This is a genomic window from Prevotella illustrans (genome assembly GCF_017426725.1).
Taxonomy (GTDB): domain Bacteria; phylum Bacteroidota; class Bacteroidia; order Bacteroidales; family Bacteroidaceae; genus Prevotella; species Prevotella illustrans.
Map to the genome: position 1 here is coordinate 56346 of NZ_JAERMS010000003.1, position 84079 is coordinate 140424.

Annotated in this window: 64 protein-coding genes, 1 tRNA gene and 4 pseudogenes (1 of these 69 running past the window's edge); 54 read left to right on the top strand and 15 right to left on the bottom strand. The window is 49.4% G+C overall.

Translation table 11 applies throughout. The annotated features are described in order from the left end of the window. The 16 genes from tuf to JHU38_RS01950 all read left to right on the top strand — a co-directional run. On the top strand, positions 1-552 hold the end of the coding sequence (gene tuf, locus JHU38_RS01875) for an elongation factor Tu (RefSeq protein ID WP_107581767.1). 639 nt of this gene lie to the left of the window's left edge; the window shows 552 of its 1191 coding nt (coding positions 640-1191); the start codon falls outside the window, past its left edge; its stop codon occupies positions 550-552. A 52-nt stretch (positions 553-604) separates the two neighbouring features. Beyond that, positions 605-680: transfer RNA gene (locus JHU38_RS01880), tRNA-Trp, on the top strand. A 13-nt stretch (positions 681-693) separates the two neighbouring features. After that, a complete protein-coding gene (secE, locus tag JHU38_RS01885; RefSeq protein ID WP_107581768.1) occupies positions 694-882 on the top strand; it encodes a preprotein translocase subunit SecE in 189 nt (62 codons plus the stop codon). Between the two features lie 8 nt (positions 883-890). After that, positions 891-1436, top strand: a complete 546-nt coding sequence (gene nusG, locus JHU38_RS01890; protein WP_107581769.1) for a transcription termination/antitermination protein NusG — start codon at positions 891-893, stop codon at positions 1434-1436. 91 nt (positions 1437-1527) lie between these two features. Then, on the top strand, positions 1528-1968 hold the full coding sequence (gene rplK, locus JHU38_RS01895) for a 50S ribosomal protein L11 (protein ID WP_107581770.1): 441 nt from the start codon (positions 1528-1530) through the stop codon (positions 1966-1968). A gap of 20 nt (positions 1969-1988) precedes the next feature. After that, entirely contained in the window at positions 1989-2681 is a 693-nt protein-coding gene (gene rplA, locus JHU38_RS01900) for a 50S ribosomal protein L1 (protein WP_107581771.1), read from the top strand. Positions 2682-2699: 18 nt separating this feature from the next. Continuing rightward, entirely contained in the window at positions 2700-3218 is a 519-nt protein-coding gene (gene rplJ / locus JHU38_RS01905) for a 50S ribosomal protein L10 (RefSeq protein ID WP_107581772.1), read from the top strand. 55 nt (positions 3219-3273) lie between these two features. After that, positions 3274-3651, top strand: coding sequence for a 50S ribosomal protein L7/L12 (gene rplL / locus JHU38_RS01910; protein ID WP_107581773.1), 378 nt, complete (start codon positions 3274-3276; stop codon positions 3649-3651). Between the two features lie 121 nt (positions 3652-3772). After that, complete coding sequence (gene rpoB / locus JHU38_RS01915) at positions 3773-7585, top strand: DNA-directed RNA polymerase subunit beta (RefSeq protein WP_207859274.1); 3813 nt, start codon at positions 3773-3775, stop codon at positions 7583-7585. Positions 7586-7597: 12 nt separating this feature from the next. Then, positions 7598-11932, top strand: a complete 4335-nt coding sequence (gene rpoC / locus JHU38_RS01920) for a DNA-directed RNA polymerase subunit beta' (RefSeq protein ID WP_107581775.1) — start codon at positions 7598-7600, stop codon at positions 11930-11932. A 1018-nt stretch (positions 11933-12950) separates the two neighbouring features. After that, positions 12951-13265 carry a DUF3467 domain-containing protein gene (locus JHU38_RS01925; protein ID WP_107581776.1) on the top strand — a complete coding sequence of 105 codons (315 nt, stop codon included), beginning with the start codon at positions 12951-12953 and terminating at the stop codon, positions 13263-13265. A 59-nt stretch (positions 13266-13324) separates the two neighbouring features. After that, a complete protein-coding gene (locus JHU38_RS01930; RefSeq protein WP_232369800.1) occupies positions 13325-17242 on the top strand; it encodes a hybrid sensor histidine kinase/response regulator transcription factor in 3918 nt (1305 codons plus the stop codon). A 232-nt stretch (positions 17243-17474) separates the two neighbouring features. After that, on the top strand, positions 17475-20573 hold the full coding sequence (locus JHU38_RS01935; protein WP_107581777.1) for a SusC/RagA family TonB-linked outer membrane protein: 3099 nt from the start codon (positions 17475-17477) through the stop codon (positions 20571-20573). A 16-nt stretch (positions 20574-20589) separates the two neighbouring features. Further along, on the top strand, positions 20590-22251 hold the full coding sequence (locus tag JHU38_RS01940; protein WP_232369801.1) for a RagB/SusD family nutrient uptake outer membrane protein: 1662 nt from the start codon (positions 20590-20592) through the stop codon (positions 22249-22251). 26 nt (positions 22252-22277) lie between these two features. Further along, complete coding sequence (locus JHU38_RS01945) at positions 22278-23759, top strand: toxin-antitoxin system protein (RefSeq protein ID WP_107581779.1); 1482 nt, start codon at positions 22278-22280, stop codon at positions 23757-23759. Positions 23760-23798: 39 nt separating this feature from the next. Continuing rightward, positions 23799-25193: an aryl-sulfate sulfotransferase gene (locus JHU38_RS01950; protein WP_107581780.1), complete on the top strand. Its 1395-nt coding sequence runs from the start codon at positions 23799-23801 to the stop codon at positions 25191-25193. A 686-nt stretch (positions 25194-25879) separates the two neighbouring features. On the opposite strand, the gene JHU38_RS01955 is transcribed toward JHU38_RS01950, so the two are convergent. The 7 genes from JHU38_RS01955 to JHU38_RS01985 all read right to left on the bottom strand — a co-directional run bounded on the left by JHU38_RS01955 (position 25880) and on the right by JHU38_RS01985 (position 35438). Beyond that, the gene (locus JHU38_RS01955; RefSeq protein ID WP_107581781.1) at positions 25880-27016 is read right to left on the bottom strand and encodes a DUF1735 and LamG domain-containing protein; all 1137 of its coding nucleotides are present in this window, start codon (positions 27014-27016) and stop codon (positions 25880-25882) included. Positions 27017-27058: 42 nt separating this feature from the next. Beyond that, positions 27059-28174, bottom strand: a complete 1116-nt coding sequence (locus JHU38_RS01960; protein ID WP_107581782.1) for a glycoside hydrolase family 18 — start codon at positions 28172-28174, stop codon at positions 27059-27061. A gap of 20 nt (positions 28175-28194) precedes the next feature. Further along, positions 28195-29817 carry a RagB/SusD family nutrient uptake outer membrane protein gene (locus tag JHU38_RS01965; protein ID WP_107581783.1) on the bottom strand — a complete coding sequence of 541 codons (1623 nt, stop codon included), beginning with the start codon at positions 29815-29817 and terminating at the stop codon, positions 28195-28197. Between the two features lie 5 nt (positions 29818-29822). After that, positions 29823-33113 carry a TonB-dependent receptor gene (locus tag JHU38_RS01970; RefSeq protein WP_232369802.1) on the bottom strand — a complete coding sequence of 1097 codons (3291 nt, stop codon included), beginning with the start codon at positions 33111-33113 and terminating at the stop codon, positions 29823-29825. 108 nt (positions 33114-33221) lie between these two features. After that, positions 33222-34229, bottom strand: a complete 1008-nt coding sequence (locus JHU38_RS01975; protein ID WP_107581784.1) for a FecR family protein — start codon at positions 34227-34229, stop codon at positions 33222-33224. 71 nt (positions 34230-34300) lie between these two features. After that, entirely contained in the window at positions 34301-34864 is a 564-nt protein-coding gene (locus JHU38_RS01980) for an RNA polymerase sigma-70 factor (protein WP_146157003.1), read from the bottom strand. Between the two features lie 118 nt (positions 34865-34982). After that, positions 34983-35438 carry a YhcH/YjgK/YiaL family protein gene (locus JHU38_RS01985; protein WP_107581786.1) on the bottom strand — a complete coding sequence of 152 codons (456 nt, stop codon included), beginning with the start codon at positions 35436-35438 and terminating at the stop codon, positions 34983-34985. 892 nt (positions 35439-36330) lie between these two features. On the opposite strand from JHU38_RS01985, the gene JHU38_RS01990 reads away from it, so the two are divergent. Together JHU38_RS01990 and JHU38_RS01995 are read left to right on the top strand one after the other, a co-directional pair. After that, positions 36331-37566 carry a site-specific integrase gene (locus tag JHU38_RS01990; protein ID WP_004371695.1) on the top strand — a complete coding sequence of 412 codons (1236 nt, stop codon included), beginning with the start codon at positions 36331-36333 and terminating at the stop codon, positions 37564-37566. A 12-nt stretch (positions 37567-37578) separates the two neighbouring features. After that, entirely contained in the window at positions 37579-37941 is a 363-nt protein-coding gene (locus tag JHU38_RS01995; protein ID WP_004371696.1) for a hypothetical protein, read from the top strand. Between the two features lie 74 nt (positions 37942-38015). Here the strand turns inward: JHU38_RS01995 and JHU38_RS02000 are convergent, their stop codons facing one another. Together JHU38_RS02000 and JHU38_RS02005 are read right to left on the bottom strand one after the other, a co-directional pair. Continuing rightward, a complete protein-coding gene (locus JHU38_RS02000) occupies positions 38016-38321 on the bottom strand; it encodes a helix-turn-helix domain-containing protein (RefSeq protein WP_025072717.1) in 306 nt (101 codons plus the stop codon). Positions 38322-38352: 31 nt separating this feature from the next. Beyond that, positions 38353-38652: a helix-turn-helix domain-containing protein gene (locus JHU38_RS02005; RefSeq protein WP_004371698.1), complete on the bottom strand. Its 300-nt coding sequence runs from the start codon at positions 38650-38652 to the stop codon at positions 38353-38355. A 202-nt stretch (positions 38653-38854) separates the two neighbouring features. Here JHU38_RS02005 and JHU38_RS02010 point away from each other — a divergent pair, with 202 nt between their 5' ends. From JHU38_RS02010 to JHU38_RS02075, 14 genes and pseudogenes are all read left to right on the top strand, one after another. After that, a complete protein-coding gene (locus tag JHU38_RS02010; protein WP_025072716.1) occupies positions 38855-39211 on the top strand; it encodes a helix-turn-helix domain-containing protein in 357 nt (118 codons plus the stop codon). Between the two features lie 3 nt (positions 39212-39214). Next, positions 39215-39565, top strand: coding sequence for a helix-turn-helix domain-containing protein (locus JHU38_RS02015; RefSeq protein WP_004291454.1), 351 nt, complete (start codon positions 39215-39217; stop codon positions 39563-39565). Positions 39566-39585: 20 nt separating this feature from the next. Next, complete coding sequence (locus JHU38_RS02020) at positions 39586-41145, top strand: DUF3945 domain-containing protein (protein ID WP_004371700.1); 1560 nt, start codon at positions 39586-39588, stop codon at positions 41143-41145. A gap of 60 nt (positions 41146-41205) precedes the next feature. Next, complete coding sequence (locus tag JHU38_RS02025) at positions 41206-43296, top strand: type IA DNA topoisomerase (RefSeq protein WP_004371701.1); 2091 nt, start codon at positions 41206-41208, stop codon at positions 43294-43296. A 164-nt stretch (positions 43297-43460) separates the two neighbouring features. Beyond that, positions 43461-43913 (top strand): DUF1896 domain-containing protein, encoded by a 453-nt coding sequence (locus JHU38_RS02030; RefSeq protein WP_004371702.1) that lies wholly within the window; start codon positions 43461-43463, stop codon positions 43911-43913. Then, positions 43903-47946 (top strand): annotated as a pseudogene (locus JHU38_RS02035) (N-6 DNA methylase); the annotation flags it as partial. The gene JHU38_RS02030 and the pseudogene JHU38_RS02035, both read left to right, overlap by 11 nt. Positions 47947-48212: 266 nt before the next feature. After that, on the top strand, positions 48213-49466 hold the full coding sequence (locus JHU38_RS02040; protein ID WP_207859276.1) for a site-specific integrase: 1254 nt from the start codon (positions 48213-48215) through the stop codon (positions 49464-49466). Positions 49467-49478: 12 nt separating this feature from the next. After that, positions 49479-50798, top strand: coding sequence for a site-specific integrase (locus JHU38_RS02045; RefSeq protein WP_207859278.1), 1320 nt, complete (start codon positions 49479-49481; stop codon positions 50796-50798). Between the two features lie 14 nt (positions 50799-50812). Next, on the top strand, positions 50813-51298 hold the full coding sequence (locus tag JHU38_RS02050; protein WP_207859290.1) for a DUF1896 domain-containing protein: 486 nt from the start codon (positions 50813-50815) through the stop codon (positions 51296-51298). Between the two features lie 39 nt (positions 51299-51337). Beyond that, positions 51338-51568 carry a hypothetical protein gene (locus tag JHU38_RS02055; protein ID WP_207859281.1) on the top strand — a complete coding sequence of 77 codons (231 nt, stop codon included), beginning with the start codon at positions 51338-51340 and terminating at the stop codon, positions 51566-51568. Positions 51569-51964: 396 nt separating this feature from the next. Further along, entirely contained in the window at positions 51965-52234 is a 270-nt protein-coding gene (locus JHU38_RS02060) for a helix-turn-helix domain-containing protein (protein WP_004384674.1), read from the top strand. A 20-nt stretch (positions 52235-52254) separates the two neighbouring features. Continuing rightward, entirely contained in the window at positions 52255-52569 is a 315-nt protein-coding gene (locus tag JHU38_RS02065; protein ID WP_207859283.1) for a helix-turn-helix domain-containing protein, read from the top strand. Beyond that, entirely contained in the window at positions 52557-53066 is a 510-nt protein-coding gene (locus tag JHU38_RS02070; protein ID WP_207859286.1) for a DUF3408 domain-containing protein, read from the top strand. The genes JHU38_RS02065 and JHU38_RS02070 overlap by 13 nt, the downstream gene beginning before the upstream one ends. A 192-nt stretch (positions 53067-53258) precedes the next feature. Continuing rightward, complete coding sequence (locus tag JHU38_RS02075; protein ID WP_004359027.1) at positions 53259-53678, top strand: plasmid mobilization protein; 420 nt, start codon at positions 53259-53261, stop codon at positions 53676-53678. Positions 53679-53896: 218 nt separating this feature from the next. Here JHU38_RS02075 and JHU38_RS02080 read toward each other — a convergent pair whose 3' ends face one another. Then, a complete protein-coding gene (locus JHU38_RS02080) occupies positions 53897-54154 on the bottom strand; it encodes a hypothetical protein (protein ID WP_004359029.1) in 258 nt (85 codons plus the stop codon). Beyond that, positions 54151-55132: pseudogene (locus JHU38_RS02085) on the bottom strand (IS30-like element IS4351 family transposase). Before JHU38_RS02085 ends, JHU38_RS02080 begins: the two are co-directional and overlap by 4 nt. 193 nt (positions 55133-55325) lie before the next feature. Between JHU38_RS02085 and erm(F) the strand changes: the two are divergent. Beyond that, the gene (gene erm(F), locus JHU38_RS02090; RefSeq protein ID WP_004359035.1) at positions 55326-56126 is read left to right on the top strand and encodes a 23S rRNA (adenine(2058)-N(6))-methyltransferase Erm(F); all 801 of its coding nucleotides are present in this window, start codon (positions 55326-55328) and stop codon (positions 56124-56126) included. A gap of 149 nt (positions 56127-56275) precedes the next feature. Here erm(F) and JHU38_RS02095 read toward each other — a convergent pair whose 3' ends face one another. Beyond that, positions 56276-57751, bottom strand: coding sequence for a TonB-dependent receptor (locus tag JHU38_RS02095; protein ID WP_227985655.1), 1476 nt, complete (start codon positions 57749-57751; stop codon positions 56276-56278). Positions 57752-58277: 526 nt separating this feature from the next. Between JHU38_RS02095 and JHU38_RS02100 the strand changes: the two are divergent. The 7 genes and pseudogenes from JHU38_RS02100 to JHU38_RS02130 all read left to right on the top strand — a co-directional run. Further along, positions 58278-60047: pseudogene (locus JHU38_RS02100) on the top strand (helicase-related protein); the annotation flags it as partial. Between the two features lie 656 nt (positions 60048-60703). Beyond that, on the top strand, positions 60704-62629 hold the full coding sequence (gene tet(Q), locus JHU38_RS02105) for a tetracycline resistance ribosomal protection protein Tet(Q) (protein WP_004371707.1): 1926 nt from the start codon (positions 60704-60706) through the stop codon (positions 62627-62629). Further along, a complete protein-coding gene (locus tag JHU38_RS02110) occupies positions 62629-64947 on the top strand; it encodes a hybrid sensor histidine kinase/response regulator (RefSeq protein ID WP_004371708.1) in 2319 nt (772 codons plus the stop codon). The genes tet(Q) and JHU38_RS02110 overlap by 1 nt, the downstream gene beginning before the upstream one ends. Next, positions 64940-66262, top strand: a complete 1323-nt coding sequence (locus JHU38_RS02115) for a sigma-54-dependent transcriptional regulator (RefSeq protein WP_004371709.1) — start codon at positions 64940-64942, stop codon at positions 66260-66262. Before JHU38_RS02110 ends, JHU38_RS02115 begins: the two co-directional genes overlap by 8 nt. A 279-nt stretch (positions 66263-66541) precedes the next feature. Then, positions 66542-66955 carry a dihydrofolate reductase family protein gene (locus tag JHU38_RS02120; protein ID WP_004371710.1) on the top strand — a complete coding sequence of 138 codons (414 nt, stop codon included), beginning with the start codon at positions 66542-66544 and terminating at the stop codon, positions 66953-66955. A gap of 247 nt (positions 66956-67202) precedes the next feature. Then, the gene (locus tag JHU38_RS02125) at positions 67203-67808 is read left to right on the top strand and encodes an RteC domain-containing protein (RefSeq protein ID WP_008125994.1); all 606 of its coding nucleotides are present in this window, start codon (positions 67203-67205) and stop codon (positions 67806-67808) included. 182 nt (positions 67809-67990) lie between these two features. Then, on the top strand, positions 67991-68917 hold the full coding sequence (locus JHU38_RS02130; protein ID WP_004371713.1) for an Abi family protein: 927 nt from the start codon (positions 67991-67993) through the stop codon (positions 68915-68917). A 148-nt stretch (positions 68918-69065) separates the two neighbouring features. On the opposite strand, the gene mobC is transcribed toward JHU38_RS02130, so the two are convergent. The 3 genes from mobC to mobA are packed head-to-tail and all read right to left on the bottom strand — an operon-like array spanning position 69066 to position 72829. Next, complete coding sequence (gene mobC / locus JHU38_RS02135) at positions 69066-71069, bottom strand: conjugal transfer protein MobC (RefSeq protein ID WP_004371714.1); 2004 nt, start codon at positions 71067-71069, stop codon at positions 69066-69068. A gap of 30 nt (positions 71070-71099) precedes the next feature. Next, on the bottom strand, positions 71100-72347 hold the full coding sequence (mobB, locus tag JHU38_RS02140) for a conjugal transfer protein MobB (RefSeq protein ID WP_008125997.1): 1248 nt from the start codon (positions 72345-72347) through the stop codon (positions 71100-71102). Continuing rightward, on the bottom strand, positions 72326-72829 hold the full coding sequence (mobA, locus tag JHU38_RS02145) for a conjugal transfer protein MobA (protein ID WP_004371716.1): 504 nt from the start codon (positions 72827-72829) through the stop codon (positions 72326-72328). The genes mobB and mobA overlap by 22 nt, the downstream gene beginning before the upstream one ends. Before the next feature lie 421 nt (positions 72830-73250). Between mobA and JHU38_RS02150 the strand changes: the two genes are divergently transcribed. From JHU38_RS02150 to JHU38_RS02215, 14 genes and pseudogenes are all read left to right on the top strand, one after another. Continuing rightward, positions 73251-74300: a ParA family protein gene (locus JHU38_RS02150; RefSeq protein WP_081040383.1), complete on the top strand. Its 1050-nt coding sequence runs from the start codon at positions 73251-73253 to the stop codon at positions 74298-74300. Positions 74301-74302: 2 nt separating this feature from the next. Then, positions 74303-74743: a DUF3408 domain-containing protein gene (locus tag JHU38_RS02155; RefSeq protein ID WP_004371718.1), complete on the top strand. Its 441-nt coding sequence runs from the start codon at positions 74303-74305 to the stop codon at positions 74741-74743. Positions 74744-74745: 2 nt separating this feature from the next. Then, on the top strand, positions 74746-75099 hold the full coding sequence (locus JHU38_RS02160) for a DUF3408 domain-containing protein (protein WP_004371719.1): 354 nt from the start codon (positions 74746-74748) through the stop codon (positions 75097-75099). A gap of 16 nt (positions 75100-75115) precedes the next feature. After that, complete coding sequence (locus tag JHU38_RS02165; RefSeq protein WP_004371720.1) at positions 75116-75844, top strand: hypothetical protein; 729 nt, start codon at positions 75116-75118, stop codon at positions 75842-75844. A gap of 200 nt (positions 75845-76044) precedes the next feature. Continuing rightward, on the top strand, positions 76045-76362 hold the full coding sequence (locus tag JHU38_RS02170) for a DUF4134 domain-containing protein (protein ID WP_004371721.1): 318 nt from the start codon (positions 76045-76047) through the stop codon (positions 76360-76362). A gap of 11 nt (positions 76363-76373) precedes the next feature. Next, a complete protein-coding gene (locus JHU38_RS02175) occupies positions 76374-76706 on the top strand; it encodes a DUF4133 domain-containing protein (RefSeq protein WP_004371722.1) in 333 nt (110 codons plus the stop codon). Then, positions 76703-79207 (top strand): TraG family conjugative transposon ATPase, encoded by a 2505-nt coding sequence (locus JHU38_RS02180; protein ID WP_004371723.1) that lies wholly within the window; start codon positions 76703-76705, stop codon positions 79205-79207. The genes JHU38_RS02175 and JHU38_RS02180 overlap by 4 nt, the downstream gene beginning before the upstream one ends. A 38-nt stretch (positions 79208-79245) precedes the next feature. Beyond that, the gene (locus JHU38_RS02185; protein ID WP_004371724.1) at positions 79246-79626 is read left to right on the top strand and encodes a DUF3876 domain-containing protein; all 381 of its coding nucleotides are present in this window, start codon (positions 79246-79248) and stop codon (positions 79624-79626) included. Positions 79627-79649: 23 nt separating this feature from the next. Further along, a complete protein-coding gene (locus JHU38_RS02190; RefSeq protein WP_025072698.1) occupies positions 79650-80279 on the top strand; it encodes a DUF4141 domain-containing protein in 630 nt (209 codons plus the stop codon). A gap of 3 nt (positions 80280-80282) precedes the next feature. After that, entirely contained in the window at positions 80283-81287 is a 1005-nt protein-coding gene (gene traJ, locus JHU38_RS02195) for a conjugative transposon protein TraJ (RefSeq protein WP_004371726.1), read from the top strand. Between the two features lie 33 nt (positions 81288-81320). Next, positions 81321-81944: a conjugative transposon protein TraK gene (gene traK, locus JHU38_RS02200; RefSeq protein WP_004371727.1), complete on the top strand. Its 624-nt coding sequence runs from the start codon at positions 81321-81323 to the stop codon at positions 81942-81944. 27 nt (positions 81945-81971) lie between these two features. After that, complete coding sequence (locus JHU38_RS02205; protein WP_174362025.1) at positions 81972-82259, top strand: TraL conjugative transposon family protein; 288 nt, start codon at positions 81972-81974, stop codon at positions 82257-82259. Continuing rightward, positions 82240-83586 (top strand): conjugative transposon protein TraM, encoded by a 1347-nt coding sequence (gene traM / locus JHU38_RS02210; RefSeq protein WP_004371729.1) that lies wholly within the window; start codon positions 82240-82242, stop codon positions 83584-83586. Before JHU38_RS02205 ends, traM begins: the two co-directional genes overlap by 20 nt. A 36-nt stretch (positions 83587-83622) precedes the next feature. After that, positions 83623-84042: pseudogene (locus JHU38_RS02215) on the top strand (DUF4138 domain-containing protein); the annotation flags it as partial. Positions 84043-84079: the final 37 nt, after the last annotated feature.

Sequence of the window (84079 nt, forward strand, 5' to 3'; positions counted from 1 at the left end):
ATGCCTATCGAGGATGTATTCTCAATCACAGGTCGTGGTACCGTAGCTACCGGTCGTATCGAGACAGGTGTTATCCACGTAGGTGATGAAGTAGAATTGCTCGGTCTCGGTGAGGACAAGAAGTCTGTTGTAACAGGTGTTGAAATGTTCCGTAAGATTTTGGACGAAGGTCAGGCCGGTGATAACGTAGGTTTGTTGCTCCGTGGTATCGATAAGAACGAAATTAAGCGTGGTATGGTACTTTGCCATCCCGGACAGATCAAACCGTTCAAGAAGTTCAAGGCTTCTATCTATGTACTGAAGAAGGAAGAAGGTGGTCGTCATACTCCATTCGGAAACAAGTATCGTCCACAGTTCTACCTCCGTACAATGGACTGCACAGGTGAAATCACATTGCCCGAAGGCGTAGACATGGTTATGCCCGGTGATAACGTTGAAATCACTGTAGAGTTGATCTACGCTGTTGCTTTGAACCAAGGTCTCCGTTTCGCTATCCGCGAAGGTGGTCGTACGGTTGGTTCCGGTCAGATTACAGAAGTATACGAAGACTAATATCGTCTAACGATATAGAAGTTCCCGCTACTGCGGTGGCGGGAACTTTTTTACGGGTTTAGCTCAGTTGGTAGAGCACTGGTCTCCAAAACCAGGTGTCGGGGGTTCGAGCCCTCCAACCCGTGCCAATCAGAAGATAATATGAATAAGATCGTAAATTATTGCAAAGCTTGTTATCAAGAGCTTGCTCATAGAACAACTTGGCCTACACGTGCCGAACTGACCCACAGCGCAATGGTTGTATTATCTGCTACCCTTGTCATTGCGCTTGTAGTGTTCTGCATGGATAGTGTGTTTAAATTTGTGATGAGCATGATTTACCCTAATTAAACAAGGACATGGCTGGTTCAAAAAAGAATTGGTATGTAGTAAAAGCCGTTAGTGGAAAAGAGGCTAAACTCAAAGAATACATTGAGGCCGAAATGAAGCATAACGACTTGTTGGCTGCCAATGTTTATCAAGTGCTGATTCCTGTAGAGAAGCATGCTTCTCTCAGAAATGGCAAACGTGTAGTCAAGGAGAAAGTTTCTCTTCCTGGCTATGTTTTTGTTGAAGCGAACTTAATTGGCGATGTGGCTCATACATTGCGCTTTATGCCTAATTGTCTGGGCTTCTTAGGTGGACTTGATAATCCGTCTCCGGTTCCTCTGTCGGATATAAACCGTATGTTGGGTACAGCCGAGGAGACCGAGATTGAAGATACGGTCACGATCCCTTATGTAGTGGATGAGACTGTGAAAGTAACGGATGGTCCGTTCAGCGGGTTCAGCGGCGTTATCGAAGAAGTGAATGCGGAAAAGCATAAACTCAAGGTAATGGTGAAGATATTCGGTCGCAAAACTCCGTTGGAACTTGGTTTCATGCAAGTAGAAAAAGAAGGATAAAATTTATTGTTACGTTATTTTATCCAAACAAGCTGGAGTAGCTTCCATTCTTTCAGCTGATATATAAAACAATTAATTATTAACAAAAGAAATGGCTAAAGAAGTTGCTGGATTAATCAAATTACAGATTAAAGGTGGCGCTGCGAATCCTTCTCCTCCTGTAGGACCTGCACTTGGTTCTAAGGGTATCAATATCATGGGATTCTGTAAGGAGTTCAATGCCCGCACCCAGGATAAGGCAGGAAAGATTCTTCCTGTTGTTATCACTTACTATACCGACAAGTCATTCAGCTTCGAGATCAAGACTTCTCCCGCAGCGGTTCAGCTGAAAGAAGCAGCCAAGGTCAAGAGCGGCTCCGGCGAGCCCAACCGTAAGAAGGTTGGTTCCGTTACTTGGGAACAGGTACGGGTCATCGCTGAGGACAAGTTGAAGGATCTTAACTGTTTCACAGTAGAGTCAGCTATGAAGCTTGTAGCCGGTACAGCCCGTAGTATGGGTATCACTGTAAAAGGGGACTTCCCTGGTAAATAAAAAAAACTTCAATTAAGAAAATGAGTAAACTGACAAAAAATCAAAAATCAGTAGCAGAGAAGGTTGAAGCAGGGAAGACATACACATTGAAGGAAGCTACAGAGCTGGTTAAGGAAATTACCACAACTAAGTTTGAAGCTTCTGTCGATATGGATGTCCGTCTTGGTGTAGACCCTCGTAAGGCCAATCAGATGGTTCGCGGTGTTGTCTCATTGCCGAACGGTACCGGTAAGGTTACACGAGTTCTTGCTCTCTGTACTCCTGACCAGGAGGCTGCTGCTAAGGAAGCAGGTGCTGATTATGTTGGTCTTGATGAATATGTCGAGAAGATCAAAGGTGGTTGGACAGACATTGACGTCATTATCACCATGCCGTCTTGCATGGGCAAGCTTGGACCTTTGGGCCGTGTTCTCGGTCCTCGCGGTTTGATGCCAAACCCTAAGAGCGGAACTGTAACGATGGATGTTGCTAAGGCAGTTAAGGAAGTAAAGCAAGGTAAGATTGACTTTAAGGTTGACAAGGCTGGTATTATCCACACGTCAATTGGCAAGGTGAGTATGACCGCTGAACAGCTTTTTGGTAATGCTAAGGAGTTTATCTCTACGGTTGTCAAGCTGAAGCCTGCTGCCGCAAAAGGTACATATATCAAGAGTATCTTTATTTCGAGCACAATGAGTAAGGGTATCAAGATTGATCCTAAATCAGTTGAATAACTCTAAAAGTTTTGTAAAATGAAGAAAGAAGTAAAAGATACTGTTATTGTAGAGCTTGGACAGAAGATGAAGGAGTACGCTCACTTCTATCTGGTAGATGTTACCGGATTGAATGCTGAGGCAACTTCCAATCTCCGTCGCAAGTGTTTCCAGAAGGAGATCAAGATGGTCGTTGTAAAGAACAACCTTCTTCACAAGGCTTTTGAGGCTTCTGATGTGGATTATGAACCTATTTACACCGCTCTCAAGGGAAATACGGCTGTTTTATTCTCTAATACAGCGAATGTTCCGGCTAAGCTGCTGAAAGAATATGTTAAGGAAGGTATTCCTGCATTGAAGGCTGCTTATGCGGAAGAAAGCATCTATGTTGGTGCTGACAAACTTGATGAGCTTGCTGCTCTCAAGAGCAAGAACGAAGTTATCGCAGAGATTGTTGCTTTGCTCCAGTCTCCGACGAAGAACGTTGTTTCTGCTCTTCAGTCAGGCGCAAACACCATCCATGGTGTGCTCAAGACTTTAGGCGAGCGTCCTGAATAATACACACTTAAAGTCAATTAATTTTTTTAAGAACAAATTAAAATTATAAAATAAAATGGCAGACGTAAAAGCTATTGCAGAAGAATTAGTAAATCTTACTGTTAAGGAAGTTAATGAGTTGGCAACAGTCCTGAAGGACGAGTATGGTATTGAGCCTGCTGCTGCAGCTGTTGCTGTAGCTGCTGGTCCTGCTACCGCAGGTGCTGCTGCAGCTGAGGAGAAGTCATCTTTCGATGTAGTCCTCACAGAGGTTGGTGCTACAAAGCTCCAGGTTGTTAAGGCTGTTAAGGAAGCTTGTGGTCTCGGCTTGAAAGAAGCTAAGGATCTCGTAGACGGAGCTCCCGCTACCGTTAAGGAAGGTCTTTCTAAGGAAGAGGCTGCGAACCTGAAGAAGGCTATCGAAGAAGCCGGCGCTAAGGTTGAGCTTAAGTAATTAAACCTTTAAACTTTTCGAATATGGTTAGGATCTACTAAGTAGGTGGGTCCTAACCTTTTTGTGTCTTTTATCATAATTAGCTGCCGCGCTTGGGTGGCAGCCAATTAAAAAATAATTTATGGCTACAAACATTGTTGATAACAGAGTAAATTTCGCCAGCGTGCATAATCCGTTTCCTTATCCGGATTTTCTCGATGTGCAGTTGAAGTCGTTTAAGGACTTCTTACAGTTGGATACTCCACCTGAGGAACGCAAGAATGACGGTTTGTATAAGGTTTTCGCCGAGAACTTCCCTATCACCGACACACGTAATAATTTCGTTCTTGAGTTCTTGGATTACTATATTGATCCGCCTCGTTACACGATTGATGAGTGTCTTGAGCGTGGACTCACTTATAGCGTACCTCTTAAGGCCAAGATGAAACTGTATTGCACCGATCCCGATCATGAGGATTTCGGTACATTTATTCAGGATGTATTTCTGGGTACAATTCCTTATATGACTAAGAATGGCACTTTCGTTATCAATGGTGCAGAACGTGTCGTCGTTTCGCAGTTACACCGTTCACCCGGCGTGTTCTTCGGACAAGGCGTGCATGCCAATGGTACAGTGCTTTACAGTGCTCGTATAATCCCGTTCAAGGGTTCATGGATTGAGTTTGCTACTGATATTAATAATGTGATGTATGCTTACATCGATCGTAAGAAGAAGTTGCCTGTAACAACCTTGCTTCGTGCCATGGGCTTTGAGCAGGATAAGGATATTCTTCAGATATTCGATCTCGCCGAGGAAGTGAAGGTGAACAAGAAGAATATGAAGGCTTCTATCGGTCGTAAGCTTGCGGCACGTGTATTGAAGAGCTGGAATGAAGACTTTGTTGATGAGGATACAGGCGAAGTTGTATCTATCGAGCGCAATGAGGTTATCATGGAGCGCGAGACAGAACTGACCGAAGAAAATGTCGGTGAAATTCTTGATAGCGGCGCTTCAACGATTCTTCTCCATAAGGATGCTGAAGCCGCGAATAAATTCACGATTGTTTTCAACACGCTTGCTAAGGATCCGAGCAATTCGGAGAAAGAAGCTGTCAACTACATCTATCGTCAGTTGCGTAATGCCGATCCTGCTGATGACGCCAGTGCCCGTGAGGTATTCCAGAATTTGTTCTTCTCAGACAAGCGTTATGATTTGGGAGAAGTAGGCCGTTATCGTATTAATAAGAAATTAGGTCTCGATACCGATATGGATGTCCGTGTGTTGACAAAGGACGATATCATCGAGATTATCAAATATTTGATTCAATTGGTTAATTCCAACGCTACCGTTGATGATATTGACCACTTGAGCAATCGTCGTGTCCGTACGGTAGGTGAGCAATTGAGCAATCAGTTTGCTATCGGCCTTGCCCGTATGAGCCGTACCATCCGTGAGCGCATGAATGTTCGTGATAACGAAGTGTTCACACCGACAGATTTGATTAACGCCAAGACCATTTCAAGTGTAATCAACTCTTTCTTTGGTACGAATCCTCTGAGCCAATTTATGGACCAGACCAATCCGCTTGCCGAGGTAACGCACAAGCGTCGTCTCTCTGCGCTTGGTCCCGGTGGTTTGTCTCGTGAACGTGCCGGCTTCGAGGTTCGTGACGTTCACTATACACACTATGGTCGTTTGTGTCCTATTGAGAGTCCTGAAGGTCCTAACATCGGTCTTATCTCTTCTCTCTGTGTATACGCTAAGATTAATGACCTTGGCTTCATCGTCACTCCTTACCGCGATGTTCGCGATTCCAAGGTGGATATGGACAACAAGGATGTTGTTTATCTGACGGCCGAAGAGGAGGAAGATAAGATTATCGGCCAGGGTAACGCCCCGTTACAGGTTGATGGCTCATTTATCCGTGAGACCGTTAAGTGTCGTCAGGATGCTGATTACCCCGTTGTTGCCCCTGATCAGGTAGATTTGGTTGACGTGTCTCCACAGCAGATCGCGTCTGTTTCCGCTGCCCTGATTCCTTTCTTGGAGCATGACGACGGTCACCGTGCGCTGATGGGATGTAACATGATGCGTCAGGCCGTTCCATTGCTTCACAACGACGCGCCAATTGTTGGTACAGGTCTTGAGAAGCAGGTTTGTGAGGATTCTCGCACCATGATAATTGCCGAAGGCGAAGGTGTTATCGAGTATGTTGACGCGACAACCATCCGTGTTCTTTATGATCGCACCGAAGAAGAAGAGTTCGTCAGCTTCGAGCCGGCTTTGAAAGAATACCGTATTCCGAAGTTCCGTCGTACCAATCAGAATATGACCATCGACCTTCGTCCGATCTGTACTAAGGGACAGCGCGTGAAGAATGGTGATATCCTTACGGAAGGTTATGCTACAGAGAACGGTGAATTGGCTTTGGGCCGTAATCTTCTCGTTGCGTACATTCCTTGGAAGGGTTATAACTATGAGGACGCCGTTGTTATTTCAGAGCGTATGGTACGTGATGACGTACTCACTTCTGTTCACGTGGATGAGTATTCACTTGATGTTCGTGAGACCAAGCGCGGTGTCGAAGAGTTTACGGCGGATATTCCTAATGTCAGTGAGGAGGCAACTAAAGACCTCGATGATAATGGTATCATTCGCGTCGGCGCTCGTGTAGAGCCGGGCGACATCCTCATTGGTAAGATTTCGCCTAAGGGTGAAAGCGATCCTTCACCGGAAGAGAAGTTGCTTCGTGCCATCTTTGGCGACAAGGCCGGTGACGTGAAAGATTCGTCTTTGAAGGCTAATCCGTCATTGAGTGGTGTCGTTATCGACAAGAAACTCTTCTCACGTGCGGTAAAGACACGCGACTCCAAGAAGCAGGATAAGATCATTCTTGCCAAAATCGATGAAGAGTATGAGGCCAAGAACAATGACTTGAAAGATATTCTTGTCGACAAACTTCTTGAGCTGACAGAAGATAAGACTTGCCAAGGCGTGAAGGATTACACCGGGGCTGAGATTGTAACGAAGGGTAGCAAGTTTACCGCTACCGTTCTGAAGAATCTCGAATATGATGGTATCCAGAGTAATGACTGGACGGAAGATGAGCATGTCAACAGCTTGGTTCAGCAGCTCATCATGAATTACATCCGTAAGTACAAGCAGCTCGATGCAGAATTGAAGCGTCGCAAGTTTGCTATCTCTATCGGTGATGAACTGCCTTCGGGTATTATCCAGATGGCTAAAGTCTATGTAGCCAAGAAACGTAAGATTCAGGTTGGTGATAAGCTGGCCGGTCGCCATGGTAATAAGGGTATTGTTTCTAAGGTTGTGCGCATGGAAGACATGCCATTCTTGGAAGACGGACGCCCGGTTGATTTGGTATTGAACCCCATGGGTGTGCCTTCCCGTATGAACCTTGGACAGATTTTCGAAGCGATCTTGGGCGCTGCCGGCCGTAAGTTGGGATGTAAGTTTGCTACACCGATCTTCGACGGAGCTAAACTTGACGACCTCTCGGAATGGACAGACAAAGCCGGTCTGCCGCGTCTCTGCTCAACTTATATCTATGATGGTGAAACCGGTGAGAAGTTTGACCAACCTGCTACCGTAGGTGTCACCTACTTCTTGAAACTCGGCCACATGGTTGAAGACAAGATGCACGCCCGTTCTATCGGTCCGTACTCACTCATTACGCAACAGCCGCTCGGTGGTAAGGCGCAATTTGGTGGACAACGTTTCGGGGAAATGGAAGTTTGGGCCATCGAGGCCTTTGGCGCAAGCCACATACTTCAGGAAATCCTGACCATCAAGTCTGACGACACCGTAGGTCGCAGCAAGGCTTATGAAGCTATCGTCAAGGGCGATCCTATGCCAACACCCGGAATCCCGGAGTCTCTCAACGTTTTGTTGCATGAGCTTCGTGGTCTCGGTCTAAGTATTAAACTCGATTAAAGTGTAAGAAACATGGCTTTTAAAAAAGATATAAAGGTAAAAAATAATTTTACGAAGATAACCATCGGTCTTGCTTCTCCCGAAGAGATTCTGGAAAATTCGTTTGGTGAGGTTACGAAACCCGAAACCATAAATTATCGTACCTACAAACCCGAGCGCGACGGTCTCTTCTGTGAGCGCATCTTCGGTCCCACCCGTGATTATGAGTGCGCCTGCGGTAAGTATAAGCGCATCCGTTACAAGGGTATCGTCTGCGACCGTTGTGGTGTGGAAGTAACTGAAAAGAAGGTCCGCCGTGAGCGTTCCGGCCATATTGAACTGGTCGTTCCCGTTGCCCACATCTGGTACTTCCGCTCATTGCCCAACAAGATTGGTTATTTGCTCGGAATGCCTACCAAGAAGCTCGACGCCATCGTATATTATGAAAAGTACGTGGTTATCAAGCCGGGATTGATGGAAGGCAAGAAAGATGCCGAGGGTATGGAAGTGAATGGTTCGCACAAGATGGACCTGCTTTCAGAAGAAGAGTACATCAATATTCTCGACAATCAGGTAGATCCTAACAATGATATGCTCGACGACAACGATCCTAATAAGTTCGTTGCGAAGATGGGTGCCGAGGCCGTCTACGACCTTTTGGTCGATCTCGATCTTGACTCACTTTCTTATGAGCTGCGCGATCGTGCCAACAACGACTCCAGCCAACAGCGTAAGACCGAGGCCTTGAAGCGTTTGCAAGTTGTTGAGTCTTTCCGTGCTTCTCAGGGCGTTAACCGCCCCGAGTGGATGATCATGAAGATTATCCCTGTCATTCCGCCAGAGCTTCGCCCATTGGTGCCATTGGATGGTGGCCGTTTCGCCACTTCCGACCTCAATGATCTTTATCGTCGTGTCATCATTCGCAACAATCGTTTGAAGCGTTTGATGGAGATTAAGGCTCCAGAGGTGATTCTCCGTAATGAAAAGCGTATGCTCCAGGAAGCTGTCGACTCCTTGTTCGACAACTCTCGCAAGGCTTCTGCCGTTAAGAGCGAGAGCAATCGTCCTTTGAAGTCTCTCTCCGATTCACTCAAAGGTAAGCAAGGTCGCTTCCGTCAGAATCTCCTTGGTAAGCGTGTCGACTATTCCGCACGTTCCGTTATCGTCGTTGGTCCTGAGTTGAAGATGGGCGAATGCGGTCTGCCTAAGTTGATGGCAGCCGAACTCTATAAGCCGTTCATCATCCGTAAACTCATCGAACGCGGTATTGTGAAGACTGTGAAGAGTGCCAAGAAGATTGTCGATCGTCGTGAACCCGTTATCTGGGATATTCTCGAAAATGTCATGAAGGGTCATCCCGTCATGCTCAACCGTGCGCCGACGCTCCACCGTCTGGGTATTCAGGCGTTCCAGCCCAAGCTCATAGAGGGTAAGGCTATCCAGCTCCATCCGCTGGCTTGTACGGCTTTCAACGCCGACTTCGACGGTGACCAGATGGCTGTTCACCTCCCGTTGAGCAATGAGGCCATTCTCGAAGCACAGATATTGATGCTCCAGAGCCATAATATCCTCAACCCAGCCAATGGCGCGCCTATCACCGTTCCTTCACAGGACATGGTGCTCGGCCTTTACTATATCACTAAGATTCGTCCGGGAGCCAAGGGCGAAGGCCTTACTTTCTACGGTCCGGAGGAAGCGCTCATCGCTCATAACGAAGGTCGCTGCGATCTCCATGCCCAAGTCAAGGTCGCTGTCAATGATCTTGTCGACGGCAAGTTCACGCGCCGTGTGGTCGAAACCTCTGTCGGTCGCGTCATCGTCAATCAGATTATTCCCGAAGAGGTGGGCTTCTTCAATGGTATCATCTCCAAGAAGAGCCTCCGCGGTCTCATTGCCGACGTTATCAAAGCGGTGGGTATGGCTCGTGCCTGTGAGTTCCTCGATGGTATCAAGAACCTCGGTTATCGCATGTCTTATGTTGCCGGACTTTCTTTCAACCTCGATGATATCATCATTCCTGCCGAGAAATCCGATATCGTAGGCAAGGGACAACGAGAGGTAGAGGAAATCACCAATAACTATAATATGGGTTTCATCACCGACAAGGAGCGTTACAATCAGGTTATTGACGCCTGGACACACGTAAACAACGAGTTGGGTGATGTCTTGATGAAAGAAATGACCGAGGCCGACCAAGGTTTCAACGCCGTATATATGATGCTCGACTCCGGAGCCCGTGGTTCTAAAGACCAGATCAAGCAGCTTTCCGGTATGCGTGGTTTGATGGCTAAGCCCCAAAAGGCGGGTGCCGAAGGGGCGCAGATTATCGAGAATCCTATCCTCTCCAACTTTAAGGAAGGCATGTCCGTGCTTGAGTACTTCATCTCTTCTCACGGTGCCCGTAAAGGTTTGGCCGATACGGCTATGAAGACAGCCGACGCCGGATATCTTACCCGTCGTCTGGTCGATGTCAGCCACGATGTGATTATCAATGAAGAGGACTGTGGAACGTTGCGTGGTCTTGAGTGCCGTGCGTTGAAGAATGGTGACGAGACCATCTCGTCGCTCTACGAACGTATTCTCGGCCGTGTATCAGTGCACGACGTGATTCATCCTTCTACCGGCGAAGTGCTTGTACATGCCGGCGAGGAAATCACTGAAGAGAAGGCCCAGGCTATTGAGAATTCACCTATCGAAATGGTTGAAATCCGTTCTGTGCTCACTTGTGAGAGCAAGCATGGTGTTTGTATGAAGTGTTACGGCCGTAACCTTGCTACGGCACGTATGGTTCAGCTCGGCGAGGCTGTCGGTGTCATCGCGGCCCAAGCTATTGGTGAGCCGGGGACACAGCTCACCCTTCGAACGTTCCATGCCGGAGGTGTAGCCGGTAACGCTGCGGCCAATGCCAGCATCGTTGCCAAGAACGACTGCCGTCTTGAGTTTGATGAGCTTCGCACGGTACCCTTCGTCGAGGATGGTGACAACGGCGACGTGAAGTGTCAGATGGTTGTCAGCCGTCTGGCAGAAGTCCGCTTTGTTGATCCCAATACCAATATCGTACTCAGTACGCTCAACGTTCCCTACGGATCGTCACTCTATAATCAGAATGGAGATGTCGTCAAGAAAGGAATGCTCATTGCCAAGTGGGACCCATTCAATGCCGTCATCGTGTCTGAATACGCGGGTACATTGAAATTCCACGACGTTGTCGAAGGTGTCACTTATCATGCTGAAACCGACGAGACCACAGGTATGACCGAGAAAATCATCACCGACTCTAAGGACCGTACCAAAGTGCCTACCGTCGATATCATCGGCGCGGGAGGCGAGGTGGTAGGAACCTATAACTTGCCGGTGGGCGGTCACCTCTCTGTAGAGGATGGCCAGACGCTCGGCACGGGTGAAACGCTTATTAAGATTCCACGTGCCGTAGGTGGCGCCGGCGACATCACCGGTGGTCTTCCCCGTGTTACCGAACTCTTTGAGGCCCGCAACCCGTCCAATCCTGCTGTCGTTTCCGAAATCGACGGTGAGGTGACGCTCGGTAAGCTCAAGCGTGGTAACCGTGAAATCGTCGTTACATCCAAGACCGGAGACCAGAAGAAATATCTCGTATCGCTGTCGAAGCAGATTCTTGTTCAGGAACATGATGCCGTGCGTGCCGGTACGCCGCTTTCCGACGGTGTCATCACGCCGAGTGACATCCTGGCTATCAAGGGTCCGACGGCCGTTCAGGAGTATATCGTGAATGAGGTGCAGGATGTTTATCGTCTCCAAGGTGTGAAGATCAACGATAAACACTTTGAGATCATCGTGCGTCAGATGATGCGCAAGGTGCGCATTGACGATCCGGGTGACACTACGTTCCTCGAACAGGAACTCGTAGACAAGCTCGACTTCTCTGACGAGAACGATCGTATCTGGGGTAAGAAGGTCGTTATCGACGCCGGCGACTCACAGGTGTTCAAGAAAGGTCAGATTGTTACCGCACGCAAGCTTCGCGACGAGAACTCATCACTTAAGCGCCGCGACCTCAATCCTGTTCAGGTGCGTGACGCCGTTCCCGCCACTTCTACCCAGATTCTGCAGGGTATCACCCGTGCGGCTTTGGCTACGAAGAGCTTCATGAGCGCGGCTTCGTTCCAGGAAACCACCAAGGTGCTCAACGAGGCTGCCATCCGTGGAAAGATCGATCATCTGGAAGGTATGAAGGAGAATGTGATCTGTGGTCACCGCATTCCTTCCGGTACCGGTCTGCGCCAGTGGGAGAAGCTTATCGTTGGGTCACGCGAGGAACACGATCGTATGCAAGCTAACCGCAAGAATGTACTTGATTTCGCGGCCCAGGGCGCACAGACTGAAGATTGAAAATTAAACAATATCTTTAAATAAACAATAGACATGCAGTGTTTTGATACACTTGCATGTCTTTTTTTGCCTTTTGCGCAGTGGTTTTCTAAAAGAACCGCTTTTCAAAGGCTTAGATTTGGATAACATACGGCCCGGTAGAAAATTGGCGGCGACAGCTTTGCAAGTATCAATCGATAGCTGCTGAGACGCCAGTTTGGGATAAGTATTTCTCTAAAAAACTGATTCGCGTCTACCGAAAAACGGCGTGGCGTGAGCCGTAAGGGAGTGATTCTTCACGTTCCGCCTTGGCAATCAAGCATTAAAACGCTGCTAATTTTAGAAAAAACTTATCCCTAGCAGGCGTAATCGATAGCTGCTGCGCCTTGAATTATCTTTACATATACTATGAAAAAAGTGGCATTATTCTGAAAAAGAAAAGCGGCGGACGGAAATAAACGATTGTAGAGCAAGTTTATAAAGCACAGGTTATCAATACATTGGGCTTTTTAGCGTATTTCCCTTTCGCTTTTTTACCTTTCATCGCTATGCTTTCAGACCGTAATCGCGCCCCTTTCGCCGGCTAAAAGCGATGGTTTGACGGTGTAATCGTTGTGCTTTGAGCCGACAAAAGGATGGTTTTGGGCATAAAAGGGTGTCGAAATCGGCAAAACGAAGGACTTTTTTCGGCGTGCCGACAGCCGGATGAAGCGTTGCGGAAGTGTTAAAATCAGGTAGCTTTTTCTGACAAAAAACACGGAAACACTAAATCCATATAATGAGAATGGGCTTACAAGGTGATGAAGCCGGAGACTTCATCACTTGCAGACTTGCCCCCGTAAATTATCAGGCGAGCCCCTTTTGCAAGTAGAATAACAAGCCTTTTCTGTATCCATAACACATGCCGGTAGATTAAAAACTTTTAATCCATTTGCTTTTTTCTCCTTTTTCTTTTATCTTTGTCAAACTTTAGCATGTCAACAGTGACCGGCTATTGATGATCGTTATAACTTTAACACCGTAAAAACATTAATCAGATATGGAAGAAAACAATCAAACACCCGAAATAAATCTTGAAATTAAACCGGAAATCGCCGTTGGCAAGTATAGCAATCTGGCCTTGATCAGTCATTCCCACTGCGATTTTATCCTCGATTTCGCGGCCATTTTACCCGGTATGCCCAAGCCCGAAGTCGCCAGCCGTATCATCATGGCGCCCGAACATGCCAAACGTCTGGCCGCGGCCCTGCAGCAAAACCTGATGAAATATGAGCAGGAGTTTGGCAAAATCGATTTGGGAATACAGGAAGAACGCATGATCGCCCCGTTCGGAAACGGCGGCACCCACTCTTGACGGCGCGTATGGTCGGCTTCGCTGTTGATTGTTGAGAAAATACCCATAGTTGATTTCGATTGATTTTAAAGTATCGACATATATACGGTTGGTTGTTCAGCTTCTTTTGTCTGACATCGTTCCTGCGGGCAGAAGCGGTAGAATACTATTTTAAGCGTATTTCCATTGAACATGGTTTGTCGCACGCTACCGTGAATACCATTCTGCGCGACTACCACGGAGCATTGTGGGTAGGAACCAAGCAGGGACTCAACAGAGTTGATCGCGGCAGTATCAGGAAATACTTTTATCCGTCGGTTGACAACAAATCCTCGCGGGCCGGTAATATTATTCAGCTCTTTGAAGGGAGCGACCATACGCTTTGGGTCCTGACCGATCATGGACTTTACAGCTATGTACCCGGTCGCGATACTTTTGTGGCGCGGATAGAACGTCCCATCCACGCGGCAGAGAATGTTCGTGGTGGCGTTCTGTTTGGCGGTTATTCGGCTATCTACCGTTATGACAGTAAGACACAGAAGATTATCCGCCTCCCCTTGCGCAAGGTGAATATGCCCGCGGAAGGCGATTACCTGATCACTTTTCTTCAGTTGCTTGATCAACAAAACGTTTTAGTGGGCACTGAGAGTAACGGTATTTACGTCTATTCGTTGCGCGATCACGTGCTGAGGCCTCTGATCGTGAAGGGCGAAATGGTATTGAACGCGCTGTATTGGGACCGGGAGCGTCAAGAGATCTTTTTATCTCTTTACCAGCAAGGCCTGTTTTGCTATGACCGTTCGGGCCGTTTGCTTCGCCACTATGATACGGCCAACAGCGCGCTTACCAACAATATCGTGTTGAGCATTAAAAAGCATCGAAAGCAGTTGTGGCTGGGAACAGATGGGGGCGGCATATCGGTACTCAATCTACAGACCGGCGCGTTGAGGTCGTTTCGTCATATTCCCGGCGCCAGCCATTCGTTGCCCATTAATTCCATCAAGACCCTTTACGAAGACCATTATGGAAATTTGTGGGCGGGGACAGTGCGTGACGGTCTCTTTCAGTTCAAGAAAACTTATATTCAGACCTACACTGATGGCACCTTAGGCAGTAACAACGGCTTGAGTGAGCGTGTCGTCATCAGCCTGTTTAAGTCTGTTGACGGCGGCCTTTGGGTAGGTACCGATGGTGGCGGCCTTAATTATTTCAACCCGACTACGGACGTCTTTACGCACCATCTGAACACCTATAACGACAAGATTGTTTCCGTTACCGATCTTTCGCCGTCGGCTCTCTTGGTCTCCCGCTATGGTAAGGGACTTTCCGTATATCATACAAAAAGCAGAACCTACAGCCCTTTTGTGATTGTCAATGGGCAAGTGGATGCCGAAGAGTGTCATTCGGGATTTGTACCTACGGCCTATCGCACTTCGCCTACAACGTTGTTGATTCTGGGCCGCAACACTTATTCCTATCAAACGGACACCCATACCTTTGAGCAACTGCGTTTCGCGCGCGGCACGCAGCCTCGGTTGTCGTTGCAAATGATGTACACGGCCGGCGGCCTCACCTTGCTTTCAAAAGATAATTGCCTGTATCGCGTCGACTCCCGGCGCTGCATACGGCTGCTGACCGCCTTGCGGCGTGATTTGCAAATCACGTCTGTATGCTGCGAGAAGGCAACCGGAAAGTTATGGATAGCCACATCAGGAGGGCTCTACACCTGTACTTTGTATCATCCCCGAAAGGTCAGCAGGGTGGCGGTCAACCTGTTCGGACACATTTCGACCATGCAATCCGACGACAGGAGCCGTCTTTGGATTAACGCGTCGAATATGCTCTTTTCGTACGACACACGTAGTGGCAGATGTATGATATGGGACGAATCGGAAGGCTTCTTGCCCAATGATATTCTCACACGCGACGTGACACCAACTCCTTCTCCCTATATTTATATGGGAGGAATCAACGGTTTGGTGAAAATCGACAAGCGCATAACCGACGAGGGGCAGGATCCGATCACGGTCTATTTGCAGTCGGTGGAGCATAATGGCAAGTTGTACACGGCCGCAACGTTTCCCCACACGATATTGCAAAACTTCAATTCGTTGCGCATCACGATCAACCTGAATGAGAATGACATCTTCCGGCATGTCCTTTTCCGTTACCGCATACGGGGAGAGCGACAAAACTCGATAACCGAGTCGTACCTTACCGATTTCAATATTCCTTCGCTCGCCCCGGGCGATTATACGGTCTATGTGGCTTATATGACGAAGAACGGCGGTTGGACGCGTGAGAAGTCGCTTGTGTCGTTCAGGGTCATGCCTCCTTGGTACCGCCGCACATGGGTTGTTCTCGTGTCGTTGGCCATGTTGTTATGTATTGCCGCGTTGGCTGTATGGTGGACCATTCGTCGCAATCGGCAACGCATGAAGTGGAAGATGGCGCTCCATCAGCAGGCGCTCAATGAAGATAAAATCCAGTTTCTTACCAACATCAGCCACGAGCTTCGTACACCGTTGACACTGATTTACGCGCCCCTTAAACGCCTGTTGAGCGGTTCGGCCATGTCGGTCGATGACGCGCAGCGGGCACAGATCGAGAGTGTGTTTCGCCAGGCGGGCTACATGAAAAACATCATCAACTGGGTATTGGAGTATGATAAGAATACATCTTTGGGCGATTCGCTGACATTGGCCTTTACCGATATCAATCATTTGGTGGAGGAAGTTTTGGCCGACTTCGCGCAAGAGTTCAAGGAAAAGCGCGTTCGAACCGTGTTACAATTAGACAGCAGTCTGCGTCCCGTCGAGATGGACCGGGCAAAGATCCGTGTCGTGTTGTCTAATTTGTTGATGAACGCGTTGAAATTCAGCCGCGAAGATACCGATGTGACCATCCGGACATTCCTGCGCGACGATATGCTCAGGGTGCAGATAGAAGATCGTGGCGCGGGTCTTAAAAATCTTGATATGGACCGTCTCTTCACACGTTTCTATCAAGGCCGGCACCGGAAGCAGGGTAGTGGCATTGGTCTGGCCTACTGTAAGGAACTCGTCGAGAAGCATAAAGGACGTATCGGGGCCGCGGACAATCCGGGCGGAGGCACGATTATGTTTTTTGAACTGCGCTATCGGATTTCGCCTACGCGGGGATTGGAGTCTCAGGAGGCTGCCGCTACCTCGGTGGCAAGTCCGTTGGCTGTTCGCATGCTCGACCTTACGGCTTATCAGGTATTGGTGGTTGATGACAATCGAGAGTTTCTGAAGTTTTTGGAAGAGGAGCTGCAACCGTTGTTCGGTCGTATATGGAAAGCGCGCGACGGCGAAGAAGCGCTCCGCCTGTTAAGAGAACGGCAACCGGATATTGTGGTGAGCGATGTCATGATGCCCGCCATGGATGGCTATCAGCTATGTAGAAATATCAAGGAAGATATCGAAATCAGTCACATCCCCGTTATATTGTTGACGGCCAAGAGCGATGCCGAGAGTCAGAAAATAGGCTATAAGCTCGGTGCCGACGCTTATCTTTCGAAGCCTTTTGATACGGAATTGCTTGTTTCGGTCGTCGAAACGCAGTTACGTCGTAAAGAACTGCTTAGACAAAAATACCAGCAAGATCCGTTGGCACTGTCGCCTCAGGCGGCAACCGGCAGTAATGCCGACGAGCGGTTTATGATCAAACTCAACGCGACAGTGAAGGAGGGCTATGCCGATGCCTCGTTCGATATAGCCCGAATTACGGACGCGCTTGCCATGAGTCGTGCCTCGCTTTACAATAAGATGAAGCAGTTGACGGGCATGGGCGTGAATGAATATGTCAATAAATATCGCGTTACCATGGCTTGCGCCCTGCTTGAGAAGACGGATAAGCCGATAGCCGATATCGCTTTTGAAACCGGTTTTACCTCACAACGTTATTTCAGCACCGTATTTAAAGCCGCTACCGGTCAGACCCCTACATCATATCGGACGCGAGCGCACGAATCTTGAAGCGTCGGGCATATTTAACCCCAAATCAGTCAAGGACTCTAATGAACGATTTGGGTTTAAGTTTAGAAACCATATAAGCCTTGTTCGCTGTGGCATAGCCTTGAAAATAGGTATATTTAGACAAAAACGGAATAGGTTTGGAAGATTTTGAACACCTTTTTGGGTGGGTTCGATTATCTTTGCGGCAGGTTTTTAAACCAAATTCTATTATATAACCTATTTATTATATGACATGAGAAAAACAATTCTTCTATTTGTTTCTATGTTATTCTGTTGTTGCCTTTACGCGCAGCAGAAAAAACTCAGTGGTACGGTGCGTGACGCGGACAGTGGCGAGCCCCTTACCGGTGTTTCGGTGAAGATAAAGGGAACGGGCAAAGGAACGGTTACCGATATTGGCGGTAAATATGATATTACGGTGAATGTAAACCAGACATTGGAATTCTCATTTCTTGGCATGACGACGCAGCGAGTTGTGGTGAAGTCGTCTACGCTCGCGCCGCTTGATATCTCGCTGCGGCCCGACCAGCTGTCGTTGGAAGATGTCGTGGTGGTGGGCTATGGCGTAACGAAGAAGCGCGACCTGGCCGGTGCAATCACGTCGTTGAAGCCCGACAACATCGAGGCCGGTGTGGTGAGCGATATGTCACAGTTCTTGAAAGGCAGGGCCTCGGGCGTGCAAGTGCGTCAGAACTCGCTTGAGCCGGGTGGAAGCGTGTCGGTGCGTGTGCGTGGCGCCTCGTCGGTAAGCGCGGAAAATGAACCGCTGTATGTCATTGATGGTTTTCAAACGGATAACATGACCCAAATCAACGTGGACGACATCGAGTCTATCGAGATATTGAAAGACGCGTCTACCACGGCAATCTACGGCGCGCGTGGTGCCAATGGTGTTATCCTGATCACAACGAAGCGGGGAAAGGCCGGACAATTCAATGTAGAGTATTCCAACAGTTCGGCTGCCAAACTGATGTATAACCCTTGGGAATTGCTCGACGCCGGCGAGACGATTGCCTTGGAGCGTCGCCTCTACGAGCAGGATCCTACGGCTACGAGCAGTGTGTGGACGGCCGAGCAGGCAAAATATCGTGGTAAGGGAACCGACTGGGTGAAAGAAACGACGCGTAATACCATTACCAATCTGCAGCAACTGTCTATTTCGGGTGGCAGTGACAGGCTGACGGGATATGCTTCGGCCAACTATCTCACCGAGCCGGGCATTCTGTATAACACGGATTATAAGCGCTTTGGCGGGCGTACCAACTTGTTCTTCAAGCTGAGTAATAGGATAAGAACGGGCGCGAATATCAATTTCTCGCAATCAAAGAAGAAGTTTCTTGATATGGGAACCATTTCTTCTGACAAGAATATCATGTATCGCATATTCAATCTTGAGCCTTGGAAGAACACCGAGGGGTATGATGTCTTTGGCGTGAAGGCCCGTAGGCCGGGCGTTTTTGACGAGATGAACGGTGCCAAACTTAACCGGACATTCACAACGGTCTACGCAACCTTGTTTGCCGAGGTGGATGTCTTGCCGTTGCTCACGGTCAGCGGGCGCTACACGTATGCTTATGACCATTTGAAGACGCAGAAGTATTACGATCGTTCTACCACGATAGGGCAGTCGTATGGCGGACAGGCTTTTATCGGACACGAGGAGAATGCCAAACATCAAATAGAAGGTGTCGTGACATGGACACCGAACTTGGGAGAAAAGCACGCGCTTAAACTGATCGTCGGCACGTCATATATCCATCAGAAAGGGTGGGGCGACGAGATACAGGCCTATGGATTTGCCTCTGACGTATTCGGTTATAGCAATATTGGAGCGGCCGAACATCTTGATTGGATCGGTTCGGGAGAGTCTGTTTTGAAGAAAGCCTCATTCTTCAGTCGTGTGGAATATATATTCAACGATAAGTATATCTTCAACGCGTCGTTGCGTTCCGATGGTTCTTCCGTCTTCGGCGCTGATTATCGCTGGGGCTTTTTCCCCGCCGGTTCTTTTGCCTGGCATATTGGTGATGAACCTTTTATGGCTTTTACGAAGCCTCTTTTCTCGAAGATAAAGCTGAGAACAAGTTATGGACTGAGCGGTAACGATGGGATTCGATTTGGGCTTTCGCAGTATCAATATTCGGTTCGTGACGTGCATATCAGTGGCAATGAGGCGCAAAAAGGAATGTATCCGTCTAATCCTTATAACCATAGATTGCGGTGGGAAACGACTCGGCAGTGGAATATCGGTGCCGACTTGCTGCTGCTCGACGGAAGGATTGAGGCGAGTCTGGATTATTATATTAAGCGGACGAAAGACCTTTTGAGTCCGGACGCCATTCACCCGTCGGGTGGTTTTCCCAACTATACCAATTCAGACGGTCGCCGTTTCGAATACACGGCCATGATGTTGAACGACGGTGAAATCGATAACCGAGGATTCGAGTTCTCCGTAAAGTCGACCAATATCAATACAAAGAACTTTGTCTGGACGTCTATGTTTAATCTTTCAACCAATCGCAGCAAAGTGTTGAGATTGAACAATGGGCAAGCCCGCTTCCAATATATTCGTCCTCATGGCTCATACGAAGAGAAAGAGTATATCATCCTGAAAGAAGGTGAGCCGCTAAGCGCCATCTATGGCTACGTGTTCGACGGTATCATGCAGCAGGGTGAAACTTATAAGGCACAGCCTAACGCTGTGGCCGGTGATCCGAAATTCAAAGATTTGAATAACGATGGAATCATTGACGAGAAAGACCGCAAGGTTTTGGGTACAGGTATCCCTAAGACCATCTTAGGTCTGCAGAATACGTTTACTTATAAGAATTTCGATCTTTCTGTATTCTGGGAGGCTTCATTAGGCGCTAAGATGCTCAACCTGACGCGGATATACCTTGAGGATAACAACCGAATCAAGGAATCGATGGATCGGTGGACACAAGGTGGACGCATCATGACGGATGAGAATGGAAAGAGTTATACGACAGCAGGCAATCCTTCGACGACGGTTCCGCGTAAAGGTTATACCCGAAGAGCTGAGGTACAATACGGCTCTTACATCAATTCGCGCTTCGTAGAGAACGCTGACTATTTGAAGTTGAGAAACATAGAATTGGGTTACACCTTGAAAGGACATTGGTTGAAACTTGACTTTATCAAGAATATCCGTTTGTTTGTGGGAGCGCAGAATTTGCTCACGATTACAAAATATAAAGGTTTCGACCCAGATATCAGTACCAACGGTAGCAGTGCTGTCGCGCAAGGGTTGGATCTTAACTCATATCCCGCGTACCGGACTTTTAATTTCGGTGGTAAAATAACATTCTAACAGTAAGACAATGACGATGATTTATCAAAATAAGATCGCACGGTTTGCTTTGTGTGCGATGGCAGGCAGCTTTCTTGCCTCATGCAATTTGGATGAGGAGCTGACTTCTGTATATAATGCAGACAATGCCTATGTGACGGAACAAAATGCCCAAGAGGGTGTGAATGGAATATATCGCTATCTGAAAGGAGGCACGCATCCGGCTACGTTTTATCTCAATGATGTGTCTACGGACGCGGCATACAAGGCGGGATTGGATTATGAGATCATGAATGACAACAATCTTGCCGGTAACGTCGACGTTGCCCGTGCCTATAATGGCAACTGGCAAATGATCGGTTGTGCGAACTCGGCCATCGACAATATTACGCCGATGGATGAAAGTAGGTTTAAAGACGCCGCACGTAAAAAGGAGCTTTTGGCAGAAGCACACTTTATGCGGGCTTTTGCTTATTATCAGCTTACCAATGCCTTTTATCGTGTGCCTTTGATTACCAATGGTTTTTATGATGCGGTATCTTCTCCGGTGTTAGCTTCGGTGGAGGCTCTTGATTCTCTTATGGAGCAAGATTTGCTGATTGCGGCTTCAGCGTTGCCCGATACGTGGGAAAAGAAGAATGTTGGCGGTGAAGGGGGCAGGCCCACTGCGGGCGCAGCCTATGGCTATCTGATGAGGCTATATATGCGCAAGGCCGGCTATCAGCGTGAACAGGGAGCAGATGCTTCCGAAAGTTGGCAGGCTGCCCTGAATTATGCCAATCGTGTCATTGCGACGGGACGTTACGCGCTTCAGCCCACGATATGGGACGTATTTGATCCTACTTCGGAAAAGAGCTTATATAATAATGAGATTATCTTTGCGGTGCGTTCCAGCGAGAAGGTTCCTTCGGGAAGTTCGGACATCGCTTTGTATTTCACGCCTTGGAGTTATAATTACGGATGGGATATCTTCAGTATCCCATTGGAATTGTATTGGAAATATGACGCGACGGATCAGCGCTTCTCAAAACTCTTGGTAGGCGAATACACCGATGTGTATGACGCAAACAAGAAATACAAAGTGCCGACTCGTCGGGAAGTGGGTACGCTGAATAACGAATCGAGTAGTCCCATTGTTGTGGAACTGGCACAGGCCTATACCAATAAGTATTTTTATGAGAAAGCCGGAACTTATAATTATAACACGCCCAACAACCTGATTCTTCTGCGCTATGCTGATGTTTTATTATGTAAGGCAGAGATTCTGAACGAACTGAATGGGGTCAACCAGACCTCTTTAGCATTGTTGAATCAAATTCGTGAACGTGCTTTCGGCAATACGACGCATGATTACGCCATGACTGATTTTACGACAAAGGCGGATTTCCGGTCGGCTCTTTGTGATGAGCGATTGCTTGAACTCAATAATGAGGGTTGCCGTCGGATAGACCTTATCAGGATGGGGCTTTGGAAAGACAGAATGGACGCGTATATGGACGCCATCAAGTCGAAAGTGGAAACCAAGGAAAGGAATATGGGCTTGACATCTGGCGCGTTGAGTGCGGAGTGGTCGGTCTATCCCAAGTTCTCTACGGCGCCACTCAAACGCTTTGATAAACGTCGCTATTATCCCATTCCGAAAGTGTATAGCAGCAAGTATCCGGATTTGCTGAATAACCGTACCTTCCAAGAAGAATAACGATAACCTTCATAAAACAGAAAAATATGACAAATTATAAAGTAAATATCTTCTTTATAGCTTTGATGCTGTTGTTCACGGCATGCGACAGTGTAGGGAAAGACGGCCGCTTTACGGGTGAGCCTATGAGTCATGTTACGGCACCTGAAGCAGGTGTGCTGGATAGACAGAAACAGAGTCTATGGAATTTCGACACGATGGAAGGGTGGACGGTTGCCAACCAAGGCAATGATACCGAAAACCATTCCTCTATAGAAAGTAATACCCAATGTGAAGATGGCAAAGCCTTGCGGATTTACACGAGTGCCAATACGCAGCAACGCAAGAAAGTGCGCACTGTGAAGCAGTATAGTGCCGGTTTGTACACTTGGCGCACTTATATATCGGACTTAGGCGAAGTAGAACGGACGAGTATCGGCTCATGGTTGTGGCACGATGACAAGCATGAACTCGACTTTGAAGTCGGTTCGGGCACGGCCGCAGAGCGTTTAGCGCTTGGTCTTGCCGCCGACGAAGTGATTGCTTATATCACGAGTCAAGACAATCCTTGGCTACAGCAGAAGGTCGGTATCAAGAAGAATGCCTGGCATGAGTTCCAGATAGATCTGAAACTGGTGGGTAAGAAGTATTTCGCGACATGGCTCATCGACAAGCATCCGTACGCCATGCAGCAATTAGCGTATGGAGAGGAAGTTCCTTTCTATATATTCTGCAGTACGGAGAATCTGAAGTTTATTGGTGATACGTGGCCTTATCAGACTAATTACGGCTTGTGGGACTACGTTTCTTATATTCCTTATAGCTATTCATCGGATTCTGTTACGCCCGAGAAACCGGTCGATCCCGTCGATCCGGCACCCGAACCGGATGAGGGAGAAACCAAGCGGTGGACTTTCGACCGAATGCCTGATGGTTGGAAAGTATGGACTAATGTGGGAGCTGACGGCGTCGGTTATTATGGCGTAAGTGATGGTCGGTTGCTTCTTTCTAATGACGGCTACTGCATTACGTCCAAAATCGAATATTCTACGCCGGTAGGTTTCGGCAAATATATTTGGAAACTGCGTTTCCCCCGACTTGCCGGCGCGGAAAAGTTCATGGCCGGTGGTACTTTGTATACGGCTAATGAAGCGAATGGTCCGCATACGCTTACGATTGTGGGCTGGTATGGTAGCGACGCTGAACGCTCTCGCTTAGGCGCTCAATCTGGCGATTTACTGTTGCGCATCTATTCGGAGATACCGGCTTTGGACCGCAATGTGAAGGTGTTGAAGCCCGAGACGGATTACAAACTGAGCATTGAGTTGAAAAAAGTAAATGGAAAATACGTGATTGTATATGCCATCGACGACGAGGTGATACAGACTTTGCCTGCCAATTATGGTGCCGATGTTGTAAAATTCCTCTTTATCGCCTCGGCAGAATCCAATCGCGGCTGGATGCCGGGCAATCCGCTTACCGGAAAATATACAGCGAATTTTGATTATATCGAATACACGGCATATTGATATTGTAATGGATAAAACGCGATCGTGGATCATTCAGTTATGAAAAGAACCATCTTGCTGTTACTCTCGGCCCTGCTCATCCTCGCTGCCTGCCGCAACGAGGATGACAGCAGGCCCGACACCACTCTCGTCACTTTCAATGTACAGCGTAATGAACAAAATGCCTTGCGGGCTGATTTGACGGCCGAGCTGAAGGCGTCTACCGCCTATCATATCGAGTATTGGGAAAAGGCTGACCCGGCAACGCTGCGGAAGACACGACCCGCTGTCGGCAAAGGCATCGTGCACCGCACGTTGATTATGCTGAAACCGAATACCCGCTATGCGTGTCGGCTTGTTTACGAGGGAGGCGAACCGTCGGATGTCCGTGAGTTTGTGACAGGGGCGGCTCCCGATGAAATCGCCCATGCGTCGTTGTTGGTCGACGATATGCCTCATGAGCTGCCCGGTTATCTGCTGGTCTATATGCGAAAGTCGCCGGGATATGTCTATCTGCTCGACACAAAAGGCATTCCCGTGTGGTATCAGCCCATAGCCGAAGGCGTGCTGGTTGCTAATCTTGAGCCAAAGACCAATCGGCTCTACATGATTACCAAGCCGATACAAAATGATTTTAACCAGGCCTATACCGGACGCATTTTGAAAGTAATGGATCTGTGGGGAAACGTAATCCTTGAAAAGGAACTCAGCACGCTGCCCGAGATGGCAGGCCGAAAGGCCCACCACGAATGCCGTCCATTGCCTAATGGAAATGCGATTTTCGTGACGACGGTAGATCGGACGTTCGATTTGCGGGCATACGGCGGCACAGCGAATGAAGTCGTCACGGGCGACGGCTTCGCTGTCATGGACCTTAAAGGGAATATCGTGAAGCAGTGGGATTGCTTCGAGACGCTGAATCCGACGGAAAATCCACGCATTATGGACATCAAGGAAGACTGGCTACATGCCAATTCCATCAACTATGATGCGGATGGCAATTACTATATGACGTTCAATCGGCCGAGCGAACTATGGAAGATTGATCCCGCGACGGGGCGTGTGCTTTATCGTGTAGGTAAAGCCGGTGACGTGCCGATGCAGTCCGAAGGTTTTGCCGACGGAATGCACTGCGCGAATCCGAAAGCGCCTGATGAAGTGTTGGTGTTGGACAATGCTCGCGACAATATACGTGGCTCGCGCGCTTTGCGATATAAGGTGGATTTACAGACACGTCGCGCGGAGTTGACTTTGAATTGTGAGATACCTCGACAGTATAGTTCACCTAATCGTGGAAATGTTCAGCAGATTGGTAAAGATATGCTGATTTTCGGTTCGAGCGTGAAAAACTTAATTCTCTTTACAGATTGTAGTAAACAAGTTACGATTCATCGAATCCTATCGCTTCAACATTTGTTCTATCGAGCAGAATATATTCCTACGATTGAATATTGACTTTCTCATCACCGTATCATCTTAATTCTGTGATTTTGTTATAAAAAATCGCATTATTTTAACACTTCCGCAACACGTCATCTAAGTGTCGTCATGCCAAAAAGCTCCTTTGTTTTACCGATTTTTATGCCCTTTTGTGCCCAAAGTTATCCTTTTATCGGCTCAAAGCACAGCGATTACGCTGCCAAAGCATAGCTTTTAGCCGGTGAAAGGGATGCGATTACGGCCTGAAAGCATAGCTATTAAAGGCGAAAAAGCGAAGGGGAAGTACCTTGAAAAACACAATCTGTTGATAACCAGCGTTTTATAAACTTGCTCTAAAATCGCTTATTTGGGTCCGTCTCTTTTCTTTTTCAAAATAATGCCACTTTTTTGATGGTATATGTAAAGATAATTCAGGGGGCATATGTTTGGGGGGGCTTTGTTTAAAAACGCGCACAGAAATTAACAAAATGATTCTGTTTGTTTAAAAAATACGTTTTTGATTTGTCTCCGTGAGAGAAAGAGGAAAAATTCGCGCATGTGATATCGGGAATATCCATGCGGTTCGGGATAATTATGTTCGTGTCGACATTGAAACAAAAGCTTTTTGGCCCTTCACAACGCAAGCCGGCAAAAAGCAGCACCCTGACAGCGCAAGGCCTGTCAGGGTGCTTTGAAGAGATTATTTAAAATGAAGATTCGGACTAATTGATAGCCACAGGCACATCCAGCTTTTTGATATTAAAGCCACCGGTACGGCCGCCGAGGCCTTTGGCCGCGTCATTCACGGTGCCGTTTTCTACTTTTTCCGTTCCATTGAGTTTATAGTAGAGTTCCAATCCGTCGGACTTGGAATCCACGCCCAGCATGTTTTGCTTGATTTGATTTTCGCTCCGGGCGACGCTCCACACACGGATTTCGCTCATATAACCGTAGAACGGACGTTCTCCCCAGGGGAAACCGGGCAGCTTGCCGATATTGAAGCCGACGTCGGCATTGGGATCGAAGCCCGGGATATTCCAAGCCGATTCAGCCCATTTATTACCATTGAGATACATCACGGTCTTTCCGGAAGTCTGGTCGAATGTCAGTGCCAAATGATACCATTTGTCGGTCTGCAACTTCTCGGGAGCCTCGTAATGCTGTCGGCCTGCAGCCTGGACAATGCCTCTGGGTATACCACCGCCGGTATCGCCGATACGGAGAATCATGATACCCTCTGTACCGAGAACAGTGTTGTTACTTCCCAGATAGGTAGGATAGATGAGCGCCTCGTAAGTGAACGACTTGAAGAAAGTGCCACTGGGGAACTTAACCGAGATATAGTTGTTGTCGAACTCAGCCACCTTCGTAATCGTGATAGGCTTGGCCAGAATAACATATTCGATGTCGGTGCCTTCGATGGTTGGAACCGATCCTGAATGGAGTCGCACGGGTACTACGTATGACTTGCCCTCGGCCAGTTTATCAAGGTTGCTTAGCGTCATCTTCACCTTACCGGCAAAGAGTTGTCCCTTTTCTATGACCGAAGTGGATTTCTCCAGCTTCACGTCCTTGGCATCCAGTGTCTGATAATTGGTACCGTACTTGATATTGTAGTCTTTCACTACGCTTGCCTCGGCCACGGAGTAGGACACCGCAACCTCGGACGAGTGGGTGTTAGAGAGACGGCAGGTAAGCTCGACATCCATGGTCGCCTTGTCCTCCTTCACTTCTACGTTATATTCTTTGTTTTCAAAATAAACCTTGGGCTTCAACAAGTCGCTTTCGCTGTCGTTGCAGGCTGTCGGCAGAAACACCGCCAATCCTAAAGCCACATAGCTTAATATATGCTTTTTCATTGTTTCTTTCGTATTAAGTTAATTGATTGGAGTGCAAAGAACTTACTTGCTCTGTTTGGCTTTCCATTCGTTAAATACTTTCTGATTGATCTGAATGGCCTGGCGCATCCACTTGTAATTGGGCGTGTTGTCGTAATCGTTGTCAAAGCGATAAGCACCTACACCACCTTTATACCCATTCGATGGCATGGAGGCTGCCTGTCTGAGCAGCTGTCCGCCGGAAGCGAAAGACGACTCGAAGTTTTCGGTCGTGATAATCTTCTTCGCATCGATATTATAGTTATCGAAGTTGGTGATGCGACCGTAAGCTTGATCAATCCAGTAGTCAACATAGCCGTCGAGTGGCTCGGTGAGGCTCCGGAAATGGCCGTCGATGCAGATGAGTTTATGTCCCTTATTTTCGGGATCGCTCTTCGGTCCGATATACTTGTTCATTTCCTTGACGAGAAAAATCAAGTGTTCGTTGCTACTTAACGTGCCATCCATATCGAAGACACCGCTTCCGATTTCCCAGTCGATGTCGTAACCATCCCAGTCGTTGGCTTCCAGAGAGTCGCAGAGGGCTTTGGCAAACTTAGCCAGAGCCTGCTTGTGGTTTTCTGAATTAAATTCACCGTTAAAGCCCCAGAACTTCCAGCGTGCCTTCTTCTTTGCCTCGCTTAGTCGCGCTTCATCGTTATACCAGCCTTCCGTTTTGGCCTGCTTTTCTACCTCTTGGTAAACAGACTCAGGCGTGCGACCCTTGCCGAGATACGACAGTAGCGTCACTTCGAGTAGCTTGGTGCCTTTTACTTTCTGCACAAACTCCTTGTCAGCCTTCTGTTCAGGCGTGATGTTGAAGCGGCTCGGTGCGCCACTCCACATGGAAACGATGTCCATACTGTCGGGCATAGAGGTGAGATAGCCACGGCGGTAGGTGCCGGCCGGCGACCAGTTGGAATACCAGCCAAACGCTACCGGACGTCCATAGTTGACGGCCGACTGCTTGTAAGCGCGCAAGTCGGCATAATATTTCTCGCTCTTAGCGTTGTTGAGCGTGTTGAATCCGCCCACATGGTCGAATTCCTTTGTTTCAGGCTCCGTCATGTCGGAGCAGGATGTCGACACGAATCCGGTCAACAGCACCAACAATAACGTATAATATTTAATCTTTTTCATTGTTCTTAGGTTTTAAAGCATTATTTCTTATTGTCCCACCAGAGACGTGTTCCAGCCTTGTCCATACCGCCGCGCAGCAGTTTGCGGGCCTTCTCCAAATTCTCCAGTTCTTCTTGCGAAGTAGCCTTGTTAGTCGGGAAGCGCATGCGACGAATGCCGGTGTAGGTGTCTACCTCATTGTTGCTGAGGTTGCTGATTACCTCATGTAATTTGGGATAGCCCGTTCGACGATATTCGCTCCAGGCTTCCTGCCCGTTCGGATAGAGCGCAATCCATTTCTGAATCATAATTTTCTCCAGTTTCTCCTCTTTGCTACCCTTCCATTCTGCGGTAGCCTTGCTTGGCTGAGCCTTGTTCACGGAGAGTGAAAGATAGTATACCGTCATGTTGTAAGCCATTGGCTGGCGTCCTGATTCTACATATTCGTCTACTTCCGAAGCCGAAATACCATTTTCTTCAAACGACATGGCAATGCCTTTCTTGTAAAGTTCTTCGGCTGTAGCACCGACTGCCCAGCCGTGGAGTGCGGCTTCAGCTTTCAGGAAATACACTTCTGACGCACGCATCCAATAAGTAGGCGCTGTAGAAGGAACATTGGGCTTCGAGCACTCTTTGAAAATCTCATTGGCGGGAAGTGCATGACCGGTGGGAATAGCACAGTATTTACCCAGATTGCCGATAGCGACAGCCTGACGTAGAGACGACTTTGTAAAGTACTTGGGCAAGCGAGGGTCTTCGTAGCCACCCAGATAGGCCAGCATCGACGAACCCATGCGGCATTCGTTGTACTGGTTGATCAGGACATCCAAGTTGTTCTTGAACACAAGCCCGGCTCCTTGTTCCATCTTAGCCTCGTCGCCCGTTCCCTTCATGACGCCGTAGGGATGATTGATGGCCTGAAGAGCGTACTTCTGAGACAATGCGGCATCGGCATAATACACGCGCATGGCCAGACGCAACATCAGGGAGTTGGCGTAAACGACCCATTTTCTGACATCACCGCCATATACGGCATCGGCCTTAGCCAGCAATGTGGTAGAACCTTGGTCGACATATTTCGCGAGTACGGTGATGGCGTCGGTGAGTTCGGCGAACATGGCTTTGTACACTTCTTCCTGACTATCGTAAGGAACGGTAATCAATCCCTTGCCGGCTTCCTTGTAAGGAATGGGGCCGAACATATCGGTAGCTTTGTGCCAAGCCGATATTTTGATGATCTGCGCCAAGGCGAAAGCCTCCGGATAGGCTGTCTCGGTCTTGCTCTTGATATCCTGCCACAATGGTATCATGGTGGAATAGGCTTCTGTATAGGAAGACGCAACCCAACCATCGCGTAAGAAATAGTTCAGGTTGTTGGGGCCGCCCCAGTTATTGTTCTGTCCGAAATAGCCACTCCAACAGTCTGCCGCCAGATTGTAGGCTGTCTGATATCTGTTGACAACACTGGTTCCGTCGGCCTGCGTGCCTACGGGAACCACACATTTCTCCATAGCTGTAATCGGACCACCGATGGCAATACCGTCCATCAACCCCTCTTCGGGGAGCATTTCAAACTCGTTGGTATTGATTTTTTCGAAGTCACAGGCAGTGAACAGCGGTAAAACCAATAGACCTATTATATATTGACATGTTTTCTTTTTCATCGTTTTCAGAATTTAAACTTAACACTGAATCCATAACTCTTGAGACTTGGCTGCATGAAGTAGTCGTTGCCCTGACCATAGGTTCCTGTAGAAGAAGTCATCTCCGGGTCGAAAGGAGCCTTGCAGTAGATCATCCATGGATTGGTAGCCACGAACGAAAGGGTTAGATCGCGCAGCACATGGTTGAACCAACGTGGATTGAACTTATAGCTCAAGGTCAGTTCCTGCAATCGGATGTTGGTAGCACTATAGGTGTAATAGCCAGCGAGGTCGGTTTCACCGGTCGCTGTCAGCGTGTAATATTTCTTCGCGTCGAAGAGTCCTTGATTAGGAATCATCACACCGCCCGCGTCTCTTGCATCAGCAGAAGCCTTAGAAACACCGAAGCGGTCGAGCAAAGCCTGGGTAGAGGATGTTACAACACCGCCGAAACGGGCATTGAAAAGGAAGCTCAAGCCGAAGTTCTTATAGCTGAGCGAGTTGTTCCAACCCATCGTGAAGTCGGGCGTAGTTTTACCCAGATAGATAGGATCCACGGTTTCGAGGTTGATACCGCCCGAAGAGGTCACGTTGACATAGCCTTGGTTGTCTTTTGCCAGCACCTTGCGTGCGTAAATGTCGTTGATACTTCCGCCGACCTTCAGAATTACACGGCCCTTGTCTTTCGATACTTCCGGAATGTTGATGGGCTTCGGACTCTTTGGATGTACGTAGTCCTTAACCATCTCCTTGATTTCGTTTACGTTTCGCGAGTAGGTCAGCGAAGAGTTCCACTGCAAGTCACCGAAGTTTTCGTTATAACCAACGGTCATCTCAACACCACGGTTTTCCACATTTCCAGCCTGTAGATAAACGGCCTTGTAACCAGAACTTTCAGGCAGTTCTCCAATAAAGGTTTGATTATAAGTGTTGGATTTATACCATGTGAATTCTACGGAAAGTTTCTTGAAGAAGCGTGCTGTTAAGCCCACTTCATACGACTTCGTACGCTCAGCCTTATAATCGGTAAACGGATAGATGTCGGTCGACTTCAAGCTACCGCCCACGAGAGGTGTTGTGATGGTGCCCGGCGTCATACCCGAACGGGAAACAGGGGAACCAACTTCGGTATAAGAACTTCTCAGTTTAAGATAAGAGATGAACTTGGGTAGCTTCACCATTTCCGAAACAATGCCCGAAAGACCAACGGAAGGATAGAAGAAAGATTCTTCTGAGGAGTTGACCAAACGAGAGTTCCAGTCGTTACGGCCTGTAAGTGTCAGATAGACCATACTTTTCCAACCCAATTCTGCACTGGCAAAAGCTGCTACGTTGCGCACCTTCGAGTCACCGCCTGACTCACGAATCTTGCTGTCTGACGGGTCGATATTGGTCAGCGAAAACTTGTTGGGCAGCAATACGAGGTTGCCACCGTAGCCACGGGTGAGCGAAGCATAATCGGAATAACTGTAACCGACGTTGGCCGCAAGGCTCAAATCGCCGAAACGCTTGTTGATATTGGCAATCGCGTCTATATAAGTCTGATGATCCTTATAATCATAATATTCATAGGCACCATTAGGCTTAGCGAAGTATTCGTATGAAGAAGCATAAATCTTGCGCTCACTGGTCATGAATGTTCTGTCGAGACGTACACGACCGGCAAGGCTCAGCCAGTCATATATATTATAGGTGAGGCCCGCATTGAACATGTAACGATCCTTATTGTCGGGAGCAAGGTTGCGGTAAGCCGTCCAATAGGGATTCTGATTGGCAAAGCGTCCCTCTTTTATCGGCCAATACTGGAGTGGGAAATTACGGGTAACGTCGAAACGCTCGAACGTCTTGATATCTTCAAATGATTCGCCACGAGGGAATAGATAGGCTGCCATAATCGGATTCCAGTATTCGCCTTGAGAAACCATGTTGTTGTCTTTCTGCTTCACGTATGATGCGCCCAGATCGAGCTGCATCTTTCCTTTGAACAATTTCGACGTATTACGGATGGTAAAGTTGTATCGGTCGTAGGTGTTGTTAGGTACGATGCCTTTCGCATTGGTCGAAGCCACCGACATGAAAGTCTGATTGAATTCGTTTCCGGTGTTGACGGTCAGCGCGTTGATGAAGTTTGTACCAGTGCGGAAGAAGTCTTTCGCGGGATCATAGCTACTGGGGGTGGCCAGTTTCTCGCCCCAACTCTCGTACATACCGGCCTTGTTGCCGTAAGTGTTCTGGAATTTCGGCATGAGTAGCGGCTTGCTGAAGTCGGCTGAAGAAGAGTAAGATATCTCCAAACGACCTTCTTTGCCCTTTCTGGTCGTGATGAGGATAGCACCATTGGCTGCGCTACTACCATACAAGGCTGCTGCTGAGGGACCGGCCAACACGTTGATACTTTCAATATCCTCGGGGTTGAAGTCGGCAATACCTTCACTGCTTACACGGCCTTCGCCCATGATACCACTATCGGTTCCACCGCTGAAATTGAACAAGGGCATACCGTCGATGACATAAAGCACGTTGTTGTCGCCGTCAATAGACTTAGCACCACGCATGATGACACGGGTTGCTCCACCCACACCGCTGGCACTCTTGGATATGCTCACACCGGCAATCTTACCATTGAGTGAGTTTACGAAGTTGGCATCCTTGTTACGGGTCAGCTCCTCGCTCGACACCTTCTGCACGTTGTAGCTCAATGCCTTCTCGGCACGCTTGATACCCAAGGCCGTCACTACGACTTCGTTCAGTACCTTTGAGTCTTCCGTCAGGGTGAGGCGTCGTCCCGCGTCGGCAGCCTTCACCTCCTTGGTGGCGAAGCCTACATACGAGAATTCGAGCACGTCGCCACGATTGGTGTTGATGGAAAAGTTGCCGTCAATGTCGGTCACGGTCGCGTTTTTCGTTCCCTTGACGCGGACCGAAACGCCCGGAAGAGCCTCGCCCTGGGCGTCTACCACCTGGCCCGCCACCTTGACAGAGCCGGTCTTGCCCGCATCTTGCTGTGGCTTTCCTCCATGCTGTTGCGAGATGATGATGTGTCGATCGGTGATGGTAAACTCCAATCCCGAACCCTTCAGCATTTCCTTGAGCAGGTCCGACAGCTCGATGGATGACGAACTGACATTGACTACTTTCTTCAGATTGATGATGTTCTGTCCATAATCGACAGACTTTGATGTTTGTTTTTCAATAGCCGTTATCAGGCTTTTCATCGTAGCTTTCTTCTGTTGAAGCTTAATCGTCAGGTTTTGCGCGTAGGCTCCCGACGAGATAAACAATAATGCAGCCACGAAAAATGTTTTTGGTCTGGCCATTACTGAGTTTGATAATGGATTAATAAATCGTTTCATACTTTAGTATCAGATAATTTGAATCGTTCTAATTATAAATGATAAGTTAATACTCGTGATGTCTTTCTCTGTCTATCGGGCGCCTCCTTTCTTCATTTTAAGCACGATTCTGCCGTGCTCATGTTGATAAGTAAGGTTTCCGGCTATCTTGGTGATGACGTTCATCACGTCGTCGACTCCCTCGTCGTTTCGGAAACTCATGGTATATCTCCTTGTTGTATCGACCGACGGAGCCACGTCAATCTCTACGTTGTACTTTCGGCATACGTCGGCTATTACGCGCCCAAGCGGTTCCTGGTCAAATACCAGCCTACCCTCCATCCACGCTTTGTAGCGTTCGCTGTCGACAGAGGTCTTCCGCATCTGCCCGTTGATACGATTGTAAATCAGCTGCTCGTTGGGTTTCAGCAGGGCCGACTGCCTGTCATTGCTCACGCTGACCTTTCCTTCCTCCAAGGTCGTGGTGACATTCTCGTCGCATACGTAGGCCTTCACGTTGAACCGGGTACCCAAGACCCGTATCCGCAGGTTGCCCACATGGACGATAAAGGGATGTTCGGCGTCCTTCGACACCTCGAAATGGGCCTCACCCTCCAAATAGACCTCACGTCGCGAGGCAAAACGGCTGAACGTGCGAGGGTACAGCACGGTGGAACCGGCGTTGAGACGTACCCGCGTTCCGTCTGAAAGGGTCAGCCCACCGGTCGCTCCGTTGGCTACGCTGCATTCCAACAACTCTCCTGAATGGGCGTAGTAGGACGACGCCGAAAACCAAAGGACGCCACCGGCCGCCAACAACAGCAGCAAGCCTGCCGCGTATTTCACGGCACGCCAACGCTGACGACGACCATCACGACGACGCTCATAGGCGTCGCGACTATGCTGAAAGGTAACCAACGACCGCGCCAAATCGGACGTTTCGGCCGACGACGTCTGGTCCCACACCTTTCTGAACGCGGCCTCCTTGGCCGCGGCATCCTCATCGTCACGCAACCAGCGCGCCACAAGCGGCCGATAGCGATGGGGAATGAGTCCGTCGACAAAGTTTCTTACGATTTGATAGGCTATGTAGTTATTCATGCTTTCAGGGTTTACTGACATAAACGACTGAAGCACGAAAGACACGTAGTTAAAAGAAGTTAAGAGTCGGTTCACAGCTGCCGGAGCAGCATTTCCACGATAAAGACGGTGACAAATTTACGAAGTTCGACCAACGCGGCGGAAATATGAGCCTCCACCGTGCGTTTGCTGATGTGTAATGTCTCGGCAATCTCATCATTCTTCAGCCCGTCCATACGGCTCATTCGGAACACGCGGCGTTGCTGGGGTGGCATTTTCTCTATCTGCCGATGGATGATTTCACGCAATTCATGGCTGTAAAGGGCGTCTTCCACATGGGTCTCATCGGCTATATCCGAGTCTTCGACAGCGGAATGGGCACGCAAGGCCACCGATTTCAAAGCGTCGAGCGCGGCATGACGGGCCATGGCATAGATATAGGCGTCGAGATTTTCCACCGACGAGACGTGACGTCGCTTCATCCACAACTTCATGAAGACGTCCTGCGCTACGTTCTCCGCCTCGTATTCATCGCCACAAAAGCCCATGACAAAGCGCTTCACCCGAGGATAGAAGCGGATGAAAATCATATCGAAAGCTTTCTTTTCGTCACGGTCGAAAGCGATAGAAAACAATGGGTTCGTATCGGATTCCACGATAGCTTATTTATAAGTCGTTAGTTACTACAGCCGATAACAATTACGGTTTCATGCCTTCACCCACTCGGCCAACCGGTACCCGATGACAACACAGACAAAGCAAATCTACCACCCTTTAACACCTGTCATCCATCACCTTGAAAACAGCCTTCTTGAAACCGGCCGGTTCCGCGATGCAAGGAGCATGACCGTCGGTAGGAAAGAAGATGACAAACTCACCGGGCTGAACCGTCACATAGCTCTCGGGGCGAATACCGGGCAACAGAGCGGCGTCGGACGCAACGTCGTAGGTGTCTTGGGGCAACTTGCTCACAGGCGTATAGCCTATGGTTTCAGGACCGCCAATCGGTATCTGAATGTCAACCATCACCCGATGATACTCCAGCACGGCCTCGTCCACCGTCCTGGCTCCCCGCTCCTGGATATTGACAAAAAACTCGGGGCCGTCAATTTCATGGTGTCCTTCGGGCATGACACGCAGGTCGCGTGCCGCCAGAAAGGCCACCACATCCTTAATGCGCGCGTTCATAGGAGCATAGCGGGCCAGATTTTCCAATGTGTCGATAATCATAATGCTACCTTTCAATAATATAGGATGGCGCAAAGGTAACATTATTTTTTGAAAAACCTAAACCATTCACCATCCATCATCCCATCATGCCTTTTCCGCTCTTGGCAAGACAGACGAGAACCTTGTAGTAACTTATGTCAAAAAATAGAATGAGGACACGGTGACTCAGTAGAAAATTGGCCTCACGAAAATTCCACCGCACCCTGAATTATCTTTACATATACCATCAAAAAAGTGGCATTATTCTGAAAAAGAAAAGAGACGGACCAAAATAAGCGATTTTAGAGCAAGTTTATAAAACGCTGGCTATCAACATATTGTATTTTTCAAGGTACTCCCTCTTCGCTTTTTTACCCTTAATAGCTATGCTTTCAGGCCGTAATCGCGGCCCTTTCATCGGCTAAAAGCTATGCTTTGACAGCGTAATCGCTATGCTTTGAGCCGATAAAAGGATAACTTTGGGCACAAAAGGGCATAAAAATCGGTAAAACGAAGGAGCTTTTTGGCATGACGGCACTTAGATGACATGTTGCGGAAGTGTTAAAATCAGGTATCTTTTACAGACAAAGTTACTACAAAAAAGTGAAATGCGGAAAGATATAGTGATAGAATTGAGTTACAAGGGTTTTAGTTGAAGTGGCGATAATTCGTGAAGCCATTACAATCCCTGCCGAAGCCAAATCCTGACGCCGCAACGTTACTTGTTCGTAACCATGCCCGAAAATGCGACAAACGGGCACGGAGGGCGAAACAAGACACTAAGGAATAGTGAGTTACCGACAACTCACGCGAAAAATCCGGTTACGGAAAAAGATTGCGCCGTTCCTCTCCGTTTTGCGTACCGACACCGGACTCTTCACCAACTAATTTTGAAACCAAAAAATTAAGGACAATGAAGAGTACATTTTCAGTAATCTACTACCTCAAGCGTCAGGTAGTGAAAAAGGACGGGACAGTTCCCGTCATGGGACGCATCACAGTTGACGGCAGCCAAACGCAGTTCAGCTGCAAGCTGACTGTCGATCCGAAATTGTGGGACACCAAAGGTGGACGTGTCACGGGCAGAAGCACGGCGGCACTCGAAACGAACCGTATGCTTGACAAGATGCGGGTACGCATCAACAGGCACTATCAGGAAATCATGGAGCGTGATAATTTCGTCACAGCGGAGAAAGTCAAGAACGCATTTCTTGGACTGGAACACCGCCATCATACACTTATGCAGGTGTTCCGCCAGCACAACGAGGACTACGAGAAACAGGTGGAGGCAGGCATGAAAGCCAAAGGCACGCTGTTGAAGTACCGCACCGTTTACAAGCACCTGCAAGAGTTCCTCGACATCCGCTACCATGTGAAGGACATCGCCCTGAAAGAGCTTACCCCGGCTTTCATCTCCGATTTCGAGATGTTCCTGCGCACGGACAAGCACTGCTGCACCAATACCGTGTGGCTGTATGTCTGCCCGCTACGGACGATGGTTTTCATCGCCATCAACAACGAGTGGCTGACACGCGACCCGTTCCGCGAGTATGAAATCAAGAAGGAGGAAACGACACGCAGTTTCCTGACCAAAGAGGAAATACGCCTGCTGATGGACGGGAAACTGAAAAACGCCAAACAAGAACTGTACCGTGACCTCTACCTGTTCTGCGCCTTCACCGGGTTATCGTTTTCGGATATGCGCAGCCTCACAGAAGAGAATATCCGCACCTACTTCGACGAACACGAGTGGATAAACATCAACCGCCAGAAAACGGGCGTGGTGTCCAACATCCGCCTGCTCGACATCGCCAACCGCATAATCGGCAAATACCGGGGGCTGTGCGAGGACGGCAGGATATTCCCCGTACCGCATTATAACACGTGCCTTGCCGGTATCCGTGCCGTCGCCAAGCGTTGCGGCATCACCAAGCATATCACGTGGCATCAGAGCCGCCACACGGCAGCCACGACGGTATTCCTCTCCAACGGCGTACCCATCGAAACCGTCAGTTCCATGCTCGGACACAAGAGCATAAAGACGACGCAGATTTACGCTAAGATAACGAAAGAGAAACTCAATCAGGACATGGAGAACCTTGTGGCAAGATTGAGCGGCATTGAGGAATTTGCAGGTTGCACCATCTAAAAAAGAGGAGCCATGAAACGTGACATAATCATCATAGATAACAAGGCGGTCAGCGTAACCGGTAACGACGTATGGATGGCCGCCACCGAAATCGCCGGACTGTTCCATACGACCGTCCCGGCAGTGAACGCCGCCATCAAAGCTGTCCGCAAGTCGGACGTGCTGAACGACTACAAGGTATGCCGTTACATGCAACTTGAAAACGGGCTGTACGCGGACGTGTACGCGCTTGAAATCATCATACCCGTCGCCTTCCGGCTGAACACCTACAACACCCACCTGTTTCGCACATGGCTGGTGGGAAAGGCACTCTCACAAGAGAAACGGCAGGCATACGTGATGTTCATACAGAACGGAAAAACTGGGTATTGCTGATTGCGCATACCCCATAAGACAAGAAACGGGCAGCACCACAAAAGGTGTCGCCCGTTTCCTTTTTCATGCCAGCGTCACTCCAGCGGCTTGCGGTAGTTCGCTTCCAGTACCTCGCGCAACCCCGTTTCCGGGTAAAGCACCTTCCCTCCCAAAAGTATGAAGGGCAACACGCGGTTGTTGCGGTATTCCTGCAAGGTGCGTCGGCTTACACGGAGCAGTTCCGCCACCTCGCCGTCCGTCAGGTAACGCTCCCCGTCCAGCGGAGGACGGTAATTCTCCAGAAATGCGGACAGCCATTTTGAGCCTTTGCGCATATCCTGCATCACAGAGGCTATCGGCTCGTCTTCCATCGTAAAAACATCGTTGTTCTCGTTTATCATAACTTCGGATTCAGTGGGTAAATAAATCAAATCATCTGCCGTGCGGATAGAGTGTACCGATAAGCGGTATCAACCGCTTTACCTCCTCCGGCTTGTAATAAAACCTGCGGTTTATCTGCGAGTAGCCGATAAGCCGCCTGTCACGCAGCGTCTGCAACGTACGCGGGCTTATTCTCAACTGCCCGCAGACCTCCTCGCCCGTGAGCCATCTTTCCATGCGCCCCGTGTCGCTTTTGCGCCTCAGTGCGGCGACCTTCTCCGAGAGTGCGCCGAATGTCGCCACCATCATCTCGAAAGTCTTTTTCTCAATTGATACTATTTCCATATTCATGCAATTATCGGTTTGCCCGCAAAGGTAACGATACACTCCCGGACACGTGCCGTTTTCCACTGAAAGGCTGCCTGTTGCGCCGTTTGACCGGGTTACGGAGCCATCTTCCGTAAAAATCTTACGTGAGTCACGTAGTGAGTTGTTAAAGCCCCTTTTGTTTATTGCCGAATTTTGCCGCAGATACAAAAAGAAAGGACTGAATATGAAAGTGATAACAATGGAAAGTTCCGTCTTCCGGTCATTGACGGAACAGATAGCGGAGATTGCGGCACACGTCCGTGCCGTCTCCGGTGACAAGAGAGCGGCATCGCCCGACAGGTTGCTCACCACACGCGAGGCGGCGCACCTGCTTAACGTGAGTACCCGCACCCTCCAGCGTATGCGCAGCGAGCAACGCATCGGCTATGTCGTGCTTCGCGGCAAATGCCGCTACCGGCAGTCGGAAATCGACCGCCTGCTTGATGAGAGTACCGTCAACGAGGACGCGGCGACACCGCAGGAACTGAAACGCAACCACACGTTGCGCACGGGCGGCAACCCCAAAGGAAGGAGGACATAGGTCATGGAACTGCTCACACGAAACAACTTCGAAGGCTGGATGCAGAAGTTGATGGAACGGCTCGACCGTCAGGACGAACTGCTGCTGGCGATGAAGGCTGAGGGGAAACAGCCTACTATCACGGAAAGCATCCGCCTTTTCGACAATCAGGACTTGTGCATGCTGCTTCAGATAAGCAAGCGCACCCTGCAACGCTACCGCAGTGTCGGCGCATTGCCCTACAAGACACTGGGCAAGAAAACCTATTACAGCGAGGAGGACGTGCTGACATTCCTTTCCAACCATATCAAGGACTTCAAAAAGGAAGATATAGCCTTCTACAAGGCTCGTATCCATAATTTCTTTCATAAATAACCCATTAAAACATTTTTCAGATGGCAAAGAAAAAAGACGAAAAGGACGTGCTGGTGGTCCGTGACGAGAAGACGGGCGAGATCAGCGTGGTTGCCGGGCTGAACGCGGACGGCACACCCAAGCGCACCCCCGCGAAAGCGGAAAACGCGCAGAGTTTCCTGCAATTCGACCGACACGGCGACGTGCTGGACAACTTCTTCAAGAACTTCTTCCGGCAGTGCAAGGAACCCAGCCGCTTCGGTTTTTACCGCATCGCGGCAGACCAAGCCGAAAATCTCTTGGAGGTGATGAAGCAACTGCTGAAAGACCCCGAAGCGAACAAGGAGCTGCTTGCCCCTCACAAGGTGGACACCTCCGACTACGAGAAAAAGGTGCAGGAAGAACTGGCAACCGAAAAACAAGAACCTCAAAAACAGGAAAACATGGAGCAACAAAAAGAACAACAGGAAGATCCCGAACAGACGCAGGGCAAACGGGGCTACCAGCCCATCGACGAGAGCAAAATCAACTGGCAGGAGCTGGAGGACAGATGGGGCGTGAAGCGTGACGACCTTGAAAAGTCCGGCGACCTTACGAAGATGCTCCACTACGGCAAGTCCGACTTGGTGAAGGTCAAGCCCACCTTCGGCGGCGAAGCATTCGAGCTGGACGCCCGCCTTTCCTTCAAGAAGGACGGCGAGGGAAACATCAGCCTCGTGCCGCACTTCATCCGCAAGGAGCAGAAACTGGATGAATACAAGGAACACAAATTCTCCGACGACGACCGGAAGAACCTGCGCGAGACGGGCAACCTCGGCAGGGTCGTGGACATCGTGGAGAAGGAAACGGGCGAGATTATCCCCTCCTACATCAGCATCGACCGCAAGACGAATGAGATCACGGACATTCCGGCGAGCAAGGTACGCATCCCGGAGCGCATCGGCAAGACGGAAATCACCAAGCAGGAGCAGGATATGCTCCGCGCCGGACTGCCCGTGCGCGACAAGCTCATCGAGCGCAACGACGGCAGGAAGTTCGTCACCACTCTGCAAGTGAACGTGGAGCAGCGCGGCGTGGAGTTCGTGCCGGGAACCGGAAGGTCGCCCCGTACCGTACAGACGCAGGAAACCAAAGGCGACACGTCGAAAAGTCAGGCGCAAGGCGGGGAAAATGCCACACAGACCAAGAAGGAGCAACGCCGCAACACGTGGACGAACGAGGACGGCAGCATCCGCCCCATCAGCAAATGGAGCGACGTGAACTTCACCGAACAGCAGAAAGCCGACTATGTGGCGGGCAAAGCCGTGAAACTGGAGAACGTGACCGACAAGCAGGGCTTCCATGCCACGATGTATATCAAGTTCAACCCGGAGAAGGGTCGCCCGTACCGCTACGAAACAAATCCCGACATCGGGCAGCAGGTCGCCCCGTCCAACGAGAGCCGCACGCAGGTGGCGGTGAACAACGAGGGCAAGACCAACGAGGCGACAAAGAACCTGAAAGAGCCTTTGCAGAAAGGTCAGACCACTCCGAAGGACGCCCGCCAGCAACAGCAGCAGGACAAGCCGCAGAAGAAAACGGGCAAGGGCATGAAAGTATAGACCGATGTCCGCCACTGAATCCAAAATAAAATCCAAAGTATCAACAAAAAAGAAGAAGACATGAAGACAATCATTGCAGAAAAGCCCTCCGTGGCACGTGAAATCGCCCGCATCGTGGGCGCGACAAAGAGAGAGGAAGGATATTTCGAGGGAGGCGGCTATGCCGTGACATGGGCATTCGGACACCTTGTCCAGCTCGCCATGCCCGATGGCTACGGCGTGCGCGGTTTCGTCCGTGACAACCTCCCGATTATCCCCGACACCTTCACGCTCGTCCCCCGTCAGGTCAGGACGGAGAAAGGCTACAAGCCCGATAGCGGCGTGGTGTCGCAGATAAAAACAATCAAAAGGCTGTTCGGCACCAGCGACCAAATCATCGTGGCAACCGATGCCGGACGCGAGGGTGAACTTATCTTCCGCTACCTCTACCACTACACGGGCAGTACCACTCCTTTCGTGCGCCTGTGGATAAGCTCGCTCACCGACAAGGCTATCCGCGAGGGATTGCGCAACCTCGAAGACGGCGGCAAGTATGACAACCTATACCTCGCCGCCAAAGCGCGAAGCGAATCCGACTGGCTCGTGGGCATCAACGGCACGCAGGCTCTCTCCATCGCCGCCGGACACGGCACATACTCCGTGGGGCGGGTGCAGACACCAACGTTGGCTATGGTATGTGAACGCTACTGGGAGAACCGCCGCTTCACGCCCGAAGCCTTCTGGCAACTCCATATCGCAACGGACGGTTGCGACGGCAAGGTCGTGAAATTCTCATCCTCTGAAAAATGGAAGTCGAAAGAACCGGCAACGGAGCTATATAATAAGGTAAAGGCGGCAGGCTTCGCAACGGTAACGAAAGCCGAGCGCAAGGAGAAAACGGAGGATACCCCGTTGCTGTACGACCTGACCACGCTTCAGAAAGAAGCCAACGCCAAGCACGGCTTCACGGCGGAGCAGACGCTTGAAATCGCGCAGAAGCTCTACGAGAAGAAGCTGATAACCTATCCGAGAACGGGTAGCCGCTACATCCCCGAAGACGTGTTTGCCGAAATTCCCAAACTGCTCGCTTTCATCGGCACACAGCACGAATGGAAAGACAAGGTGCGGGCAAAAGCCATCCCGACACGCCGCAGCGTAGACGGCGGCAAGGTGACAGACCACCATGCCCTACTCGTCACGGGTGAGAAACCGCTCTTCCTCTCCAAAGAGGACAATACCATCTATCAGATGATTGCCGGGCGCATGGTCGAGGCATTCTCTGAAAAATGCGTCAAGGACGTGACCGCTGTCATGGCGGAATGTGCCGGAGTGGAGTTTACCGTGAAAGGCAGCGTCATCAGGCAAGCCGGATGGCGTGCTGTCTATGGCGAGGAAAACAAGGAGGAAACCACCATTCCCGGCTGGCAGGAAGGCGACACGCTGACACTGAAAGCCTCTTCCATCACAGAAGGGAAGACCAAGCCCAAGCCGCTACATACCGAAGCCACCCTGCTGTCCGCAATGGAAACGGCGGGCAAGGAAATCGAGGATGACGCACTGCGGCAGGCGATGAAGGACTGCGGCATCGGTACTCCCGCCACACGCGCCTCCATCATCGAAACGCTCTTCAAGCGCGGTTACATGGAACGCTGCAAGAAATTGCTTGTCCCCACCGAAAAGGGGCTTGCACTCAATTCCGTGGTGAAGACGATGCGCATCGCCGATGTCGCCATGACAGGCGAATGGGAGAAGGAACTGGCACGCATCGAGCGTGGGGAGCTGTCCGCCGATACCTTCCGCAAAAAGATAGAGGCGTACACGCGGGAGATTACCTCCGAACTGCTCTCATGCGACAAACTCTTCGGCAGCCGCGATTCCGGTTGCGCGTGTCCCAAGTGCGGCACGGGCAGGATGCGGTTCTACGGCAAGGTGGTACGCTGCGACAACACGGAGTGCGGGCTTCCCGTGTTCCGGCTGAAAGCGGGACGCACCCTGTCCGACGATGAAATCAAAGACCTGCTCACCGAAGGGCATACCCAGCTGCTCAAAGGCTTCAAGAGCAAACAGGGCAAGAGCTTCGATGCCGTCGTCGCCTTTGACGGGGAATATAACACGACGTTCGTGTTCCCGGAGGCTAAAAAGGGCAAGAAATTTTCAGGACGGAAGAAATAGTATTAACTTTGCCACTTGTTCAGAGTAATGAATTGTTCTTCGATACCGGATTACACTCATACTTTGGATTTAGTGGCGGCACTCGGAGGGATACCGAGTGCCTTTTTCTTCCTTTTTTCCAACCGATTATCCCGTTAAATATCAATCCACTAAACTCCAAAGTAATGAACAACAAGAAGAACAACGAAGGGCAGTCCGACTTTTCCTATTACGGTCTGTACCTGATGGACTACCTCCGCACGAACAAGTTTGAACAGGCTACCGACACCGCTTTCATACGGGAACGCGCCGATCGTGCCGCCGAAACGTATGAAAAGGCGCGGATTGAAGGCTATCCCACCGACGGTGCGCAGGAACTGGCGATGGAAACACTGCTGCGCGGGTTGCACTATTCCCGGTACGCCATGCTCCACGAAGTCGTGGAGAACGAGTTTGCCAACGAAGTGCCGGAAGAGAAACAAGAAGCCTTTATCCATAAACTCCTGCCGCTTGTCGGCAACGTGTTCTCCGTCTATGACCTTTCGGACGACAACTTCGCCCTGTCTTCCGATTACGACCTGCTCTATACGGAGCTGACGGGGGCAACCGTCCTTTACATCGGGGAATATGGCGTTTAACCGCAAACAGAAACTACGGGACAACATCGAGGCGATACGGACGGCATTCATCCTTGACAGGGAACAGAGAGCGGCGACAACCGAAGAGCGTGCCATACTTCAAAGGTACTGCGGTTTCGGCGGTCTGAAATGTATCCTGAACCCTGCCAAGGAACTGACGGATGCCGTCCGGTGGGCGAAATCCGACCTCGAACTGTTCGCCCCGACGGTGGAGTTGCACAGGCTCATCCGTGAGAACAGCAAGGACGAAACGGAATACAAGCGGTTTGTGGATTCGCTGAAAGCATCCGTGCTGACCGCTTTCTACACCCCAAAAGAGATAACTGACACCCTCGCGGACATGCTGGCGGATTACAGCGTCCGCCCCGCCCGTATGCTCGAACCGTCGGCAGGTGTAGGCGTGTTCGTGGATTCCGTGCTGCGGCACAGCCCCGATGCGGATGTGATGGCTTTCGAGAAGGATCTGCTCACGGGGACAATCCTGCGGCATCTATATCCAGACCATAAAATGCGCACCTGCGGTTTTGAGAAAATTGAAAAGCCTTTCAACAATTATTTCGACTTGGCGGTATCTAACATCCCGTTCGGTGACATCGCCGTGTTCGACGCGGAGTTTCAGCGTAGCGATTCCTTCGGCAGACGCTCCGCCCAGAACGCCATACACAACTATTTTTTCCTCAAAGGGCTTGATACCGTGCGTGACGGCGGTATCGTGGCGTTTATCACCTCGCAGGGGGTATTGAACAGCACCAAGACCTCCGTGCGTAACGAACTTTTCCGGCAGGCTAATCTGGTATCCGCGGTACGCCTGCCCAACAACCTGTTCACGGACAACGCGGGCACGGAGGTGGGCAGCGACCTGATTGTCCTGCAAAAGCACCTGAACAAGAAGGAAATGTCGCAGGACGAACGGCTGATGACCGTGATACAGACGGATACGAAAACCGACCTGACGGACAACGCCTATTTCATCCACCACCCGGAACGCATCGTGCATACGACGGCGAAACTTGACACCGACCCCTACGGGAAACCCGCTATGGTCTATCTGCACGAGGGCAAGACCGCAGGCATATCCGGGGACTTGCGCCGTATGCTTGACGAGGATTTCCATTACAGGCTCGCCATGCGTCTGTATTCGGGAACAATCCGGCAGTCGGGAACGGAAGAAAAAGTTACCGTTCAAAAGGAGGTAGAGCGTCCTGCTATAAAATTGGAAACGGTATCTTCGGCGCAGACGGTGGAAACTCCGACAGAAAAACCGCAACCCGTTGAGGAAAAACCGGAGATAGAGCCACGTCCGAAATATTCTGACGGTGTGCAGCTATCCTTGCTCGACCTCTGGGGGATGACGGAAGAAGTCAGTCAACAACCGAAAACCGCCAAAAAGAAAAAGGCGGCGAAAAAGGAAAGCCCGACAAGGCGCATTCCGTCCAAGCCGCAGACCACACAGAATGTTACGGAAAACAAGGAGGCGAAAACGGACAATGCCGCCAAGCCTGCCGACCCTGACGACATCTATGCCACGTTGGACTGGGATACCAATCCTCCCATCAACGGCTTCTATGAAATGATGATGGGTTTGACGCCGGAACGCAGGAAGGAACTTCGGGAGCTGGCAAGACAGCATAACGAGAAACAAGTGGCGGCGGAAAAGACGGAAGTGAAAGCTGTGCCGGAAACTTCCCGAGAGCAACCACGACAGGAGGAAACACAGCCGAAAGTTGCCGCCACGCCTGCTGCTACCGATGCTCAAGTGGAAGCGGTGGCGACTTCACTTTTCCCCGACATCGAAGCGGAAAAGCCGAAGGAGGAAGTCGTGGACCTTTCTCCGCGTGCCTACCACCGCACGCCGGAGATGCACCTGCGCGAAGGCTCGCTGGTGGCTGACAGGGCGCGCCGCAACATCGGCTATCTGAAGGACATCACGCCTTACGGGGCCACATTCCAGCCGCTCGACCTGAAAGGCTACCAGAAGGAGAAGGCGTTACAGTATGTTTTACTCCGTGACGCCTACGAGCGGCTGTACCGCTATGAATCGAACCTACACGAAGCAAATGTCCAGTGGCGTGAGCATCTGAACACCTGTTACGATGAGTTCGTCATGCGTTACGGCAACCTCAACGCCAAGCAGAACGTGAAGCTGGTGATGATGGACGCGGGAGGGCGTGACATCCTTTCGCTGGAACGGGCGGAGAACGGGAAGTTTGTCAAGGCGGACATCTTCGATCGTCCTGTTTCCTTCTCCGTGGAGAGCCATGCCAACGTAGGCTCTCCCGAAGAAGCCTTGTCCGCGTCGCTCAACAAATATGGCACGGTCAATCTCGACTATATGCGGGAGATAACCGACAGCACGGCGGAGGAGTTGCTCACAGCCCTGCAAGAACGTATCTATTACAATCCGCTCGTAACCGGTTACGAGATTAAGGACCGCTTTATTGCCGGAAACGTGATAGAGAAGGCGGAACGCATAGAGGCTTGGATGGGCGAAAACCCCGAAAGTGAACGTATGCCGGAGGTGAAGCAGGCGTTGGAGGCTCTGAAAGAAGCCGAACCGCCGCGCATCGCCTTCGAGGATCTGGACTTCAATTTCGGGGAACGCTGGATTCCGACGGGTGTCTATGCCGCCTACATGAGCCGGCTGTTTGACACAGAGGTGAAAATCGCCTACTCCGCCAGCATGGACGAGTTTTCGGTGGCGTGCGGCTACCGCACCATGAAAATCACGGACGAGTTTCTGGTGAAGGGGTATTACCGGAACTATGACGGTATGCACCTTCTGAAACACGCCCTGCACAACACCTGCCCCGACATGATGAAGTCCATCGGCAAGGACGAGCATGGCAACGACATCAAGGTGCGCGACAGCGAGGGAATACAGCTCGCCAACGCCAAGATTGACGAGATACGAAACGGATTCTCCGAATGGCTCGAAGAGCAGTCGCCACAGTTCAAGGAGCGGCTGACGACGATGTATAACCGCAAGTTCAACTGTTTCGTGCGCCCGAAGTATGACGGCTCGCACCAGACTTTCCCCGACCTCAATCTGAAAGGCTTGGCAAGCCGGGGCATCAGGAGCGTCTATCCCTCGCAGATGGATTGTGTCTGGATGCTGAAACAGAACGGCGGCGGAATTTGTGACCATGAGGTGGGAACCGGCAAGACGCTGATTATGTGTATCGCCGCACATGAAATGAAGCGTCTGAATCTGGCGCACAAGCCGATGATTATCGGGCTGAAAGCCAATGTCGCGGAGATTGCCGCCACCTATCAGGCGGCATATCCCAACGCACGTATTCTGTACGCTTCGGAAAAGGACTTTTCGACCGCCAACCGCGTGCGTTTCTTCAACAATATCAAGAACAACGACTACGATTGTGTCATCATGTCGCACGACCAGTTCGGCAAGATACCGCAGTCGCCGGAGTTGCAGCAGCGCATCCTGCAAGCGGAGCTTGACACGGTGGAGGAAAACCTCGAAGTGCTGCGCCAGCAGGGAAAGAACGTGTCGCGGGCGATGCTGAAAGGATTGGAGAAGCGCAAGCACAACCTTGAAGCGAAGCTGGAGAAGGTGGAACACGCCATAAAGTCACGCACGGACGACGTGGTGGATTTCAAGCAGATGGGCATCGACCACATCTTCATAGATGAGAGCCACCAGTTCAAAAATCTGACTTTCAATACACGACACGACCGTGTGGCGGGGCTGGGAAACAGCGAGGGAAGCCAGAAGGCGTTGAACATGCTCTTTGCCATACGCACCATACAGGAGCGCACGGGCAAAGATTTGGGAGCTACGTTCCTCTCCGGCACGACCATCAGCAACTCGCTGACTGAATTGTATCTGCTGTTCAAGTACCTGCGCCCGAAGGAGCTGGAACGGCAGGATATCCGGTGTTTCGACGCTTGGGCGGCGATATTCGCCAAGAAGACGACGGATTTTGAGTTCAACGTGACGAACAACGTGGTGCAGAAGGAGCGTTTCCGATACTTCATCAAAGTGCCGGAGCTTGCCGCCTTCTATGCGGAAGTATGGGAGTAGAAAGCAGAAAATGGCATAAAACTCATATCTGACTGAAATACAGCGGATATTGCTTGTTTCTTCTTAGGGTTGCATCATAGAAAACAGGCAGAAAAGGGAGCGAAAAGGAGGGAGTTCAGTTACCAAATCGTTCGAAAAACGATGAAAGGAAAAGGACGGCTGAAAGTGGTAACTAAAACGGAGTTTTCTCTTTCATTATCAATGTTTTGCATCGTTCAAAGTTCCTCAAAGAAGTGTAATTTTGCAAGTAAAAAACAATGGAAAAAGAAAAATTCAAGCTGCTTTTCTACCTCAAGAGAGGTACGCAGGACAAAAACGGAAAAAGTCCCATCATGGGACGCATCAGCGCAGGACGCTCTATGGTACAGTTCAGTTGCAAATGCTCGTGTACTCCTCGTTTGTGGGACAGTCGCAAAAACCGACTGCTGGGCAAGAGTGCCGAAGCCGTATCGGTAAACAAGGAACTTGACCGCCTTCAGGTGAGCATACACAAGGTTTATGAGTCTCTTTCGGGTAGCTCCGATGCCCCCATTACGGCAGAGAGAGTACGGGAACTTGTATTCGGACTAAATAGCGAATCTCAAGAACTGCTGCATCATACAGACGAGTATATCGACCGCTTCCGTGAGCGCGTGGGCATAGACCGCAGCGAGCGGAGGCTGAAATGTCTGCTGCTCTTCCGCAAGCATCTGGCAAACTTCGTCAGATATCGCTACCGTGTGGAGGATATTCCCGTACAGAAAGTGGACACAGTCCTCATCAAAGACTTGGAGGACTACTTCGCCAAAGAAAAGGGATTCAAGCTCAACACTTCGGCTGGTTATCTCTCCATGCTGGCTTCCTTGCTCAAAGACCTGCATAAACGGCATATCATTGACACCTATCCCTTCATCAACCATTCCATTCGTTGGGAGGTGGGCACTCCACGTTACATCACAAGGGAAGAGGTAGGTCGTATCGCAGCCTTGGGAGAAGATAAATTGCAAGGCTATGAAAAAGTGTCGAGGGATATGTTCCTTTTCTCCTGCCTGACGGGGCTTTCCTATACCGACGTGTATCACTTGACGGAGCAGCACATCTTTCACGAAGCGGGAATGACTTGGATACGCAAGCCGAGAATGAAGACGGGCAACGTGTGCCACATCCCCCTACTTCCCGAAGCCGCTGCCATTATCGAGCGTTATCGGGGCATTCACACGAGGGCTTTCCGACACGAACCGCCCAAGGGGTATCTGCTGCCCATACCTGGATGCGACACGGTAAACATACACCTCAAAAAGATAGCGCGGCTTTGCGGTATTCAGAAAACGTTGACCTATCACATGGCACGGCATACCTTCGCATCTCAGATGACACTGTCGGAGGGCGTGTCCATTGAGAGCGTTTCCAAAATGCTCGGACACAGTCAAATCAAAACCACGCAAGTGTATGCGGAGACTTCTCCCGAGCGTGTCTTTCTGGACATAGAGAAAATACTTCCACAACTCGCACATTATCAACTGACCAACTAAAACCGCAGAACAATGAAAAGTACATTTGCCATACTATTCTACATAGATAGAAGCAAGACCAATGAAGACGGACTATGCGTAATCCGTTGCCGTATTACCTGTAACGGAACGTCCTCATCGTTTTCCACGCAGTTGCAAACTTCCCCCGACGAGTGGCTTGCCCGAAAAGGGTACATCAAGGCGACAACAGGTAATTCAAGCGGCATCAATCTGCAACTGAACTCAATAGAAGAGTGCTTGCATTCACTCTATGAACGTACATTAAGGGAAGAAAACTATATCACGGCGGAATACCTCAAGGAGCGTTATATGCAGCAAAGTCGCCCCATGCCAACACTTACGAAGCTATATCAATCCGTTTGTGAATACAAGGAGGAATTGCAGGGCAGAACCTTAAGCAAGGCAACTGTCAGGGCTTTTAAGGATAGCTACAAGAGTTTTGTTCATTTCCTGCAAGTAAGGGACAGGGCAGACTGTATGCCCACAGAGGTGGACAAGACTTTGCTTGAGGACTATCGCCTTTTTATGCTTCGGGACTTGGAAAACAAGGAAAGCAGTGTCGGCAACCGCCTACGCCACTTGCATCAGGTCATTCGCAAGGCATTGCAGGAGCGATACGTTCGTGAAGACCCTTTTGAACTCATAGACATAGAAACGCCTACCTACGAGCGCAATGCACTTACGGCGGACGACCTGCAAAAACTCTTGGCTTACCGTCCGCACCGCTCGACAGATAACCATTGCAGACTTATTTTCCTCTTGGGATGTTTCACGGGGCTGGCATTCTCAGACTTAAAGAAACTCCGAATGGACGATGTTTATACATTCGGGGATGGGCGTAGGTACATATCGCTCTGTCGCACAAAGACACAGAACAGGAGCATTGTCCCCTTGTTGCCCATTGCCGAAGAGATACTCACCATTGTCAGTGACGGACGAAAGGAGGGTTTGCTCTTTCGTGAGTTCCCCACGAATAGCCATTTCAACCGCAAGATAAGGGACATCATCATCAAGGCAGGACTCCCACCTCATACCGAAGCCACCTCGCACACGGCACGACATACTTTTGCGACAACTATCTGCTTGGAGAACGGTCTACCGATAGAAACCGTCAGTAAGATGCTCGGACACCGTTTCATTTCCACCACAGAACTTTACGCAAAGGTCAGCAAGGGTAAGATTGCCCGTGAGATGCAGCCACTCATGGGCAGCAATATCACAAGGAAACTTAGAGAGGCTTTGCGTGTCTGCCCGCCCAAAAAGCCAAGCGGAGAGCAAGCAGTTTTTCTTTTGGCTGCAAAGCAACCATCATTGAATATCAACGCTAAATGAAGATGAAGATAAAGATGAAACAGCACAACAAACAGGAACTTTTCTACTTTCGATTGAAGTTAAGAAGTTACATGAGTGAGCATCATCCCGAGAGATTGCAAGACACGGAGTTTATCACCGCACGAGCTGATATGGCTCTTACCGCCTACTGCGATGCCGTAGTGCAAGGTTTCACGCACCCCGAAGCGGAGAGCATGGCAAGTGAGGTTTTGTATCAGGGCTTGCACTTTTCCAAGTATGATACGCTTGTATCCGTCTTGGAGAACGAGTTTGAAAGGGAACTGCCTGCACCGCTCCCAGAGAAACTCGTACCTATACTGTTGTCGAACAAGGCTATTCAAGCCACATTCGACAAATTCGGTTTGACGGACACATTGGCTTCTGACGAGCAATACGGCCGTCTTTACACCGAACTCACAGGCACGATAGTGCTGCTCATCGAGAGCAACAATCTGCCAACGGTCAAACTGACGGAGGAAGCAAGTCCAAAGGCGTTGTAGGCAAAGGCAGACGCAAAGCCCCTGAAGCCGTTTCTTATCGTGCAAAGGTACAACGGTAGCCTATCTGCCCTGACAAGGTCGAGTCCTGCGGATGAAGAGAAGAATCTCCACCGCAGGATTTTTCTGTTTCAAGGTGGTATTGCCATTTTCTATATCCATGCGGTCGTATTCATCTCTCCCAACCTTGCAGGGCTGGGCTGCCGTAGAGAGTATAGGCACGACAAGAATACGGCATACTCAGGCTCTTTGGACGCAAGGCGTAACAACTAACAACAGATAGGACTGACGATAATACGGACAATCTATTGTTTGTACAATTTGTTGTCATGACTATCTGTTGTCAAAACTATATATCGTCAAAATAATCTATCGATAAAACTATCTATCGACACTTCGACTTCTCAATTTGTCGAACTATCGAACTGTCGATAGACCAACAAATATGCAATAAAAGGAAAGAGCCGGCACCTCATCTCATTACCGCAATAATGCTGAGGAATTTCCTCGTGAGCTTTTCTCTTGTTTTCCTAACATTTCTCTGCTTTTCCTCATTCCTTGCAGCGATGCTCTTGACCACTTACTTTTGCACCCGATAAGTACGGCAACGGGCAGCATAACAGCTCCATTGCCGAATAACAATAAAGTAACCAAAACAGAATTAAGGCAATGAAACTCATTATCATCGACCGCAAAGCGTGGGAGCGGCACCGCTCTGAATTTGCAGACTTTATCCACCACGTGGAAAAACTCATCGGCAATCCGCCTGAGACCGAGCAATGGCTCGACAACGAAGCCGTGTGCAAGCGTTTAGGCATCAGCAAGCGTACCCTACAATCATACCGAGATACGGGCAAAATCCCTTTCTCCATGATTGGACACAAGTGTTATTACAAACAGACCGACATCAGTGAAATGCTGAATGCAGTCAAGGATTGAAATCAAAGAATGAATGAATTATGGCAGAGAATGAAATCATTACGCGGGAAGACCCTCAGATGCAGTTGTTTTCACAACTGATGGAGGGCATCTTAAAGAAACTGGAGCGTTATTGCGCCACAGCTCGTCCGATGTTAGATGGCGAGGTTTACCTTTCGAGCGAGGAAGTGTGCAGCCACTTACGACTCAGCACACGCACGCTCCAAGAGTACAGAAATGCAAGAATACTTCCTTTCTACAAAATCGGAGGGAAGATACTCTACAAGCAGAGCGACATACAAGCCATGCTTGAAAAACACTATAACCCGATACCCAAGAAATTATGGCAAGAATAGATGAAAAAAGGAAACAACGCTTGGAACAAGCCATTAGAGATATGGGAAATTATGGCGTTAAGCTCCGCAAGCCCGAAGAGTTACCCGATTTTGACCAGCCCTCCGATTATGAAGAGGGAAAGAGAAGGTTTGAGCCTGTTTATAAAGTTGAGGAACAAAATGACAAGGAGAGTAACAAGGATTTTTCTCAACCGTCCTATCAAGAAACAGCGTTGTCGCCAACAGAAAGGGCTACTTCTACCGAAGAATTTCATCAAAGAATAGGAAAAACAAAGGACAGAAAGCAATTATCCGAGTTTCAGGGGAAATATCTCCAGCCCTTTCGCAACAGCCACCGCAAAGCCGTGTATGTATCAGAGGAAACCCAACGAAAGTTAGACTTCGTGGTGCGGAGAATCGGTGAGCATGGAGCGAGCGTTTCGGGATATGTCGAACAGGTACTGCGGGAACACCTCGACCAATACAAGGAAGATGTGGAAAGATGGAGGAAACTCTGAATTACTGCATTCCTCGAATGCAAGCCTACGCCGAGTTACTGTATTCAATGAATGCAGTAACACAGCAGGGGCTTATAATCCCATTTTCTACATCAGCAAGGTGTGTCTTTGTACCACAAATTGCCATTTGTACCACAAAGACCCTTGCCCCGAAAGGGGATTAAATCACTCCAAAGTCGTGATTAGAAAGCAATGAAGAAGCAAAAACAAAAGAAGCCAGACGGCAGATGTGCCACCTGCCCACGATGGGACAGATGGCACATCAGAATACCTAATTCCGAAGACCAGCAGAAACTTATCAGACTCTATCGCAAGTCGGGAGCAAAGACAAAGAGCGACTTTGTCCGAGCAAGGCTTCTTGGTGAATCTTTTAAGGTCATCACCCAAGACCCTGCAAAAGAACCTTACTTGGAGAAACTCTCAGAAATCGTTGCCTTGGCTCATAAGATAGGAGTTCTGTACAACGAAGTCGTGAAAGTCCTCAATACTTATCATTCTGTTGCCACTGCTCAACAACTGCTCGGCAAACTCGAAACCTATTCCCAAATTCTCATCAGACTACAACAGCAAGCAGTACAACTGACAAAATCCTTTGGGAGTAGAGAAGAATGAATGCTGATAAATCATAACACCCATACTCGTATCGTACCGCGAATGTCCAATCCCTCTTTGGATGATACAAAAGGGTCACTTTGAACGATTACATAGGACCAGTTTCAACGATTTTTCCACTCTGCCCTAATACTTTATCTTTTGGAAAGTACATTGATAATCAGATAATTATTTCAATAACTCCCGATTTGGAGTATTACCCCACATTTATTATTTTTTTATTTTGACAATTCCCGATTTGGGGCATTACCATGACCATTAACAAACACAAAGTCTGTATAATCCCCTATAACTAACGTATCTTTTGAAATTTTCCGTATTTTGTAATCAACATATGGATAGAGCTTTTCCACAGGATGTGGAAGTTTCCAATAAATAAAAACTCGCATGCCATCAACATCAAACACTTTAGGGAATAAAATGTCCTGTTGGGAAGTAAATTCTTCATCTCCTTTCTTATTATAAGCTGAATTCAACTTGCAAATGCAACAGAATTCTGATTAATAATTTGTTTAAATTTTTCGTTTGGCGTGAGGTATCCAAGTCTTTTACGAGGTCGATTATTGAGTTTATTTTCAATCCACTTAATCTGTTTGTTGGTTACTTCACTAAAGTCCTTACCCTTTGGGATATACTGCCTGATAAGCCCGTTGGTGTTTTCATTGGCACCACGTTCCCATGAGTGGTATGGTTTGCAAAAATAGAATTTTATTTCCAATTTTTGCGCAATTTCCTCGTGCTTTGCAAACTCCTTTCCATTGTCAGCCGTAATTGTGTGTATTAAGTTTTTCACTTTCCGCAGTGCCCATACTGCAATCTTAGCTACCGGGATGGCTTCTTTTCCCGACAACTTGCGTATCCAGACCCTGCTTGTTGCTCTGTCGTTAATGGTAAGAATGGCACCTTTGTGGTTCTTACCAATAATTGTATCTATCTCTAAATCACCAAATCTCTCCTTCAGTTCCACTATCTCGGGACGCTCATCAATATCCACCCTGCCTGGGATAAATCCTCGCCCTGCATTTTTAGAACCACGTTTGGCATACCTGCGACCTTGTCTGCGAAGATATTTGTGCAGTTTGCCACCCCGCCGCTTATCCTCCCAAATCCAGCGATATATCGTTTCGTGAGATACCATCGCAATTCCCTCCAAGCGGCTCCTGCCGACAATCTGCTCCGGGCTGAATCCTTTCTTCAACAGCTTTATTATCCGTTTTCTCATTGCCGGTGTAAGCACTTCCTTGCGATGTTTTTGCTGCTTGCGCCTGTCTGCTTTTCGCTGGGCAAGCTCCATGCTATAGCTACCACTTCGGGCGTCGCAATTGCGCTTTATCTCCCTGTAAACAGTGCTTTTATCTACTCCGATAGCTTCCGCTATTGCTTTTTTGCTCATCGGTATTTGCAACATCATAGAAAATTGCATACCTTTGTTCCTCGGTTATATGTTTGCTCATCTGCAACTTTTTTTTCTTTGGACGGACAATTAAAGCAAAGATAGCAAACTTTATCCATTCAGAGTGAGAGAAAGGGGGACATTGTCTCTCTTTCCTCTCTGAAAAATAAATGTTTTTATTGCTTATTATCCGCACCCAAAAAGTTGCATTTATAAGTTGAACTCAAGAAGTATTCACCTGTAAGAAGTTACTAATGACAAAAAAGAAATTGCCCGTTCGTTTTACGGGTCAGCACTTTACTATTGATAAAGTGCTAATAAAAGATGCAATAAGACAAGCAAATATAAGTAATCAGGATACGGTTTTAGATATTGGGGCAGGCAAGGGGTTTCTTACTGTTCATTTATTAAAAATCGCCAACAATGTTGTTGCTATTGAAAACGACACAGCTTTGGTTGAACATTTACGAAAATTATTTTCTGATGCCCGAAATGTTCAAGTTGTCGGTTGTGATTTTAGGAATTTTGCAGTTCCGAAATTTCCTTTCAAAGTGGTGTCAAATATTCCTTATGGCATTACTTCCGATATTTTCAAAATCCTGATGTTTGAGAGTCTTGGAAATTTTCTGGGAGGTTCCATTATCCTTCAATTAGAACCTACACAAAAGTTATTTTCGAGGAAGCTTTACAATCCATATACCGTTTTCTATCATACTTTTTTTGATTTGAAACTTGTCTATGAGGTAGGTCCTGAAAGTTTCTTGCCACCGCCAACTGTCAAATCAGCCCTGTTAAACATTAAAAGAAAACACTTATTTTTTGATTTTAAGTTTAAAGCCAAATACTTAGCATTTATTTCCTGTCTGTTAGAGAAACCTGATTTATCTGTAAAAACAGCTTTAAAGTCGATTTTCAGGAAAAGTCAGGTCAGGTCAATTTCGGAAAAATTCGGTTTAAACCTTAATGCTCAAATTGTTTGTTTGTCTCCAAGTCAATGGTTAAACTGTTTTTTGGAAATGCTGGAAGTTGTCCCTGAAAAATTTCATCCTTCGTAGTTCAAAGTCGGGTGGTTGTCAAGATGATTTTTTTGGTTTGGTGTCGTCTTTTTTTAAGCTGCCGCATAACGGCTGGCAAATTGGCGATGGAGCCGACTTTTAGCACAAATGTTGAATAGAATTACTAATCTTCAACATTGCACAAAAGTTCAATAGAAGTACTTCACCGGCTCTATTGCCAATTTGTTTGTTATGTGCCTCTTGTCATCAAGTGTCAGCAAAGCCTGTATGGAAGGCTGTTGTGTGTTTCCGTTATAACGCAGTTCAACTTCTATTTTTCCGTTGTTCCACTTTGCGCCGAACTTGGGCTTGTATTCCGTAGCCTTGACTGTATAGTCCACTGTTTCCGAATTGTGTTGCCGGCAGATATTCCTGCGTTGCCATTCTACATCAATGCCACTGTTTATCTTCCATTGCTTACCCTTATAATCCATTCTCAGGGTGAGTTCCTGCCCACATATAGATAGTGTGTTCTCATAACTTAGGCTATCTATGTATGGTCTATTCGGTATAGTATAGTCGTAAGTGTTGCTTGTGTTTCTATCCTCTTCGTGATGCAGTCCGTACCCTGTCTGCAATTTCAACTGTTTGCCAAAAGGATGGGTATATTGCAATGATATTCTGCTTTCGTTGCGCAGGGTGGGCAGTTGTTGGCAAAGATTGCGCAACAGTAGTGAATCTCCGCCCACAGCGTTGCGCAGGTGGTGGAATTTCGTCAGTGAAAGGCTGGTATTATTAGTTTCATTCGAGTTACCGCCAAGTGTCGCCTTCACGGTAAATGATGCCCCAGCCTTGCCAATCCGCCGTGTGAGGTCGGCAGATACATGGTAATTCTTTCCATTGCTTTTTGTGTTATTTCGCAGCGTTCCCGAGGTCAGCGTGTCCGCAGCCGTATTGCGCTCATATAGGTATGTTGTGTTGTCAGTCAGGTTGTCTGACCGTCCGAAGTTTCCATTTGCACTTATATTCAGCAAAGTCTTTTTGTCTATGTTATACTGCAGATTTATGTTTGCGGCATTACTGTGATTCTTGCTCAAGGAAAGCAGCATTGATTCCCGATATTTTGTTCCCGATGAAAGATATTGCTCATCATAGTCATGATTCTCGCTTCCATTGTGGAAGGCATTGAGTGAGAGGCTTGCATTGAGCGTAATTTTCTTACCAAATTTCTTCACGATATTGCCCGACAATATGTTTTGGAAATTGTTTCCCCCAATGTTCATATTACTAAGATTGTCAGAGCGCAAAGTCAGCGAGGTGTTTTCGCCATCGGCATTGAATAGATTGCCCTGTACCTCATCCCTGCGTCTGTCGCGATTGCCGTGTTCAGCCGTTAGTGTTCCTGTCAGGCTGCCATTGTAGGTAGATTTGGTCTTGATGTCCAGCACATAATTGTCGGCACCATCATCTACTCCCGTCATTTTCTCCAATGCGCTGAGCATGTCATACAGTTTCAGTAGTTCCACTGCATCGGTTGGCATATTCTCCAACGCTGCGATAATGTCGTTGCCCATAAAGGTCTCGCCATTGATGTTTACGCCGTTCAATGGCTTTCCTTTGAATGATAGTTGCCTGTTCGCCTTGTCGTATTCCATGCCCGGAATATTCCTGATTAAGTCTTCCAAGTTAGCACCTTTCCTTACTCGAAGGCAATCAGTATTGATAAACGTGGTGTCTTTTCTTATGGAAAACAATTTCCGCTGTCCAATAACTTGAACTTCATCGAGTTCTATCGTTTTATGTAATGAAGAAACATGTTTTCGAGTAGGGTATATAGTATCACCCACAACTAAATTCAAAATAGTAGCATTAGCAGTGGGAAACAGCAGAAGTAGAATGATGAAGATTAAAAGAATTCTTTTGATTATCATTTTGCAAAATTACCATTGTTCATAGATATATGCAATACCTTAAAATGGCGATTTTATAGAATTAGAAATGTCTAAGGTTGATTTTCATTGAAAAAACAACGTAAATACTTTGCTTATATGAATTATATCGCTATCTTTGCAACATCAAACAGAGAGTTCTTTGAGACTTTGCAGAATAAAGAAAGGGAAAGAAACTCGCTCGTTTCTTAGTCGTTCACCTTATCAGATTATATATTCTGCTTTTTATTAGTAATCAGTCGATTACATTCACCCCCATTACTTTTATAATGAGATTACGGACTACCGAACGGCGGAGGATGTGGGCGTTGACCGCCCCGCCAAGAACGAGATACTGCACCACATACCGCCCACGCCGGAGCAGGAGGACTTCATTCAGAAGCTGATGCAGTTCGCCAAGACGGGCGATGCCACCCTGTTGGGCAGGCTGCCGCTTTCGGAAACGGAAGAAAAGGCGAAGATGCTTATCGCCACGGACTATGCCCGGAAAATGGCACTCGACATGCGCATGATAGACCCGAATTATGAAGACCATCCCGACAACAAGGCGAGCCACTGTGCCAAGATGATCGCGGAATATTACCAAAAATACGACGCGCAAAAGGGAACGCAGTTCGTTTTCTCGGACTTGGGGACATATCAGCCGGGCGATGGGTGGAACGTCTATTCGGAAATCAAGCGCAAGCTGACGGAGGACTACGGCATACCGCCAAGCGAGGTGCGCTTCATTCAGGAGTGCAAGACCGACAAGGCGCGGAAGGCGGTGATAGACGCCATGAATGCCGGAACGGTGCGTGTGCTGTTCGGCTCCACCTCCATGCTCGGAACGGGTGTGAATGCGCAGAAAAGGTGTGTGGCAATCCATCATTTGGACACACCGTGGCGGCCATCCGACCTGCAACAGCGTGACGGACGCGGAGTTAGGGCAGGAAATGAGATTGCCAAGCATTTCGCCGGGAACAACGTGGATGTAATCATCTACGCGGTGGAGAAGTCACTGGACAGCTACAAGTTCAACCTCCTGCACTGCAAGCAAACTTTCATCTCGCAGCTCAAAAGCGGTGCTATGGGGGCGCGTACCATCGACGAGGGGGCAATGGACGAGAAATCGGGCATGAACTTCTCGGAGTACATGGCGTTGTTATCCGGCAACACCGACCTTTTGGATAAGGCGAAACTGGAGAAGCGGATCGCATCGCTCGAAGGGGAACGCAAGTCGTTCAACAAGGGCAAGCGTGATTCGGAGTTCAAGCTGGAGTCAAAGACCGGCGAGTTGCGCAACAACACGGCTTTCATAGATGCCATGACGGAGGACTGGAACCGCTTCCTGTCGGTGGTGCAGACCGACAAGGAGGGCAACCGCCTTAATATAATTAAGGTGGACGGTGTGGATTCCGCCGATGAGAAGGTTATCGGAAAGCGTTTGCAGGAGATAGCGAAAAACGCCACTACGGGCGGGCTTTACACGCAGGTCGGAGAGCTTTACGGTTTTCCGATAAAGGTGGTGAGCGAAAGGATACTCAAAGAGGGATTGGAGTTTACCGACAACCGTTTCGTGATAGAGGGAAACTACAAGTACACCTACAACAACGGGCATCTGGCGCTGGCTGACCCGTTGGCTGCCGCCCGCAATTTCCTCAACGCGATTGAGAGGATACCCTCAATCATCGACCAGTATAAGGCGAAGAACGAGGTACTGAAAAGGGAGATACCGCAGTTGCAGGAGATAGCTGGCAAGGTGTGGAAGAAGGAGGACGAGTTGAAGCAGTTGAAGTCCGAACTTGCCGCCCTTGACCGCAAGATACAGCTGGAGCTTGCGCCGCCCACGCCCGAAGTCGCCGAAAAGGAGAACGAGGGGCAACAGGTCAAACCGGAAGCGGAAGATGTGCGGAACAGGCAGGTGCAATATCCCGAAAATGCACCGCCGCAGATACGCAGTCCGGCGGATAGTATCGTTGCCAACCATGTCATAATCGGGCGTCCAGGACTGTATGCCAAGGAGGAAACCCGGTCCAAAGGATTGAAAATATAACCTTAGGAATTTTATCTGAAGTATTAATAAGGGCTATCCCAAAAGGTCTAAAAGTAAATTTTATCCTTTCTGCAAGTATCTGTAGGATGGCAACTGCATTTTTTTCTTTTTGGGCAGCCCTTATTAAAATTTATTCTTATTTTAGGTTATATACATTCATGTTCATTTATGTAAAAAATCCTGCTGACCTTGTTTATGTCTTGTCAGTCACCATTTGCAAAACCATATTTGACCCTCAAAGAGGCTGAATTTGATAAGCAACTTGCTACATACTCATAATAAGGAGCTAAATAGAACACGAATGGGAAATACTCAAATGCCAAACTAAAGAAGATATTGGCCAAAATAAACGTTATACCGAGAGAGAAACTTGATTTTTCAACTTCCTAAAACGGTGTTGTTCAAACATTTCTACTTATTTGTACTTGCCAGTTGAACCTACGCTTCCCTAATAAAATGTCTATGGTAAAAAGTTAAAAAATCCTCCCACTTTTGTTAGATATATTTTTTTGTGTAATTTTGTAATCGTTATGCGGCAGTAATAATATACATATTAATACGAGTTAGTAATCCTGTAGTTCTCACATGCTACGAGGAGGTATTAAAAGGTGCATTTCGACAATGCATCTATTGTAGTATATTATTGCTTAATCCAAATGAATATTATAAATTTAGGAATTCTTGCTCACATTGATGCAGGAAAAACTTCCGTAACCGAGAATCTGCTGTTTGCCAGTGGAGCAACGGAAAAGTGCGGCCGTGTGGATAATGGTGACACCATAACAGACTCTATGGATATAGAGAAACGTAGAGGAATTACTGTTCGGGCTTCTACGACATCTATTATCAGGAATGGTGTGAAATGCAATATCATTGACACTCCGGGACACATGGATTTTATTGCGGAAGTGGAGCGGACATTCAAAATGCTTGATGGAGCAGTCCTCATCTTATCCGCAAAGGAAGGCATACAAGCGCAAACAAAGTTGCTGTTCAATACTTTACAAAAACTGCAAATCCCGACAATTATATTTATCAATAAAATTGACCGTGACGGTGTGAATTTAGAGCGTTTGTATCTGGATATAAAAACAAATCTGTCTCAAGATGTCCTGTTTATGCAAACTATTGTCGATGGATTGGTTTATCCGATTTGCTCCCAAACATATATAAAGGAAGAATACAAAGAATTTGTATGCAACCATGACGACAATATATTAGAACGATATTTGGCGGATAGCGAAATTTCACCGGCTGATTATTGGAATACGATAATCGATCTTGTGGCAAAAGCCAAAGTCTATCCGGTACTACATGGATCAGCAATGTTCAATATCGGTATCAATGAGTTGTTGGACGCCATCTCTTCTTTTATACTTCCTCCAGAATCAGTCTCAAACAGACTTTCAGCTTATCTCTATAAGATAGAGCATGACCCCAAAGGACATAAAAGAAGTTTTCTAAAAATAATTGACGGAAGTCTGAGACTTCGAGACATTGTAAGAATCAACGATTCGGAAAAATTCATCAAGATTAAAAATCTAAAGACTATTTATCAGGGCAGAGAGATAAATGTTGATGAAGTGGGGGCCAATGATATCGCGATTGTAGAAGATATGGAAGATTTTCGAATCGGAGATTATTTAGGTGCTAAACCTTGTTTGATTCAAGGGTTATCTCGTCAGCATCCCGCTCTCAAATCCTCCGTCCGGCCAGACAGGCCCGAAGAGAGAAGCAAGGTGATATCCGCTCTGAATACATTGTGGATTGAAGACCCGTCTTTGTCCTTTTCCATAAACTCATATAGTGATGAATTGGAAATCTCGTTATATGGTTTGACACAAAAGGAAATCATACAGACATTGCTGGAAGAACGATTTTCCGTCAAGGTCCATTTTGATGAGATCAAGACTATCTACAAAGAACGACCTATAAAAAAGGTGAATAAGATTATTCAGATCGAAGTGCCGCCCAACCCTTATTGGGCCACAATAGGGCTGACTATTGAACCCTTACCGTTAGGGACAGGGTTGCAAATCGAAAGTGACATCTCCTATGGTTATCTGAACCATTCTTTTCAAAATGCCGTTTTTGAAGGGATTCGTATGTCTTGCCAATCTGGTTTACATGGATGGGAAGTGACTGATCTGAAAGTAACTTTTACTCAAGCCGAGTATTATAGCCCGGTAAGTACACCTGCTGATTTCAGACAGCTGACCCCTTATGTCTTCAGGCTGGCCTTGCAACAGTCAGGTGTGGACATCCTCGAACCGATGCTCTATTTTGAGTTGCAGATACCCCAATCGGCAAGTTCCAAAGCTATTACAGATTTGCAAAAAATGATGTCTGAGATTGAAGACATCAGTTGCAATAATGAGTGGTGTCATATTAAAGGGAAAGTTCCATTAAATACAAGTAAAGACTACGCCTCAGAAGTAAGTTCATACACTAAGGGCTTAGGCGTTTTTATGGTTAAGCCATGCGGGTATCAAATAACAAAAGGCGATTATTCTGATAATATCCGTATGAACGAAAAAGATAAACTTTTATTCATGTTTCAAAAATCAATGTCATCAAAATAATGGAGCGGTCAGGAAATTTCTATAAGGCAATACGGTTGGGATATATACTTATCTCCATTCTTATCGGATGTATGGCATATAATAGCCTCTATGAATGGCAGGAGATAGAAGCATTAGAACTTGGCAATAAAAAAATAGACGAGCTCCGAAAAGAAATAAACAATATCAATATTCAAATGATAAAATTTTCTCTATTGGGTGAAACAATACTGGAATGGAACGATAAAGATATCGAGCATTACCATGCACGGCGTATGGCAATGGACAGTATGCTCTGCCGTTTCAAGGCCACCTATCCAGCAGAGCGCATCGATAGTGTGCGCAGTCTTTTAGAGGATAAGGAACGACAGATGTTCCAGATAGTCCGGTTAATGGATGAACAACAATCTATTAACAAGAAGATAGCCAATCAAATTCCGGTTATTGTGCAGAAAAGTGTGCAGGAACAGTCCAAAAAGCCAAAACGAAAAGGTTTCTTGAGCATCTTCGGCAAAAAAGAGGGAACGAAGCCAACGACAACAACGACTACGCTCCGTTCATCCAATAGAAACATGGTCAACGAACAGAAAGCGCAGAGCCGTCGATTGTCAGAACAAGCCGATAGTCTTGCTGCCCGTAATGCAGAACTTAACAGACAACTGCAAGGATTGATTTGCCAAATCGAAAAGAAGGTACAATCTGATTTACAAAATAGAGAAAGCGAGATAACAGCCATGCGTAAAAAATCATTTATGCAGATAGGCGGCTTGATGGGATTTGTTCTTTTGCTGTTGGTCATTTCCGATATCATCATACACCGTGATGCAAAGAACATTAAACGATACAAACGCAAGACAACGGATTTGATCGAGCAATTGGAACAGTCCGTGCAACAAAATGAGGTACTCATAACCTCCCGAAAGAAAGCGGTACATACTATTACCCATGAGTTGCGTACACCACTGACGGCAATAACCGGCTATACCGAACTTTTGCGGAAAGAATGCAATAGCGGTAATAATGGGCAATATATCCAAAATATACTGCAATCCTCCGACCGTATGCGGGATATGCTCAACACTTTGCTTGACTTCTTCCGCCTGGACAACGGCAAGGAACAGCCCCGTCTGTCACCCTGCCGGATTTCTGCAATCACGCACACACTTGAAACGGAGTTCATGCCTGTTGCCGTGAACAAAGGGTTGTCCTTGTCCGTGAAGACTGGACACGATGCCATTGTATTGACCGACAAAGAGCGAATAATACAAATCGGGAATAACCTGCTGTCAAACGCTGTCAAGTTCACAGAAGAAGGCGGTGTTTCTTTGATTACTGAATATGACAATGGAGTTCTGACACTGGTCGTTGAAGATACAGGTACAGGCATGACAGAAGAGGAACAGAAACAAGCGTTCGGTGCGTTTGAACGTCTATCAAATGCCGCCGCAAAGGAGGGTTTCGGGCTTGGGCTTGCCATAATGCGTAATATTGTGTCGATGCTTGGCGGAACAATCCGTTTGGACAGCAAGAAAGGGAAAGGCAGTCGTTTCACAGTTGAAATTTCTATGCAGGAAGCTGAAGAACAGCTTGGATATACAAGCAATACACCTGTTTATCATAACAATAAATTCCATGATGTTGTCGCCATTGACAATGATGAGGTATTACTTCTGATGCTGAAAGAGATGTATTCCCAAGAAGGAATACACTGCGACACTTGCACCGATGCTGCGGCACTGATGGAAATGATACGCCAGAAAGAATACAGCCTGTTGCTGACAGACTTGAATATGTCCGGTATAAACGGTTTCGAATTGCTGGAACTATTGCGTTCGTCCAACGTGGGCAATTCACCAACAATCCCGGTGGTTGTGGCAACCGCTTCGGGCAGTTGTAACAAAGGGGAACTATTGGCAAAAGGCTTTGCCGGATGCCTGTTCAAGCCGTTCTCCATATCGGAGTTGATGGAGGTTTCCGACAGGTGTGCCATAAAAGAAACACCGGACGGGAAACCGGATTTTTCAGCCTTGTTGTCCTACGGCAATGAAGCCGTTATGCTGGAAAAGTTGATGACGGAAACCGAAAAGGAGATGCAGACAATACGGGAAGCGGCAACAGAAAAAGACCTGCGAAAGTTAGATTCCCTGACACACCACCTGCGTAGCTCATGGGAGATACTCCGTGCTGACCAACCGTTGAGGGAACTTTACAGATTGCTTCATAGCGATGTAATCCCAGATGAAGAAGTGTTAAGCCATGCCGTGATCGCCGTGTTGAACAAGGGAGCGGAAATAATCCGGTTGGCAGAAGAGGAAAGGAGAAAATACGAAAATGGATAAGACAAAAATAATTGTGGTGGAAGACAACATCGTGTACTGCGAGTTTGTCTGCAACATGCTGTCACGGGAGGGCTACCGTACCGTGAAGGCTTACCACCTGTCAACAGCGAAGAAACATCTGCAACAGGCGACGGATAATGACATCGTGGTTGCCGACCTGCGCCTGCCTGACGGTAACGGCATAGACCTCTTGCGCTGGATGCGAAAGGAGGGAAAGATGCAACCTTTCATTATCATGACAGACTATGCCGAAGTGCATACCGCAGTGGAAAGCATGAAGCTCGGTTCGATAGACTATATCCCCAAACAACTTGTGGAGGATAAACTTGTCCCTCTTCTCCGTTCCATACAGAAAGAACGGCAGGCGGGACAATCCCGTATGCCCGTGTTCGCCCGTGAAGGTTCCGCCTTTCAGAAAATCATGCACCGCATAAGGCTGGTAGCAGCAACCGACATGAGCGTGATGATATTCGGAGAGAACGGCACGGGCAAGGAACATATCGCCCACCACCTGCACGACAAGAGCAAACGTACGGGCAAACCCTTCGTGGCGGTTGACTGCGGTTCACTCTCAAAAGAACTTGCGCCGTCGGCATTCTTCGGACACGTCAAGGGAGCGTTTACAGGTGCGGACAGCACCAAGAAAGGGTATTTCCATGAAGCGGAAGGCGGCACGTTGTTTCTGGACGAGGTGGGAAACCTCGCGTTGGAAACCCAACAGATGTTGCTCCGTGCCATACAAGAGAGGCGGTATCGCCCGGTTGGTGACAAATCGGACAGGAGTTTCAATGTCCGCATCATCGCCGCCACCAACGAGGATTTGGAAGTAGCGGTGAATGAAAAGCGTTTCCGACAGGATTTACTCTACCGCTTGCATGACTTCGTGATAACCGTGCCGCCTTTGCGTGACTGTAAGGAGGACATCATGCCGCTTGCGGAGTTCTTCCGCGAGATAGCCAACAAGGAACTGGAGTGTAATGTGAGCGGTTTCAGTTCCGAAGCCCGAAAAGCGTTACTGACCCACACATGGCCGGGCAACGTGCGGGAACTTCGGCAGAAAGTTATGGGTGCTGTATTGCAGGCGCAGGAAGGTGTTGTCATGAAAGAGCATCTGGAACTTGCCGTGACGAAACCGACCTCTACTGTCAGCTTCGCCTTGCGCAATGACGCGGAGGATAAGGAGCGGATATTGCGTGCGTTGAAACAGGCAAACGGCAACCGGAGTGTCGCCGCCGAACTGCTCGGAATAGGCAGGACAACACTATACAGCAAACTTGAAGAGTATGGACTTAAATATAAATTCAAGCAATCATAGCCTGTAATTCACTGAATTTGGCTATCTTTGCATAACATTTGAGAAAAACGGCGATTGGCAGGAGCTTTTCGCCGCCAACATATAGGATAAGACCGCAAGGCGTTTCAAGCGAAAATCTGGTAAATTGGAACTACGGAGACGATTGCGTGATGCTTATGCTATGCTTACGCATAGCGTGCATTCACGTACTCTCCGTAAAGGCTTTACCAGAGCCATCGCTTGAAGGTAGTGTGAATTGCACGCTACTTTTTTACCCTTGCCTAACGAAAAGAAACGATTATGGGTAAAGTTCAGATTCTCGCTGTACTGACGATGGACGGATGTCTTTCTTCAGAGTTATATGATAAAACACATCAGGATTTGTGCCTTGACCGTTGCGGTCTTGATGAAATCAGGAAGAAAGCCCTTTACCGTGTGACACCGGACTATTCCATTTCAATGCTGCACGAATGGAGAAAAGACGGCACAAACATCCGTTACCTCGCGGAAGCCACACCGGATACGGCAGATTATATAAACGGACTACTGCGTATGCACGCTGTGGATGAAATCATACTATACAACGTTCCTTTCATTTTAGGAAGTGGGCGGCATTTTTTCAAATCGGCTCTGCCAAAGCAACACTGGACGCTTTCCTCTGTGAAAAGCTATCCTAACGGTGTATGCCGAAGTATCTACACCCTTGACAAATAAGCAAGACAGCCAAAATGTACGGCAGTCATACAATTTTGTTTTCGGAAATAGAAGAAATGTTCTGATTATGAACAATTTAATCCCGTATAAATTCATTCCTTTGGAAAAATATTGAATTTTATACCACTGAATTCCAGCACCTTGAAAAAGCCGGTGCCGGATTTTTTGCTTTCTGACACATGTTTTGCCAATTATATTTATGTGCGCACGCAGAAAACAAAGTGTAATTTTCAAAATTGACAGAACCATGAATTATTTCTTGCTGGCGGAAACCGACTTCTTCCGCCTGATAAACGAAGCCGGTGACTGCAATATGGAAACGGCATATACGGCTTTCGCCACCCAAGTGATTGAACTGTGTAACGGCGGCATGGATGCGAACCTTACCATTATCGCGCTTGCTTACATCGAAATCGAGTTGCAGCACCATCCCGTGCGCAATCTATCAGAAGAAAGAAAAGAGATTGCCGCCTACATCAGCAAGGCCCTGTCTTTCATCAGGAAGATGCAAAAATTCCTTGCCACGCCCCAAGTGCCGCCACTAATATCCGCCAACAACGCAACTGAAAACACCGCCAGCCTCCTGCAATGGACGGGCAACGCCATAGACCTCGTGGAGCTTATCTACGGCATCGACGAGATGGGTTGTATCAACAACGGCAATATGCCGCTCAAACAGCTTGCCCCGCTTCTTTACAAGATATTCGGGGTTGAGTCGAAGGACTGCTACCGCTTCTACACCGATATCAAACGCCGGAAGAACGAAAGCCGCACCTACTTCCTTGACAGGATGCAGGAGAAACTGAATGAGAGGATGATGCGCGATGAGGAACTGGAAATAAAAAGACGGTAAGTATTTCTATACCTTTTCATCGTTTGAATGAAAAATCGGCTTATTTTTTGTCGTTACATAAAAAAGTCTTATCTTTGCATCTACAATTAAGAAGACATGCGGTTCTGACCGTGTTCAACGATAACAGTACCCGTTTGGCATACCGTAAGATCTGCCGGCGGGTCATTCTTTTTTATAACGGTATGGCAAATAAGGAATCACGTTCCATTGATGAACAAATAGAACTGCTCAAACAAAGAGGAATGCTTGTCGGCGATGAAGGTTTCGCTGCCCGACATTTGGCTCATATCAGCTACTATCGTTTGAAGGGATATTGGTGGGACATGCAGTCCGATAGAGCCAATCATCTGTTTCAGCCGGATTCCAAACTGGAAGATGTAATCACACGCTATTATTTCGACAAGGAACTGCGCCTTATTTTATTTGATGCCATCGAAACAATAGAAATCACGCTACGCACAAAGATGATTTATCATCTTTCACAATCCTACGGAGGGCTGTGGTATCGTGACCCGAGATTGTTTGCTGATGTCGCTTTTCACACACAGCACCTCAAAGAACTGATAGAAGAATTCTTACGGAGCAATGAGATTTTTGTGAAAGACTACAGGCGCAAGCACCTTGTGACTGATGCAAGCGGTGAAAAGACGCTTGACGAACACCCGGATGCGTGGATTATATTTGAAGTGGCCACATTCGGCACACTTTCCAAGATATACAAGAACCTTAACCACCAACTGCCCGAAAAATCAGCAATAGCCAATGATATGGGGCTGAATCTACACAATGAACTTTCGGGATGGCTTGAAGCCATTTCATATATGCGCAACATAATCGCGCACCATTCCAGAATATGGAGTCGGAACATGGTCAAACGGCCTTGTGAAATTCATAATCCGCGAATGACATGGCTTTCCCGTCCATTGACCGAGGTACAGCAGAAAAAACCGTTCTATGTGATTACGGCAATGTTATATCTCTGCAATGCCATAGACGAGGGGCATACGTTCAAAGAGAAACTGCTGGCATTGTTTGAGGAGTATGCGGATGTGCCCATCTACAAGATAGGCTTCTTCAACCGCTGGAAAGAAGAGCCGATTTGGAAATGAAAAAAGTGCCTGTTTACAGGTGCGGAAAAACAAAAAGAGAAGCAATACAATAAACCTCCTGGGCGCATCGTAAGACAGCATACTTGGGAGGCGTTCTTCATTTTAAGAGGTGACGGAGATATTTTCCGCCACCTCTGTTTTTTTATTTCTACTGCAACAGGTGCTTCAGGTTGTCATCGCCTGCGATGCGTTCCAGTTCATCCTGCACAATCTGCTTCACCTCTTCCTTGATGCGCCGGTAGTTCGCCTGCACCGTATCCTTCATGCGGTCGTTTCCGTCCTCGTCCGTGAAATCGGTAATGACAGGTATTTTCTTGTAGGCACTTTCCTCCCGCTTCACCTTCTCGGCATCCACCACAATCTCGCAGTGGAAAATCTTCTGCTCGATGCGCTCGTTGAAGTTGTCGGACACCGAACCGACAAACATACCCTGCGTAAGCCCGGAAATCTTGCTCGGCGGGATAAGCGCGTCCATCTGCGTGTTGATGGAGGTGGAAACATCCTGCCGGTTGATGGAGATAGACTGCCGTTTCTGCAACACCTTCCCGAACCGCTCCGATAGTGTCTTTGCCGTTTCTCCTACCACCTGCCCGGAGAAAATGTTACCGACCGTATTCATCACGACTTTTGCTTCCTTATCGCCGTAGTCGCGCACTAACTGGCTGAAATCCTGAAAGCCCAGACACACGGCAACCTTGTTGCTTCGGGCGGTAGCTATAAGATTGTCCAACCCTTTGAAGTATATCGTGGGCAGCTCGTCGATGATGACCGACGACTTCAGCATCCCCTTCTTGTTGATGAGTTTCACGATACGGGAGTTATACAGACCGAGAGCCGCCCCGTAAATGTTCTGACGGTCGGGATTGTTGCCCACGCATAGGATTTTCGGCTCTTCGGGATTGTTGATGTCCAGCGTAAATTCGCTGTCCGACATCACCCAGTAGAGCTGCGGGGAAATCATCCTCGAAAGCGGAATTTTTGCCGACGCTATCTGCCCCATGAGCTGCTCCGCAGCCCCTCCGAGCCAAGCATCCATGAACGGGGAAAGGTAATTCTCCAGTTCGGGATAGGAAGTCAGTATCGGAAAAATATCCTCGTAACGGCGGTTCAAAAACTCGATGGCATGGGGAAACGTGCAGTATTTCCCGTTCTGATAGATTTTGAGATACCAGATAATACTGGCAAACAGAATGATAGGTGACTCCACGAAGAAGTCGCCCTGCTTTTGCACCCACGTTTTATTGAGGTTGAGCATTATCGTGTAGGCACTCTCGTAAGCGTCCGTAATATCCTCCATGAAATCCGGGTGTATGGGATTGCAACGGTGTGAGCGTCGCGGGTCGTCGAAATTGATCACATAGAATTTCGGCTTCACCTTGTAGCCCTCCGGGTGGTTCAGCAAATGGTTGTAGGCTATGGTGGACAAGTCACTGAATTTGAAGTCGTACACATACATTGAGAAGCCCTTTTCAATCTGTTGCTTGATAAAGCTGTTCACCACTGCGTAGGATTTGCCGCTGCCCGGCGTACCCAACACGATGGACGCACGGAAGGGATTCACCACATTGATCCAGCCGTTGTTCCAACGCTTTTTGTAATAGAAGCGTGTGGGCAGATTGACCGAATACTCGCTTTCGATGAGCCTTGTTTCCTGCATGAAACTCTCGTTCTCATTGTTGAAAACATCCTCCATCAGATTGTGTTTCAACAGACGGCTCATCCACAGACCGCCCATCAAAAGGCAGACATAGCCTGTACCGATGGTAATGATATACAGCCCCGTCACCGCTTCGACCGGCAACGGCAGAGCCAGTATCCACCAGTTCAGGAAAAACAGCACGGACCCGATGGCGAGTGCCGTCCATATTTTTCTCCAAGTGATTTTCTCTCCCTTGACACCCTTCGTACCCAGACAGGACAGGGCAAGCAGCAGGACGGCAAACAGCTTCGTGTACAGTATGGAATGGAACAGCCCCGCCGTGCGGTCGAAGTTCATCAGGATTTTGTCCACCACACCGATGTTCACGCCCCACAGCCGGATGGCTTCGTAGCAGAACCAGTACACGTTCATGACCACTAAAATGATACTCACGGCACGCAGAAAATCCATGATTTTCGCCAATGCCCTCAAATCGTCTTCTTGTTGTGACATACATTGATTTTTTAATTGTTGATACTCCGATTACATACCCAAGCCCTTGCGCTTTTTCTTCTTTTTGCGCTTCATCGCCCGGATGAAAGCCTCTTCCTCGGCATCTACCGCCGGACCTTCGGGAGTGAGCAAGCCCATTCCGCCCGATACGTCTTCACGGTCGTATGCGGTCTGCCCGTGCGCCTTGTCCGCAGCATCCACAGGGATGGATAGCGGTATCGGCGGCTGTCCTGCGTATGGCAGGGTAAAATGTTCCTGCAAGGCATTCGCCGAAAGCTCCTTGCCCATGCGTGAGCCGTTCAGCACGCACCCCGTGCGGTGGTCGATGAAAGTAGCCCCGTAGATGCGCCCTTCCTCCGTATGGCGCAACACGGTGTCGATGCCTTTCTCTTTGAGCAGGGACACAAACCTGTCCTTGTCATAAGTGCCTTGCAGCACGGAAAGGACGGTGCGTTTCGTCATGTCGGCGAGTTTCCTGTCCTTAATCTCAAGCTTGGAACGGGCAAACTTATTCTGCACGGCTTCATAGCCTGCGGACTTCCCGAAAAGCGAGGACTTGAACGGGTTGCCGACCTTGTTGCCCTTGTCGTCCGTGACGGAATAGACCAGCCCGTGATATTCCCGTCCGCGCACGTTACCCCTCGCTTCCTCCACCGTCATATTATATAAGGAAAGGAGCGCACGGTATTCGCCCATCGTCTGGAAACGGTACTGCCCGTTCAGAGCCTTCAGGGTATTGCCTACCTGCTTCTTCACATCGCCTGCCGATACGTCCACTTTACATAGCGGCGTGTCAAGACGGCGGTTCCTGCGCTCCGCATCGTGCAGCCCGTATTTCCTTTCAAGCTCACGAGTAATCTGCTTGCTGCGGTAGTAGTTGTTCTTGTCGCTGATACATTTCCCGTTCTCATCCACCCGCACCGTCACAATGTGCAGATGGTGACGGTCGATGTCCTCGTGCTTGAATACAAGATAAGGCTGGTTGCCAAAACCGAGCTTTTCCAGATACTCGCGGGCGATGTCCTGCAATTCCGCATCGGTCAGCACATCCTCCGGGTGCGGGTTGAGCGAGATATGCACCACCGGTTTCTCCACTTTCATCTGCGGTGGCAGGAAGGTGTGGAAGCCCTCCATCGCCTTGCCGATGTCCACCTTCCCCGAACCGTCATTATAGATGCGGTTGGTGGTGAGAAGCCGCCCCTGTGCCTCGTTAATCTTCTCCCCGTTGTAGGCAATCGCGCCGTACAACGAGCTGCCTACACTGATTTTTGCGACCATTTCGCCTCCATTTGAGTTTCACTCTTCTTCAAACGCGACTCGGCAGAGTCCAAACAAGTTTGGCTCTGCTCTCGCTGCTCTTTCAGCTCCCTTGACAGTTCCACAATCTGACGGCTCAGTTTCACGAGTTCGACGGTGTGTTGCTCCAATTTATAGAGCAACGCCATCGCCTTTTTCTCTGAAAAATGCAGCCTCAGTTCCTTCACGACTTGGTTGTAATTCGTACCTACGGCGCGGAACTGCGCATGAAAATCCGACAGCTTGGTGTAATAGTCCACCAACGTCTTGTCCACCTTCAGCACCTTGAACGGCTGTCCGAAGAAGTGCGCTTTGAGGAAAACCGACCGCGCATAGACACCCGATTTTCCGAACATGGCGAGGAAACGGTTGTGTTCCTCCTCGTTGAAACGGACGGTGTACCGGTACACCGCCGGATCAAGTTTGGGATTTCTCCCTGCTTTGCTTTTCCTTTTCTCTTTCATATTACTTTGGATTTAGCGGATTGACGGCATAAGCCGCCGCTTCGGGTCACGGCACCGCAGTTCTGAAAGGCTTCCCGACTTCGGAGGGAAAGCCCGCCCCCTGCAAGGGCAAGGCGTTTTCCGGGATGCTCAAAATATTTTGAGCGGCTGAAAACATACCTTGCTATGTTCAGGTGAACATAAAAATCCGTCAGGGGACGGATTGGGAAAATACCTTTCAGGACTCCGGGCCGCGCGCCATCGGCGAACCCTGCCGTCCGGGTGCAAAGTTACGCTCTTAAAGCGGTAACGAACAGATACTTGACCCGGCCAATGGCTGCCAACCGGCGCAACATGCCGCCACTTGCTTGGGAAGTGATACAAGTTCAAAAATATACTTGTTTATTTGCAGCATGATTCAAGAAACTAACGGTTTGAAGATATGAGGAAAGGAATATTCAAATACCCGGACAACCGCTTCGGCGGACACTTGCCGAAACGGATACCCGAACCGTCGGAAACCCGGTTGTCCGACAATTCGGTGACGCATGGATTCAATGACTTCATGACGCAGTGTCGTCATTCATCACTTGTCCGCCGCACCGCTTCACCGCAGAACCGGATACGCGGTGACCCGCCCGTGTGCCTGTTCACGGAAACGGATAATGCGGTAATTCAATTCGCATGTAAACAGAAAACAAAATCATCAACAATTAAACTGAATAGAACCATGAGTAAGGAAATCTTCGTTGCATTCGCAACACAGAAAGGTGGCATCGGCAAATCCACCGTCACGGCACTCGCCGCCAGCTACCTGCACAACGTGAAAGGCTACAATGTCGCCGTCGTGGACTGCGACGACCCGCAGCACAGCATCCACGGCCTGCGCGAACATGAGACGGCACTCATCGGCAGGAGCATCTACTTCAAGGCTCTCGCGTGCGACCATTTCCGCAAGATAAAGAAGAACGCCTATCCGGTCATCAAGAGCAACGCGGTGAACGCCCTCGACGATGCGGAAAGGATGATCGCCGCCGAGGTCGTGAAGCCCGACGTGGTTTTCTTCGACATGCCGGGGACACTCCGGAGCAACGGCGTGATAAAGACGCTCTCGCAGATGGACTACATCTTCACGCCCCTGAGTGCCGACCGCTTTGTCGTGGAAAGTACCCTGAAATTCGTCACGATGTTCCGCGACAGGCTGATGACAACCGGGCAAGCGAAAACAAAGGGGCTGCATCTGTTCTGGACGATGGTGGACGGCAGGGAGAGGAACGACCTGTACGGCATCTACGAGGAAGTGATAGCCGAAATGGGCTTCCCGGTGCTTTCCACCCGCCTGCCCGACAGCAAGAAGTTCCGCCGCGACCTTTCGGAAGAGCGCAAGAGCGTTTTCCGCTCCACCATCTTCCCGATGGACACGGCACTGCTGAAAGGGAGCGGCATCCGTGAGTTTTCCGAAGAGATAAGCGACATCATCAGACCGCAGTGAGCATGGGCAGCAGGAAAGTAAACACGGAAGGCATCGACGAGGAACTGCTGTTGGCATCTATCGGGCGGCGCACACAGGACGGGACACTACGCCCGGCGCAGGAAGACCCCGCAGCCGTACCGACCGGAGAGGACACCGCCGCACCGGAGCCGCCACCGGCTCAACCCGTGACACGGGAGAGAGCGCAGAGGGAAGGCGGCCGCCGGAAAAGGCAGGACGAGGACTATAACGAGCTGTTCCTGCGCCGCAACGAGATAAAGACCCGCCAGTGTGTCTATATCAGCCGCGACGTACACGGCAAGATCCTCAAAATCGTGAACGACATCGCCGGAGGGGAAATCTCTGTGGGCGGCTATGTGGATACCGTGCTGCGCCAGCATCTGGAACAGCACAAGGAGAGAATCAACGAACTGTACAAGAAACAACGTGAAGATCTGATTTGAAAATGGAAAAAGAAATGACACCGAATGAAAAAAGACCGCAGCAGGACTGCGGAGGCATGCTTGCCCAAGTGCAGGCGAGCGTGGAAATACTGTCGCCCGTCCCGGTGAGCGGCAAATGCTGCGAGAAGGACTATGAACGTCTATTCATCCGCGACCCGGAAGTAAAGGCGCGGGAGGGCAAGATGGCGTATGTGCGTCCGGAGTACCACGAGCGTATCATGCGCATCACCCGTGTAATCGGGCATGATAGGCTTACACTGTCCGCCTACATCGACCATGTGCTGACGCACCACTTCAACCAGTGCGAGGACGCTATAAAGAGCCTTTACGCCCGGAATTACAATTCAGTATTCTAACTAAAACCGGAAGTATATGAATGAAACAATCAGCATGACAGACATTCTGCTGGCGGTATCGGTCGGCTGCAACCTATGGTTCCTGTTCCTGCTCCTTTACGAGCGCATCATGGACATGCGGCTTGTCCGCTTCTTCAAGGGCATCGCCGGATTATGGCGGTCGTTGGACAGGAATGGGCCAAAGAGCGTAGCGGCACATGAGGAAGTTTCCACGGCAAAGGGGGACATCATCGGCAAGAGCCGTTTCAAAATGGCATCCACCCGGACAATCGCTGCCATACCGGCGCAAGAAGCCGCCACTTTGGAAAAAGGCATTGAGCTGTCGGAGGAAGAGGCTACTTTTGACGACGGAAACACGGAAACCGCGTCCCGCCCGGCGCAAGTCCCGGAGGAAAAGCTCGATGAGACCTTCACGAGCATGCCGCCGGAGGAACTGGGATACGGGGAGGACGAACCGGATGAAGACGCTTCGGACACGCCACGGGCTTCGGGCAGCAGCTTTGACGAGATTGACGACGCCTGCAAGACCGCCATGAACCCGGACGCGACACAGGCGGAACGTGAAAAGGCGGCGAAGGTGTTCACCGACATGGAAGGCACGGAGCTGTACGAGAAAATGATGGAAGGCTCTTCGGAGATAGGCATCCGCATCAAGGGGCTTATCGAGATCCGGCTGAAGAAACCCGAAAAGGAGTTCATCGTGCCGGACAACATCGAGGATTTCGACATCCGAAACTATGTATGACAACTGAAAAAGGAATGGACATGAAATAGTGACATCAACCCACGCGGCAAGGAAACGCAAGGCGTATCCCGTCCGCAACGGACACGCCCACGTCTGTGGAAACAAACGGGCATCCACTAAAACCAAAGTAAAGTAACAGAGTAACAACCGCCCGACAAAGGACTATCCACCCTTTCGACGGCAAAAAACAAGGACAATTCATGAACAAGAACATCTTGAAAAACAGAAAAGCAATCCTATCCGCGGCACTTTTCATCGCCGCAACCGCCTCCGCTTTCGCGCAAGGAAACGGCATCGCGGGCATCAACGAAGCCACCTCTATGGTGAGTTCGTATTTCGACCCCGGAACTAAACTGATATACGCCATCGGCGCGGTCGTCGGGCTTATCGGGGGCGTGAAAGTGTACGGAAAATTCTCATCGGGTGACCCCGACACCTCAAAAACAGCAGCAAGCTGGTTCGGCGCGTGTATCTTCCTGATTGTAGCCGCCACCATCCTGCGCTCATTCTTCCTTTAATGTAATAATGTATGGCTGAATACCCGGTAAACAAGGGTATCGGCCGTCCGGTAGAGTTCAAGGGCTTGAAGGCACAGTACCTCTTCATTTTCTGCGGAGGTCTGCTGGCTCTCTTCGTCCTGTTCGTCATCCTCTACATGGTCGGTATCGACCAGTGGATATGTATCGGCTTCGGCGCGGCATCGTCCTCCCTCCTTGTGTGGCAGACCTTCGCGCTGAACGCCCGGTACGGCGAACACGGGCTGATGAAATTGGGAGCGTCACGGAGCCATCCCCGATACCTTATCAACCGGCGGCGGATAACCCGTCTGTTCAAACGACAACGAAAGGAAGAAACGACATGAGGAATACATCAAAAATGACAACACTGGAAAACAAGTTTCCCCTGCTTGCGGTGGAGCATGGCTGCATCATCTCAAAGGACGCCGACATCACGGTGGCTTTCGAGGTGGAGCTGCCGGAGCTTTACACCGTGACGGGCGCGGAGTACGAGGCGATACACGGCTGCTGGTGCAAGGCAATCAAGGTGCTGCCGGACTACTCCGTCGTTCACAAGCAGGACTGGTTTATCAAGGAACGCTACAAGCCGGAGCTTCAGAAGGACGACATGAGTTTCCTCTCACGGAGCTTCGAGCGTCACTTCAACGAGCGTCCGTACCTGAAACACACCTGCTACCTCTACCTGACCAAGACGACGAAGGAGCGTAGCCGGATGCAGAGCAACTTCAGCACGCTGTGCCGAGGGCACATCATCCCGAAAGAGCTGGACAGGGAAACCACGACCAAGTTCATGGAAGCCTGCGAACAGTTCGAGCGTATCATGAACGACAGCGGGCTTGTCAGGTTGCGCCGCCTCTCCACCGACGAGATTGTGGGGACGGAGGGTAAGGCGGGGCTGGTAGAACGCTACTTCTCGCTCATGCCGGAAGGTGACATCACCTTGCAGGACATCGAACTTTCGGCAAGGGAGATGCGCATCGGCGACAACCGCCTGTGTCTGCACACCCTCTCCGACGCGGAAGACCTGCCGGGCAAGGTGGCTACCGACACCCGTTACGAGAAGCTCTCCACCGACCGGAGCGACTGCCGCCTCTCCTTCGCCTCCCCGGTGGGGCTGCTGCTCTCCTGCAACCATATCTACAACCAGTATGTGCTGATAAATAACAGCGAGGAAGCCTTGCAGAAGTTCGAGAAGTCCGCCCGTAACATGCAGTCGCTCTCACGCTATTCAAGGAGCAACAGCATCAACCGCGAGTGGATAGACCAATACCTGAACGAAGCCCGGTCCTACGGGCTGACCTCGGTACGGGCGCACTTCAACGTCATGGCGTGGAGCGACGACGCGGAGGAACTGAAGCACATAAGGAACGACGTGGGCAGCCAGCTGGCAAGCATGGAGTGCGTGCCGCGCCACAACACCATCGACTGCCCTACACTCTACTGGGCGGCGATACCCGGCAATGCGGCGGACTTCCCGGCGGAAGAGAGTTTCCACACTTTCATCGAACAGGCGGTGTGCCTGTTCACGGAGGAAACCAACTACCGCAGCTCGCTCTCGCCCTTCGGCATCAAGATGGTGGACAGGCTCACAGGGAAACCGCTGCACCTCGACATCAGCGACCTTCCGATGAAGCGGGGTATCACGACCAACCGCAACAAGTTCGTGCTGGGTCCTTCGGGCAGCGGCAAGTCGTTCTTCATGAACCACCTCGTGCGCCAATATTATGAGCAAGGCGCACATGTGGTATTGGTGGACACGGGAAACTCCTATCAGGGCTTGTGCGGCATGATCCGGCGCAAGACAGGCGGAGTGGACGGCGTGTATTTCACCTACACGGAAGAGAAGCCCATATCATTCAACCCGTTCTACACCGATGATTACATCTTCGATGTGGAGAAGAAGGACAGCATCAAGACCCTGCTTCTTACGCTCTGGAAATCGGAGGACGACAAGGTGACGAAGACGGAGAGCGGCGAACTGGGCAGTGCCGTGAGTGCCTACATCGAGCGTATCCAATCCGACCGTAGCATCGTGCCGTCGTTCAACACTTTCTACGAGTATATGCGCGACGACTACCGCACGGAACTGGCGCAGCGCGACATCAAGGTGGAGAAGTCCGACTTCAACATCGACAACATGCTCACCACCATGCGGCAGTATTACCGGGGCGGACGTTACGACTTCCTGCTCAACTCCACGGAGAACATCGATCTGCTCGGCAAGCGGTTCATCGTCTTCGAGATTGACAGTATAAAAGAGAACCGCGAACTGTTCCCCGTCGTGACTATCATCATCATGGAAGCCTTCATCAACAAGATGCGGCGGCTGAAAGGGGTGCGGAAACAGCTTATCGTGGAGGAGGCTTGGAAGGCCCTCTCTTCGGCAAACATGGCTGAATACCTACGTTATATGTACAAGACGGTCAGAAAATATTACGGCGAGGCAATCGTGGTGACGCAGGAGGTGGACGACATCATCAGTTCTCCGGTGGTCAAGGAGAGCATCATCAACAACTCCGACTGCAAGATACTTCTCGACCAGCGCAAGTATATGAACAAGTTCGACCAGATACAGGCGTTGCTCGGACTGACGGAAAAGGAGAAGTCGCAGATACTCTCCATCAACATGGCGAACAACCCTTCACGGCTCTACAAGGAGGTGTGGATAGGCTTGGGTGGCACACAATCGGCGGTCTATGCCACCGAGGTCAGTGCAGAAGAGTATCTGGCGTACACTACCGAAGAAACGGAAAAAGTGGAGGTTTACCGTCTGGCGGAGAAGCTGGGCGGTGACATCGAAGCCGCCATCCGGCAGCTTGCCGAAAGGCGGAGGAACAAGGAATAACTAAAACAGAATGTATCAACAAAAAAAGGAAAACGCATATGAATTTACCAAAAGTGAAAATGCTGCAAGTCAGCAAGTGTCTGATCGGATTGGCGGTCATGATGCTGCAATCCTGCGACGTGGCCGACAACCGCCGTGATATGCTGTGCGGGAACTGGGAGAGCGTGGAGGGGAAGCCCGACGTGCTTATCTACAAGGAGGGCGAAGCCTACAAGGTGACGGTGTTCCGCCGGAGCGGTCTGCGCCGCAAGCTGAAACCGGAAACCTATCTCTTGCAGGAGAAAACCGGCAACCTGTTCATGAACACCGGCTTCCGCATCGACGTGTCCTATAACGAGGCCACGGACGTGCTGACCTTCTCGCCGGGCGGCGACTATGTGCGGGTGAAACCGCAGCCGGGACACCCGACAGAAGAATAACAACCACTAAAATCCAAAGTAACATGAGAACAAGAATAACAATGATTATCTGCCTGTGCCTGCTTTTCGCAGGCAGGGCAAGCGCACAGTGGGTCGTAAGCGATCCGGGCAATCTGGCGCAGGGTATCATCAATGCCTCCAAAAACATCATCCATACCTCCAAGACTGCCACGAACATGGTGAGCAACTTTCAGGAAACGGTGAAAATCTATCAGCAGGGCAAAAAGTATTACGATGCTCTCAAATCGGTGAACAATCTCGTCAAGGACGCCCGCAAGGTGCAGCAGACCATCCTGATGGTAGGCGACATCACCGACATTTATGTAAACAGTTTCCAAAGGATGCTCCGTGATGGAAATTTCAGACCAGAAGAGCTGTCGGCAATCGCTTTCGGTTACACGAAACTGCTGGAAGAGAGCAACGAAGTATTGACGGAACTGAAGAATGTGGTGAACATCACCACGCTCTCCATGACCGACAAGGAGCGCATGGACGTGGTGGAACGCTGCCACTCGAAGATGAAGCGTTACCGCAACCTCGTAAGTTACTACACGAACAAGAACATCTCCGTGAGCTACCTGCGTGCGAAAAAGAAGAACGACCTCGACCGCATCATGGGGCTGTACGGAAACATGAACGAAAGATACTGGTAGCCTATGAATTTCGACAACCTTCACCAGATTCTACGTTCGCTTTACGAGCAGATGATGCCGTTGTGCGGAGACATGGCGGGTGTGGCGAAAGGCATCGCCGGACTGGGTGCGCTGTTCTACGTCGCCTACCGGGTATGGCAGTCGCTGGCGAGAGCCGAACCGATAGACGTATTCCCGATGCTCCGTCCTTTTGCCATCGGTCTGTGCATCATGTTCTTCCCGACTGTGGTGCTGGGCACGATAAACAGCATCCTCTCACCCGTCGTACAGGGCACGGCAAAGATGCTGGAGGCGGAAACGCTGGACATGAACACCTACCGCCAGCAGAAGGACAAATTGGAATACGAGGCGATGATGCGCAACCCCGAAACCGCCTACCTCGTGTCCAACGAGGAGTTTGACAAGCAGCTGGAGGAACTCGGCTGGTCGCCCTCCGACATGGTGACGATGGCGGGGATGTATATCGACCGGGGAATGTACAACATGAAGAAAAACATCCGCGACTTCTTCCGCGAGATACTGGAATTGCTGTTCCAAGCCGCCGCCCTCGTGATAGACACCGTCCGAACCTTCTTCCTCGTGGTGCTGGCGATACTCGGTCCGATAGCCTTCGCCATATCGGTGTGGGACGGTTTCCAAAGCACGCTCACGCAGTGGATATGCCGCTACATACAGGTATATCTGTGGCTGCCGGTGTCGGACATGTTCAGCACCATACTGGCGAAGATACAGGTGCTGATGCTGCAAAGCGACATCGAGCGGATGCAGGCAGACCCGAACTTCTCGCTGGATTCGAGCGACGGGGTGTACATCGTGTTCCTCTGCATCGGCATCATCGGCTACTTCACCATTCCCACCGTTGCCGGCTGGATTATCCAAGCCGGAGGCATGGGCGGTTACGGTCGCAACGTGAACCAGATGGCGGGACGTGCCGGAGGAATGGCGGGCAGTGTTGCCGGAGCTGCGACAGGCAATATGATGGGACGTGCCGGCAAATTGCTGAAATAACAATCATGTAGAATCATTGAAACAGAATTAAGAATGGAATTTAAGTCACTCAGAAACATCGAATCATCGTTCAGGCAGCTACGCCTGTTCGGTATCGTCTTCCTCTCGCTGTGCGCTGTGGTGACGGTGTGGAGCGTGTGGAACTCCTACCGTTTCGCAGAGAAGCAACGGGAGAAAATCTATGTGCTGGACAACGGCAAGTCGCTGATGCTGGCTCTCTCTCAGGATTTATCGCAGAACCGCCCGGCGGAAGCACGGGAGCATGTGCGCCGCTTCCACGAGCTTTTCTTCACGCTGTCACCTGAAAAAAGCGCGATTGAACACAACGTAAAACGTGCCCTGCTGCTGGCGGACAAGAGCGTGTACCACTATTATTCGGACTTCGCGGAGAAGGGGTACTACAACCGCATCATCGCCGGGAACATCAACCAAGTGCTGAAAGTGGACAGCGTGGTGTGCGACTTCAACGCCTATCCCTACCGTGCCGTGACCTACGCCACGCAGAAAATCATCCGGCAAAGCAACGTCACCGAGCGCAGCCTCGTGACCACCTGCCGCCTGCTGAACGCATCGCGGTCGGACGACAACCCAAACGGTTTCACCATCGAGGGGTTCACCATCATCGAGAACAAGGATTTACAGACAATCAAACGGTAACAGGACATGAAAAGTATCAGAAAATCAATGTGGGGCATGTATTGGAAACTCCACGACAAACGGAAACGGCTGGTGGCAAGGCTCAAAGGGTATCTGGACGGTTTGCCGCCGGAAACACGCCGCCGCATCGTGCTGGGGATGCTCGCCGCCTTCGCGATGCTTGCCCTCTACACCTTCGGCAGAGCCGTCTATGACATCGGCAGAAACGACGGCTCACGTATGGATACGGGACATGCCGGACGGGTGGAACTACCGACCCCGGTGGAAACTGACAATCACTTAACACCTTATTTATATGGAACAGACGAAGAATGAATCAACGAAAGAGAACAAAGCCGCTCCCGACGCGGGAAAGCCGAAAAAGGAGCGCGAACCGCTGACAGAGGCGCAGCGGCTGAAACGGCAGAAGATGATAGTCCTGCCTGCTATGGTGCTGGTCTTCATCGGGGCGATGTGGTTGATATTCGCCCCTTCCTCCGGCAAGGAACAACCGCCGGGAACGGACGGCTACAACACCGAGATGCCAGACGCGGACAAGGCGAACCGGCAGATTATCGGCGACAAGCTGAAAGCCTACGAGCATGGGGAGATGGAAGAGCGGCTGGAGAGCCGCAACCGTGCCATCGGGCAGCTGGGCGACATGTTCGACCGCGAGATAGCGGGAACGGAGGACGGTACGGACTTCGACCTCGCCAATCCGGGCGGCAAGGAAGAAAGGGCAAAGCCTGCCACGCCGCAAACCATCCAATCCTCCGCAGCCGCCTACCGTGACCTGAACGCCACCCTCGGCAACTTTTACGAACAGCCGAAGAATGACAATGCGGAGATGGATGTGCTATTGGAGCGCATCGCCTCGTTGGAATCGGAACTGGAAAGTGAAAAAGGCAGGACTTCATCTATAGACGAACAGGTGGCACTTATGGAGAAGTCCTATGAGCTGGCGGCAAAGTACATGGGCGGTCAGAACGGTGGGAAGCCGGAACAGGCGGCAGAGCCTGCCACCGTGCAGAAGGGAAAGAAGAACACGGCGACACCCGTAAGGCAAGTGACCCGCCAAGTCGTTTCCTCCCTTGCACAGCCCATGAGCAACGCGGAGTTTGTCGCCACTTTCTCACAGGAACGCAACCGGGGTTTCAACACGGCTGTCGGCACGGCGGAGGTATCGGACAGGAACACCATCCCGGCGTGTGTGCATGAGGCGCAGAGCGTGACGGACGGGCAGACGGTAAGGCTTCGCCTGCTGGAGCCTATGGCGGTGGCGGGCAGGACAATCCCACGGGGTGCGGTGGTGGTCGGCACGGGCAAGATACAGGGTGAACGACTCGACATCGGGATCACCTCGCTGGAATACGACGGCACGATTATCCCCGTGGAGCTTGCGGTCTATGACACGGACGGACAGCCCGGCATCTTCATCCCGAACTCGATGGAGATGAACGCCGTCCGAGAGGTCGCCGCCAACATGGGAGGTTCGTTGGGTAGCAGCATCAATATCTCCACCAATGCCGGGGCGCAGCTCGCCTCCGACTTGGGCAAGGGGCTGATACAAGGAACGAGCCAGTACATCGCGGGGAAGATGCGCACCGTCAAGGTGCATCTGAAAGCCGGGTACAGGGTCATGCTTTACCAAGAAAAAGATTGAAATCAATAAAAAAATTACCACTAAAATCCAAAAGTAATGAGAAAAGTAATCATCATGTTTGCCCTCGCTATGGGCATCGCAACTGCCAACGCGCAGGAGAATGTAACCGTTGAAACGACCAACGGAAGTGAACAGCCGACCTTGACGAAGGAGGTCTATCCGCAGAAGGAGGCGGACGGAGACCTGTATCACGGTCTGTCGCGCAAGCTGACCTTCGACCGCATGATACCGCCGCACGGTCTGGAAGTGACCTACGACAAGACCGTCCACGTCATTTTTCCGGCGGAGGTGCGCTATGTCGATTTAGGCTCGCCCGACCTGATTGCCGGGAAAGCCGACGGAGCGGAGAACGTCATCCGCGTGAAGGCTACCGTAAGGAATTTTCCCAACGAAACGAATATGTCCGTCATCACGGAGGACGGCAGTTTCTACACCTTCAGTGCGCCCGTAGTGGCAGTTTAGTAAATATCTCTGTGGCAAGAGATTAGGTTAG

Bases quoted from the DNA above. Each gene is read 5' to 3' on its own strand.
- secE (WP_107581768.1), top strand. From the start codon at position 694: ATGAATAAGATCGTAAATTATTGCAAAGCTTGTTATCAAGAGCTTGCT.
- nusG (WP_107581769.1), top strand. From the start codon at position 891: ATGGCTGGTTCAAAAAAGAATTGGTATGTAGTAAAAGCCGTTAGTGGA.
- rplK (WP_107581770.1), top strand. From the start codon at position 1,528: ATGGCTAAAGAAGTTGCTGGATTAATCAAATTACAGATTAAAGGTGGC.
- rplA (WP_107581771.1), top strand. From the start codon at position 1,989: ATGAGTAAACTGACAAAAAATCAAAAATCAGTAGCAGAGAAGGTTGAA.
- rplJ (WP_107581772.1), top strand. From the start codon at position 2,700: ATGAAGAAAGAAGTAAAAGATACTGTTATTGTAGAGCTTGGACAGAAG.
- rplL (WP_107581773.1), top strand. From the start codon at position 3,274: ATGGCAGACGTAAAAGCTATTGCAGAAGAATTAGTAAATCTTACTGTT.
- rpoB (WP_207859274.1), top strand. From the start codon at position 3,773: ATGGCTACAAACATTGTTGATAACAGAGTAAATTTCGCCAGCGTGCAT.
- rpoC (WP_107581775.1), top strand. From the start codon at position 7,598: ATGGCTTTTAAAAAAGATATAAAGGTAAAAAATAATTTTACGAAGATA.
- JHU38_RS01925 (WP_107581776.1), top strand. From the start codon at position 12,951: ATGGAAGAAAACAATCAAACACCCGAAATAAATCTTGAAATTAAACCG.
- JHU38_RS01935 (WP_107581777.1), top strand. From the start codon at position 17,475: ATGAGAAAAACAATTCTTCTATTTGTTTCTATGTTATTCTGTTGTTGC.
- JHU38_RS01940 (WP_232369801.1), top strand. From the start codon at position 20,590: ATGATTTATCAAAATAAGATCGCACGGTTTGCTTTGTGTGCGATGGCA.
- JHU38_RS01945 (WP_107581779.1), top strand. From the start codon at position 22,278: ATGACAAATTATAAAGTAAATATCTTCTTTATAGCTTTGATGCTGTTG.
- JHU38_RS01950 (WP_107581780.1), top strand. From the start codon at position 23,799: ATGAAAAGAACCATCTTGCTGTTACTCTCGGCCCTGCTCATCCTCGCT.
- JHU38_RS01955 (WP_107581781.1), bottom strand. From the start codon at position 27,016: ATGAAAAAGCATATATTAAGCTATGTGGCTTTAGGATTGGCGGTGTTT.
- JHU38_RS01960 (WP_107581782.1), bottom strand. From the start codon at position 28,174: ATGAAAAAGATTAAATATTATACGTTATTGTTGGTGCTGTTGACCGGA.
- JHU38_RS01965 (WP_107581783.1), bottom strand. From the start codon at position 29,817: ATGAAAAAGAAAACATGTCAATATATAATAGGTCTATTGGTTTTACCG.
- JHU38_RS01970 (WP_232369802.1), bottom strand. From the start codon at position 33,113: ATGGCCAGACCAAAAACATTTTTCGTGGCTGCATTATTGTTTATCTCG.
- JHU38_RS01975 (WP_107581784.1), bottom strand. From the start codon at position 34,229: ATGAATAACTACATAGCCTATCAAATCGTAAGAAACTTTGTCGACGGA.
- JHU38_RS01985 (WP_107581786.1), bottom strand. From the start codon at position 35,438: ATGATTATCGACACATTGGAAAATCTGGCCCGCTATGCTCCTATGAAC.
- JHU38_RS01990 (WP_004371695.1), top strand. From the start codon at position 36,331: ATGAAGAGTACATTTTCAGTAATCTACTACCTCAAGCGTCAGGTAGTG.
- JHU38_RS01995 (WP_004371696.1), top strand. From the start codon at position 37,579: ATGAAACGTGACATAATCATCATAGATAACAAGGCGGTCAGCGTAACC.
- JHU38_RS02000 (WP_025072717.1), bottom strand. From the start codon at position 38,321: ATGATAAACGAGAACAACGATGTTTTTACGATGGAAGACGAGCCGATA.
- JHU38_RS02005 (WP_004371698.1), bottom strand. From the start codon at position 38,652: ATGAATATGGAAATAGTATCAATTGAGAAAAAGACTTTCGAGATGATG.
- JHU38_RS02010 (WP_025072716.1), top strand. From the start codon at position 38,855: ATGAAAGTGATAACAATGGAAAGTTCCGTCTTCCGGTCATTGACGGAA.
- JHU38_RS02015 (WP_004291454.1), top strand. From the start codon at position 39,215: ATGGAACTGCTCACACGAAACAACTTCGAAGGCTGGATGCAGAAGTTG.
- JHU38_RS02020 (WP_004371700.1), top strand. From the start codon at position 39,586: ATGGCAAAGAAAAAAGACGAAAAGGACGTGCTGGTGGTCCGTGACGAG.
- JHU38_RS02025 (WP_004371701.1), top strand. From the start codon at position 41,206: ATGAAGACAATCATTGCAGAAAAGCCCTCCGTGGCACGTGAAATCGCC.
- JHU38_RS02030 (WP_004371702.1), top strand. From the start codon at position 43,461: ATGAACAACAAGAAGAACAACGAAGGGCAGTCCGACTTTTCCTATTAC.
- JHU38_RS02040 (WP_207859276.1), top strand. From the start codon at position 48,213: ATGGAAAAAGAAAAATTCAAGCTGCTTTTCTACCTCAAGAGAGGTACG.
- JHU38_RS02045 (WP_207859278.1), top strand. From the start codon at position 49,479: ATGAAAAGTACATTTGCCATACTATTCTACATAGATAGAAGCAAGACC.
- JHU38_RS02050 (WP_207859290.1), top strand. From the start codon at position 50,813: ATGAAACAGCACAACAAACAGGAACTTTTCTACTTTCGATTGAAGTTA.
- JHU38_RS02060 (WP_004384674.1), top strand. From the start codon at position 51,965: ATGAAACTCATTATCATCGACCGCAAAGCGTGGGAGCGGCACCGCTCT.
- JHU38_RS02065 (WP_207859283.1), top strand. From the start codon at position 52,255: ATGGCAGAGAATGAAATCATTACGCGGGAAGACCCTCAGATGCAGTTG.
- JHU38_RS02070 (WP_207859286.1), top strand. From the start codon at position 52,557: ATGGCAAGAATAGATGAAAAAAGGAAACAACGCTTGGAACAAGCCATT.
- JHU38_RS02075 (WP_004359027.1), top strand. From the start codon at position 53,259: ATGAAGAAGCAAAAACAAAAGAAGCCAGACGGCAGATGTGCCACCTGC.
- JHU38_RS02110 (WP_004371708.1), top strand. From the start codon at position 62,629: ATGGAGCGGTCAGGAAATTTCTATAAGGCAATACGGTTGGGATATATA.
- JHU38_RS02115 (WP_004371709.1), top strand. From the start codon at position 64,940: ATGGATAAGACAAAAATAATTGTGGTGGAAGACAACATCGTGTACTGC.
- JHU38_RS02120 (WP_004371710.1), top strand. From the start codon at position 66,542: ATGGGTAAAGTTCAGATTCTCGCTGTACTGACGATGGACGGATGTCTT.
- JHU38_RS02125 (WP_008125994.1), top strand. From the start codon at position 67,203: ATGAATTATTTCTTGCTGGCGGAAACCGACTTCTTCCGCCTGATAAAC.
- JHU38_RS02130 (WP_004371713.1), top strand. From the start codon at position 67,991: ATGGCAAATAAGGAATCACGTTCCATTGATGAACAAATAGAACTGCTC.
- mobC (WP_004371714.1), bottom strand. From the start codon at position 71,069: ATGTCACAACAAGAAGACGATTTGAGGGCATTGGCGAAAATCATGGAT.
- mobB (WP_008125997.1), bottom strand. From the start codon at position 72,347: ATGGTCGCAAAAATCAGTGTAGGCAGCTCGTTGTACGGCGCGATTGCC.
- mobA (WP_004371716.1), bottom strand. From the start codon at position 72,829: ATGAAAGAGAAAAGGAAAAGCAAAGCAGGGAGAAATCCCAAACTTGAT.
- JHU38_RS02150 (WP_081040383.1), top strand. From the start codon at position 73,251: ATGAGGAAAGGAATATTCAAATACCCGGACAACCGCTTCGGCGGACAC.
- JHU38_RS02155 (WP_004371718.1), top strand. From the start codon at position 74,303: ATGGGCAGCAGGAAAGTAAACACGGAAGGCATCGACGAGGAACTGCTG.
- JHU38_RS02160 (WP_004371719.1), top strand. From the start codon at position 74,746: ATGGAAAAAGAAATGACACCGAATGAAAAAAGACCGCAGCAGGACTGC.
- JHU38_RS02165 (WP_004371720.1), top strand. From the start codon at position 75,116: ATGAATGAAACAATCAGCATGACAGACATTCTGCTGGCGGTATCGGTC.
- JHU38_RS02170 (WP_004371721.1), top strand. From the start codon at position 76,045: ATGAACAAGAACATCTTGAAAAACAGAAAAGCAATCCTATCCGCGGCA.
- JHU38_RS02175 (WP_004371722.1), top strand. From the start codon at position 76,374: ATGGCTGAATACCCGGTAAACAAGGGTATCGGCCGTCCGGTAGAGTTC.
- JHU38_RS02180 (WP_004371723.1), top strand. From the start codon at position 76,703: ATGAGGAATACATCAAAAATGACAACACTGGAAAACAAGTTTCCCCTG.
- JHU38_RS02185 (WP_004371724.1), top strand. From the start codon at position 79,246: ATGAATTTACCAAAAGTGAAAATGCTGCAAGTCAGCAAGTGTCTGATC.
- JHU38_RS02190 (WP_025072698.1), top strand. From the start codon at position 79,650: ATGAGAACAAGAATAACAATGATTATCTGCCTGTGCCTGCTTTTCGCA.
- traJ (WP_004371726.1), top strand. From the start codon at position 80,283: ATGAATTTCGACAACCTTCACCAGATTCTACGTTCGCTTTACGAGCAG.
- traK (WP_004371727.1), top strand. From the start codon at position 81,321: ATGGAATTTAAGTCACTCAGAAACATCGAATCATCGTTCAGGCAGCTA.
- JHU38_RS02205 (WP_174362025.1), top strand. From the start codon at position 81,972: ATGTGGGGCATGTATTGGAAACTCCACGACAAACGGAAACGGCTGGTG.
- traM (WP_004371729.1), top strand. From the start codon at position 82,240: ATGGAACAGACGAAGAATGAATCAACGAAAGAGAACAAAGCCGCTCCC.